The 115,343-nt window shown below is 57.3% G+C and carries 98 protein-coding genes and 1 tRNA gene (2 of these 99 running past the window's edge); 35 read left to right on the forward strand and 64 right to left on the reverse strand.

Going from position 1 to position 115,343, the window contains the following annotated elements:
- The 4 genes from KUV22_RS11440 to KUV22_RS11455 form a co-directional block, all read right to left on the reverse strand.
- Positions 1-1,528, reverse strand: the 5' portion of a protein-coding gene (locus tag KUV22_RS11440; protein ID WP_222231240.1) for a S1C family serine protease. Its footprint begins 8 nt before the window's first position; the window shows 1,528 of its 1,536 coding nt (coding positions 1-1,528); its start codon is at positions 1,526-1,528; the stop codon falls past the left edge of the window.
- A gap of 242 nt (positions 1,529-1,770) precedes the next feature.
- Positions 1,771-2,151, reverse strand: a complete 381-nt coding sequence (locus tag KUV22_RS11445) for an RNA-binding S4 domain-containing protein (RefSeq protein WP_222231242.1) — start codon at positions 2,149-2,151, stop codon at positions 1,771-1,773.
- 189 nt (positions 2,152-2,340) lie between these two features.
- Positions 2,341-2,997 carry a GMP/IMP nucleotidase gene (gene yrfG, locus KUV22_RS11450; RefSeq protein ID WP_222231244.1) on the reverse strand — a complete coding sequence of 219 codons (657 nt, stop codon included), beginning with the start codon at positions 2,995-2,997 and terminating at the stop codon, positions 2,341-2,343.
- Between the two features lie 62 nt (positions 2,998-3,059).
- Positions 3,060-3,746 carry a lysoplasmalogenase gene (locus KUV22_RS11455; protein WP_222231246.1) on the reverse strand — a complete coding sequence of 229 codons (687 nt, stop codon included), beginning with the start codon at positions 3,744-3,746 and terminating at the stop codon, positions 3,060-3,062.
- A 159-nt stretch (positions 3,747-3,905) separates the two neighbouring features.
- Here KUV22_RS11455 and cysK point away from each other — a divergent pair, with 159 nt between their 5' ends.
- The 5 genes from cysK to KUV22_RS11480 all read left to right on the forward strand — a co-directional run bounded on the left by cysK (position 3,906) and on the right by KUV22_RS11480 (position 7,303).
- Positions 3,906-4,823, forward strand: coding sequence for a cysteine synthase A (gene cysK / locus KUV22_RS11460; RefSeq protein ID WP_222231248.1), 918 nt, complete (start codon positions 3,906-3,908; stop codon positions 4,821-4,823).
- Between the two features lie 176 nt (positions 4,824-4,999).
- A complete protein-coding gene (gene cysQ / locus KUV22_RS11465) occupies positions 5,000-5,839 on the forward strand; it encodes a 3'(2'),5'-bisphosphate nucleotidase CysQ (RefSeq protein ID WP_222231250.1) in 840 nt (279 codons plus the stop codon).
- A 188-nt stretch (positions 5,840-6,027) separates the two neighbouring features.
- Positions 6,028-6,234 carry a hypothetical protein gene (locus tag KUV22_RS11470; protein ID WP_222231252.1) on the forward strand — a complete coding sequence of 69 codons (207 nt, stop codon included), beginning with the start codon at positions 6,028-6,030 and terminating at the stop codon, positions 6,232-6,234.
- Positions 6,235-6,352: 118 nt separating this feature from the next.
- Positions 6,353-6,628 carry a type II toxin-antitoxin system HicB family antitoxin gene (locus KUV22_RS11475; RefSeq protein ID WP_222231254.1) on the forward strand — a complete coding sequence of 92 codons (276 nt, stop codon included), beginning with the start codon at positions 6,353-6,355 and terminating at the stop codon, positions 6,626-6,628.
- 90 nt (positions 6,629-6,718) lie between these two features.
- On the forward strand, positions 6,719-7,303 hold the full coding sequence (locus KUV22_RS11480; protein WP_222231256.1) for an outer membrane protein: 585 nt from the start codon (positions 6,719-6,721) through the stop codon (positions 7,301-7,303).
- Positions 7,304-7,365: 62 nt separating this feature from the next.
- On the opposite strand, the gene KUV22_RS11485 is transcribed toward KUV22_RS11480, so the two are convergent.
- The 7 genes from KUV22_RS11485 to KUV22_RS11515 all read right to left on the reverse strand — a co-directional run bounded on the left by KUV22_RS11485 (position 7,366) and on the right by KUV22_RS11515 (position 15,405).
- On the reverse strand, positions 7,366-8,592 hold the full coding sequence (locus KUV22_RS11485) for a DUF58 domain-containing protein (protein WP_222231258.1): 1,227 nt from the start codon (positions 8,590-8,592) through the stop codon (positions 7,366-7,368).
- A gap of 98 nt (positions 8,593-8,690) precedes the next feature.
- Complete coding sequence (locus KUV22_RS11490) at positions 8,691-9,716, reverse strand: AAA family ATPase (protein WP_222231260.1); 1,026 nt, start codon at positions 9,714-9,716, stop codon at positions 8,691-8,693.
- Positions 9,713-11,155, reverse strand: coding sequence for a DUF4350 domain-containing protein (locus KUV22_RS11495; protein WP_222231262.1), 1,443 nt, complete (start codon positions 11,153-11,155; stop codon positions 9,713-9,715). Before KUV22_RS11495 ends, KUV22_RS11490 begins: the two co-directional genes overlap by 4 nt.
- Complete coding sequence (locus KUV22_RS11500) at positions 11,152-12,786, reverse strand: hypothetical protein (protein WP_222231264.1); 1,635 nt, start codon at positions 12,784-12,786, stop codon at positions 11,152-11,154. Before KUV22_RS11500 ends, KUV22_RS11495 begins: the two co-directional genes overlap by 4 nt.
- The gene (locus KUV22_RS11505) at positions 12,783-13,796 is read right to left on the reverse strand and encodes a stage II sporulation protein M (protein WP_222231266.1); all 1,014 of its coding nucleotides are present in this window, start codon (positions 13,794-13,796) and stop codon (positions 12,783-12,785) included. Before KUV22_RS11505 ends, KUV22_RS11500 begins: the two co-directional genes overlap by 4 nt.
- Positions 13,793-14,587 (reverse strand): RDD family protein, encoded by a 795-nt coding sequence (locus KUV22_RS11510; protein WP_222231268.1) that lies wholly within the window; start codon positions 14,585-14,587, stop codon positions 13,793-13,795. Before KUV22_RS11510 ends, KUV22_RS11505 begins: the two co-directional genes overlap by 4 nt.
- 68 nt (positions 14,588-14,655) lie before the next feature.
- Positions 14,656-15,405, reverse strand: a complete 750-nt coding sequence (locus tag KUV22_RS11515) for a DUF975 family protein (protein WP_222231269.1) — start codon at positions 15,403-15,405, stop codon at positions 14,656-14,658.
- Positions 15,406-15,624: 219 nt separating this feature from the next.
- Here KUV22_RS11515 and KUV22_RS11520 point away from each other — a divergent pair, with 219 nt between their 5' ends.
- On the forward strand, positions 15,625-16,236 hold the full coding sequence (locus tag KUV22_RS11520; protein WP_222231271.1) for a DUF2939 domain-containing protein: 612 nt from the start codon (positions 15,625-15,627) through the stop codon (positions 16,234-16,236).
- 2 nt (positions 16,237-16,238) lie between these two features.
- The gene (locus KUV22_RS11525) at positions 16,239-16,628 is read left to right on the forward strand and encodes a DUF2237 family protein (RefSeq protein ID WP_222231273.1); all 390 of its coding nucleotides are present in this window, start codon (positions 16,239-16,241) and stop codon (positions 16,626-16,628) included.
- 346 nt (positions 16,629-16,974) lie between these two features.
- Here the strand turns inward: KUV22_RS11525 and KUV22_RS11530 are convergent, their stop codons facing one another.
- The 15 genes from KUV22_RS11530 to KUV22_RS11600 form a co-directional block, all read right to left on the reverse strand.
- A complete protein-coding gene (locus KUV22_RS11530) occupies positions 16,975-17,796 on the reverse strand; it encodes a LuxR C-terminal-related transcriptional regulator (protein WP_222231274.1) in 822 nt (273 codons plus the stop codon).
- A complete protein-coding gene (locus KUV22_RS11535) occupies positions 17,796-18,593 on the reverse strand; it encodes a LuxR C-terminal-related transcriptional regulator (protein ID WP_222231276.1) in 798 nt (265 codons plus the stop codon). The genes KUV22_RS11530 and KUV22_RS11535 overlap by 1 nt, the downstream gene beginning before the upstream one ends.
- A gap of 396 nt (positions 18,594-18,989) precedes the next feature.
- Positions 18,990-20,009 carry an AgmX/PglI C-terminal domain-containing protein gene (locus tag KUV22_RS11540; protein ID WP_222231278.1) on the reverse strand — a complete coding sequence of 340 codons (1,020 nt, stop codon included), beginning with the start codon at positions 20,007-20,009 and terminating at the stop codon, positions 18,990-18,992.
- A 12-nt stretch (positions 20,010-20,021) separates the two neighbouring features.
- Complete coding sequence (locus tag KUV22_RS11545) at positions 20,022-20,543, reverse strand: ExbD/TolR family protein (protein WP_222231280.1); 522 nt, start codon at positions 20,541-20,543, stop codon at positions 20,022-20,024.
- The gene (locus tag KUV22_RS11550; RefSeq protein ID WP_222231282.1) at positions 20,540-21,079 is read right to left on the reverse strand and encodes an ExbD/TolR family protein; all 540 of its coding nucleotides are present in this window, start codon (positions 21,077-21,079) and stop codon (positions 20,540-20,542) included. Before KUV22_RS11550 ends, KUV22_RS11545 begins: the two co-directional genes overlap by 4 nt.
- A gap of 52 nt (positions 21,080-21,131) precedes the next feature.
- Positions 21,132-21,818 carry a MotA/TolQ/ExbB proton channel family protein gene (locus tag KUV22_RS11555; protein WP_222231284.1) on the reverse strand — a complete coding sequence of 229 codons (687 nt, stop codon included), beginning with the start codon at positions 21,816-21,818 and terminating at the stop codon, positions 21,132-21,134.
- Positions 21,819-21,918: 100 nt separating this feature from the next.
- Entirely contained in the window at positions 21,919-22,218 is a 300-nt protein-coding gene (locus tag KUV22_RS11560) for a hypothetical protein (RefSeq protein WP_222231286.1), read from the reverse strand.
- On the reverse strand, positions 22,219-22,875 hold the full coding sequence (locus KUV22_RS11565; RefSeq protein ID WP_222231288.1) for a tetratricopeptide repeat protein: 657 nt from the start codon (positions 22,873-22,875) through the stop codon (positions 22,219-22,221). It abuts the gene before it with no gap.
- Positions 22,862-25,765, reverse strand: coding sequence for a tetratricopeptide repeat protein (locus KUV22_RS11570; RefSeq protein ID WP_222231290.1), 2,904 nt, complete (start codon positions 25,763-25,765; stop codon positions 22,862-22,864). The genes KUV22_RS11565 and KUV22_RS11570 overlap by 14 nt, the downstream gene beginning before the upstream one ends.
- Positions 25,762-27,819 (reverse strand): tetratricopeptide repeat protein, encoded by a 2,058-nt coding sequence (locus KUV22_RS11575; protein WP_222231292.1) that lies wholly within the window; start codon positions 27,817-27,819, stop codon positions 25,762-25,764. The genes KUV22_RS11570 and KUV22_RS11575 overlap by 4 nt, the downstream gene beginning before the upstream one ends.
- A gap of 19 nt (positions 27,820-27,838) precedes the next feature.
- Positions 27,839-28,402 carry an AraC family transcriptional regulator gene (locus KUV22_RS11580; protein WP_222231294.1) on the reverse strand — a complete coding sequence of 188 codons (564 nt, stop codon included), beginning with the start codon at positions 28,400-28,402 and terminating at the stop codon, positions 27,839-27,841.
- A gap of 191 nt (positions 28,403-28,593) precedes the next feature.
- Entirely contained in the window at positions 28,594-29,622 is a 1,029-nt protein-coding gene (locus KUV22_RS11585; protein ID WP_261319464.1) for an FAD:protein FMN transferase, read from the reverse strand.
- A 27-nt stretch (positions 29,623-29,649) separates the two neighbouring features.
- Positions 29,650-31,221, reverse strand: a complete 1,572-nt coding sequence (locus tag KUV22_RS11590; protein ID WP_222231296.1) for a general secretion pathway protein GspF — start codon at positions 31,219-31,221, stop codon at positions 29,650-29,652.
- An 87-nt stretch (positions 31,222-31,308) separates the two neighbouring features.
- Positions 31,309-33,891 carry a LamG domain-containing protein gene (locus KUV22_RS11595; protein ID WP_222231298.1) on the reverse strand — a complete coding sequence of 861 codons (2,583 nt, stop codon included), beginning with the start codon at positions 33,889-33,891 and terminating at the stop codon, positions 31,309-31,311.
- 4 nt (positions 33,892-33,895) lie between these two features.
- Positions 33,896-35,116, reverse strand: coding sequence for a hypothetical protein (locus KUV22_RS11600; protein ID WP_390625283.1), 1,221 nt, complete (start codon positions 35,114-35,116; stop codon positions 33,896-33,898).
- A gap of 354 nt (positions 35,117-35,470) precedes the next feature.
- On the opposite strand from KUV22_RS11600, the gene KUV22_RS11605 reads away from it, so the two are divergent.
- The 9 genes from KUV22_RS11605 to KUV22_RS11645 all read left to right on the forward strand — a co-directional run bounded on the left by KUV22_RS11605 (position 35,471) and on the right by KUV22_RS11645 (position 46,408).
- Complete coding sequence (locus KUV22_RS11605) at positions 35,471-38,194, forward strand: HzsA-related protein (protein ID WP_222231300.1); 2,724 nt, start codon at positions 35,471-35,473, stop codon at positions 38,192-38,194.
- 45 nt (positions 38,195-38,239) lie between these two features.
- Positions 38,240-39,079, forward strand: coding sequence for an SH3 domain-containing protein (locus KUV22_RS11610; protein ID WP_222231302.1), 840 nt, complete (start codon positions 38,240-38,242; stop codon positions 39,077-39,079).
- Positions 39,049-39,705, forward strand: coding sequence for an outer membrane beta-barrel domain-containing protein (locus KUV22_RS11615; RefSeq protein ID WP_315857546.1), 657 nt, complete (start codon positions 39,049-39,051; stop codon positions 39,703-39,705). Before KUV22_RS11610 ends, KUV22_RS11615 begins: the two co-directional genes overlap by 31 nt.
- 39 nt (positions 39,706-39,744) lie before the next feature.
- Positions 39,745-40,230 carry a TlpA family protein disulfide reductase gene (locus KUV22_RS11620; protein ID WP_010131932.1) on the forward strand — a complete coding sequence of 162 codons (486 nt, stop codon included), beginning with the start codon at positions 39,745-39,747 and terminating at the stop codon, positions 40,228-40,230.
- Positions 40,231-40,233: 3 nt separating this feature from the next.
- Entirely contained in the window at positions 40,234-40,473 is a 240-nt protein-coding gene (locus tag KUV22_RS11625; protein WP_390625278.1) for a DUF4266 domain-containing protein, read from the forward strand.
- Positions 40,460-41,638, forward strand: coding sequence for a DUF3570 domain-containing protein (locus KUV22_RS11630; protein WP_222231304.1), 1,179 nt, complete (start codon positions 40,460-40,462; stop codon positions 41,636-41,638). The genes KUV22_RS11625 and KUV22_RS11630 overlap by 14 nt, the downstream gene beginning before the upstream one ends.
- 226 nt (positions 41,639-41,864) lie before the next feature.
- On the forward strand, positions 41,865-44,612 hold the full coding sequence (locus tag KUV22_RS11635) for a TonB-dependent receptor domain-containing protein (RefSeq protein ID WP_222231306.1): 2,748 nt from the start codon (positions 41,865-41,867) through the stop codon (positions 44,610-44,612).
- A 198-nt stretch (positions 44,613-44,810) separates the two neighbouring features.
- Complete coding sequence (locus tag KUV22_RS11640; RefSeq protein WP_222231308.1) at positions 44,811-45,356, forward strand: RNA polymerase sigma factor; 546 nt, start codon at positions 44,811-44,813, stop codon at positions 45,354-45,356.
- A gap of 2 nt (positions 45,357-45,358) precedes the next feature.
- Positions 45,359-46,408 (forward strand): FecR family protein, encoded by a 1,050-nt coding sequence (locus tag KUV22_RS11645; protein ID WP_222231310.1) that lies wholly within the window; start codon positions 45,359-45,361, stop codon positions 46,406-46,408.
- 50 nt (positions 46,409-46,458) lie between these two features.
- Here KUV22_RS11645 and KUV22_RS11650 read toward each other — a convergent pair whose 3' ends face one another.
- Complete coding sequence (locus KUV22_RS11650) at positions 46,459-47,103, reverse strand: TetR/AcrR family transcriptional regulator (RefSeq protein WP_261319466.1); 645 nt, start codon at positions 47,101-47,103, stop codon at positions 46,459-46,461.
- A 165-nt stretch (positions 47,104-47,268) separates the two neighbouring features.
- On the opposite strand from KUV22_RS11650, the gene KUV22_RS11655 reads away from it, so the two are divergent.
- Together KUV22_RS11655 and KUV22_RS11660 are read left to right on the forward strand one after the other, a co-directional pair.
- Positions 47,269-47,658 carry a nuclear transport factor 2 family protein gene (locus KUV22_RS11655; RefSeq protein ID WP_222231312.1) on the forward strand — a complete coding sequence of 130 codons (390 nt, stop codon included), beginning with the start codon at positions 47,269-47,271 and terminating at the stop codon, positions 47,656-47,658.
- Between the two features lie 36 nt (positions 47,659-47,694).
- Entirely contained in the window at positions 47,695-49,743 is a 2,049-nt protein-coding gene (locus tag KUV22_RS11660) for an NADPH-dependent 2,4-dienoyl-CoA reductase (protein ID WP_315857547.1), read from the forward strand.
- 96 nt (positions 49,744-49,839) lie between these two features.
- On the opposite strand, the gene KUV22_RS11665 is transcribed toward KUV22_RS11660, so the two are convergent.
- From KUV22_RS11665 to KUV22_RS11690, 6 genes are all read right to left on the reverse strand, one after another.
- Complete coding sequence (locus KUV22_RS11665) at positions 49,840-51,999, reverse strand: Ig-like domain-containing protein (RefSeq protein ID WP_222231313.1); 2,160 nt, start codon at positions 51,997-51,999, stop codon at positions 49,840-49,842.
- A gap of 115 nt (positions 52,000-52,114) precedes the next feature.
- Positions 52,115-53,218 carry a DUF2955 domain-containing protein gene (locus KUV22_RS11670; protein WP_261319467.1) on the reverse strand — a complete coding sequence of 368 codons (1,104 nt, stop codon included), beginning with the start codon at positions 53,216-53,218 and terminating at the stop codon, positions 52,115-52,117.
- Positions 53,218-54,381, reverse strand: coding sequence for an HlyD family secretion protein (locus KUV22_RS11675; protein ID WP_222231315.1), 1,164 nt, complete (start codon positions 54,379-54,381; stop codon positions 53,218-53,220). The genes KUV22_RS11670 and KUV22_RS11675 overlap by 1 nt, the downstream gene beginning before the upstream one ends.
- Complete coding sequence (locus tag KUV22_RS11680; RefSeq protein WP_222231317.1) at positions 54,378-55,922, reverse strand: efflux transporter outer membrane subunit; 1,545 nt, start codon at positions 55,920-55,922, stop codon at positions 54,378-54,380. The genes KUV22_RS11675 and KUV22_RS11680 overlap by 4 nt, the downstream gene beginning before the upstream one ends.
- Positions 55,919-57,034 (reverse strand): AI-2E family transporter, encoded by a 1,116-nt coding sequence (locus KUV22_RS11685; protein WP_222231319.1) that lies wholly within the window; start codon positions 57,032-57,034, stop codon positions 55,919-55,921. The genes KUV22_RS11680 and KUV22_RS11685 overlap by 4 nt, the downstream gene beginning before the upstream one ends.
- Before the next feature lie 137 nt (positions 57,035-57,171).
- Complete coding sequence (locus KUV22_RS11690) at positions 57,172-57,600, reverse strand: DUF1810 domain-containing protein (RefSeq protein WP_222231321.1); 429 nt, start codon at positions 57,598-57,600, stop codon at positions 57,172-57,174.
- A gap of 441 nt (positions 57,601-58,041) precedes the next feature.
- Between KUV22_RS11690 and KUV22_RS11695 the strand changes: the two genes are divergently transcribed.
- Together KUV22_RS11695 and KUV22_RS11700 are read left to right on the forward strand one after the other, a co-directional pair.
- Positions 58,042-58,440, forward strand: a complete 399-nt coding sequence (locus KUV22_RS11695; RefSeq protein ID WP_315857548.1) for an HIT family protein — start codon at positions 58,042-58,044, stop codon at positions 58,438-58,440.
- A complete protein-coding gene (locus KUV22_RS11700; RefSeq protein ID WP_222231323.1) occupies positions 58,437-59,741 on the forward strand; it encodes a DUF3883 domain-containing protein in 1,305 nt (434 codons plus the stop codon). The genes KUV22_RS11695 and KUV22_RS11700 overlap by 4 nt, the downstream gene beginning before the upstream one ends.
- Before the next feature lie 261 nt (positions 59,742-60,002).
- On the opposite strand, the gene KUV22_RS11705 is transcribed toward KUV22_RS11700, so the two are convergent.
- The 5 genes from KUV22_RS11705 to KUV22_RS11725 all read right to left on the reverse strand — a co-directional run bounded on the left by KUV22_RS11705 (position 60,003) and on the right by KUV22_RS11725 (position 63,519).
- A tRNA-Phe gene (locus KUV22_RS11705) sits at positions 60,003-60,078 on the reverse strand.
- 110 nt (positions 60,079-60,188) lie between these two features.
- Entirely contained in the window at positions 60,189-60,470 is a 282-nt protein-coding gene (locus KUV22_RS11710) for an oxidative damage protection protein (protein WP_010133137.1), read from the reverse strand.
- Between the two features lie 8 nt (positions 60,471-60,478).
- Positions 60,479-61,612, reverse strand: a complete 1,134-nt coding sequence (mutY, locus tag KUV22_RS11715; protein WP_222231325.1) for an A/G-specific adenine glycosylase — start codon at positions 61,610-61,612, stop codon at positions 60,479-60,481.
- A gap of 84 nt (positions 61,613-61,696) precedes the next feature.
- Positions 61,697-62,383 (reverse strand): hypothetical protein, encoded by a 687-nt coding sequence (locus KUV22_RS11720; protein WP_222231327.1) that lies wholly within the window; start codon positions 62,381-62,383, stop codon positions 61,697-61,699.
- A gap of 53 nt (positions 62,384-62,436) precedes the next feature.
- Complete coding sequence (locus KUV22_RS11725; protein WP_222231329.1) at positions 62,437-63,519, reverse strand: MBL fold metallo-hydrolase; 1,083 nt, start codon at positions 63,517-63,519, stop codon at positions 62,437-62,439.
- Positions 63,520-63,696: 177 nt separating this feature from the next.
- Here KUV22_RS11725 and KUV22_RS11730 point away from each other — a divergent pair, with 177 nt between their 5' ends.
- Positions 63,697-64,881 (forward strand): glutathione S-transferase N-terminal domain-containing protein, encoded by a 1,185-nt coding sequence (locus KUV22_RS11730; RefSeq protein WP_222231331.1) that lies wholly within the window; start codon positions 63,697-63,699, stop codon positions 64,879-64,881.
- 138 nt (positions 64,882-65,019) lie between these two features.
- Here KUV22_RS11730 and KUV22_RS11735 read toward each other — a convergent pair whose 3' ends face one another.
- The gene (locus KUV22_RS11735) at positions 65,020-66,816 is read right to left on the reverse strand and encodes an acyl-CoA dehydrogenase C-terminal domain-containing protein (RefSeq protein ID WP_222231333.1); all 1,797 of its coding nucleotides are present in this window, start codon (positions 66,814-66,816) and stop codon (positions 65,020-65,022) included.
- Between the two features lie 36 nt (positions 66,817-66,852).
- Complete coding sequence (locus KUV22_RS11740) at positions 66,853-68,523, reverse strand: AMP-binding protein (RefSeq protein ID WP_261319468.1); 1,671 nt, start codon at positions 68,521-68,523, stop codon at positions 66,853-66,855.
- Positions 68,524-68,727: 204 nt separating this feature from the next.
- On the opposite strand from KUV22_RS11740, the gene KUV22_RS11745 reads away from it, so the two are divergent.
- The 3 genes from KUV22_RS11745 to KUV22_RS11755 all read left to right on the forward strand — a co-directional run bounded on the left by KUV22_RS11745 (position 68,728) and on the right by KUV22_RS11755 (position 73,438).
- A complete protein-coding gene (locus KUV22_RS11745) occupies positions 68,728-70,143 on the forward strand; it encodes a DsbA family protein (RefSeq protein ID WP_222231334.1) in 1,416 nt (471 codons plus the stop codon).
- Positions 70,144-70,379: 236 nt separating this feature from the next.
- Positions 70,380-70,985 (forward strand): hypothetical protein, encoded by a 606-nt coding sequence (locus KUV22_RS11750; protein ID WP_222231336.1) that lies wholly within the window; start codon positions 70,380-70,382, stop codon positions 70,983-70,985.
- Positions 70,985-73,438: a hypothetical protein gene (locus KUV22_RS11755; RefSeq protein WP_222231337.1), complete on the forward strand. Its 2,454-nt coding sequence runs from the start codon at positions 70,985-70,987 to the stop codon at positions 73,436-73,438. Before KUV22_RS11750 ends, KUV22_RS11755 begins: the two co-directional genes overlap by 1 nt.
- Positions 73,439-73,679: 241 nt before the next feature.
- Here the strand turns inward: KUV22_RS11755 and KUV22_RS11760 are convergent, their stop codons facing one another.
- The 4 genes from KUV22_RS11760 to KUV22_RS11775 all read right to left on the reverse strand — a co-directional run bounded on the left by KUV22_RS11760 (position 73,680) and on the right by KUV22_RS11775 (position 77,954).
- Positions 73,680-74,783 (reverse strand): NADH:flavin oxidoreductase, encoded by a 1,104-nt coding sequence (locus KUV22_RS11760; RefSeq protein WP_222231339.1) that lies wholly within the window; start codon positions 74,781-74,783, stop codon positions 73,680-73,682.
- A gap of 51 nt (positions 74,784-74,834) precedes the next feature.
- Positions 74,835-75,578: an SDR family NAD(P)-dependent oxidoreductase gene (locus tag KUV22_RS11765; RefSeq protein WP_222231341.1), complete on the reverse strand. Its 744-nt coding sequence runs from the start codon at positions 75,576-75,578 to the stop codon at positions 74,835-74,837.
- Between the two features lie 30 nt (positions 75,579-75,608).
- Positions 75,609-77,282: a sulfatase-like hydrolase/transferase gene (locus KUV22_RS11770; RefSeq protein WP_222231343.1), complete on the reverse strand. Its 1,674-nt coding sequence runs from the start codon at positions 77,280-77,282 to the stop codon at positions 75,609-75,611.
- A 75-nt stretch (positions 77,283-77,357) separates the two neighbouring features.
- Positions 77,358-77,954 (reverse strand): hypothetical protein, encoded by a 597-nt coding sequence (locus tag KUV22_RS11775; RefSeq protein ID WP_222231345.1) that lies wholly within the window; start codon positions 77,952-77,954, stop codon positions 77,358-77,360.
- Between the two features lie 171 nt (positions 77,955-78,125).
- Here KUV22_RS11775 and KUV22_RS11780 point away from each other — a divergent pair, with 171 nt between their 5' ends.
- The 5 genes from KUV22_RS11780 (at position 78,126) to KUV22_RS11800 (ending at position 83,494) form a co-directional block, all read left to right on the forward strand.
- The gene (locus tag KUV22_RS11780) at positions 78,126-79,130 is read left to right on the forward strand and encodes an NADP-dependent oxidoreductase (protein WP_222231347.1); all 1,005 of its coding nucleotides are present in this window, start codon (positions 78,126-78,128) and stop codon (positions 79,128-79,130) included.
- Between the two features lie 24 nt (positions 79,131-79,154).
- Complete coding sequence (locus tag KUV22_RS11785; protein WP_222231349.1) at positions 79,155-80,096, forward strand: haloalkane dehalogenase; 942 nt, start codon at positions 79,155-79,157, stop codon at positions 80,094-80,096.
- Between the two features lie 64 nt (positions 80,097-80,160).
- Positions 80,161-80,970 (forward strand): SDR family oxidoreductase, encoded by an 810-nt coding sequence (locus KUV22_RS11790; RefSeq protein ID WP_222231351.1) that lies wholly within the window; start codon positions 80,161-80,163, stop codon positions 80,968-80,970.
- Positions 80,971-81,031: 61 nt separating this feature from the next.
- Positions 81,032-82,090, forward strand: coding sequence for a glutathione S-transferase family protein (locus KUV22_RS11795; protein ID WP_222231353.1), 1,059 nt, complete (start codon positions 81,032-81,034; stop codon positions 82,088-82,090).
- 48 nt (positions 82,091-82,138) lie between these two features.
- On the forward strand, positions 82,139-83,494 hold the full coding sequence (locus KUV22_RS11800) for a DUF1254 domain-containing protein (RefSeq protein ID WP_222231355.1): 1,356 nt from the start codon (positions 82,139-82,141) through the stop codon (positions 83,492-83,494).
- A gap of 150 nt (positions 83,495-83,644) precedes the next feature.
- Here KUV22_RS11800 and KUV22_RS11805 read toward each other — a convergent pair whose 3' ends face one another.
- The 3 genes from KUV22_RS11805 to KUV22_RS11815 form a co-directional block, all read right to left on the reverse strand.
- Positions 83,645-84,739 carry a glutathione S-transferase family protein gene (locus KUV22_RS11805; protein ID WP_222231357.1) on the reverse strand — a complete coding sequence of 365 codons (1,095 nt, stop codon included), beginning with the start codon at positions 84,737-84,739 and terminating at the stop codon, positions 83,645-83,647.
- Positions 84,740-84,747: 8 nt separating this feature from the next.
- Complete coding sequence (locus KUV22_RS11810) at positions 84,748-85,962, reverse strand: saccharopine dehydrogenase family protein (RefSeq protein ID WP_222231359.1); 1,215 nt, start codon at positions 85,960-85,962, stop codon at positions 84,748-84,750.
- A 76-nt stretch (positions 85,963-86,038) separates the two neighbouring features.
- A complete protein-coding gene (locus KUV22_RS11815) occupies positions 86,039-87,718 on the reverse strand; it encodes a sulfatase (RefSeq protein ID WP_222231361.1) in 1,680 nt (559 codons plus the stop codon).
- 197 nt (positions 87,719-87,915) lie between these two features.
- On the opposite strand from KUV22_RS11815, the gene KUV22_RS11820 reads away from it, so the two are divergent.
- Positions 87,916-89,247: a hypothetical protein gene (locus KUV22_RS11820; RefSeq protein WP_222231363.1), complete on the forward strand. Its 1,332-nt coding sequence runs from the start codon at positions 87,916-87,918 to the stop codon at positions 89,245-89,247.
- Between the two features lie 65 nt (positions 89,248-89,312).
- On the opposite strand, the gene KUV22_RS11825 is transcribed toward KUV22_RS11820, so the two are convergent.
- The 10 genes from KUV22_RS11825 to KUV22_RS11870 all read right to left on the reverse strand — a co-directional run bounded on the left by KUV22_RS11825 (position 89,313) and on the right by KUV22_RS11870 (position 99,443).
- Positions 89,313-89,975, reverse strand: a complete 663-nt coding sequence (locus tag KUV22_RS11825) for a nitroreductase (protein WP_222231365.1) — start codon at positions 89,973-89,975, stop codon at positions 89,313-89,315.
- Between the two features lie 35 nt (positions 89,976-90,010).
- Entirely contained in the window at positions 90,011-90,700 is a 690-nt protein-coding gene (locus KUV22_RS11830; RefSeq protein WP_222231367.1) for a hypothetical protein, read from the reverse strand.
- A 51-nt stretch (positions 90,701-90,751) separates the two neighbouring features.
- Positions 90,752-91,984 (reverse strand): iron-containing alcohol dehydrogenase, encoded by a 1,233-nt coding sequence (locus tag KUV22_RS11835; protein ID WP_222231369.1) that lies wholly within the window; start codon positions 91,982-91,984, stop codon positions 90,752-90,754.
- Between the two features lie 36 nt (positions 91,985-92,020).
- Positions 92,021-94,015: an alkyl/aryl-sulfatase gene (locus KUV22_RS11840; RefSeq protein WP_222231371.1), complete on the reverse strand. Its 1,995-nt coding sequence runs from the start codon at positions 94,013-94,015 to the stop codon at positions 92,021-92,023.
- A complete protein-coding gene (locus KUV22_RS11845; protein ID WP_222231373.1) occupies positions 94,012-94,449 on the reverse strand; it encodes an SRPBCC family protein in 438 nt (145 codons plus the stop codon). The genes KUV22_RS11840 and KUV22_RS11845 overlap by 4 nt, the downstream gene beginning before the upstream one ends.
- Before the next feature lie 52 nt (positions 94,450-94,501).
- The gene (locus KUV22_RS11850) at positions 94,502-95,737 is read right to left on the reverse strand and encodes a glutathione S-transferase family protein (protein WP_222231374.1); all 1,236 of its coding nucleotides are present in this window, start codon (positions 95,735-95,737) and stop codon (positions 94,502-94,504) included.
- A 104-nt stretch (positions 95,738-95,841) separates the two neighbouring features.
- Positions 95,842-96,483 (reverse strand): glutathione S-transferase family protein, encoded by a 642-nt coding sequence (locus KUV22_RS11855; RefSeq protein ID WP_222231376.1) that lies wholly within the window; start codon positions 96,481-96,483, stop codon positions 95,842-95,844.
- A 14-nt stretch (positions 96,484-96,497) separates the two neighbouring features.
- On the reverse strand, positions 96,498-97,181 hold the full coding sequence (locus KUV22_RS11860) for a glutathione S-transferase family protein (protein ID WP_222231377.1): 684 nt from the start codon (positions 97,179-97,181) through the stop codon (positions 96,498-96,500).
- 51 nt (positions 97,182-97,232) lie between these two features.
- Entirely contained in the window at positions 97,233-98,348 is a 1,116-nt protein-coding gene (locus KUV22_RS11865) for a hypothetical protein (RefSeq protein ID WP_222231379.1), read from the reverse strand.
- A gap of 6 nt (positions 98,349-98,354) precedes the next feature.
- On the reverse strand, positions 98,355-99,443 hold the full coding sequence (locus KUV22_RS11870) for a DUF2855 family protein (protein WP_222231380.1): 1,089 nt from the start codon (positions 99,441-99,443) through the stop codon (positions 98,355-98,357).
- 226 nt (positions 99,444-99,669) lie between these two features.
- On the opposite strand from KUV22_RS11870, the gene KUV22_RS11875 reads away from it, so the two are divergent.
- A complete protein-coding gene (locus tag KUV22_RS11875; RefSeq protein ID WP_222231382.1) occupies positions 99,670-100,239 on the forward strand; it encodes a TetR/AcrR family transcriptional regulator in 570 nt (189 codons plus the stop codon).
- Between the two features lie 378 nt (positions 100,240-100,617).
- On the forward strand, positions 100,618-102,822 hold the full coding sequence (locus tag KUV22_RS11880; RefSeq protein WP_222231384.1) for a TonB-dependent receptor: 2,205 nt from the start codon (positions 100,618-100,620) through the stop codon (positions 102,820-102,822).
- 115 nt (positions 102,823-102,937) lie between these two features.
- Here the strand turns inward: KUV22_RS11880 and KUV22_RS11885 are convergent, their stop codons facing one another.
- From KUV22_RS11885 to KUV22_RS11895, 3 genes are all read right to left on the reverse strand, one after another.
- Entirely contained in the window at positions 102,938-104,782 is a 1,845-nt protein-coding gene (locus KUV22_RS11885) for an arylsulfatase (protein WP_261319469.1), read from the reverse strand.
- Positions 104,783-104,843: 61 nt separating this feature from the next.
- Positions 104,844-105,692, reverse strand: coding sequence for a type 1 glutamine amidotransferase domain-containing protein (locus tag KUV22_RS11890; RefSeq protein WP_222231385.1), 849 nt, complete (start codon positions 105,690-105,692; stop codon positions 104,844-104,846).
- Between the two features lie 130 nt (positions 105,693-105,822).
- On the reverse strand, positions 105,823-106,713 hold the full coding sequence (locus tag KUV22_RS11895) for a LysR family transcriptional regulator (protein WP_222231386.1): 891 nt from the start codon (positions 106,711-106,713) through the stop codon (positions 105,823-105,825).
- A 151-nt stretch (positions 106,714-106,864) separates the two neighbouring features.
- On the opposite strand from KUV22_RS11895, the gene KUV22_RS11900 reads away from it, so the two are divergent.
- Genes KUV22_RS11900 through KUV22_RS11910 form a run of 3 tightly spaced genes read left to right on the forward strand, consistent with a single transcriptional unit; the run spans position 106,865 to position 109,841 of the window.
- Complete coding sequence (locus KUV22_RS11900; protein WP_222231387.1) at positions 106,865-107,560, forward strand: histidine phosphatase family protein; 696 nt, start codon at positions 106,865-106,867, stop codon at positions 107,558-107,560.
- Between the two features lie 16 nt (positions 107,561-107,576).
- Entirely contained in the window at positions 107,577-108,782 is a 1,206-nt protein-coding gene (locus KUV22_RS11905) for an acyl-CoA dehydrogenase family protein (RefSeq protein ID WP_222231388.1), read from the forward strand.
- Between the two features lie 24 nt (positions 108,783-108,806).
- Entirely contained in the window at positions 108,807-109,841 is a 1,035-nt protein-coding gene (locus KUV22_RS11910) for a phosphotransferase (RefSeq protein WP_222231682.1), read from the forward strand.
- A gap of 105 nt (positions 109,842-109,946) precedes the next feature.
- Here the strand turns inward: KUV22_RS11910 and KUV22_RS11915 are convergent, their stop codons facing one another.
- From KUV22_RS11915 to KUV22_RS11930, 4 genes are all read right to left on the reverse strand, one after another.
- Positions 109,947-112,082, reverse strand: coding sequence for an AsmA family protein (locus KUV22_RS11915; protein WP_222231389.1), 2,136 nt, complete (start codon positions 112,080-112,082; stop codon positions 109,947-109,949).
- A 154-nt stretch (positions 112,083-112,236) separates the two neighbouring features.
- Positions 112,237-113,397, reverse strand: a complete 1,161-nt coding sequence (locus tag KUV22_RS11920; protein WP_222231390.1) for a lipase family protein — start codon at positions 113,395-113,397, stop codon at positions 112,237-112,239.
- Positions 113,398-113,422: 25 nt separating this feature from the next.
- Positions 113,423-113,836, reverse strand: coding sequence for a DUF4198 domain-containing protein (locus tag KUV22_RS11925; protein WP_222231391.1), 414 nt, complete (start codon positions 113,834-113,836; stop codon positions 113,423-113,425).
- Between the two features lie 341 nt (positions 113,837-114,177).
- On the reverse strand, positions 114,178-115,343 hold the 3' portion of the coding sequence (locus KUV22_RS11930) for a TonB-dependent receptor (RefSeq protein ID WP_222231392.1). The gene runs 1,060 nt beyond the window's last position; 1,166 of the gene's 2,226 nt are visible here — the last part of the coding sequence; the start codon falls outside the window, past its right edge — the gene reads right to left on this strand; its stop codon occupies positions 114,178-114,180.

The raw sequence follows: 115,343 nt of genomic DNA on the forward strand, positions 1-115,343 counted from the left end.
CCTGCCCCAGTTCTGCCGCGTCAGCTGCCGGTTCATCCGCACCTTCTGCCAGTGCGCCGAACAGGCCGAGGGAGTGGCGCTCGGGAATCTGGTAGGTCTGCAAAATCAGCGGCTGCTGCTCACGGGCGGCGGCGGAGTCCAGCACCATGCGGTAACCGGCACTGTCTTTCAGCTCCACAAAGCCGTCTTTACTGTTTTCCATCAGCTGCGCGAACTGCTGGAAGTCGTGAATCTTCTCCCCGTTCACCGAGCCGATAATCCAGTTTTTCCAGTCGTGGTAGCCCAGGTTCACCGGCGCCGGCAGCACCTTCAGAGCCACCACCAGTTCCTGCTGGTCCGGGCTGGACCACTGGTTGCGCGCGTGCAGGTATTCGATGGGCGCCTTGGAGTGCCAGTTGTTACCCCAGCGCTTGATCAGGTTCATATTCAGCGGCACAAACACCACACCACCGTAGATGTAATAGCGCGGGCGCTGGTCAAACTTCTCACCCTGCACCAGGGAGCGCGATGGCGGGGTGGCGGCGAGGGTGATCGTCTCGTCGAGGATCTCGCCACCGCGGGCAAACCGCACCGGCAGCTCATCACCCACGTGATACTGGTCCACCGCGTAGTGATAATTGGTGCGCTGGTGCGCACGCCATTCAATAGTGCGGTCGGCGGCCACATCAAAGCCGTCCACCTGCAACAGCACATCGCCCGGCTTCAATACTTGTGCCGCTGGTGCATCTGCAAATACACGCACAACCAGCGCGCCTTCCTGGTCCGGCGCCAGCCCGGCTGCGGCTTTCATCGACGGGCTCTCGAGGCTCTGGGTCACCGCTCCCAATTCAGGGAAGCCCTGGTGCACACCGTCTTCGGCGTCCTCCAGCACGTGACTGATCACACTGGGTGGCACGAAGTAGCCGAGGTTCTCGGCACCGGCGCTGTGATTGGTCTGCATCGCTACACCGACAATACGACCGCCGGAAATTACCGGGCCGCCGCTGTTGCCGGGGTTGATGGCGGCGTCGATCTGGCCGGCCATCAGGTAGCTTTCGGCGTGGGCGTAGTACTGGTGCTCAACCCGTGACAGTACGCCGCGGGTGATGGAGAGGGATTTGCCGCCGATGGGGTAGCCGTAGACGGTCACTTCTTCCTGCAGGTCTGGCAGGTTGCCGAGTGCCAGTGGACGGGTGTCGTCGAAGAAGCTTTCATCGTCCACCGTGAGCAGCGCCAGGTCGGCGTCGTGGGATACGAACTTGACCCGCGCGCGGAATTTTTGCGCATCGCCGTGGCGCTGCACCTGGATAAAACTGCCGTTGGCGATGACGTGGGCGTTGGTAAGTATTTGCTGACCGTCGATCACGGCGCCGGAGCCGGACAGTTGCTGGGCGTTGAGCAGGGCCCAGGGGTTGAAGTAGTCGGGTGCGGCGGCAGTGGTGTAGATCTTGATAATCGAGCGCTTGAGCTGCTCGCGTTCGCGGTTGTCCGCGTGGGCGATCTGGGAAAAGCAGAGAATCAGCAGGCAAAGAGTCAGCAGGTGTTTCATTGCGGCGTCGCGTCTTGATTATTCGTTAGTTTGGGGCAGTTTAGCACTTTGGCGGGTTTGTGCTCTGGCTGTGTTCGGTACGCTCTGATGGGCTCATTGGACCTGTGTGGCGGCCAAGTCGCGGGTGGAGCTTTTCAGGACCGCTGTGAACCCATCCCTGGGCGCTGCGGCGCAAACTTCCTGTTTGCGACGCTCCTGAAAAGCTCCACCCGCGACTTGGCCTTCGCATTTCACATCTGTACTCAGTCCTGTGATTCTTGCAGGAATCTATGAATCTGCCGGCGCTGTTTTTTGTTTGGCCGTTCATGCGAAATGGTCGCGTTATTTACCTTGCGATCGGCGGCAAATTGCTCGCGCTTAGCAATACTTTCTTCCGTCTCGCGATACAGCGTTTGCGCGATGTCTGCGCCGCGACGTTGGTCCGAAAGCGCAATAACTTCCACCACGCGTTCATCCCAGCCCTGGCGAATGGTGAGCAAGGTGCCGGCGGTGATTTCTTTACTGGCTTTTACCCGCTGGCCGCCCGCATGCACCTTGCCGCCTTCGATAGCCTGCTTGGCGATACTACGGGTCTTAAAAAAACGAGCAGCCCAGAGCCACTTATCAATACGAACTTTATCCATCAATACTCAAAACAACAGTCGAAGCAAAAAGGTCAGATGCGAAGGCTGGGTGCCGGGTAAGGCTTTTCAGGAGCGTCGCAAACAGGGACGTTTGCGACGCAGCGTACATGGATGTACTCGCAGCGGTCCTGAAAAGCCTTACCCGGTACCCGGCCGCCACAATAGGTAACGCCGAGTTCATAAAAGAAGCTAAGGCGCCCGAAGAATCTCATCAAAATCATGAATCGCCGGAAATTCGGAAATCTCCCGCGCCGGACTTTTGCTGTCCGGCTGGCGGATACACAGCAAGTGCTCGATACCGTAATCTCGCGCCGCGCCCAACACATGCAGGTTGTCATCCACAAATAGGGTGCGTTCTGGGTTGAACGGTTGGCGCTCCTGTAATGAGTGCCAGAACAGCGTGCTTTCTTTCGCGTGTCCCAGATCGTGGGACGAGACAATCTCATCCAGCCACTGATCAATACCGGTAATGGCCAGCTTGTGACTTAAGCCGTCCGGGTGTGCGTTGGTGACCAGCAGAGCGCGTTTTTTCATGGTGCGCAGGCTGCGCAGGAAATTGTCGGTGTGCGGGCGCACTGCAATGCGATCCTCGATCTCCCGGTAGATCGCCAGCACATCCAGCTTCAGTACGTCCGACCAATATCGCAGGCAGTACCAGTCCAGGGTGCCGCGCAACTCGTCGGTCATTTCGATCACCAGCTGCTGCGCCTCGGAAACCGAGATGCCATTGGCCTCGGCATAGCGCAGCGGCAGGTGCTCCATCCAGAAATGATTGTCGTAATGCAGATCCAGCAGGGTGCCGTCCATATCCAGCAGCACCGTATCGATCCGGCTCCAGTCCAGCATAACCAACCTATTCCGCGGGCTGGTGCCCGCAATTGCACAAAAAATGGTCGGCTATTATGCCCTCAAGCCTGCCGCGCCGCCAAATCCGTGCGAATCAGTCCCATCACCAGCAGCGCCTGGGCGCCGTAGTAGGTCAGCATGATCCACATACCCGCCATCGGCACCGGGTCTACAAAGCGGTCCAGGGCAATCAGCGCATCCGACACCATAAAGGTCACCGCACCGGCAAACAGCAGGGATGAGCCGCTGCGGTGTGCCGCCGCGGACAGGGCCATAAACACAATCGCCACAATGTAAAACGCCACCGGCAGCGCCAGCTCGCCGGCACCGGGCAGTACCTGGCGGCCCAGCAGCAGTGCCGCCAGTACCAGGGCCGTACCGCGCAGCATAAAGCGTCGGCTACCTACCTGAGCGTCACGCAGGAAGTTACCGGCATAGGTGAGCTGGGCCAGCAGGAAGGCGCCCAGGCCAAATACAAAGTGATTGGCGAATGGCACCGCCAGCAGCACGTCGCCGGTGGCGGAGAACGCCAGCGCAACCAGGGTTAGGGTGCGGGTGAGGCCGGCCAGAGAGGTGGCTGCGATCCAGAACAGCGTGGCGATGGGCACAATCTTCAGTGCCGCCATCCACAGGGCTTCGATACCCGCAGCGCGGAGCGCGATATACACGAGGGCCGATACTGCGAATACCGCCAGAGGGGCGGACTTGGAGGTCGTGGTCGATGGGGAAGTCATCGCTATTTCTGACATTGAGTTGCTCCAGCTTTTTATATTTGGTGATTTGGGGAGTATTCTTGCCCGAGTATTGGCGAAATGACCGTGTCGTACAATCCGACAGATGGTGACATTTTCAACCACTAGTCCACTTTTACTAAGACCATCACCTTTTATTGACTCAGGGAGCGACAGATGAAGGCAAATAACATCCTCGAAACCATTGGTAACACCCCCCACGTACGCATCAATCATCTGTTCCGTGACGATATCGAAGTGTGGATGAAGGTGGAGCGCTTTAACCCGGGCAGCAGCATCAAGGACCGTATCGCCCTGGGCATGATTGAAGATGCGGAAAAGTCCGGGGCACTGAAACCCGGTGGGGTTATCGTCGAGCCCACTTCCGGCAATACCGGTATCGGCCTGGCCATGGTGGCGGCGGTGAAAGGCTATCGCTTGATCCTGACCATGCCGGAGTCCATGTCGGTGGAGCGTCGCAAGATTATGAAAGCGTTGGGCGCTGAGTTGGTGCTCACTCCCAAGGAAAACGGCATGCCCGGTGCTATCGCCAAGGCGGAAGAGATTCTCGCCGAACACGATAACAGCTGGATGCCCCAGCAGTTCACCAACCCCGCCAATGTGAGCGCACATCGCAACACCACGGCCCAGGAGATCCTTGCGGACTTCCCGGAGGGGCTGGACTACATGATTACCGGCGTTGGTACCGGTGGACATATCACTGGCTGTGCCGAGGTGATGAAGGCATCGATGCCGGAGCTGAAAGTCTTCGCGGTAGAGCCGGAGAAATCCCAGGTGATCGCGGGCAAAGAAAAGGGCATGCACCGCCTGCAGGGCATTGGTGCGGGCTTTGTTCCCGAAGTGCTGAATCGCGAGGCGCTGGACGGCACGGTGCCGGTGAGTGAAGAAGACAGTTTCGAGATGGCGCGCCAGTGCGCTTTGAAGGAAGGCATCTTTGTCGGTATCTCTTCCGGTGCCTCGCTCGCCGCGGTGAAGCAAAAAGAGGCCGAACTGGCGCCGGGTAGCCGGGTATTGATCTTCAGCTACGACACCGGTGAGCGCTACCTGTCCATCGAAGACCTGTTCACCGCCTGATCGCTACCTCGACCTGATCACTACCTAAAAATGGGCCTCTCTAGTCGCCGCGGCCGGATCAAGCCACAAATCCTGCCGCGGCACACGTATAATCCCCGCTTACCTATTTTGGACTGCCGACCACATTAGTGGCGGTGGCCGATGCAGTAACTGAATAATTTTGTATTGGGGGAATCATGGAAAACGTAGTGAGCAGGGAGCTGCTGGATAAGGTGATCGCGATCTCGGTCGAAGCCGGTGAAGCGATTCTGGAGGTATACAACGCCAGTGGTGAACTGGAGGTAGACACCAAATCCGATGATTCCCCGGTGACCGCTGCCGATCTGGCGGCGCACAAGATTCTCGAGCCGGCCCTGGCACAGCTTCTGGACGGCGTGCCGGTGTTGTCCGAGGAAGGCGACATGCCAGCCTATGCCGAGCGCAGCCAGTGGGACCGCTACTGGATTATCGACCCTCTGGATGGCACCAAGGAATTTATCCGTCGCAACGGCGAGTTCACCGTGAATGTGGCGCTGATTGAAAACGGCGAACCGGTCCTGGGGGTGGTGCACGTGCCGGTGCTGGATATCACTTACGCCGGTGCCAAAACCTTAGGCGCGATCAAGCGTGATGCCAACGGCGAAAATGCCATCGCTGTGCGCACCATGCAGCCGCGTTTGGATGACAAGCAGCCGATCGAAATCGTTGCCAGCCGCAGCCATGGCGCCGGCGCCGTAGATGCATTGCTGGAACGTATTGAGGGCTCCCTGGGTGAAACTGGCCTGAAGAACATGGGCAGCTCCCTCAAGCTGTGCCTGGTGGCCGAAGGTGCAGCGGACTTGTACCCGCGTCTGGCGTTGACCTGCGAGTGGGATACCGCAGCGGCGCAGGCCGTGGTGGAAGCTGCCGGCGGTATCGTGGTTGACGACAAGTTCGAGCTGCTGCGTTACAACCAGAAGGACGAACTGCTGAACCCGTTCTTCTATGTGATTGGCGATAAGTCCTTTGCCTGGAAATCCCTGTTGCTGGGTGAATAATTACATTGTGTCTGCACTGTTGGCGGGGTAAATAGCCCCGTCAACCCTCCCCTTACGGTGAGGCCCTTCATCTTGGTCTAGGCTTAAAGATGTATCTCGGCCACAGCTGTTGTTTTAAGCGTCTTTGACTTAATTCCTGACATAGTCGTGGCCGGTTCCATCCATTGGGTTGAACCGCAGGGTAAGCCATGACTAATTTCCGCAATACCCATGTAAGCGTCAACGAAACAGAAACCAGGCATTTGCGTCAGCGCCTGCAAGTTGAAATTACCTGGCTGTCGCGCCAATTGCAGGACATGCAAAGCGCGGATCATTTACCCGATCATTCTTTACAACAAACCTACCGGGAAATGATCTTTTCCCGTCGCGCCCTACTCGGGCGAATTCCTCGCTAGCTTTCTCAAAATTTTCACACACGTCGCACATTTATTTTCTTTGCAGAGAAATTTGCTCGATTCCGAATAATTGGGTCTACGCTTGATGGGATAAAAGCTAACTGAAACGAGAAAGCCCATGCGTTACCCGGTTGTGGTACACAATATCGAGTTTGCCGGCTACGGCGCCATCGCGCCGGATTTGCCCCACTGCCATTGCCACGGTGACACTCTGGAACTCACGCTACAGAAAATGGCGGAGACCATCGTTGCGCGGCTCGACGACTTGCATGCTGCCGGTGATGTACCGCCAACCCCCGGCGACCTGGAAGCTCTGCGTAAAAATCCCGCGTTCACCGGTGGTATCTGGGCAATCATCGATATCGAGCAGAATGCGTTCAGTTCCCGTAACTAGCAACTCCGAAAAGCCCGAATTTTCACGCCAGGATCTTTGAATCAAAAAAGGATGTTTTGATTCGACGTTTTCAAACAGGGAAGTCAAATAATGAAAACTTTGGTATTTCTCCTCGCGCTGTTCGCTTCCAGCACCGCGTTGGCGCAATGGAATAACCCTATCGACGGCTACTGCAATGGTGAGTACTTCATCGTCGGCAGTATTGGATTGGGTGCCGGCGAACTGCAGATTAATGACGAACAGGATTTCGCCGGATACGCGAGTATTGGTGTAACCCCCGCCGCGGGTATCTGGCAGGTTGAATTACGCTACACCGGATTCGACGATGGCAGTGTAAACATCGATCAGTGGGGAGTTGGCGCCAAGGTCGACTTCACTGTGACCTGCGATATCCAGTGCCTTTATTGGATGATCGGCTGGAACTATGGCGAGTTCGATGTGGATAACATCCAGCGCGATGGGTTTATTTACGAAATTAACAACGATTACGACGACGATTACTGGAATGCGGGCGTCGGCTATCGCTACAAGTGGACGCAGGATTTCGATACTTCCATCGAGTACATGTACAACGATGTAGATACACGCTTTTACTTCTTCGACGGGGTGGATGATGTGCGCTTTGACCTGGGGCACTTGCGTACCCTTACATTGAACTTCAGTTACCGCTTCTGACACTAAATGGGGTGCGTCACATCGTTGATTCACCCCGAATCCACTTCGCTACTCCATATTTTCTACATCTTGCCGCTACGTTTGAGTTGCCAGTAGCTTTCCACAAGTGAGGTGTGCATATCTCTCGGCAAGGCGTCGGCGAGAATGGTGTTGCGCGCCCGCAGTTGCTGCAGCAAGCGCTCGCGGCGCTGAATCAAGTCACGCCCTGCACAGTTCATCAAAGCATCGTCGAAATTCGCTATCGGTTTTTGCAAAAGTGCATCCAGGGAACCTTCGCGCAAGCTCGCTACCATCACCAGGTGGTGGCGCGAGAGCTGCTGCACTGCGGCACTCAGGTCCGCACTGTTTTCATCCCTCACGTTCGTTAGTAAAATGACCAGTGCACGTCGCTGCTGTCTGGCAAGTAATTGCTCTGCAGCTGCAGAGTAATCACTATGGGCGGTGCCGGAATGAATATCGTAAACGTGGTTGAGAAGTAAATTGATCGCGCCCTCGCCCTTCACCGGCGGCAAGCGACTTTGGTTGCCAGCGAAGCATTGGAGGCCAACCGCATCGCCCTGGCGAATGGCTACATAAGCCGACAGCAACATGGCATTGAGCGCGTGATCGAAATGGCTGAGGTCGCCATCATGGGTGCGCATACGACGCCCGCAGTCCAGTAAAAAAATGATTTCCTGGTCGCGCTCATCCTGATATTCCCGGCTGATCAATTTCTGCATGCGCGCACTTGCGCGCCAATCGACCTGCCGCTGACTATCGCCGCGGCGATACTCCCGCAATTGCCGGAAATCCAGACCCTCACCACGGCGTTGATGCTGAATGACACCAAGTTGCCGCAAGGTTTGCTCTGTGGACAGCGACTGCAGAGAAGATATGCCGAGAAAGTTCGGGTACACCCGCGCACTTTGGGGCTGGCCGAGGCGGACATATTTTTGCCATAGAGCCCATGGCGAACTGACTAGTGCTTCCAGCTGCCCGAACTCCGCCTGACCTCGACGAATGGGTTGTACGAGGTAGTGAGTTTCCAGTTGCTGATCTGGATGCAACTGAATATGTAGCGGCAGCTTGTGACCGCGTAATTGCGCAGGAAGCTGGTCGGATAAAATAAACGTCAGGCTGCGATCGCTTTGGTTGTGTAGCTGAAGGTGTATTGGCTGCTCAACACCCAGGGCCAGGTTGCCAGGTAAAGTACGTTTGCCGGTCAGGCCATGGACGCTGCTGCCGGTAATAAAGTCGAGCGCAGCGGCCAGTAACAAAACGGCGAGCAACAGCCACCAGGCCCTCGACAAAAGTGCCGCTAACTCCGGCTGTGCAATGTGTGCACCACTTACGAGGAGCGCACTGCCGCAGCCAATGAGCAAAAGCCGAATCAACCGTGGCGATGGTCTCACAGCCGAGGCGCCTCGACGGTTTCGATGATTTGTGCCAGTACCGTATCAGCGGTTTCACCATCAATTTCCATATCCGGTGACACGGCCACCCGGTGGCGCATCACCGGAATGGCCATCGACTTGATATCGTCCGGTAGAACAAACTCTCGCCCTGCCAGTAATGCATGGGCTCTTGCGGCCTGAATCAAGCCGATACTCGCGCGGGGCCCGGCGCTGCGACGCAGCTGGGAAGACACGCGGGTCGCGCGTACCAGGCGTACGGCATAGCTCAACACTTCCTGGTCCACCTGCACCTGTGGTACCAGCTGCTGTAGATTTTGTAGCTCGGCGGCATCAAGAACTGGCTGCAGATTGCTCGTGAGCTGGGCCTCGATATGCCCTGCGCTGGCCGCTGCGGCAAGTTGCTCTTCTGCTTGCCGAGACGGAAAATCAATGATTACCTTGAGCAGGAAGCGGTCAAGCTCTGCCTCGGGCAATGGGTAGGTACCTTCCTGTTCTACCGGGTTCTGTGTTGCCAGTACCATAAACGGACTGGGGGTCTTGTGGGTTTCCCCATCGATGGTGACCTGCTGCTCCTGCATGACTTCCAGCAGCGCCGCCTGCGTTTTCGCGGGGGCCCGGTTAATTTCATCCGCCAATAACAGGTTGGTGAACACCGGTCCGCGCCGTACTTCGAAGCGACTCTCCGCCATGTGATAGATCGCGTGCCCGGTGACATCCGCCGGCATCAAATCCGGTGTGAATTGTATGCGACGGAATTCCCCGCCAAATCCCTGTGACAGGCTGCGTACTAACAGCGTTTTGCCAAGCCCCGGTACGCCCTCCAGTAGGACATGCCCGTTGGCCAGGAGTGCCGTCAGTACCTGATCGACGACGGCCTGCTGGCCAATGACTACATTGTTCACTCGCGCGCGTAGTTCGTCAGCAAGCGAACTTGCCTGTTGCCATGGCGAGTCTGTGATTTCCGATGCGGTGGCAGTCTCGTCGGAAAGTGTTGTCTGGTCCAGGGTGGATTCGCTCATAAGGCGTCCTCAATGATCTGAAGGCTGTGCATGCACGCGGTAAACATTTCTTCACTGTGGGGAGCGGGCCCCCACAAGGCTGCGATAATTTCGGCGGTAGTTAACCCGGTTCGCTCGGCAAGTGACTGACCGACTTCGACTTGTCGATCCTCTGTGAGAGGGTTGGGCGCATGGGGTAGTATTTTTCCGAGAAGCTGCGATCGGACCTTTTCGAACTGTCTTCGGGCGGTGTGCTCACGCCAGTAGAAATAGCCACATGCGCGCACATGCTCCAGTAGCGAGCGACGCACTGGCGCACCCTCTGGATCCCGCGGACCAAAGCGACGGCTGCGGTTGGCAATCCATGCGAGTAGTGCAAGCCCCCCGGCAGTGAAAAATTCCAGCCAGTAGCGTCGAATTAATTCACCGAAGCCAAGAAAATGAGGGTGGGTGATCATCACCAGATTCTTGTGACCGACGAGATGTGCCAGGAAAAACCCGTGGTCGAATTCACCAATGCGTCGATTTTGCCACAGACCATTGTCGGCCATCAGTGTGATCCGGCCGCGGCCGTACTCGAAAAATACCAGCGGTGACTGATGGTGCAACAGGTCGCTGTCATAGTCGGCGATATCGTCAGGTTGCGCTGACGCCTGGCCAGCTTGCAGGGTTAGGTCTTGAAAAGTGACCCAGTGTAGCAACCCACCCTGCACGTCTGCTTCATCGCCCTGGGCCATCATCTCGTGGCTTAGCAGCAACTCTGGATCAAAATACAGGGAGTAACTGGTACCGCCATCACTGGTCAGATTAATCAGTCGTTCGGGATCGACTTCAGGGTTGCGCTTATCCTTGGCAACTGCGTCTTGCGTTGCTTCTACGCCGTCCTCGATGGGCGCAGTGTCTGACTTTTGCTTCTTCGATTTTTCAGCGAGCTTGCGGTTGTGGTCGTGCATTAATTCGCTGACCGTTTTCTCTTTTAGCGTCTTTGTTTCCTCTCCAAAAACTTCGCGCAAGCGCCAGTTGAAATAAAGGTCGGTATCCCCGTGCGTAACTTCCAGCCCGAGTAGATCAAGCAGTAAATTGCGTTCGCCGTCGGTGGTGAGCTGGTTGCTCACAACGATCGCCTGACCACCTCGTTCGACCCATTCAAGCAATTCCCAGAGCCGTTGCTCGTTGTAGATCAAGTTGCTATTTGCGAGAAACAGGACATCGTTGTCGTTGAGCGCCGGAAGCACGGCGATATTGTCTGCCTGCCGGTGCGGAATACCGATGCGATCAAGAAATTTCTCTGCAGCAAGGTACGGGTTGCGACGTGCCTCAGAGCCGAATCCGCGATCCACTTCCTCTGAGTAGTACTCAAAAAAATACAGGAACGCGGCTGCGCAAATGCCTAATATCAGCAGCGTCCACAGCAGGGCAGCACGGGCAAAACCACGGGAACCTTTCATACGGGTGCTCATGCTTGCTCCCCCTGTACATCACTGTCTGTCGGCGTGGCAGAAAAACTGATGTGCCAGTCACGGCAAAGTGATTCGAGCAGTGGGGTTGCTGGAGCGCGGTGGGCGTAGGCCTGATGTTGCCAAACCTGCGTTAGGCGGCCGAAAAGCTGTACCAGTTTGGGCGTGATTTGCTTGTTTAGCCCTGACTCTTCATATACCAGTCGCGCACATTCCGCCTCTGTATGATGATCCTGAAAGGGGCAGTCATACCGATTGATAAGATGCGCCAGGCTCGCGCGATAAAGCAGGCTGATGGCTTCTCGTTGCTGGCCCCGCTCCCACAACGTTAATACCTCTGCGGTGACATCTTCCGGCAAGCTGTCACCGCGGACATCCAGTCCGAACAGTGTTTCTGGCCGCTGCGCCGGCGCATTGTCTGTGTACGTGCGCAACCCCAGTGCCTGGCGAATGTAGTTACGGCAATGCCATATCAGCCAGGCAACCAATGCCAGGGCAAGGGACCAGAGAATAACTTCAACGATACCTGCGAGCAGCGGGATCCAGGAGGCCTCGGTCTCTTCGCTTTCTTCGTCCCAGCCGAGCCCCTCGACCCACTCAATGATTGCGATGAGCCATTCGGGAAAGCGGTATTTACGTTCCTCGAAATCCTTGAGCCGCCAGCCGCGCACGGTTTCTTTTTCGTGGAATGCGTCATCGGCCATGACCTCATCGATCTGCTCCTCTGCTTGCGCTGGTGTTACCACATCAGCCAGAGCTGGCTGTGGCATGGCAAGGGGTAAACAAAGGATGAGTGCCAACAGGCAGCCAAGGGTGGTGTTTGCTGACGAAGACTTGCGCTGTGTCTGCGCTGGATCATTGTTTTCGTGTCGTGGATGGTTGCGACTACCGCGCTTTGTCGTGAACCGCTCACGCAGCTTACGGAACTGGATTTCAACATCCCAAGCCTCGAGCTCCACCCTGCGACCGATATACAGCATAAAGCCACCGCAAACATAAAATGGTGCTACGGCAGCCATCACCAGAATGCTGGCGCCGTTGGCGAGCCACATGAAGAGCTGGTTGTCGCCTTGCATCAGAGGCAGCCAATCTACTTCAATCTGCTCCGGCAGCATCATATACACCAGCGCCCATAGGCCAACGCTCAAAATCAGCTCTACATGGGCACCGACAATATGTAGCCAGCTGGCAGTGCCGGCGGTTTGTCGATGCAGGAGCGATTGGCGCGCTGTGCGCGCAGGACCTTTGGCTTGTTCGAGAACGGTGAGTGGCAAATCGAAACTGCGGGTGAAATTCAGTCGGCGCCAGCTGATCCATGACAGGGCGTCATGGCGGTTTGCGCGGAAAAACAACTTCAGCGCCTCCGGGAAACTATCCAGTTGCGCAAACAAATGCCGACTGGCCAGGAGAAGAGGTAGCCGCTCAAACATGGGTTTTAGCCACCAGACGACCAGCAGGGCCAGGTTTGGCCTGTCGGGAAAGATCAGCAACAGCAGAGAGAATACGGCTGCGGCAGGTATGAGCCACAGTGTCGCCAACAGCAGCCAGTGACGACGTGCCAGCAATATGCCGAGATCGACCGATTCCCAGTTGCTGCGTTGCCTCGCATGTACCACCAGTTGGTTCAGGTTCACCGCACGACCTCGCGGGAATCTGTATGGGTGCCTCGTCCAGCCAGCACACAGTAACTGATCACCAGCAACCAGAACAGCGCACCGACTGCCAGTTTCACTTCCATGCTAACCGTGGTGCTGGAGGACCAGAATGCCTCCAGGAAAGCGGCGATAACGAGCATCAGAAACGTACCGTACATGATCTTCATCGCATTACGTCCCGCCTGCTGCAACGCTGCCCGTCGACTGATATTACCCGGGTTAACCAGCGAGTGGCCGAGCATCAGACCGGCGGCACCGGCAAACACGATAGCAGTTAGTTCAAATGCACCATGGCCGATAACGAAGGGATAAAAAGTTACCGCAAATCCGACCCGGGTAAGTTGACCAAATACAGCGCCCAGAAATACGCCGTTGAATACCAGGAAAAATATTGATCCGAGGCCAAAGACAATACCCGAGGCAAAAGTGCGAAAGGCAATTCCGATATTATTTTTGATGTAATAACCAAACATCAGCAAGTCGGAATCCGAGCCGCGTTCGCGACCCAGCACGCGGTTGGCGGGGTCGTACATGGCTTCGATTTGCAGCACCTGCTCCGGTGACATGACTGCATAAATCAGTGCATCGTTCCAGTAGCAGCCCAGCCCCATAACCAGTGCCGGAGCCAAGAATAGGCCGCAGGCGAGCCATACAAAACGCGCCTGCTCCCGCAAGGCGCAGGGAAAACCGCGAATAATAAAGTCCAGCCAGCGATTTTTATTGACCGACTGTTGCTGGTACACGCGTTGATGACAGGCCATCACCAGTTGATTCAGGCGTGTTACCAGGTAGCTGGTATATTGGCGTTCCTTGGCCATCGCAAGCTGTTGACAGAGGTCGCGATAGGCCGCGGGTAAATCGAATTGCTGAGGGGAATCGTCGGCGGAAGATTGTGTTTGCGGGATAGTATTTTTTTCATAGCCCGCAAGATAGTTTTCAATGCGTGCCCACAATGGGCTGTAGCGTTCCTCAAAGTCTTGCTGCTTCATTGCGCTACGCCTTTATCCCGGGTATCGGCCGCTGCACCGGTCGCTGACTTCTGGCGGGTACCGAGTAACCAACGGCCGACACCATGTAAATAGCGAATACTCGCTTCTCCGCGATGCCCCGTGATTGGCTCTAATATTTCGGCGAGCTCTTGCTGGCGTTCTTTACTGAGGGCGGTGCTACGCTCTGTAAGGCTAATAATCGCCTGTTGGTCTTGCAGTTTCAGACCTTTGGGTGGGGGCGCGGGTGGCACTTGTGGGAGGGCCACAGGTTTTGCTTCTTCCTGTCTATAGACAACCAGCGTGCCGGCAGCGTAGTCGCCAAGACGCTGGAAGTATCGGCTGGCACTCATACTGATCATTCCGGCGCAGTATCCAAATGGGAGAAAATCAGCAAAACGGAGCAGGTTGCGCATAATGGATGCGCCCCAGGAGATGGGTGTCAGGTTGTCATTGACGACGGCGAGCGAAAACGCGCGTTTCCCCGGGGTTTGCCCACCGCGGAACATTTCAAAAAAAACCGGATAAAACCATTCCAGAATAAACGACCCGAGCAGCCAGAAGCCGACACCGGCCTTACCGGCGAAGGTGAGTGCGATACCCAGAATGACGAGAATAAGTGTGCGATATAAAAGATCTACCGCATAGGCGAGTATGCGTGGAACCGGCCCTGCCACCTGTACACTCAAGTCGATACCTTCCGGAGTTTCGATTTGATACAGGGTGTCGAGCGGTGTTTCCGCAGCGGAACGGCTGGTAGAGGAGTCTGTAGAGCGGGCTGTAGAGGGGTGCATTGGTCGCTACAAAGTAAACGATTGAGACAGATCCGGCGGCACCTGGTGCACCGCCGGAACTTCGGAAATTAGATTTCCGGGTTGGTCTCGTGACCACCAAACATATTGCGATACAGGATGCCGTATGCGATACCCAGGGTTGGAATTGCCCAGATCAGGCCAATCAACAGTGCCAGGAAACCGGCGAAATACAGCAGGCAGAGGACGATCATAAAGCCAAAGATTGGGAACCAGTGCTTGGTCACCGCTTTACGGGAAACTTCCAGTGCCTGCCAAGGGCCGAGGTTTTTATCTACGATCAGCGGCATCATGAAGATGTAGCCTATCATCAGGTAGATACCAGGCAGGATGAGAAGGATAAAACCAAGTACAACAAGCAGGTACATAAGGATCATGCCCGCAGCCAGTGGCAGCGTCTTGTCGAAGTGAGCGAACACTTCGGTGCCCGAGACCTGCTCGTCGCGTGCGATCTTGATACCAATCATCATCAGGCCTGCGCCCAATGGCGCTGATGCAGCAACAATAATTACCTGTGAAAGAATGGCGCCGAGCCCCTGATTGGCATCCGGGTTGGTCATGGATTGGCCAGTGATCAGGCTGGCTACCACGGTAATGGCGATGTAGGCGACGAAATACAGCAGTACGCCGAGCCACACCGTGCCTTTACGGCCACTGGTTTTGGCCCAGGCTTCGCTCAGTGTCTCACCAATTGCCACCTGATAATCGCCGGCAAGTGCTTTGGGGATGGAGCCGTTGCCACCACTGGGTTCTTGGTCCCCCGACAGGTCCGCCTGTGGTGCGTTATAGATATCACTCATGGTCGATATTCCTTAATCCAACAATTTTTGTCATTTTTATTGGCCGGCGAACACAGTTGCGTGTTCTAACCCCTTGCCGGCAGAGCGGTGAGCAACAATAACACAGGATTGGCGCCGTAATCCTACTTTGCCCCGCATTTGTAAGCGCCTGTAATTCGGCTGCACACAGAGCTAATATGAGCGAAATGCTGACTGAAATCTTGCGAGAGTTCATACCCGATGGGGAAATGGTTACTGCGTAGCCTGTTGCTACTATCTGTCTTGATCATGTTTTATGTGGCCCTCCCCTGGTATTCCGCACACCAGCTTATTGAGGCCGCTCAGAACGAAGATGTCGCCAAGCTCGAACGCTATGTGGATTTTCCCCGGCTACGCGGCAACATCCGCACGCGGCTGCAGGACCAAATTCGTGAATCGATCAGTGATGACTTGCCACCAGCGCTAGGTGATTTGTTTAAGGCCGGCGCGGAGCTGTTTGTTGGGCCGCTGCTGGAGCGGTTGATCAGCCCACAAGGGATCGTGCAACTTGTCCAGGGGCAGAAGGACTGGCGCGAGTTCGAGCGAGAGCTGAGTGGCATGGGCGGGCGTGGCACGCCAGCGCCTTCCGCCAGTCAACGCCGTGCGCCGATAGAAGAAAGCGCAGCGACAGAGGCAGAGCGCGGTCATCACTGGCGCTTACACCACTGGTACTTTACCGGTATGAATACAGTAGAAGTGGTGTGTGGCAATCGCGACGACTTTGATCGCGTACTACTGCGCCTGCAGCGGAATGGACTGCGCTGGCAGCTGGTCGATATAGAACTGATAGACGAAGTACCCGGTGGAGAATAATCATGGCTATTACTTTGGAAATGCACGAATCGTTGAACGTATTCGGTGATCCTTTAGTGCCGTGCAGCACAGATCCGTTAACTGGATTTTTTCGCGATGGGTGTTGCAACACGAATGATCAGGATCTGGGTTCGCACACGGTATGTGTCGAAGTGACAAAAGACTTCCTGACGTTTTCCGCGGAACGTGGTAACGATCTCAGCACGCCGGTGGAGGAGTTTGGTTTTCCGGGGCTAAATCCAGGGGACCGCTGGTGTCTGTGTGCCGCCCGCTGGCTGGAAGCGCAGCAAGCCGAAATGGCCCCGCGTGTTTTTTTGCAGCGCACTCACGTAAAGGCGCTGGAAATCGTGCCAATGGAGGTGCTGCGTCGGTACGCGGTCGATTTGAATTAATCGCTGGAGCCAGCCTGGCGAGCCAGATAGTGCCCAAAATAACCTGGCAAGAGATGCGTGATATGGGCGGCTTGAGAAATGCACGTGAACAACGCCAGTGCAAGACGGTCATCCAAGAAAAAAGCGCTCTGAGGTAAGCCGTCCCGGCTTACCCAGAGCCAGCCTTGCGGCTGTAACCAACTCACAGGATGAAAATTTGTTGGTGAGCGCGAAGTCCCTATCTAGGCCGCCGTTAATGCCGGCGTGCGGTCTGCTCAGAATTTAGAATGCGCCCATTCGCGGTGCCGGGCAATAGCCCATTCGGATCTATTTGCTGCAGTTTGCCCTTCACTGAATCCCTCTCAGCCTATATCAGGCCTTCGTTAAGACACTTCGAAACTAACTGTCCCGTCGTCTTGCAGCCGGATTTTTTTAGGATATTTTTGCGGTGATTTTTTACCGTATGCGCAGAAATTCCCAGTAATTCGCTGATGACAGCGCTTGTCTTTCCCTCCGCAAGCAGTTCCACAATTTCCAGTTCCCGCCGGGTGAAAAGTGACGGGGTGGCGAGGAAATGGTCAGGATTGTTGAAAACGTCAATATTGCGGTAGTTTTCCCCGCCATGCAGATTCAGCAGCGAAAGCTTGCGGTTGCCCTGCTGGGCGAGGTGGCTGATGTCGGTGTGAATTCCCAGCGTACGGGCGACCCCAAACCGTTCATCGGTATCGAGAATAATGGCCTGATGATTGAACAGTCTGTAACTGCCATCGGCAACGCGCAGACGGCCGCTGTAGGATATTTTGAATTCCGTCACCCGCGCCATGCCGATCTGGTTTTTTAAAATGGAAAATGCGGTTTCTTCGGCCTTGGCAACAAACGGAATATCCTCCGGGTGTCCCCGGTCAATCAATGATTCGATCGTGGTATTTTCAGGATCCAGCCCCAGAATCGTTTTGATTTCCGGGCTAACCAGCATGGGCTTGTCGAGATTGAGGAAATCCAGCACATAGTAATAACAGGGGCCGCTGCTGAAACTCGCACTGATAAAACGATCCAGCTCCAGTCTTTGCTGTGCCACATCCCGCCGGGCGAAAGAATTTGGAACCTTGCGCAACGCTCGGTAGATAGATTCCTTTGATTCGTGCGGTTCCCTCGATTCCTTCGGCGGCAGCGTGATGGGGAGATCCATCAAATCACGCCTTCGCCCACGCAACTCGCCAGAAGCTGACTCATATTCTGGCAGCCCGCCTTTTTCAGAATACGCTTGCGATGGTTCTTGATGGTGTATTCCGATAGCGACAGGGCTTCGCCAATCTGGGCACTGGTGAGCCCTTTTGAAACCAGGCGGATTACCGACAATTCACGTTCGGTAAAGCTCGGCCGATTGGGCTGCTCGGCCTTGGAGTGGTTATCCACCTCCAGATTGAGAAAAGAGGGCTCCCCGTCCATACCAATCAGGGACAGGCGATAGTTGTTTTTCGTGGTCAGGTGGGAAATATCCGTATGTACGTTCAGTGCTTTACTGACCCGGCCATGGTCGTCCGTATCCAATACTAAAGACTGGTGGTTGAACAGCCGGTATTCACCGCCTTTTACTCGAAAACGGAAACAGTAAGAGACCTTGTAGCTGGTGACCTTATCCATGCCGATACGCTCTTGCAGGAGGCGTATAGCGGTGGCCTCGGCGCTGGCGACAAAATCCATATCTTCTGGATGAATTTGGTCCAGGATCGATTGGAAGGACATGTCGCCGATTTTGAGATCGTGGACCTGTTCCACCAGCGGGCTTACATACACAAGCTCCTGGTCAAACAGGTCAAACACGTAATGGTAATGGGGGCCATTGCTGAACACGCGCCCAACCAGCTCGTCCATTGGCACCTTGCTCAGGTCGGTTTTGCTCTTGGCGAACACGTTGTCGCTCTGCTCCCAGACATCGGTGAGCAGACCCGTATCGGGTACTTTTTCTTTTTCTTCTATGGCCATTGTGGCTGTCCCTTTTACCTTCCCGCTAAACATCCCGGCGGTATCAACAACTGGCCTGCGGCGTGCCCGAAAACAATGCGCATAGCGCCGGGCGGCCAATCCAATACATTAGTGTGAACGTTGTCACAGTTCTGGTGGGACACTTGTACCAGAACCTGCTCGTTTCTTGCAATGCTAATTGGTACTTAGGCAGAAAAAACGCTGTGGACTGTCAAAAAATACAGGAAAGTACGGACGTGGCCTGAGCAAAAAGCGGGCAGGCAGAATGCACTAATTCGATGACGGGTGGGTAGCGGACGAATAGCAGGTGGGAATCAGGGACGATAAAGAGGGTTGCGGTGAGTCCGGCTGATTAAATTCAGACCAGGACTCACCGGCATCGTCGACCGCTAGTGCTTAGGAAGGCAGGAAGTCGATGGAGTAGTTCAGCGTAGATTTTTCCACGTTGGCGGAACCGAAATTGATCAGGCGAATCCGCGCGAGCAACTTGCGCTCCAGGTCTGCGTTTTCCAGTTCACTGCTCACCAGTGTCACCGCGGAAATCACGCCGTTGGGCTCGATCACAAGCTTCACGGTAACCTTGCCCGCCAGTGTCGGATCGCGACGCAGGGCGCGGTTGTAGATCGCAAAGATCGCCCCCTTGTTGGCTTCCATAATCTGGCGAATGGATTCCTCACCACGCGAGCCGCGTTCACGACGCGCCTGCTTGCCGCTGGACTCGGCCGCTGCAGTCGCTTCCGTCACTTCCACCTGAGTGGTTTCGCGGCCAGACAGTGCAGAACCGCCGGTGTTGCGGCTGAGCTGCCCGGTATTGATGCCGCCGCTGGCAGTTTTCGATTTATCGCTGATCATTGAGCGATCAATCTTCTGCGCATTGGCTGCGCCACTCGCCAGGGAATTGGCATTGGCCACCTGAGATACGTCGAGGCTGTCGCGCATATCCATCAGGTCGTCCTGCAGTTGCATCAGGCCGCTGTTTGCCGCCTTCTCCCGCGCCTTGGCAACCTCTGCTGCCGGGGCCTTTTCGCTCAGTGGCTTGGGTTTGACGGTCTTGATCGGTTTCGGCTTGGGCTTTTCCGCCGGTTTGGGTTTTTCTTTTTTAACTTCCTTGGGTTTCTCAACCTTTTTCTCTACCGGTTTTGGCTTGGGTTTTTCCACCGGCTTGGGTAGCTCTTTTTTCTCCAGAATGACCCGCGCCAACTGTGGTGGCAGTTGTTCTTTTTGCTCACGGGTCAGTTCCGGTGCCGGAATAAACGTGAACAATGCACCGAGTACCACGAACGCGATAAAACCGGAGCGCAGGAACTTGCCAAACCGCTGGTCTTCCTCTTCGGCGGAGGCCCAGGGGAGTTTCGAATTGTAGTAGTGCCACGGCATTAACGCCGCGCGGCCGCTTGCTGGGGAGGCTGGTGACATGTACATACCTCCTTACTGGCCAGCGGCAGATGCCGCCGGGTCCTGCGGTGTCGTCTGGGTTACCGCCAGATCGATATCCCGGTAGTCCGCCGCCGCACAGGTGTTCATGATCTGCTTTAACAGCGCATAGGGAACCTCTTCATCACCCATGATGGTCACCGGGCGTCCCAGATCTTGTTTCTCTTCCGGCAGGGGCTCCGCGCGGCTGGCGAGGTACTTCAGCTCGTTCAGCAGCGGTTCGATTTGTTCCTGGTCTGCGGAGATGTCCGCAACCATGGCAATCATACGGTTGCCTACCATCAGCTGGTCGCCGTTCACGCGCACTACCGTGGTAGTTTCCGGCTTCTGGGTGGAAGTGGATTCCGGTAGTTTGATGGTCTTGTCCGTCTGCAGTACTTCCACATCGGAGGAATTCACCAGCAGGAAAAATACCAGAATGGTGAAGATATCCATCAGGGATACCAGATTCAGTTTGGTTTCCTTATGCCGGCGCTGTTTGCGCCCTTTCAGCTTGCCGCCGATCGTCGCTTTCATAATGCGTTGCCTGCCAGCTGCTTGTCCTGCGCTGCGTCACCCTGTTGGGGCGCGTCGCCGAGGGAAATCTGTGGAAACAGCTCCGCGTCTACAACGGAAGCTGCAACTACCGCACGGAAAGAACGCGCGGTGTCCATGGCGCTCACCAGTGTGCGGTAAGAAGTCCCCGGTTCAGAGAGAATTACCACATCTTTCTTGTCGATATCCTTATCCCGCAGGGCGCGTTTGATCTCCTGCAACACGTCAGACACCAGCTTCAAATCCGCCTTACCGTCCCGGTTGGGAATTCGCTTCACACGAATGCCCGCCGGATAGTTGATGTCGATGTATTCGGCGCGCAGCACCATTTCCAGCTGTTGATTTTCTTTCTGCTCCGCCGCACTGGCATCACTCAGTCCCGGAAGGTTGAGGTTCAGTACGGAGATATGGGAAAACACCATATTCAGAAGCAATACCGGTACCAGAACGGTCATCAGGCTCATAAAAGAGGTGATGTCCAGATCCGGATCGGTTTCCAGCCTGCGTCGGATAGCCATGGCTCTCTCTTGTTCTCGTTCTTAACGTTGTCGGGTCTAGCGCTCGGGGCGATTAAGCCGGTGCACCGGCTTTGGCCGCAGGGCGCGCCGCCGCTTCGGTTTTTTGACCGCGAGTCAGGGTAATCAGGTTAAGAAACTTCACGCCGGCCATTTCCAGGCTGTCGATGATCTCGTTGGTTTTGTTCTGCAGCATGGAGTAGGCCAGCAGCAGCGGAATTGCAGAGATCAGGCCGAAGGCGGTGGTGTTCATCGCTACCGAAATACTGGAAGACAGCATGGTGGCTTTTTCCGATGGGTCGGCATTGGCTACCGCGGTGAACGCCGCGATCAGGCCGATAATGGTACCCAGCAGACCGAGCAGCGTAGCGATGTTGGCCAGGGTAGCCAGGTAGTTGGTGCGCTTTTCCAGGCGCGGCACCGCTTCGAGAATACTCTCTTCGATGGCCATCGCAATGTTTTCATCTTTGCGCGCGTGCTGGGCGGTGCTAATACCGGCGGCAACGATCTTGCCTACCGGGGCTTTTTCGCCCTGGGCGAACTTGAGCGCGGCGGCGAAATTACGCTGCTGCATCATCGGCAGAACCTGGCCATAAGCGCGACGGTTGGCGAACTTGGCGCGGGACAGGAAAACCCAACGCTCCACAACCAGCACAATGCCGATGACCAGCACCAGTGCGATGGGATACATAAAGGCGCCGCCATTTTGGAAAAAGCGCAGCAGTGTGTTGAAAAACTCCATGGTAAATCTCCGGGACGTAAAGATTTTTGTTGTGATTAAGTTATATGTGTTTCTAAAAACGTAATTCGGGCACTAGTATCTGTGAACGTATAGTGCCCTTTTATTCTTCGGCGTCTGCCGCCTTGAGCAACTTAATTTCCCTGTGTAATTCCGAGTATTCCTGGTGTTGGAAACTGTGGGTAATTGCGCTGGGTAGTGTGCTCTCGATCTTTTCTAGGCTGGTGGCCTGTTTCCAGGGAATGATATACAACACTTTGGGCTGTTCCTGGCTACCAATAATGGTCGACTCCAGCGAAATAACATCACCGTCATCGTCCTGCGCCAGCGCAGCACCTGAAAAGACGGCAAGGGTGCAGGTAACGGCAGTAGTCAGTAAGCGGACACGTTTGATCGTTTTCATCTACAGTCTGCGCTCCAGATCCATAATCCAACCTTTCAGCATCCGATCTTCCTCTGCCTCCAGTGCCTGCGCTTCGCGGTAGTGATGCAAAGCCTGTTCCGGTTTGTGCAGGTAGAGGTCAAAGAGAATTCCCAGATTGCGATGGCCCATGGCGAAGTCTGGCCACTGGTTCAGCGCGCTCTGATACGCTTCGCGGGCTTCGTCAAAACGGCCCTGATCGCGCAGCAATACGCCAAGCGAGTTCCAGGCAAACACATTTTTTGCATTGGCGGTGACCGCCTGTTGTAGGCTTTGCTCCGCCTGCTCCGGTTGTTCCAGCTTCAGCTGTACTTTTGCCAGGTTGAGCCAGGCACCGGAAAGTTCCGGCCATTGGCTCACCACTTGCTGGAGCTCGGTTTCCGCCGCAGCAAACTGTTGCTGCTCGAAGTAGCCGCGGGCGTTCGCCAGTGCCTGTTGGGCACCAGAGGGGACACCGGGGGCTTCGCTCAGATAGGGATTGGGCGAGGCAACCCGTTTGCTCGATTCACCGTCGGCCATTGTCGGGGTTGCAGCACCTTCATCGGGTGCTTCCGGGTTACTGGCACAGCCACTGAGCAGTAGTGCGCCGAGTGCCAGCAAGGCTGCGCATGTACGCAGGTTGCGATTAATACGCTGCATCGCTCCACTCCACAGTTGACTCCGGTTTGCGGTAACGGGCGGGGAGCAGGTTTTCCAGTGAGGAGAAACTGTTCTTGATCCACTCGTCATAGACGCCATCGGCGGTGCGCTTGATGTTGGCCTCATGCAGTTCGATGGCTTTTTCCTCGAACGGATAGGCCTGTTCTTCCAGCAGGATTTCGTACTGCTCCAGTTCCAGCGGATTCAGGCCATTGGGGCGTTGCGAGTCCATCAGGTCGCGGCTCAACTGGCGATAAATTTCTGCCAGGCGATAGTTGGCGGCGGTGGTGAATTCGGCAATACCAAATTCCAGTACTTTTTTGTAATCCGTAACGGTCGTTTCCATCGCCTGCTTTTTATTGCGCAGGCTTTGTTTCAGCGGCAAGGTCAGTGCCAGGCGCTCGAAACGCGCAAAGCTCTGGTCCGCCAGTTCGTTTTGCGCAAAAGCGGCGAGATAGCGGCCGCGGGGTTCGGAAACCTCGTTGCTTGCCAGGCTCTGCAACCATTGATTACGCGCGGACTGATCGCCGGCTTTACCGTACAGGGTGACCAGTTGATGTTGCGCTTCCAGGTTTTGCAGCGCAGGTTGCCGCCAGTCACGGGCATACAGTCGATACGCGTCGATCGCGCGGGCGCGGTTGCCGGCAACTTCAAACTGCTCCGCTGCCAGGTACAGTGAGTTGCGGCGTACGCTCGGGTCACTGTCTGTTTTTGCCAGCATCAGCAATTCTTTGGCGGCGGCTTCCGGCAGGTCCATACCCTGATACACCACCACGGCCTTAGCGGTCAGTGTCGGCGTCAATTCGTGTTGTGGATAAAACTTGCGGAAGTCCAGCAGTTCGGTGTGCGCGCGCGGCCAACGCTCCAGACGCATCAGCTGGTTAATCGCGTCGTACTGCGCGGTTGCGGCGATCGCAGAGCGGCCGCTGTCGCGTACCCGCAACAGCAGCTCGATGGCTTCTTCCGTGGGCGCCACGAATTCCATGCTGTTGGTGGTCAGTAGCACCTGACTCAGAATCACTTCCGCCTGTTTATAGATCGATGACTGCAAGCGGTCGCGCGTGCTGATGTAATCCGGGTCGCCGCTGGCCATGCCGGCAAGCAACTGCGCATAGGCCTGTTCTGCCGCCGGGTAGTTCTCTGTTTCAAACTGGCTGTGGCCCAGCAACAGCAAGATGCTGCGGCGCTGTTTAGGCGTAGGTGGTGGCTGCCAGCCTGCCGCCTTGATGGCCGCATCGATGGTTTCCTGATGACGGTACTGGGCAAACAGGTTGTGCGCCGCATCCAGCTGCGCCGGCAGTGCCCGGGGATCCTGCGACCAGCTATCGGCAAAGCGCAGGCTGGTTTCGGTTTTCAGATCCAGCCAGAGGTTAGCCTGTTCTTCGTTGTTGTTGATCTGCTTTTCGGCATCATAAACACGCCCGGCCATGAGGATCGCCGCATAACCAGCTTCGGTGGCTTGTGGGGGCGGCGTGCCGGTTTCCTTGGAGATGCCCCAGGCCACGTGACGGTATGCAGCGAATGCCTGCGCATACTGCCCAGCCTCGTTCAGACTTTCCGCCATCAGGAAAGTGAGTTCTGGGATTTTCGGGTCGTCCGGGAAGGTATCGGTAAACTCCCGATACAGCGTGGCCGCAGCGATAAAAGCTTCGCGCGATTGTTGCTTGGCTCGAGCCGCGGCTTTGCCGCGATTCTTCGGGTTCTGTGCTTCTTTTGCCAGGGCTTGGGCGCGGGCGTGATCAAAGCGAGCTAGCTCTTCCAGCCAGGGTTTCAGATGAGTCCCGATCAAATGGCGCTTGGTATCGTCGGCAGTTTGCCAGTAACCGCTGCGGCTGCCGTACCGCGTAACAAAGTCCCGTTTGGCCGGTATCACTTCACTGGGGAAATTGCCCTGTTGCAATATCTCCACCGCACGCACATGCATCTGCGGTGCTTCGTCCGTTTGTGGATATCGTGAAGCGAAAGTCAGAAAGGTTTGTGCACCATCCCGGTAGCGCTCGGTTTCCGCATACCAATTCCCCAGGCCGCGGTACAGCAGGTGATGGTAAGAGCGCGGACCTGCGTCGGATACAAACGACTCAATTACCTCGGCACCGCCCAGATAGTTGAAGCCAAGTGCCAGTACCCGCAGGGTGTCGTTGGCCAGTCGGCGCTCACCCTTATCGAGCTGGCCGAGGAGTTTCTGCTCTTCGCTATTTTCTGCCAGCAGGTCATCCATCAGCGTCAGGAAGGTTTCACTGGCCGCCTTGTAGCGTGCGTCTTTGAACTGGCTCCAACCGAGCATGTAGCGGGCGTTGCGCGCAAAGGGTGTATCACCCTGGGAAAGCACTGCGGCAAAATCGCGCTCCGCGGCCCGGTACTGCTTGCGCCCAAAGGCGGCTTCGCCGCGGCGGAACAACGCCTCGGCAATAAAGGGCGACTCCGGGTTACGCTGGACAATCGTTTCCAGCGCATCGAGCGCGCCCGGTGCATTGCCATCGAGGGCGCGTGCGCGAGCCAAGCGGTAGGCCAGGTAGTCGTCGTCGGCAGATGTTTCCAGCAGCGCTTCGTAATGACGCACGGCCTCGGCATAGGCTACGGCCATTTCCGGGTTGTCTTCCTGCAGCTGTTCCAGACGCTCCATTTCAAGGTCAGCAAGACGCAGTTGGATCTGGCGGCGGGTCCTAGGGTCCTGCTGCGAAGACAGGGCTTTCTGGTAGCTGTTGATCAGCGCCGGAATTTCCAGCTTGGGCATGGCGACCAGTGGTTCCGGCGGCAGTGCAGCGGCTGGCAGGTCTGCCAGGGTTTTGCTGTTATCCACGTAGCCGGCGCAGCCACTCAGTGCCGCGGAGGCACACACCGCGAGGGCGAGCAATTGTTTGCGGGGCGGGCGTGAAAATAAAACACTCACAGTGCCGGCTCCAATTCTTGATTCACCGAGGCTGCTTCGTCAGTTGAGGGTACTTCATCAGCTGAGGGTTTCTCACTGGCTGAGGGCGCTATCGCTGTCGTCGGTTCAGCGGCAGGCAGGTCGTAGTGCCCCTGCATGGCGGCATCCTGAATGCGCGCGATGGCCAGGCGCGTATGCGCGATATATTGCTCAACACGGTCGCGGGCGCCGCCCAGTGCACTTTGCAGATCTGCGCGGATCTGGGTTTCGATCACCGCGCTGGCACGGTCAATGGCGTTGCGCTGCTGATTGATACGCAGGCCGGCATCGTCGACGCTGCCGCTCAGCAGGTTGAGCTGCGGCGCTTCGGCGGCGATACGCGCTACCTTGCGCTGATTGCGCGCGGCATCGACGAGTGTGCCTTCCAGCGCATCGATGGTTTTGCGCTTTTCCCACAGATTCTGGTGGTACTGCTCGGACGCGTGCCACTGCAGAATACCGCGCGCGCGTGCCAGGGTCTGCTGTTGGTAGTTGCTGGTTTTGCCTGCGGCACTCAAACGTGCATAACGTTGTTCGGCTTCGCGCAGCATTTGCAGAAATTCCGACGTCTCGCCGGTTTGAGTGGCCAATAAGGCGAGGCTGTCCTTTTCAGATTCGATGCGCCGTAACGACGCCTGTAATTCATCCAGCTGCTGCTCGGCAATTTGTACCTGCTGGTCGTACTGGGCACTATCGTGTGCCTGCACAATACTGAGTCGGCGCTGCTCGCGTTCTTCGATCAGGGTGTGAAACTCGGGGAGGCGTTGTTGCCAGCGGTCCAGCACCCGGCGCAGCTGTTGCAGGTCGCGCAGCTCTGACAATTGCAGCTGCAGGCGATCACTTTGCATCATCTGTAGCAGGTAGTGCTGGTTCATTCGAATCAGCGCGGGGGTTTCCGCATCTTCCAACCAGCCGTAGCGCTGCAGGTCGATTTTTTCGTCGCCATCAATTTCGGCAAACTGTAATTTTGCGGCGGCGCTATGCAGATTGTTCAGGTCGGTGAGGGCACGCTGGTATTGCTGCTCGGCGCTCTGATAGGTGCGCAGTGCAAGCTTCGGGCGGTCCAGAGCTTCGTAGGTATACGGCAGCGCGAGCAGTGCTTCCTGTACCTGCGGTAGTAACGGGTTTTGCCGGATCAGGTAGCCCAGCGCGTCCACCGCCTGGGTGTGCATCTGGCCATTCACCGACGCCCAGCCGAGGCCGAGCAGCGCGTCTGCTGACCAGGGTGTATCGAGTCTTACCCGGCGAAATTCCTCGGCCGCCGCGGCGTAATCCCCCTGCAGCGTCAGGGCATAGCCCGCGCCGATACGCGCTTTGTCCCGCAGGATGTACAGCTCTTCGCGCAGCTCCGCGTCGAGATCTTTGTCGAGCGTGACGGTGTCCACGAGATCGGCCGCGCGCTGGTATTCCGCGGCAGCCGCCGGGAAGTCCTCGTCGCGTGCGAACGCGGCAGCCAGGTTGTTGTGCCCGAGTACACGCTCCGCTACCGCCAGGTCGGCCATGCGCAACAGTTGCGCAGCCTGATCGAGATCGCCATTGCGAATCGCCAGGTTGAGGGTCAGGGTGGTTTCGTGGATGGCTCCGGATTTTTCCAGCTGCTGGGCCGCGGTGTCCCAGTTCTGGTGGCGGTAATTCAGCTCCGCAAGCTTCATCCAGGCGATCTGGCGGAAGCGCGCCAGGCGCTGATGATTTGCTTCATCAACGGCTTTTTGTAACTGCTGTTCGAACAGCGTGGCTGCCTGGCGCTCGAGGCCAAATGCCAGGCTGATACCGCCGCGGATCAGGTCCGCGTTATCCGCATGATGGGAAATACCGCCGCGCAGGTCGGATACCATCAGGGTGCTCAGAGCATCAAAGGTGTTGCCTTGAAAGTAGTGGTACAGGGCGGCGCCGTAGCGCATGTCCTGTGCTTGTTGGAATTTTTGCTTGCCCGACTCTGCGGCATTTTGGGGAGCAGGTTCACCTTGCGCAACACAGGTGCCGGCCCCGGCAATAATGCCGGTCAGCGCGAGCGCCAGAGAAGCTTTCTTAAGCACAACAGACCCCATGGGAAACTCAGGGTGCCGGCCATTGGACGACGCTGAACTCCGGCTGCTGTTTGCTGCCAGCATCAGAAATACGCAGCTCGATCACCGCCGGTTCGTCGGTCTTTTTCAGCTCCAGGCTGGCGGCGCGCTTGAATTCGCGCTGCTCGGGGCCGGTGCCATTGAAAAATGCCGTGATGGTGTGTTCACCAGACTTCAGGTTGCCCTTGAATAGCGGCTGGATGCCGCCGCGGAACAGGGCGTCTTTCTGGTGCTCGGTATACAGGTGGGTTTCCACCAGTTTGTTGTTGATATGCAGTTTTACAGAGTCCAGGTCAAAAAAGTGACCAACGTCCATGGACACGTACACAGCCACCTGGCTTTGCGCGGGGAACAGTAGATCTTCTTCCAGTACCAGCAGATCCCGATTCAGCTTCAGTACTTCCTTTTTCAGAGATTCCAGATCCTCTGCAGGAAAGTCGCCTTCCTGGGCAAAGCTCTGCCCTGCGGTCATCAGGGTGAATGCGGTAAGCAGAGCACCAAACTTGGTACGGATACCGGTGCGTGGGCGGGGAAGGTGACACAGGGAAAACATGGTAAAACCTGAAAAATATTGTGTTCGGTTGTCGTTAATTATTCGCGCAAGTGAGGGAGTGATTATGTCAGTGCATCACGTCTTACGAGTGAATTGATTCACATTTTTGCCGTGCTGACCCGTATAAATTCTTAGTGTCTTGTCTATAGATACAAGCTATTTCCGCCCTGGCACTACTCATCTGGATGCGCTTAGGGATTGCCGAGTCCGCTGGAGAAATACATCCGGCGGTTGGCATCGATTACGATGGCTTCAAACCCGTCCATGCGCTCGATCAGCGCGAGTCCTTTGCTTTTGCCCAAGACAAAAACACTGGTGGAGAGTGGGTCGGTATCGAATCCCTGTGGGCCAATTACGCTAACGCTAATTAACTTTTGTACATCCTCGTTGTGAGCGTCACTGCTCTGGCCGTCGTGCTGGATGGCACTGTCGGTGGGCTTTCCTGTGGCCGGGTTGAAGATGTGATGCACCCGGTGATCGTCGTCATTAATAAAAAACCGCTCGTAATCCCCGGATGTGGATAGGGCGGTATTCTCCAGCGGTATCACCGCGGCATTCTTGCTTTTATCTCTGGGGTGACGAATGCCAACCAGCCAGGGCTTGCCTCTTTTGTCACCAATCAGGCGGGCGTCACCGCCGGCACTCACATTGGCATTGGTAACACCATATTGTTTCAGAATATCGACAGCACGGTCCACCGCATAGCCCTTGGCGATGCCGCCAAGGTCAATCTTGGTGCGGTGGTCAGCAAAGCGCAGCGTACCTGCATCGCGGTCGAGCTCGATATGCTGGTATCCAACGGCCTCGAGCAGACTGTCGGTGGTTTTTTTGTCTGCCTGCTTTTTCTCGCGAAAGTTGTACAGGCTACCCACCGTTGCGTAGGTAATATCGAAGGCCCCGTCGGTTTGTCGGCTATAGAACAGGGACTTATCCACAATTCGTGCCAGCTCGTCGGATACCTTCACCGCACTTTTGCCCGCGGTGCGATTCACTTCGGATAGCTCGCTGTCTTCCTTGTACGGCGAGAGTGCGCCATCGATACGGCGAAACTCATCCATCACAGCGCGAGTAATCTGCGCCGCCTGCGCGGTGTCCTCGTGCCAGAACTGCAGATGCACCTCGGTACCCATAATGGCCTGCTTGTCGTAGTGCCACTCGGCATGCGTCGCGCCGGCGCCAAGCAGACTGCAGGCAAACATTAGAAGGCGAATCGGGTACATCTTGTTACTTCGCTAATGAGTTTCGTGTTAGACGATGGGCTGGAACGCCGTCAGGCTGTCCATCAGGCTGGCATTGCCGAGGCCGTGATTCGGGAACAGGCTACCAAAATTGCCCTGCTCACCGTGAAGCGCCATGTAGTTCAGCACTACGGTCTGCACCAGCTGGTTGACGTTGTTCGCCGCCGGGCTACCGGCAGTTTCCACATCACCGGATGCGCGCATGTAACCCAGTTGCTGGTGGCGTGCCTGCTCGTCGGCACTGCCGCCCAGCAGTTGTGGGCGACCCGCAGGATTGTAAACCAGGAAGAATGATGCAGCGGTTTGCTGGTTGTCGCCGGTCCACACGCCTTTACCGCGGCCTTCCGCGGAGTCGTCGATCATGCCGTTACTGAACACGGAGCCATCACTGAATACGTACACCATCAGCGGTTGGTTAACCCGGCGTGCGTACTCCAGGCAGGCGCCGATACAGCGGCCTGCGCGCAGGTCGCGGAGCTCGCCGGTGGCGCGATCACCGGTGTGGTAATCATAACCACCCATGGTGATGGTGCCGGCGCCGGCGTAGCCATTGATCACCAGTTTCATGGTGGAAGCCGCTTTCTGGAATTCGCGATCATTGAGGAATTCGTTCGAGCTGAAAATACCGGCGGGGCCGACAATATCCGGGTCCAGCGTCGGATCCAGTGCAGACGGGTCGCCGAAGCGTGCGGCGAGGTCGGCGCTCTTCATGTAGCCGCACTTCACCAGATCCTTGATCACCGCGTCATTGGTGACGCGGGTGTTGACCTTGCCCAGTTTGGAATTGGAGATGCGGTACATGGATTCCATTACCGCCACGGTGTCTTCCTGGCTCAGCAGGCCAACCAGATCGCCAACATCAACCAGACCGGTAACGTCCGATGGGCGGTCGATCTTGGTGGGGCGCACTTCGGGGTTAATCAGATCCATCGGTGCCATGGAGTTGCCGCCGGATTCACTGGTCTGGGAGCCGATCAATGCCAGTAGCGAACCGTTGGCGCCGGCGCGGTTGATGCCGTACATGGGGTTGTGCGGGTTGTTGCCGGTGTCGTTTTCCGAGCGTGCCGGAATGACCGCACCATTAATCGCGCCCGCTGTTCCGGGGGATATTTTTTCAAGGATCCCCGCCAGCATCTGGCTGTCGTTGTGAAACGCCAGACCCAGGTCGGTGTTGTACAACGGGTTGCCGGTGCCATCGGTCAGTGAAGGCACCATATCGCCGGGCAGACCCTGCTTGCTGTAACCCGCGGTGCTCAGGAAATCGAACTGGCCACCCTGCTTCCCAACAAGCACGTTGGAGCCCGCGATGTTGGCGCCACCGGCCAGGTCAAAGCAGATGAAGGGGATTTTGCCCGCACCGTTCTTGCTGACGCCGCACAGGGCGCGCATCGCTTCAAGGTCTGAAGACAGGCTGACCTCTGCCTGGGCCGGATTGGCGAACAGGCTGAATACCGAACCGCCCAACACGGTTGCCATGCCGGCGCGGAAACCCTGGCCGAGGAAGTCTCGTCGACTTACCGGGCGGTGGTGGTCCGGGTGGCGCAGTGGTTGGTCCAGTTCAAAATGTTTTTTCTTGCTCATGACGTTTCCGGGTTCCCGGGTCTTGCGTATTTTTTAATGCGTTGTCTTGTCGTCGCGCTTCGCTCAGCGAAGCGCACACACAAAAATTTAGTGGATCAAAATCATCGCACTGCCCATCGCTGCGGCGCAGGCAGCTTTGACGGTTGTGGCGGTGCGGTCTGCACTGCAGCCAGCGCCGCAGGCGGTCATCTTGTCGATCAGACCGTCCAGCTCGGCGCGTACCGCGCTTTCATCCGGTGCGGTACCCAGCTGCGCAGTGTGGCCGCCCACAGCCGCGCTCCAGGTAATCGGCCGTCCCAGCAGGTTTTCCAGCAGCGGATCCAGAATCTGTGCGCGCTTGGTGTCGTTATCAAACGCACTGCTCGCGGCAGCGGAGAAGTCGAAGCCGGAGAAGTAGCTGGCGCGCGCACTAGTGTCGTCTACCAGGGTGCTGCAGTACTTCACCGCCAGCTGGGTGATACCCATTTGCTGCGCGGCGAGGAAGCCCTGAATATCGGCTTCCACCGGCAACTGTTGTTTCACCTTCTCCCAGGTGTCCACCACGTCTGGATGCGCACTGGAAATACCGGTGGCTGCAGACAGTACTGCGTGAATTTGCTCAAAACGGCGAATACCAATGCGCGGTTGCGGGGTAAGGTCCGCGGCCGCAGCCGGCGCGGCCGGGGTGGCTTCCACGCGTACGAACTCTTCATTACCCAGGCGCTCGAAGGTCAGGAAGAACTCGTCCGAGGTGGGGCCTTTCTCCAGGCTGATGATGGTGCCGAGCGGAGAAAGTTTCTGCCCCGTTTCTGCATCGTAATCGGTTGCGCTCACCGTGGTATCGAGATTCGCCCATGCCTGTCCAACCACAGCTTCACGACCGTTGATACCGATACGCATACCCTGGATAACAACGCCGTCCGGGGTAACACCGTCTTGCAGGCTGATGAACTTGGGTTCGCTGAACAGGTAACCGTGGTTGTCGAACTGCTGTACCTCGAACATCACGTAGCCTTCCGGCACGTTGGTCTCGTCTTCCACCTTGAACAGCAGCAGGTATTTTTCACCGACGCCCGCATCGTAGTTGGTCAGGATGTCATCCTGGCTCAGCGCGCGGGAGTGAACCGCCAGCAGGCGCACGGAGCCGTGCCACTGGTTTTCATTGGAGACTTCGCTACCCAGTACCAGCGCGAAGGTATCGTCCCAGGTAGACAGCAGGCCCGCTTCCACTGGATCGGCATCGCCGGTGAATTCACCGTTCACATACAGGCGGCGGCCGTTGATCGGGTCAAAGGTGGCAACCACATGTTGCAGGGTTGCCTGCGCGCGCTCCGCCATATCGTCGGTGATCAGCGCGGGCATACCGTCGGCATTGGTGCTGGCATCGTTGCGGTTCTGGAAGGTGTAGTTGTACATCGCCTGGCCGAGGGTGAAATTGCGAATGTCGTTGCCACCGGAGTAGCTGACAATCCGCGCCGGGCCTTCCTGTACCACGTTGGCCGGGGCGACCCACGCTTCGATGGTGTATTCGCCGGTGCCACTCAGGGTGTCGAACAGACGCTTACTGGTGGCGGTAGTTGCCTGGGCTTTACCGCCGGTCAGCTGTACACCCCAGGAACCAAGCCATTCATAGTCGCCGGACAACTTCAGATCGATGGCCGGGTTGATGCCGGAGGTATCGTAGGCGATATCGTCGCTGCCGGTTTTGAATTCGTACAGCGCGATCGCGTTGTTATCGATGCGGCCGCCGCCACTGCTCACCACACCGTCGGTGAGGTACAGGGCTTTACTGATTACCCAGTTGGGATCCACGGCGGTTACCGAAATACCGTCGGCGAAATTGCGAATTGCTGCGGCCATGGCATCGGCGTTTTCCGAACAGTTAGTCCAGCAGTTGTGGAAATCGCTTCCCAGGCGCACCACGAGACGAGAATTCTCCGGGCTGTCGAGGTCAATCCGCGGTTTCGCGGCCTCGTAGGCCTGGTCGACATCGCTGCTGGCTATGTACGGCTGTTGCGCGGTACCGGCGTCTTCGCTGTGACAGCTGGAGCAGTATTGTTCCAGCAGCGGATAAATGGTGCTCGCAAAGTTGCCGCTGGATTCCGGGAAGCTTTTACTCTCGCCGACTTCGCGCTCGGTGGGAGGAGTGAGCGTGATGGTGCTGGCCACGGAGCCGGCCGCAGAAGCCCAGTCGGCAATGTAACCGGTAATAATGTCCGCGCAGGCGTCGGCACTGGCGAGCCAACAATTGTGGCCGCTGGCCACCTTAGTCACCAGGCGCGAATCTTCCGGTGCGCCCAGATTGACCAGGTCACGGCCTTCGCCGTGTGCGAGGTTGATATCGTCGCCGCGCACAAAGCGCGGGCTCTGGTTGCCCTCCACATGACAGCTGCCGCAGCGGTTTTCCGCCGCCAGGTTGTCCCAGATATAGCGCTTGTAGTTCTGTACGTCTTCACTTTCCGGAGCCGGGCCGGCATAGCTGGTATCACCGGAATCGGGATTGGTGTTGGGCAGCTCTTCGGTGGACTGCCCGCTGCCGCCGGAACAGGCGACCAGCACGGCACTACTGAGAATGGTGGATAACAGCGCGGCCCTGCGCAGGCGCGGGCGCACAACAAGCTGGCAAAAATCGGACATGATCTGCAGGGGATTTTTCTGGCTGATACTGGTCGCTGGGGTCTCGTAGTTCATTGTGTTATTCCCCCGCACAGTAAACAGCGGTATCGGCATATACCTGCTTCAGCTTGTAGCCGTTGCTGGTGAAGCTGTCGGTAATGCTGCTAATGCGATTGCGGTCGGTGCTGTCTTCCGGTGCGCGCAGGCACACCTGTTCAAACACCTTGGTGACCTGACACTGGGCAAAGGCCTGGCTGTTGGCCAGCTCCTGGCCCATGGACTTGGCGCCGTTGCCGGTGCCCGGCAGCGCTTCGCTCCATCCCAGATGCAGGTTCGGCCCTTCGCGCCAGTAGTTATCCCACTTGTCATCGGGGATCACGAAGCCATACGGAAAGGTGGCACTGTTGATATGGTTCTTGGCCTGCACACGGGTGCCGGTGGTGGGATCGGTATCACCGCTGCGGTTGTAATCCAGGCGGCCGTCTTCGCCGGTCGGATCATTTTCCACATCGTATTCGTAGTTGTAGTAAGCGAAGGCCTGGGCCATCGGGTCCATACCGCTGTGGCAGCCTATGCAGTTGTTCTGGAATACGCGGCTGTCGCCGCCTGGGCTACGGCTCACGTCCTGACGAATGCGATCTGGTGGTCGCGAGGTGTCGTGCACCTGTTCGAGGTCGCGACACAGGTGATTCATCAGGGTGAAGCGGAACATGGCGCGATTGGTGCCGGCATAGAAGAATGCCTTGGCGCCGCCACGGGTGGTCATCACACCGGCCGTTGCATCGCTGGGCAGGCCGGTAACCGAAGACTGGGCTTGACGCTCCAGGGTGGTCTGCAGCGGGTAGCCAGCCGCTTCCAGTGCCTCGTAGTGATCGTTATTCGCGTTGTTGTACGCGGGCAGGCCCAGGCCGGAGGCGCCGGTATAGATGATGTCGCCGGAGAGAATCTCGCGGAAGTCCACATCGTCGCGCACCATGCCGATCACGGTTGCGGTGTAATCGTTCAGGGGCGCAAAATTATCGCCGTCGCGATTGGTCCATGGCGTAACCAGGTTCTTCAAGGTTACGTTATAAAAAGAATCATTTTCCATTGCTAACTGGGCGGCGCTGGTGGCGTTGCCGTTGGCGATATGCTCGGCCATTTCGGTTAGCACGCCGACACTGGGTTTGACCCCGGTCAAACGGCTGTGCATTTGTGCGGCCTGTTCTTCTGGGCCTGCCAATGCCGGCATGGAAATTGAGGCGCTGAGGCAGGCAGTTGCTGCGAGCAGCGCCCGCGTAGCGGACGATGGGATTTTCATCATGAAACGTTTTGCGTCTGGTTATCGTCGTACGGTCGTACCGATTGACTTGTATGCATTGCGAGTGGAAGAAATAGTAAAGAAGACCGAGCGATTCGCCAGCGGAAAAAATATAAAGCGTGTTCTGGTTGGCAATTTCCCCGTGCATTACTTGAGATCGAAATTTTGCGGCGGGAGAATCGAAGTTAAATCGCGCTGCGTTGTCAGACGAGCATCTAGTCAAATGCAGTAAGGTTGTGATGTAAATGGTGAGCGGTTACTGCGTTTCCCCTTCGGGTTGTCATAAAAAATTCACAAAAATCATTGAGAAATTATCCGTGGCGGAATGGTGTAGCGGGTAAAGAGGACGAGTTCTTGAAAGCTTTTGGTGCACGGACGCTGGCCGCCCGTCGGAAATTGTCACTACTGTCTATTTTTTCTGCGATCGCGCTGGCCGGTTGTGGCGGTAGTTCTGACGATGGTTCCAGCCTGGGTGGTGATCAGGCGGAAGATCCGGTGGTGGTGGATTACCCGGTGGTGTATGTGCGCCGCGCGCTGGTTCGCGATGAGGAAGGCATGCTGGTCGCCGACAGTGTGTACAGTCCTTCCGCGTTTAGCCCTGGTGCTGAATTGCTACTGCGCGATCGCGCTACCGCCACCGCTCCGGAGCGCTCCCTGACGGACGGCCTGTTTGTCAGTGATGAAGAGGCGGGCATCGTGTTCGAGGGCGGCTATGACGTTAAGGACCTCGCGGTATCCGCCGATGGCAGCCAGCTGGCCTTTGCCATGCGTGCACCGAATATTGAGGGCCTGGATGATGATGAGCAGCCGAGCTGGAATATCTGGCTGTACGAATTCGAAACTGCACGGCTTACCCGGGTCATTTCTTCGGACCTGATCGCCGAAGAGGGTGATGACATTTCCCCGGCATTCCTGCCCGACGGACGCCTGGTATTTACCTCGACCCGCCAGCGCCGCTCGCGTGCGCTGTTGCTGGATGACAACAAACCTCAGTTTTCTGCACTGGCAGAAGATCTGCAAGAACCGGCATTCGTATTGCATGTTATGGAGGCTGATGGCAGTGATATCCAGCAGATCTCCTATAACCAGAGTCATGATTTGACCCCGACGATATTGTCTAACGGCCGTATCCTGTTTAACCGCTGGGACAATATGGGCGGGCGTGATCGCTTGAGCCTGTACACCGTCAAGCCCGACGGCACCGACCTGCAGCTGTATTACGGCTATCACAGCCAGGTCACCGGCACAGGCTCCGGTACCGATCCGGTTGCCGCCACCTTCAGCAAACCGCAGCAGATGCCGGACGGACGCATTCTCGTAACCCTGCGCGCAGCGGAAGGTATTGCCTACGGTGGCGACATGGTGGTCATTGATGGTGAAAATTTCTCTGAAGCCTACAGCGAACCAGGACAGCAGGGTGTGTTGCAGGGGCAGGAATCTCTGTCCGTGGAGCAGGTAATTATCGATGGCGGTCTTTCACCCCACGGCCTGTTTGCCAATGCCTGGGCGTTCCACGATGGCACCAGTCGCTTGCTGGTGAGCTGGAGTGAGTGCCGGGTGATCGAGCCGGGCACGGCAACGGAAACCGAAGCCGGTATTACCCAGCCCTGTACCGACGAGTGGCTGGCAACCCCGGACATTGAACCCGCCGATCCGCTCTACGGACTGTGGATCTACGATTATGGCGAGGGCACCCAGCGCCCGATCATCCAGCCGGAAGAAGGCATCATGATCAGCGAAGCGGTGACCGCGGATACCCGCCCGGTGGCCACATTTATCCCGCAACCGATTCCGGGTATCGATATCGATCGCGACCTCTACGATGAAGGCATGGCGGTACTGGATATTCGCAGCGTCTACGATATTGACGGTATGGAACTGCTGGATATCGACGTCCTGGCCGATCCGCTGCAAAGCACGGCCGCCGATCGCCCGGCGCGCTTCCTGCGCGTGGTCAAAGCGGTGGGGATTCCCGACGATGACGTTCTCGATTTCGACCGCTCCGCGTTTGGCCGCAATCGCAGTCAGCTGATGCGCGAAATCGTTGGTTATACGCCGATCCAGCCCGATGGCTCGGTGCGGGTAAAAGTACCGGCGGATACCCCACTGGCCATTTCAGTGGTGGATGAAAAAGGTCGCCGCCTGTTCGGCCGTCACAATAACTGGCTGCAATTCCGCGCCGGTGAATTGCGCAAATGCCAGGGTTGTCACCTTGCGGACAGCGAGGTGCCCCACGGGCGCACGGATATGGAGCCGGAATCCGCCTGGGCCGGCGCACTAACGAGTGCCGCCCCCTTCCCCAATACCGAGCCGGGCCTCACCGCAGACATGGGCGAAACCATGGCGCAGCTGCTGGCGCGTGTGGCCGGGCACCCGGAGCTGGAGGGTGACCTGAAGTTTGACGACAACTGGACCGACCCGGCGCTGCGTGCCAAGGACCCGTCGAGCGAGCTGTTGATGAGCGAGCTCCCTACCCCGGCGCCCACCAGCCTTCCCTGTTTGAGCAGCTGGAGCGCGGACTGCCGCACAGTGATTCACTATCCAGACCATATTCAGCCTATCTGGGATCTGCCGCGCGAAATTACCGATGATATGGGCACCGTGCTGGAAGACCGTACCTGCACCGCCTGCCACAGTAACCGCGATGCTGCGGGCATGGCACAGGTGCCCCCGGGGCAGCTGGATCTCCGCGGGGATCCGTCCGGTGTGAATAACAACTACAGCACCTCCTATGTGGAGTTAATTTTTGATAACCCGACCGAAGAACTCCGCGACGGTGCAGTGCAGAACGTTCTGGTGCAGGACACCGACGACGACGGCAACCCGCTATTTGAAGTCGACGAAAACGGTGAGCAGATCCTTGATGCCGATGGCAACCCGATTCCTGTTATGGTTACCGTCAATATTCAGCGGATCATGAGCACCAACGGTGCCAATGCCAGCCGTTTCTTCGATGTATTTGAAGCGGGAGGCGTGCATGAGGGAGAATTGTCCGCTGCGGAATTGCGTTTGATTTCCGAATGGTTGGATATCGGTGCGCAGTATTACAACAATCCATTTGAAGCGCCGGTTAACTAAACAATGAACAGGCAGCTCGAGTTTAGAGCAAGCAGGGCCGTAGCAATGACCGCGGCCCTATTTATCTTGGGGAGCTTGGGGAGTTTTTCCTCATCGGTCGTGGCGCAGCCGGAAACGGTCAGTGACTCGGCAGAAAACTCGGGTGATGTATTCGTCACCGACAGCTTTTCCGCACGCCAGTTCGAAGACCGCCAGCCGGAGACGTTGGAGTTCGATACCGAGCGGGTCATCGTCGGAGCGGAGTTCCTCAATTTGTACACCGGCCCCGGCCGCGGCTATGTGATCGATCATGTAGTGGAGTACGGCGAGCCCCTGTGGCTGCTGAAACGCCGCACCGACTGGGTCAAGGTCATGACCCGCACCGGCAAGACCGGCTGGGCCAAAATTGCCGATCTCGACGAAATCTATACCGCCGAGGGCGAACAGGTGGTGGTACCTACCCCGGGGATCGATGACTACCGGGACCAGAGCCTCCGCGTTGGCTTTGCCTACGGGGATTTTGCCGGCGCCAACTCCATGGGTTTGTCCGTTGGCTACCGCTTTACCGGCAACCTCTCCGCGGAACTGCGCGCAGCGCAGACCATCGGTGCCTATTCCGATAGTCGCACTTTCCAGGTGGCGGTAGTGCACCAGCCCTTTCCGCAGTGGCGGGTATCCCCGTATTTCCTGCTCGGCACCGGGATCAATATCACCTCGCCCAACGCCACCATCGTCGCAACCGAAGACCGCCAGGACACCACCATGCTGTCCGGTATCGGCGTCACCACCTATTTATCCCGTCGCTTTGCCCTGCGCGCGGAAGTTGCAAATCACTACCTGCTGACCTCGCGGGAAGAAAACCAGGAGATAGTCGAGTGGAAACTCGGATTCGACGTATTTATGTAAAGCTCGCGAGCCTTCTGCTGGCAGGTGCTATGTCTTCCACTGCGCTCGCGCAAAGTTCTGGGGATATCGACGATATTATTTCGCCGGACCTGGAGCGCCGTGAAATTCGCGAAGCCAAGATTGATAGCGAAGATTTTGAGTTCACCGTCTATCTCGGTGGCATCCTCAGTGTGGAAGACTTCGGCACCAACCGTATGATCGGCGGTAGCCTGGCCTACCACATCAACGAAGACTTCTTTATGGAAGCGGCTTACGGCCAGGCGACCCTGGGTGAGTCCAGCTACGAACGCCTGAGTGGCTCGGCACCGCTGCTCACCGACGATGAGCGCGACCTCAGCATGTACAACCTGTCCCTGGCCTGGAACTTCCTGCCTGGGGAGATTTTCATCCTGGATAAGTTCGCGCTCAACAGCAATTTGTATCTGATCGGCGGTGCGGGCAATACCAATTTTGCCGGTGAAGAGCACTTCACCTACAACGTGGGTGCCGGTGTGCGCATGCTCGCCCAGGACTGGCTGGCCCTGCGCCTGGATGTGCGCGACCACATTTTTGAGCACGAGATTTTTGGTGAGCCGTTAACCACCAACAATCTTTCCGCCCAGCTGGGCGTATCGATTTATTTCTGAATACACAAATAACTAGACAAACACTACTGGAGTCAATCCATGCGTAAATTGATTGCCGCCCTTTGCACCAGCGCTGCCTTGCTGGCCGCTGCCCCTGTTTTCGCCAAGATCCCCGCCAGCGATTTCACCCTGGCCTCGCTGAAAGATGGCAACCTGAAGCTGAGCGAGCAGCGCGGTGAAGTGATCATGCTGAACTTCTGGGCTTCCTGGTGTGGCCCCTGTCGTGAAGAAATGCCGCTGCTGAACGACCTGCACGCGCGCTACGAGCCGGTGGGCTTTCAGGTGTGGGGTGTGAACGTGGATGCCAACCCGGCAGACGCCCAGGCCATGCTGAATAAAATCCCGGTGGATTTCCCGGTGCTCTTCGACTCCAAAAGCGACGTGAGCAAACTGTTCGGCGTACAAGCTATGCCGAGCTCCGTGTTTATTGATCGCGATGGCAACGTGCGCTACGTGCACAAGGGTTACCGCACCGGTGACGAGGCCGAATACAAAAAAATCATCAAGGAACTGATCCGGGAATAAGCCATGACCAAGCGCGCGCTTCTGTTACTGCCGGCTCTGTTACTGCTGGGTGGCTGTGAATCCATGATGCCCAAAATGCCCGAACCCTGGGTAAAGCCCTACGAGCGTCATTATTTGGCCGACCCGATTATGAGTTTTGAGCGGGACCCGGTAGCGGCCGGCTTTATGAATCACGTATACGAAGCACGTGAGTCTGCCCGTGGCGCTGAAGGTGGGTCGGGAGGCGGCTGTGGCTGTAACTAAAAAATTCCGAGAGAGCTACTGCGCTCTCGCGAAATTTTTACTCTGCTCAGTATTCCTAGCATCGACTGCGCAAGCTGCAGTACTGCCGGAAGAGCGGTTCGATACCCTGTACCACTCTTACAGTGGTGGCGGTGTCACCATTGATGGGCCGTCGATACTGGTGCGCAAAAACGTTGGCAACAATGTTTCGCTGTCGGCCAATTACTATGTGGATATGATTTCCGGGGCCTCTATCGACGTGCGCACTACCGCCAGTCGCTACACCGAGGAGCGGGATGAGTTTTCCGTGGGGGCAGATTACTTGGTGGAGAAAACCACCATGAGCCTCAGCTACACAAATTCCAGCGAGAACGACTATCAGGCGGAGACTGTCGGCTTTGGTATCTCGCAGGACTTCTTCGGTGACCTAAGTACCCTCTCCATGCGGGCCACCTTCGGCAGCGACGATGTAATGCGCAATGGCGACGACGAATTCCTCGAGCACGCCGAGCACCGCCGTTACTCCCTGGGCTGGACCCAAATCCTTACCACCAAATTGATTGCCGAACTGAGTGTAGAAACGGTGGCGGATGAAGGTTTCCTGAATAACCCATACCGCAGCGTACGCTACCTGGACCCTTCCTCTGCTCTCGGTTTCAGCTACCAGGCAGAGCTTTACCCCACCACGCGCAACAGTGATGCGGTGGCGCTGCGGGCGAAGTATCGCTTGCCTTACCGGGCGGCGATTAAGACCGAGTACCGTCATTACGTGGATAGCTGGGGTATTACTGCAGACAACTTGGAGTTCCGCTATACCCATCCGCTAGAGAGCGAAAACCTGATCCTCGAAGGCAAGCTGCGCTTCTACAAGCAGAAAGGTGCTGACTTCTATAGCGATCTTTTCCCATACGTGGACGCCACCAACTTCCGCGCACGGGACAAGGAGTTGAGTGATTACAGCGATATTGCGATCGGTATAGGTGTGACCTATCTGGTGCCGGATCGCTGGGCGCTGTTTGATCGCAAGAACACGCTCAATCTCTATTGGGATTACATGATGTTCGACTATGAGAACTTCAATAATGTGGAAGTGCACAGTGGGGGTGGCGATTACCTTCCCGGTGAAGAGCCCGCCTATAACTTCAACGCGCATGTGGTGCGCGCCTACTGGTCAATGTGGTTCTAAGCAACCGCTCATTCCATCGGTTGCCAGTTAGGGGGTCGTTTCTTTAGCTGGCAACCGTCTTATCTCCTGTCTCTGATCTTGTCATGCCGTCGAAGGTTGTTGTATGTTTTCCAAACAAAACAATAATCAACCGGGCGCGTGAATACGGCTGCGACCCTCAAAACGCAAGTCGCAATCGCGCTTCCGGCCCCGCTGACAAGCGGGGGTCAGCGATGATGATCCGCCTATGCCCAAGACCTGCCGCAGGTCATTCAGTGCTTTGCTGCTAGCGACGACGCTCGGCGCGGCATCGGCGTATCCGGCCGCAGCATCGATGCCGCTGGACGGACCACCCCCGACTACCGCTAATTACTCCTTCCAAATACCCGCACAACCGCTCGAACAGTCCCTTCTGGCACTATCGCGTGAAAGCGGTCTGGCAGTGATGATCGGTGTGCAGGGGGGGGCACTGCCCATTGCGCCGGCCATACACGGTCGCTATACCGTCGAAGCTGCATTGGATTTGCTATTGGCCGGCTCGGGCTTGCGCTATCGGCGGGTCGATGGCCAGGGCGTGGTAATACTGCCACCACGCAAAGCCCCCCAACCACTCACTGCGCTTGAAGAGCGCCAGGTTGAAGCGCGACCGCTACTGGAAGAAATCGAGGTAATCGCGAGTAAGCGCCGCACCAACCTCCAGCATACGCCGATGGCAATTACCGCTCTGCACGGCGAACTGCTGCGGGAACGTAATATCGACAGCCTGGAACAGCTTGCGGCGGATGTACCCAGCCTGCAGGTTACCCGCAACGGCGATCACACCACATCCATGCTGTATCTGCGCGGTATTGGTTCGGACAATCACACCGAAGCGGGCGATTCCGGTATTGCCACCCATGTGGACGGGATTTTCAGTAGTCGGGTACAGGGTACCGCAGTGTTGCTGTATGACCTGGATCGGGTTGAAGTGCTGCGCGGCCCACAGGGCACACTGTTTGGGCGCAACTCCACTGGTGGGGTGATCAATTACCACAGCGCCCGTCCTGACCGCGATTGGTCGTCGGAGGCCTCCGTCACCCTGGATAGCAATCAGCAGAAGAAGCTGAGTGCGGTGGCCAACGCGCCGCTGACCGACAGCTGGGCTCTGCGCTGGGCCGCAGTCAAGCAAACTGCCGACAGCCCGCTTAGTTACACCAGCGACTCCATCCCCGCCAGGGCCGCCGACCGTTATAACAACACCGATTTGTTTAGCCATCGCCTGAGTTCAGACTGGCAGCTGGGTGACACTGTGAACTGGTGGTTGAGCTTTGAGAGCTTCGAGGACCGTGGTGCGGGCAGTTTGCCCCTTGTGGATTACGATACGCCGGTCACCATCGATACCCCGGGGCGCACCGTACTGGATCAGGACACTTGGCGCAGCAGGGTGGAGCTGACACTGCCCTCGGCACATACCATTTCGTATATCGCCGGCCACAGCCTGACCCGTCGCAGCCAGGATTGGGACGCCGACCGCGAAAGCCCTGTGGGTAGCGAAACAAACCCGGCCATTTACCATCAGAGTAACCGTACTGTTTGGTCCAAATACCGCGCTCAACAGCACGAACTGCAACTGAAAAATAGTGATAACGAAGCGCTGCGCTGGTTACTCGCCTATTTCCATTTCACCGAACAGAACGCCATCCGCTTTGATCTAGAGCACCAGCTTGAAGATGGCAGTGGCTGGGGCGGTGCCCCTTCTCATAGCTTCCAGCAGCCTCATCGCGGCACACGATTGAATGCCTTGTATGGCCAGTTGGATTACGACTTCAATGCAAGCTGGCAGGCCAGTGTCGGCGCGCGCAGTGGGCGCGACCAGCGCTACGATCGCGGTGGGCGGAACATCGCCTGTCCGGACCTGATTGGCGCCGATCGCGGTGGTGAGCTGGGGATAATTGCGGTAAACCAGGCTTCCGCGCGCCCGGACCAATGTTTCGTCGCTAACTACAACGATGTGGACCGTGCCTGGCGCAGTACCACCGCTATGGCGCGCCTCAACTATCAGCCAAGTGATGCTGCGCTGGTTTACTTACTGTTTGCTGAAGGATTCAAGCCGGGCATTGTGCAGGACGGTGCCTCGCTGAGTGGTACTTTCAGTGGCGTTGAGGATCCCGCTTTTGAGCAGAACCTCGCCCTATTGGTCCAGCGCAACAACAACGGCGCAGCCTATGTGGGCCCGGAAACCAGCACCAATATCGAGGTGGGGTTCAAGCTTGGCCTGCTGGACGGGGGCATGACCATGAATGGTGCCCTATTCAATACACGCTACCGGGATCTGCAGGTATCCGGCATAGCGATTGAAGAAGACGGTACCGAGCTGATTCGCAGCACCAACGCTCCCAGTGCCACCATTCGCGGCTTGGAGCTGGAGCTCAACTGGGCCAGCAGCCAGAACGGGCGCGTAAGTGGTTTCCTGTCCTGGCTCGATGCCCGCTATAACCGGTTCTATGCGGTAGATAACGAATTCCCCGAATATGGTGCCACTTGGAACCCCACTGTCGGAGACCCGCAGAGTTCGAACCTGGTGGACTTCAGTGGTAACCGCCTGAAACAGGTGCCGCGCCTGAGCCTGGGCCTCAATTACCGCCATGTAATCCCCCTGGGTGATCGCCTGCGGGCCACCGCGCGCCTCGGCCTGCATTACACCAGCAGTATGTATTTCGATGAAGCGAACCGCGGCGATCGCAGTGGCTTCCTGTGGCACAACAGCGCTGGGGAATGGGTTCCGGACCCAGCCGGCGCTGTGCGGAATATTGACCGCCGGCCTGCGCACAGTCGGTGGAATGCTGGTATTAAGCTCGCGCCGTTCGCCGATAACTGGTGGCTCGACCTGTATGGGGACAATTTGACCAATGAGCTGGTGGCGAGTGACGTACACGATGCGGATGTCGCAGTCCCAGCTTACTACTACAGCGCCCCACGCAGTATTGGCCTGCGCTTTGGCCTGCAGTTTGACTGATTGGCAAAAGAAACCACAAAAATTACTCAAGTGGGGGGACGATTCGGGCCTGCTCCCCGTTATATCGGCAAGAGAAAGTGATTGCCGCATAAGTACGGCATCCGCAAAAAGTGACAAACCGGTTGTAATCACAGCTGCAGTGAATCCTGAGAATTTCTGGTTTGTTGCGATAACAAAAGCAAATGGTGAATAGAGTCGATGGCGACAGCGTTGGCGAGCCAGATGGCAGGCGAAAACGAGCGAGACCTGGACCACTACTACCGCGAATATCACCAGGAACTGTGTCGATATGCGGTGAGTAAATTTGGTCTGTCGTACAGCGAGGCGGAAGACCTGGTGCAGGAAGCGTTTGCGCGTATGGCGCCGCAGCTGCACACCGGTGAAATCGAGCATGTGCGCGCGTTTCTGTACCGCTCGGTACACAACGCTACCATCGACGCCTTGCGCAAAGGCCAGGTGCGCGAAAGTTACGCACAGTCGGTACAGGGCGACCCGGACCGCGACCAGGATAGCCGCAGTCCCGAGCGGGTTGCCACAGGCCGCCAGTTTCTCGGCCTGATCAATCGCGCGCTGTGGAATATGCCACACAAGCGCCGGCGTCTGTTGTTAATGAATCGTGTCGATGGACTCTCCTACGCGGAAATTGCGCGTCGTGAGGGCCTCTCGGCAACAGTAGTGAAGAAGCACGTAGCGAAAGCCCTGGCCGGTTGCCAGGAAGCGCTGCGGGCACACGGTGGAGAATGAAGATGTCGACTGGGAACAGTCAACCGCAGACCGATATTCGGCCCGATATTTGGCAAATAGAAGCGGAAGCCCGGGAATGGTTTATGTTGCAGGGCGAGCGCACACTGGTCGACTCCGAGCAGGTGGCCTTTGCGCACTGGATGGAACAGCCGCAACACCGCAGCGCCTATCAGCAACTGCAACAGATCGATCAGACCCTCGCCGCACTCGCGGCGAGCGAAGAGGGTGCGCGCTTGCGTCAGCCAAGCGGCCTGTCTGCACTGATGGAAACACTGCGCAGTTATTTTGACGTGAGCCCGCTAAACCGCCTTGCGTTCGCCTGCACGCTAATGCTGGCACTGGGTATTGCCTACCTGGCACCCTGGCAAGGCGAGCCGGCCGCCCAGGCCTATGCCTCTGAGCTGGCACAGGTGCGCAATGTAGTCCTTGAAGACGGTACCCGGGTGACACTTGGAGGAGACTCGGCGCTGGAAGCGGAATTCAGCGAAGGCAGCCGTCGCATAAAACTGCTGCGCGGTCAGGCATTTTTCGATGTGCGCAAAGATCCCACACGGCCGTTCGTGATTAGTGCGCAGGGCGCAGAAGTGCGCGTAGTGGGTACTCGCTTCGATGTGCGCACGGGTAGTAAGCTCAATCCTGCGGTGAAGGTTACCGTGGAGGAAGGTATCGTCGATGTCGCCCGTAAAACTGCGGCCAAGCCGGACGAGGCTGAAAACAAGGTGCGCCTGACCGCTGGCCAACAGGTCAAGGTAGATGAAAAGCGGATTAGCACAGTCAGCAAGGTTGATACCACCTCCGTCGCCAGCTGGCGCCAGGGCAAGTTCAGCTACCGGGACGCGCCCCTGTCAGAAATCGTTGCCGATGCCAATCGCTATCGCAAAGACCGCATCATCATCGGCACCCGCGAACTGGAAAGCCTGCGGGTAACCACCGCCTTTACCGCCGACCAGGCGGATACACTGGTGGCCATGCTGGAGCAGTCACTGCCCGTGCGTGTGTTCAAAGAGCCCGATGGGCGCGTGGTGATCTGGCCCGGCACCGTGGAGCACTGAAGCCCGCCAAACCGCTTGTGGATAAAAGCCCGGCATATCCCGGGCTTTTTTTATGGCGCCAGCTCGCGCCAGAACATCTCTGCCGCATTTTCACAGATGGGCTCGATTGCCGCAGAGTCCGCGTAGATACCATCGATAATCAACCGGCTGATCCCGTGCAGCGTGCTCCAGCTCACCTGGGAAAACCGCAGCGCGTCCACCTTGTCTGAAATTAGCCCCTGCTCCTTCCAGCTACGCACATTACTTACATAGTTGCGAAAACTGTTGTGGGACTCTTTGCGCAGGGAGTCGGTGGAAGTGCCGGATTCCCAGATATGCCCGCCGAACATCAGGTCGTAGTACTCTGTCTGCTCGGTCGCAAACTGCACATACCCGCGTACAAAGTCGCGCATACTCTCGGCACTTGGAGGGCGCCGGCCGTTCTGGTGCACCTCTGACAGCATGGCGTTGTAGCGCCGGAATCCCTCCTCCGCGATGGCGCACAGTAGCGCCTGCTTGTCCGCAAAGTAGTGGTATGACGCGGTGCGTGACACGCCGATATTCAGTGCCAGCTTGCGCATCGACAGCGACTTCTCACCTTCCTCACGAATGATACGCACAGCCTCGCTCACCAGGGCCTGGCGGAGGTCCCCGTGGTGGTAACTGCCAGAGCGGCTTGAGCTACCAGATGTACTGCGAGTGGAAGATGTGGTCATGTCGCGCAATCTATCAGGCCATCTTGACACTGTCAAAACCTAGGCATATGGTAGCGATACGTATTTTGACAGTGTCAAGAATGGGTCGGCCACTCACCGCTGGCTGGCCAGTCACAATAAATACATAGAGAACCCACCCCTAATAACCGATAAGGGAGACAGGCGATGACCGATTCACGTTTAGAGCAATGGCACCAGGTGGTATTCCAGCGCGACCAGGAGCTGCTGCGGCAACTGCTGGCGGAAAACATCGAGTTCCACTCTCCCACCGTATGGAAGCCCAAGCACGGGCGCGATGTTGCCCAATTCATTCTGATGAATGTGATCGATATCTTTCAGGGCTTCGAATACCACCGCCAGTGGGTAGACGGCAACGAAATGGCGTTAGAGTTCTCCGCCACTGTGGAAGACAAAAGCATCAAAGGCATCGACCTGATCCGCTGGGATGACAACGGTAAGATTATTCACTTTGAAGTGATGGTGCGGCCGCTGAACGGCCTGCAGAAACTATTTGATGAAATGAACGCGCGTGTCGTAGCCGCTGGCTTCGCCTGATACGCATCCGCACAAACAGATTTTAGGTAAAACGTGATGAGCAATTCTGCTACCAGTACCGCCGCGAACAATCCCTACCCGAAAATGCTCGAGCCCCTCGACCTGGGCTTTACCACCCTGCGCAACCGCGTACTCATGGGTTCCATGCACACCGGCCTGGAAGAGGCCCCCAACGGTCACGAGCGCATGGCTGCCTTTTTTGCCGAGCGCGCCCGCGGTGGTGTTGGCCTGATCGTCACCGGTGGCTTTGGCCCTAACAAGCGCGCCGCCACTCACGAGCACACCAAAATGCTGTGGAGCGAAGAGGACTGCGCAGACCACCGCATCATTACCGACGCGGTGCATAAGGAAGGCGGCAAGATCTGTATGCAGATCCTGCACACCGGCCGCTACGCATTTAACGAAAACCCGATTGCCCCGTCTGCCATCCAGGCGCCGATCAATCCGTTCAAGCCGCAGGCCGCAACCGAAGACGAAATCGAACAGCAGATCGAGGACTTCGTGCGCACCTCCGTACTCGCCAAAGAAAGCGGCTACGACGGTGTGGAAATCATGGGCTCCGAGGGTTACTTCCTCAACCAGTTCCTCGCCGCACGTACCAACCAGCGCGACGACGACTGGGGTGGCAGCTACGAAAACCGCATGCGCCTGCCGGTAGAAGTGGTGCGCCGCGTGCGCGAAGCGGTAGGTGAAGACTTTATTATTATCTACCGCCTGTCCATGCTCGACTTGGTCGAGGGCGGCAGCGACTACCAGGAAATTGTCACCTTGGGTAAAGCCATCGAAAAAGCCGGTGCCACCATTATCAATACCGGTATCGGCTGGCACGAAGCGCGCATCCCCACCATCGCCACCAAGGTGCCGCGCGCCGCGTTTACCTGGGTTACCGCCAAGTTCCGCGAGGAACTGTCCGTACCAGTAATCACCTCCAACCGCATCAACACCCCGGAAGTGGCCGAAGAAGTACTGCAACGCGGCGATGCCGACATGGTTTCCATGGCGCGCCCATTCCTCGCTGATGCGGACTTCGTCAACAAAGCGGCGGAAAACCGCGCAGACGAAATTAACACCTGCATCGGCTGTAACCAGGCCTGTCTGGATCACGTATTCAGCATGAAGATGACCAGCTGCCTGGTTAACCCGCGCGCCTGTCACGAGACCGAACTAAACCTGCTGCCCACCAGCAACGTGAAAAAACTCGCGGTAATCGGTGCCGGTCCCGCGGGCCTGGCTTTCGCCACTTCTGCAGCAGAATGCGGCCATGACGTTACCCTGTTTGACGCCGCCAGCGAGATCGGTGGCCAGTTCAATATCGCCAAGCAGATCCCGGGCAAGGGAGAGTTCTACGAGACCCTGCGTTACTTCCAGCGTCGTATCGAAATTACCGGCGTTACCCTCAAGCTGAATTCTCCGGTAACCGCCGAGCAGCTGAACAACAGTGACTTTGATGAAGTGATCGTGGCCACCGGTATTACCCCGCGCGTACCGCCGATCCCCGGTGTCGAGCACGAAAAAGTACTCGGTTACCTGGACGTGCTGAAACACAAAAAGCCGGTCGGCAAAAAAGTCGCGGTCATCGGTGCCGGCGGTATCGGCTTCGACGTTTCCGAATACCTGACCCACGCCGGCGAAGCCACCAGCCAGAATATCCCCGCGTTTATGCGCGAGTGGGGTGTGGACATGAGCCTGCAAGCGCGTGGCGGTATCGAAGGCGTGCAGGCAGAAGTGCCCGCGTCACCGCGCGAAGTGTTCCTGCTGCAGCGCAAGGCCAGCAAAGTGGGCGGCGGCCTGGGTAAAACCACCGGCTGGATTCACCGCACCGGCCTCGCCAACAAAGGGGTGAACATGATCCCCGGCTGTGAGTATGTGAAGATCGACGATGAAGGTCTGCACATCAAGGTTGGCGAAGAAACCAAGGTGCTGGATGTGGATAACGTGATCCTGTGTGCCGGCCAAGAGCCTGCGCGTGCACTGGTGGAAGGCCTGAACAAGCCGTATCACCTGATCGGTGGTGCGGATGAAGCAGCCGAGCTGGATGCCAAACGTGCGATTGATCAGGGTATGCGTCTGGCTGCCGCTATGTAAAAAGTGGTGCAGGCCGCGAACCCTGTTTCGCGTTTGACCAAAGGCCGTAATAAAAAAGCCCCCGCAGTGTGCGGGGGCTTTTTTGTTTGAAGGGAATTAAGGAATATTGCGGTCGATGGTCAGCTTCTGCAGGTAAGCGTCGCCAACGGAAACACCGTAGTAGTCATAAAACCCAGAAAACAACTGCAGCTCGTCTTTCAATACCATCACCGGAGGGATGTAAGACTGCGGTTGATACTGGCCTTTGCTGCGCTGCACCCACTGCGAACCGGTGGCGTAGTCGTAATGCAGGATAACATGATCACCGTTGTAGTCCGGATCGTTGTAGCGGTCGATCAACTTGATAAAGGTATTGCCGTATTTGTCGACGATAATATCTTCGACCCATGGGTAGGATATGCCGTGGCTGTAGGAACTTTGGGCCTGTAATTCACCGTCTATGCTCAGGCGAGTCATAGTCGAAGAATCATTATTGCTGTCGTGGCTCCACCACAGGATATCTTCCGATTCCGTCAGGCCGATGCGCGAGAGACTGGAAGAGTTGACGCTCTGTACCCACTCGGTGGTGCCGTCAGTTGCCAGCAGGGTAAGCTGGTTGCGGTGCGCCATCAGAACTCGACCATCGCTGGTGATCTGCAGATGGTAGCCAGCCATGCTGCTGGTTTTCGGCTGGTACAGCTCGGTGATCTCTCCGGTTGTCAGGTTGAGTTTCAGCGAGAAACTTCCTGAACTCGTCATAGATCCACAAGAGTCTTGACCACACGACATCAGCATGCCGACGAAATGTGCGTTATTGCCTTCCACGCGTACGTCATGGGTATGCCAGGCGCCGATTTCGAAACCGAAGTCATGAGTGACCGGCTGGCTCCAGCGCGCATTGCCCTGCTGATCGTAGTAGCGGATAACACCGTCATTACTGAACAGGATAAAGCCGTTGCCTGATACATATTGGGCGGTAACCTGAATATGGTTTGTGCCTTCAAACGACGGCAGCGCCGAATTGGTGGTAAATGCTCCGGCAGCGGAAAGCGCACCGAAGAACAGTTGGTTGTTGTCATCCATGGCAATGCTAAAGGCGGTACTGTCATTTACACCCAGAGCAAGCGGAATGGGAATGCCCTTGCCCGCCAGAATGTAGCCAGCAGCCGCTGGTGCACCGGCCGTATCGGTAAACGCAATAAACTGCTGATGTACGCCGGATCCGGTAGCGCCAAGCGCTCCGTGGGACAGGCCGGTCATGGCGAGCAAACCTTCCGGGCCATCGGCTAGAAGCTCGATCGTCGTGTCGCCCGCAGAGCTGAAGGTCGTTACGGCTTCCTCGGTGGTGGTCTGGGCAACGGCAACGTCGATATTCATTAGGCTGGTATTGGAGTCCAGCTCACCGTCATTGGTAATGAAAGACAGTTGGTCAGCACCCCAGGTGCCGTAACTAGTGGACAGGTTCATGCTGCCCAGGTCGTTGTCGATACTCGCCACTTCAACTACTTGTGGCTGTTCAACAACCGTAGTGGTGAGATCGGTGCTGTCGACATCGACAATCTGTAAATCGATAGCCTGTGTCGCACCTGCTGTCAGGCTCGCGGAAATTTGCTCGGGTACTTCTGGAGCGTCATTTACCGCTGCAATGGTGAGGGCGATGGTGACTTCGTCGGTTTCAAATTCACCGTCACTGGCGGTCAGGCGAAACTCATCGGTGCCGAAGAAGTCTTTCGCTGGCTGGTAGGTAAATTCACCGCTGGCAGAAATCTGCAGCTCACCGTTTGCCGGCTCTGCGGTTACCGAGTAGTTCAGCTGGTCCCCATCCACGTCCTCAACCGGCAGCATCGCGGTTAAGGCAATATCTTCGTCCGTGGAGAAGTTACCATTGGTGGCAACCGGGGAATCGTTAATCGGATTGACGGTGATGGTGACGGTCGCCGGTGATGAGCGGCGGCCATCTTCGGTGGCGGTAAAGCTGAAGCTGTCCTGCCCTGCGAAATCGGGATTGGGGGTATAAGTAAATGCGGTTCCGCTCAGGCTAACCTGCCCATTTTCCGGCCCCTGCTGCAGCTCAAAAGACAGGGTGCCACCGGCTTGCGCGGTGCCGGCAACCTGGCCTTCGATATTGGTGTCTTCGTCCAGGCTAATACTCTGCGCGGTTGCGCTCGGTGGAGGCGGAGTATCATCCCCACCGCCGCCTCCACCACAGCCGGATAGGAATAGTGGGAGAGCAATACTTGCCAGCAGCGCTGCGCGGATCTTTTGCTGTTTAAACATTATATTTTTCTTTATGACTATTTTGTTTTTAATGGTCGCGCGATTATATGTGCTTTTTGCTGCCAGTGAAGCTAGACCAACGGCTAGATTGGCGGGCGATATAAAAGTTGTGGATTCAGTCGGAGGGGAGTGCCTGCTTCTTCGCACGTGTGGACTTTCGCCAGCGCTCCAGCAGCGTCATGGCGAACAGGGCATATACGGTAACGCCGAGAAACAACACCATACGCACGAACAGAGCCTGGTAGACATCTTTGCCACTGGCACTGTCCTGCACCGCTGCCCCCAGCAATATCAGCATGGTGGTCAGTGAGTTGATCCAGAATGACGGGCTCATGGTGTTACGCACTATCCCGTAGGCGCCACTGGCGAGTAGTAAGCTCACCAGCAACACCCAGCCGGTAAAGAACCACAACTCCACCGCCAGACTCAGGCACCACCAGACGCCGATCGCGCAGGCGCCGCCGAGTGCGGTTGCGCCGATCAGTTCGCGGTTGGCACCGCGCAGGCTGGTGTCGCTGGCCTCGCGCGCGAGCAGAATGCTCTTCACCAGAAACGGCAGGTAGTTAGCGGGGTTCGTCAGCGTGAGTAGAAATGCCGGCATTACGATCAGCGTGGCGCGCAGGGCTAGCCACGTGTCCGGTGTAGCATCCGTTGCTGCGGTTGCCTGTTTCGGCTCTGAGTCATCCGAAAGAGAGGGGTCTTCCGGCAAAGCAGGGTCTTCCGGAAAAAACGGATACACCAACCACAGGCTGACAATCGCCACCGCAATGCCAAACACCATCGCTTCCACAATGGCGCCCGCCAGTGCGGAGCTGAGAATGCCGGCCGCAGGGATCACCGTCAGCCCAATGGCCAGCAGTGTGGCGGTAATGCCTTTGCGGTGGAGGATGGCCAGCCGATTGCAGTAAAAAATGCCAAGTGCAATCGCCAGCAAAGCCGACAGGGGTGCCATCTGCAACAGCGGGATCAGTAACACGCCTAGGCCCAGCGCCACCGCCACAAAACCCAGCAGTATTAATGCAACTTTCAGCCCGGGCGGGTTCGGTGCACCGGCGGCCAGCAGTACGACAAAAATCGGTGACAGGTAGGGAATGCCCAGGTCAAAGCCGTAACACAGTGCCAGTGCCAGCGCGGTACTCACTGCCAGCCGATAACAGCGCCGCGCCGCCAGCGGCATACGCTTTGGCCGCTGCGCAGTGAATGGCGTGCCGCTGTCCATCAGTAGGCGAACGACAGGTAACTGAGAATACGGATATACAGCTTGCCCAGCAGCCGCAAAAATCCATGGCCTTCGGTATAGGCGATCACCGAGGCCTGGCCGCCCACGCGCAATTGGCGCTGTACTTCGGGCGGCAGCGGGCTGCTGAATTCGATCCGCACGGGGAAGCGCTGGGCCTGGCGCAGCCAGTCGCGGTTGTTTTCAATGGTGGGCAGCACTCCCGGCGCAGGCGCATTGTCGCCACCAACCCCCAGGCCAATATCCTGCACCTTACCCTTGAGCACCTGCCCGGGCAGTGCATCCAGCAGTATTTCTACCGGCGTGCCCACCTGCAGATGGCCCAGATTATTTTCCGTGAAATCTGCATTGATCCACATGGTCTCGGACGAGATCAGGGTCAGCACCGGTGTGCCGGCATTGGCATACAGGCCGACCTCGGTGCGCAGGTCGGTGATCACGCCGGCTGCTTCCGCCAGCACGATGGTATTGTCCAGATCCAGTTGCGCCTGCTCGACGCTGACGCGCGCGGCCTGCAACAGGGTGTTGCTGGCCTCGTTGTCGCCACCCTTTTGTTCGATGGCCTGCTGGATGGCGGCATCGGCAGCGGCTACCTGCGCACTCGCCCGTTCCAGGCTGGCCCGGGAGATTTCCAGGCGGCGCACCGAGATCGTACCCGGGTCGTCTTTCCACAGCCGAGTGAGGCGCGAGTAGTCCTGTTGCGCTTCGAGCTGCTTTGCCACCGCCGCGCGCTGGCTGGCCCGCGCCTGCTCCACCACCGAATCGCCCGCAGCCACCTGCTGCCAGGTGTTATCAAAATTCGCATTGGCACTTTGCAGTGCCAGTTCGTAGCGCGAGCGATCAATGGCAAACAGCTTTGCGCCCGCAGTCACCTGCTGATTGTTGCTTACCCAGAGGTCGGTAATGACGCCGGCCACCTTCGGTGCCACGCCCACCACATAACCCTGCAGGCGCGCCTGCGAGGTATAGGGGGTAAACCGGGCGGCCATCAAATACCAGCACAGTGACAGCAGCAACAGCGCAACAACCACCTTCACCCCGCGGCCCACGGCCGCCGCCGGCGTGGGCTCCGGTGGTTCTGGCGCAGGCGGTACAGGTGCGGGTGTCGGCTGAGCGTCACCGATGTTTTCCGGGGTTTCGTTCATGGCACCACTCCGTGTCCCGGCGGCACCGCCACGGATTCGTCGAGCAGGTCGCCCCAGTTGGTGCGCTCGCGCATCTCTTCGCGCAGCCAGGGCGGCGCCACGTCATCAAGCGTGGCGGGCCGCCAACCGCCGCCCAGTGCCCGGTACAGGTCGATCACCGCCGCCAGGTGTTCGCCCCGGTTTAGCGCCGTCAGGTCCGATTGTGCAAAGGCGGCCGCCTGCGCGTCGAGCACCCGCTGGAAGCTGGAATAACCCTCGCGATAGCGGCGGTTGGCAATCACCAGTGAGCGCTCCGCGGCCACCAGCGATTCGTCGAGAATTTTCTGGCTGGCTTCGGTTTCGGCCATGCGCTTGGCGGCATCGTCTACCTCCCGGGCAGCGTTCAGTACCTTGGACTGGAAGTTTTCCAGCGCCTGCTGCAGGCGCGCATCCTGCGCGCGCACGTTGTTGCGCAGGCGCCCGTAATTAAAAATATCCCAGCTCAGCGCCGGCCCCGCGGCGAAGGTGGTGACATCACCGACGGCGTCGAGACTGTTGCCCTGCCAGCTCACCGTGCCGAACAGGGAGATGGCCGGGTACAGGTCCGCCTGCGCCACGCCCACCTGCGCCGACTGCGCCGCCGCCTGCCAGGCCGCGGTGCGCACATCCGGGCGCAACAGCAACAGGTTTACCGGGAGTTCGCCGACCAGTGCCACGTGGCCCGGCTCCGGAAGTTGCCCGTCGGCCGGGTCCAGTTCCGGTAAGTCCCCCGGTGCGCGTCGCAATAATGCGCACAGCGCATTGCGTTGCCGGGTGAGCCCCAGGCGCAAGCTGGGAATGGTTGCCAGCGTTGCCAGATACTGGGTGCGCGCCTGTTGCAGGTCGAGTTCCGATTCCTGTCCGCTCTGGAACAACTGCCGGGTAATTTCCAGGCTGCGTTCCTGCAGCGCGACATTTTCATGGGCGATTTCAATGCGTCGCAGGGTGGTCTTGTAACCGTAGTAAAGCGACGCCACCTGCGCGGCCAGCAATACCTGCACATCGCGCTGGTTGGTTACCGATGCCAGGTAGGCCGCATCCGCCGACTCCACCCCGCGTCGAAAGCGCCCCCAGAAATCCATTTCCCAGGCCACGTCAAAGGCCACTTCCGCGGTGCGAAATTCCCGGTCGCCATCATTGATGCCGCCGCTGGTGCGCTCGGAGACGTAGGCCCCCTCGGCATTGATCTGTTGCAACTGTGGGTACTGCTGGCCGATGGCAATACCGAGTACCGCGCGGCTTTCGAGAATGCTCAGGCCGGCAATGCGCAGCTCCGGGTTCTCGAGCCGCGCCTGTTCTACCAGAGTATTCAGCACCGGGTCATGAAAGCGCCGCCACCATTTACTGATGTCATCCCCGTGCGGATCCTGCACAACCTGCCTATAGAGGGTCGGCTGCCACTGACTAAGCCAGCCCACATCCGGCTCGACAAAATCCGGCCCCAGCGGTGCGCAGGCCACGGCGCCCAACAGCAACAGTGCGCCGGGCAGGCGGAAAATCGCGTTGGGCAGCAAGCGGATCATTCGTGCTCTGGTGTGGAGGGCGGCTCTGGTTCGCCACCGCGTACCCATACCTTCAGCACCTCGTAACCCAGGGCGAGAATCACCGCACCCACAAACAGCCCGGTTAGCCCGGCACTGATCATCCCGCCCAGTGCGCCGAGCAAAATAACCGGCATGGGCACGGCCACCCCGCGCCCCAGCAGCATGGGTTTGAGCACGTTATCCGCCAGGCCCGCCAGCACCAGGTACACGCTGAACACCACGCTGCCCAGGGTGGAAGCATCGGATTGAGACCACAGCCACACCAGCACCGGGATGACCACCAGAATTGCCGGGATCTGCGCGATCCCCAGAATCAGGGCAACCACCGCCAGCAGGCCGGCGCCGGGCACGCCGCACAGCAGGAAGCCAATCCCCAGTAGCAGCGCCTGAATAAAAGCCACCCCAATCACCCCGGAAGACACCGAACGCACCGTGGCCACCGACAACTCCAGCATTTGTGGCCCGTGTTCGGGGCCGCACACGCGGGAGAAAATGCGCCGTGCGGTACTGTGGCTGGGGGTGGTGTAGGCCAGCAGAATGCCGGCCACGATAAAGGCTGCAGTAAACGCGAGTAGCGCCGTCAGCGTGCTGCCCAGCTTGGCCACCGCATCGCGCGACAGCGCCAATAATTGATCGTGGTAGTGCTCTGCAAAGCGTGTGAAATTGGTCGAGGCACTCTGCCAGGCGGCGTATATCTGCTGGCCTATTAACGGCCAGTCCTCAACCGCTTTCGGTGGTGGCGGGATCACCTGCCGGCCCTCGGACAGGCTGTCGTGAAAGCCAATCACATGGTCGATAAAGGCCATGCCAAGCAACACCGTCGGCACGCCCAGCAGTATCAGCATCAACAGCACCAGCACGGTGGCGGCGCGACCGTTTGAGCCACCGAGCCGCGCTGCCAGTTTCTGATTCAACGGGTGCAGGGAAACCGCCAGCACCACCGCCCACACCATCATCACCAGAAAGGGCGCAAACGCATGCGCTGCCAGCCACATCAACAAAGCGGCCAGCGCCAGCCGTATCACAAGATCGACCAGTGACAGGGGTTCGGGTTGGCGGTTGCCAGGTAGATTGTTGTCGGGCGTTTCCATGAGCCAGAGTCCCTCTGTTCCGTGAGGCGGCAGGCCCGGTTCCGGTTACCCGACTGCCCTTCGCGGGTATCTCTTTATGGGCTCGTATCGGCAAGGAATTATAGCAGTCGCGTGTTGGCGGGATTCCCGTTGCCCGGCTAATCTCCGGCCAGTATTTCCAGCGTTGTGCTGTCCAATTCCCCGCCGTAATAGCGCTTCAGCACCTGCATGAATTCACTCTTCTGTCCCGCCACCAAGGTAAACAGCGTCATGCTGGATTTCAGCTTCATATCGTCCGGGCTGCCAAAAATCTGGTGGGCGCTGCGGCCTTTTACTGCCAGCAGTGCAGAGCAACATTCGCGCAGGCGGGTACCGAGAATCGGGTGGGCCAAATAGGCCTCTGCTTCAGCATGGCTTTTGATGGCGTAGTGCCGCGCAGTGGAGCTGCGGCCGAGGCCGTCGATTTGCGGGAAAATGAACCACATCCAGTGGGTGCGTTTGTTGCCGGCGTGGATTTCAGAGAGGGCTTCGGGGTAGCAGGTTGATTGGGCGTCGAGGAAGCGTTGTAGGTTGTGTGGGTCGTTCATGATTATCTTCGGGCCACTAAGGGCTTGGATTGTAGGTACGGCACTTTAAATATACTGATTGCGTGCCTGCTTTGGGAGCAGGATGTCGGGGGCTCGAGTCCCTCTGCCCCCAAACAAGTTTTATGCAGGTAGCAGAACTTCTGATCGTCATTTTAGAAAATTAAAAAGATATAGTAAGTCGATCATCGATAAGGCATTTATCTGTCTAGTAGTAGAAAGTATTAGGTATATCAAAATAGCCCCAATGGGCTAATTTCATCAAATGTAAATTTATCTCTTGATCAGCCTCGGAGTATTAAGCGAGTACGATGTTAATATCCCCATAAAAATATGCTCAAGCTATTGAATGTACCTAGGAATTCGTCGAAAGTATTGTGAGTACTAAGCTCGCAAGCCGTATATGCCTAATAAGGGTCTCACGAAGAAATAAAGGAGTTTGTCGTGAGTAAAAGTTGCCCATTCTGTGCAATTTTAAAAGGAGATGTTCCCAGGGAGGTCTTCGCTAGTAATGATCTAGCTTTCTGTATTGCGGACGGTTATCCGGTGACGGATGGCCACACTCTAATTATTCCTAGGCGTCATATTGGCTCGTTTTTCGAGGTCACATGTGACGAGCGTGCAGCGTTGTTTTCTTTACTAGATAAAGCTAAATCTCTGATTGATGTCGAGTTTGGGCCTTCTTCTTACAATGTCGGTATCAACGACGGACCGGCCGCGGGGCAGACTGTCCCGCACTTACATATTCATCTGATTCCCCGGTATGAAACTGATGATAGTGATCCGCGCGGTGGTGTGCGGTGGGTTGTTCCAGAGAAGGCTGACTACTGGAGTGAATCATGAGCCTGCTGGACTATGAGAAAATATTTTCCTCTTTGAAAATGAATGCGCGCGGAGGAGGTGAAAAGAGCCCACATAAGGTGGCGATGCTGCGAGCAGTTTTAGAGCTTATTGAAAACGGCAAAATTACTCAGAATAAAATCCTATTTGATCAAGAGCTTAAAGATTGTTTCTCAAAACACTTTGCTCGTATGGCAAGTGAGGGTGACCGAGATAACCCCCACTTGCCATTCTTCCATTTGCGCAGCAGTGGCTTTTGGCATCATGTTTTACTGCCTGGTAAGCAGGATGCATATTCAAAATTATCGACAGCATCTAGCTCAAAAGTTATCACTGGCAATATTCAGTGTGTGTTTTTGGATGATGAGCTTTTTGAGCTAATAGGTAATGGCTTTGCAAGGGCGTTGCTCTCTTCGGCATTAGAGAGGAATCTCAGTAGTCAAGATCATGCCGAAATCTTACACGTTGGAAACGGTTGGGATTGGTTAGAGTGTGAAGCGGTGGTGCAAGACTACTTCGTTATGCTAAATAAAGAAATTGCTGGAGAGAAATACAATAAGGCTGAGCATCGTAGAGCCCTGATGCCTAAGTTGAATAATCGTAGCGAAGGGTCGATCGAGTTTAAACATCAAAATATCAGCGCTACGTTAGTGGAAATGGGGCAGCCCTACGTTAAAGGATATAAGCCCGCCTTCAATTATCAAAAACAACTAAAAGAAGTTGTGTTGGCATATTTGGCTGGACATCAAGGTGAGTTAGATAGGATTGTTTCTTCTGCCGACTTAGTCCCAACTGGAAACCAACAGATCATAGATTGGGATTCGGTATTAGATCGAGAGCTTCCGGAGCGTGTACCGACCATTTCTGAGCCTGAGCGAAAGTATATTGCAAAGAAAATAAATTTTTCTGAGCGGGAAAAGGCCAATCGTAGATTGGGTGAAAAGGGTGAGGCATTTGTAATTGAGTTTGAACGGTATCGCCTAACAAGCGCTGGAAGAGTCGATCTAGCGAACGAGATTGAGTGGAAAAGTAAAGTAGAGGGTGATGGTCTCGGCTACGATATTCGCTCCTTCGATCCGGTCAGAGATGAAGAACTGTTGATTGAGGTTAAGACAACCAATAGTGGGAAGTATCAGCCTTTCTTCCTTAGCCACAATGAATTGGAGTTTTCAAAGAGAAATGCTGCGAGGTACTGTCTTTACCGAGTCTACGATTTCAGAAATTTAGTGCGAATATATCAGTTGTCTGGGGCTGTGGATCAGCATGTGAATCTTCAGCCACAAAGTTATAAGGCAAGCTTCTAACGGGGGTTTTGGTGCGTAAATTGAAGCACCATAAATTTGAATGGCCTTTGGGCTATTACGACCCTGCGGGGAGTGCACCCACTTTGCCGGTGCGCCATTTGGCAAGCTTCACTTTGCTAATTGGTGCTTCGCCGGTTAGTCGCGCTGGGGCGCTCGTTGCAAATCGCTTTTGCGATTAGTCGAACCAAACTGGTGGTTCTCAACTGCCCCTCGAAACCATACAAAAAAGGCCGCACCCTTCCGGGAGCGGCCTTTTTTGTATGGTGCCCAGAGGCGGAATCGAACCACCGACACGGGGATTTTCAATCCCCTGCTCTACCGACTGAGCTATCTGGGCAATGCTGTTTCGGGGTTGTCCCCGGCAGCGAGGCGCGTATTAAACCTGCTCTTCCGGGGGGAGTCAACCCCTTGATTGATAAATAGTTTTTTCGGTTTGTAAGTGGTTGCTTACTTGTCGCCGTCTTGCTCGGGAACGAAGCCTTCGGCGTCGTCGTAGTCTTCACCGGCGAAGAATTTGCCCATCTGTTCGGCTAAGTAGGCGCGGGAGGACGGTTCCATCATGTTGAGGCGCTTTTCGTTGATCAGCATGGTCTGGTGGGCCATCCACTCGCCCCAGGCTTTCTTGGAGACGTTGTCGTAGATGTCCTGCCCCTTGGGGCCCGGGAAGGGCGGGTTGGGGAGGCCTTCGAGTTCTTCCTGGTATTTGCGGCAGAAGACGGTGCGAGACATGGTTTCTCCTAACAGGGTGCCAATAGTGGGGCGCGCATGGCCGTTAATTGTTTGACCAGCTTGGCGATGGGCGCCGGCAGGCCGAGATCCTGTCCGGATCGGGGCCGGTCGAGCTGGCGCAGTTTATACCAGCCGCTGGCTCCTTCCGCTACCTGATCGGGCTTGCGCGGCAGACTTATCCACACCGGGTGGATATCCAGGTGGAAGTGGCTGAAGGTGTGGCGCATGGGTGGCAGGGCCTGCAGCTCGCTGGCGTCCAGGTCCTGTGCCGCCAGCCATTCCTGCGCGCTGGCTTCACCGCCGTCGTCCCCTTCCAGCTGTGGCGGTATCCACAGGCCACCCCAGATGCCGCTGGCGGGGCGCTGTTCCAGGTACAGCTCGCCATCGTGTTCGATCAGCAACAGGGTAGTCTGGCGCACCGGCTTTTCCTTCTTGGGCTTCTTGCCCGGGTAATAGGTGGGGTTGCCCTGGGCGTGGGCCACGCAGTGCTTGGCAAACGGGCAGCGCTCGCAGGCGGGCTTGGAACGGGTGCACAGGGTGGCGCCCAGGTCCATCATCGCCTGGGTGTAGTCGCCGGTGCGCTTGGCGGGGGTGTACTGCTCGGCGATCTCCCACAGGCCCTTGGCTACGGCGGTCTGCCCGGGCCAGCCTTCCACCGCGTGCATACGCGCCAGTACCCGTTTGACGTTGCCGTCGAGAATCGCCGCTTCCAGCCCCATGCTGATACTGGCGATGGCGCCGGCGGTGGAGCGGCCGATGCCGGGCAGTTCGGCGAGGGCTTCGAGGCTGCGGGGGAATTCGCCATTGTGTTCGTTGACCACGGTCTGCGCGCATTTGTGCAGGTTGCGCGCGCGGGCGTAGTAGCCGAGGCCGCTCCAGTGGGCCAGCACCTGGTCCTGGCTGGCGGCAGCGAGGGCTTCCACGGTGGGGAAGGACTCCATAAACCGCTGGTAGTAGGGAATGACCGCCGCTACCTGGGTCTGCTGCAGCATGATCTCCGATACCCACACCCGGTAGGGGTTGATGTCCTGCTGCCACGGCAGGTCGTGACGGCCATGCTGGTCGAACCACTTGAGCAGGGTGCGCTGGAACTGGCTGGGGGAGATGGTTGCGGGCTTCGCGGAGATGGGCTTGCTGGACATGCTCTCGGGGCCGTGGAATCGGCAAGTAGGAACCTCGGGTGCAGCGAGTGTACCAGAGGTCCTACAGAAGGTTAGAGCAGGACGTCAGAAGAGTTCGATCCGTTTGCCCCGTGGTTTGGGTTGTTTGTGTTCATCCGGCAGGGTGCACAGGCGGTCCATGCGGGTGGTGCTGCCGTCGGCGTATTCCCACACCAGCTGTTCGCCGTCCATGTAGCGTTTGACCACGATCGGGCCCCAGCCAAACACGCGGAACTCCAGTACGCCGTTATTCCAGGTGGTGCCGGCGGAGCTGCGGGCGCAGTATTCGCGCTCGCCGGCGGTGAATAGCACCGAGCCCTCGGTATCGTTGGAGGTGAGGCCGGCGGTGCTGTTGGGGCCCAGGTCGTGAATGATACCGGCAGAAGTAATTACCAGCCGTTCGCCGCACTGCTCGATGCGCTCTACATGGCCCTTGTAGCCGCCTTCCACCCCGATCCACAGGCCGCGCAGGTCGGCTGCACCTTCAGACAGCGGCTCGGTGCACTCGGTCAGGATCGGCAGCGGGAAGTGTTCGTAGGCGCAGCCAGGGGTGTTGCCCTTGGGGATGTCGGCGGCCATTTTGCCGCTGCCATCCAGTTCCGGCAGTGCGCAGTAATTGAGGGTACTGCCGTCGCCGGCGAGAGTCGCGGGGTCGATGGTCAGTGGTGGGCGGGCAGAGAAAAAAGCCAGCCAAAAAGCCCAGGCGAAAAACGCCACCAGGGCCAGTGCGGTGCGGGTGAGCCATTTTTTCATGAGGGTTTCCTGTACGGCGGTTTATTGTTTGCAGCGGGCATCGGCCCGCGGGCTCAAAGGCCTTCGGAGACCAGGCGGATTTCGTCACTGCCGGTGGGCAGGGAGAACAGGGTGCCGTCGCGGGTGACGGTCACCGGGCCGGAATAGATCTCGTCGAGGCCGTCCACAAATATCGCTTCCATGGCAGGCACCCGCAGTGGCGGCACCAGGTGGTACAGGGCCAGGTGGCCAACGCCGGCGCGCCGGGCGCTCTCGGCGGCCTCGCGCGGGTCGGTATGATAGTCCTGGATGTCATACATCACCTTGGCGGCGATGGCGTTACCGGTTTGCTTGCCCACCTTTTCGATGATGCCTACCAGTTTGCGCGACAGCGCCTCGTGTAACAGCAGGTCTGCGCCCTTGGCGAAGTGCTCGAGGTTGGGGGATTGCACCGTGTCGCCGCTGATCACCACGCTGCGGCCAGCGTAGTCGAAGCGGTAGCCCACGGCCGGTTCCACCGGCGCGTGCTCGACGCGGAAGGCGGTGACGCGCAGGCCGTCGCGGTCCCACACAATTTCACCCACGCCATCTGCCGGTACCGCAAACGGTTGCGCCACCATGCCCTTGCCGGACAGGGGGGCCACGGTATCGCCGTGGTGGTCGTGGCGGTACTGCACGTCGTGTGAATACGCCAGGTTAAAACCCTGTACCACCGGCTCGACGCCTTCCGGGGCAATCACCGGCAGGGGGCTGGTGTTGGCGCTGCTGGCCCAGCGCAGGGTGGCCACTTCACCGAGGCCGTCGATATGGTCGGAATGGAAGTGGGTCAGCAGTACCGCATCGATTTCGCCAATGGGCAGGCGCATCATGCCGATGGTTTTGGCACCGCCGCTGCCCGCGTCCACCATCAGTAAATTGTCGCCGGCCATCACCAGCAGGCAGGGGCCGGAGCGCTGCGGGTCGGCCATGGGGCTGCCGGCGCCGCACACGGCTACATGCAGGCCGTCGCCAAGTTCGGCCAGGGCATCGGCGGCCATTATGCGCGGCAGCGCGCGTTCCAGTAGCACGGGGGCAATGTGTGCACGCTGGCTGAATAAAACCACGGCGACGATGGCAATTGCCCCGAGCGTGAAGGTTATTTTTTTATTCAAATTCACAGCGCGACTCCTGTGTCTCTCTTGTGCGTCTCGGGCACTGCTGCAGTGCCGCGGCGCGACCGCTTTACCTTGTGTCATACTTTATGCCATTATTTGTCGCGAAGTAAAGATAACGAATAAAAACCTGCGTGGGGTCCGCATCCGGGCACACGTATTATTGCCAGACCGGAGTTGCCGATGACCGCCTCCCTTAACGCTCCCTACACGATGTATGGGATTCCTGCCTCTCTGTATACCGCCAAGGTGCGCTGCTATATGCGCAAGCAGGGGATTGGTTTTACCGAATGCGGAGTGAACCACCCGCAATACCAGCAGGCGATCGTGCCGCAGCTCGGCCGCATCATCATGCCGGTGGTGGAGAGTGCCGCGGGGGAAGTGATCCAGGACGGTACCGATATTATTGATTACTTCGAGCAGCAGGGTTTGTACCGCCAGTCGGCTTACCCCGATACACCGCTGCAACAGACGCTGGCGCACCTGTTTGAGCTGTTCGGTGGCGAGGGCATGTTGCGCCCGGCGATGCACTACCGCTGGCATTTCGACGAAGAAAATCTGGCGTTTTTGAAAAACGAATTCTGTGCGGGCCTGGTACCACCGGGCACGGATGAGAAGGGGCGCACCCAGCTGTTCGACTGGGCCAGCGGGCGCATGCGCAAGGCCGCGGTCGGCTTCGGCGCACCGGTGGAAGCGCGCGCACTGATCGAGCAGTCATATGCGGAATTCCTGGCGCTGTTCTCCGAGCACCTGAGCACGGTGCCCTATTTGCTCGGTGGCCGCCCAACCCTAGGTGATTACGGCCTCACCGGCCCACTTTATGGGCATATGGCGCGCGACCCCAAACCGGCCGCGCTGATGCGCGAGACGGCGCCGCAGGTGGCGCGCTGGGTGGAGCGTATGCATGCGCCGGAACAGGTGGCTGTGGAGTACGCGGAAGAATATGTGGGAGAGAACGCTCAGCTATTCGCCGACGACGCCATTCCAGAAACTCTGAAGGCGCTGATGCGCTTTGTGGCCGAGGAATATCTGCCCGAGTTGGCAGCGCATGTGGCATTTGCCAATCAGTGGCTGCGCGAACGCCCGGACTTGGAAGACGGTACCAATGGCTTCGAAGATCCCGCCGAGCGCATTATCGGCAAGGCAGAGTTCCAGTGGCGCGGCATATCGTTGAGCACCTGGGTGATGCCGTACCGTTTTTACCTGCTGCAACGCATTCAGGATAGCTATGACGCGGCAGCACCCAGCGAGCAGGAAAAAATCGCGGCGCTGTTTGCCGAGACCGGGCTGGAAGCGATGCTGACCCTGCGCACCGACCGCCGTGTGGAACGCAAGGGGCACCTTGAAGTTTGGGGGCCACTGCGCTGATCGGTACGGGTTGAACGAATCTCGCAAAAATAATCAGGCCGCATCCAGCGGCCTTTTTTATGCGCCAAAAAAAAGGCCCCACAATGTGGGGCCAAGCATCGGCGCCAGGCGGTCTCGGGGGCCGCCATGCACGAGGATTTAAAACGCGAAGTGCTCCGCCGCCATCGCCATCATGCTGTCTCCACCATTCTGGACACAGGCACTGTGACTCTTGGCACGGGGCAGTACCCGGTCAAAATAAAACGCACCGGTTTGTAGTTTGGCGGTGTAGAAATTGGCATCGCCACTGCCGTCGGCGAGTTTCTGCTGTGCGGTGGCCATCATGCGCAGCCAGTAGTAAGCGAGCACCACGTAGCCGGCGAACATCAGGTAGTCCACCGAGGCCGCTCCAATCTCTTCTGGGTTGCTCATGGCGCGTTTGCCGATTGTTGCGGTCAGCGATTGCAGTTCTTCCAAGTACTGGCCGATCACGGCTGCGTGTGCAGCCAGTTGTTCGTCCGCGCTGCACTCCCCGAGGAAGCTGCCCATTTCCTGCATAAAGCCTTTCAGCAGTTCGCCCTGGCTGCCCAGCACCTTGCGGCCCAGCAGGTCGAGTGCCTGAATGCCGGTGGTGCCTTCGTACAGGCAGGAAATCTTGGTGTCACGCATCAGCTGTTCCATGCCCCACTCGGAAATAAATCCGTGGCCGCCGTACACCTGTACACCGTGGCTGGTGGACTCCATGCCGGTCTCGGTGAGGAAGGCCTTGGCGATGGGGGTGAGCAGGGCCAGCTTGGCATCGGCGCGCGCGCGTTCGTCGGCGTCGGTGCCTTTGTGGGTGGTGTCGATCAACATTGACAGGTCGGCGCTCATGGCACGGCCGCCCTCGGCAAATGCCTTCTGGGTCAGCAGCATGCGGCGCACGTCCGGGTGCACGATGATCGGGTCGGCGGCGCCGTCCGGGTTTTTGGCGCCAGATAGCGCGCGCATCTGCAGGCGCTCGCGGGCGTAGGCCAGTGAGCCCTGGAAGGCGGCATCCGAGGCGGCCACGCCTTCGAGCGCCACGCCCAGACGCGCCGCGTTCATAAAGGTGAACATGCAGTGGAGGCCGCGATTGACCTCGCCAATCAGGTAGCCGCGGGCATCGTCAAAATTGAGTACGCAGGTGGCGCTGCCCTTGATGCCCATCTTGTGTTCGATGGAGGCGCAGTGCACACCGTTGCGTTCACCCAGGGAGGAGTCTTCATTGACGTTGACCTTGGGCACGATAAACAGCGAGATACCTTTGGTGCCCGCCGGGGAGTCGGGAAGGCGCGCCAGTACGATGTGCACAATGTTTTCGGCCAGGTCGTGGTCGCCGGCACTGATAAAAATCTTGCTGCCGTTGAGGCGGTAGCTGCCGTCGGCGTTGGCTTCGGCTTTGGTGCGCAGCAGGCCGAGGTCGGTGCCGCAGTGGGGTTCGGTCAGGCACATGGTGCCGGTCCAGCGCCCTTCGACCAGTGCCGGCAGGAACCGGGCTTTCTGTTCGTCGGTGCCGTGCTCTTCCAGTGTCGCCATGGCACCGTGGCTGAGGCCCGGATACATTCCCCAACTGTGGTTGGCGGCAGAAATCATTTCACTGATCGGTTGCTGCAGCGAGTGCGGCAGGCCCTGGCCGCCGAACTTCTCGTTCTGCGCCAGCGTCGGCCAGCCCGCTTCCACATACTGCTGGTAGGCTTCCTTGAAGCCGTCGGGCGTGGTCACTTCACCGTCGTTCCACTGGCAGCCCTGCTCATCACCGATGCGGTTCAGCGGAGCGACCACGTCCTCGACAAACTTGGCCGCTTCCTCATGGATGGCGTTGATGGTGTCTGCATCGACATCTTCGAAACCGAGTTTGCGGTAGTGGGCCTCGCAGTCGAACACTTCCTGAAAGACAAATTGGATGTCGCGCAGCGGCGCCTTATATTCGGGCATAACAATAACTCTCTAATATTTTGTTCGATCGGAAAATCAGGCTTCGGCAAGCAGTTTGCGCAGGTCTTTGCGCAGCACCTTGCCGACTGGGGTTTTCGGCAGTTCGTCCATCACCTCGAACTCCCGCGGCACCTTGTAGGCGGTGAGGTGTTGGCGGCAGTGGGCAATCAGTGCCTCGGTATCCAGTTTGCCCTCGTAAACCTCCACATACACACGCACTTTTTCTCCGGTCTGTTCGCAGGGCACGCCAATGGCACCGGCGGTGGCGATGGACTCGTGCATCGCCACCACTTCCTCGATTTCATTCGGGAATACGTTAAAGCCAGAGACCAGAATCATGTCTTTCTTGCGGTCGACAATGCGCAGCAGGCCATCCTCTCCCAGGGTGGCAATGTCACCGGTGGCCACCCAGCCGTCGCGGATGACTTCTGCCGTGGCCTCCGGCCGCTGGTAATAGCCCTGCATGACCTGCGGCCCTTTCACCAACAGCTCACCGGGTTCGCCCGCGGCCACATCCTCGCCGTTTTCATCGACCAAACGCACGTCGGTGGAAGGCAGCGGCACACCGATTGCGCCGCTGAAGTAATCCTGGGTGTAGGGGCTTACCGCTACGCAGGGGGAGCACTCGGTAAGGCCAAATCCCTCGAGCACGGCGCAGCCGGTTTTTTCTTGCCACTTCTCGGCCACTGCGCGCTGGGTGGCCATGCCGCCGGCCATAGTTACCTTGAGCGCGCTGAAATCCAGCTTGTCGAAGCCGGGGGTATTCATCAGGCCGTTGAACAGGGTGTTAACACCGGTGAAGAAAGTGAAGCGGTATTTGGACAGGGTTTTTACAAACCCGTCCATGTCGCGGGGGTTGGCGATCAGCAGGTTGCTGCCACCACTGAACATAAAGGCGAGGCAGTTACAGGTGAGTGCGTAGATATGGTAGAGCGGCAGCGCCGTGACCATTATTTCGTTGCCCTCTTCCACAATCGGCTCGATCATGGCGCGGGTCTGCAGCATGTTGGCGATGATATTGCGCTGGCTCAGTACTGCGCCCTTGGCCACACCGGTGGTGCCCCCGGTGTACTGCAGGAACGCGATATCATCGCCGCAAACGGTCACCGGCGAAAGGCTCAGGCGCGCACCGCGGGCCAGAGCCTCGTTAAAGCCGATAGCGCCGGGCAGTTGGAACGCCGGCACCGCTTTTTTGACTTTGCGCACCACAAAATTGAGTAATTTACCCTTAAGGCCGAGGCAATCACCCACCCCGGTGGTAATCACATTCACCACTGGCGTATCGTCGATAACTGCTTCGAGGGTGTGCGCGAAGATTTCGAAAATCACGATCGCCTTGCTACCGGAATCCTGCAGCTGGTGGCGCAGTTCGCGCTCAGTGTAAAGCGGATTGACGTTGACCACGGTAATGCCCGCCAACTGTGCGCCAAACAATGCGATGGGGTACTGCAGCAGGTTGGGTACCATGATGGCCAGTCGGTCGCCTTTAACCAGCCCCAGGTCCTGTTGCAGGAAAGCCGCAAATGCCTCGGCTTTTTCTCCCAGCTGGGCGTAGGTTAATTCGTAGCCCATGCTGATGAAGGATGGCTTGTGCGCGAATTTTTTTACCGATTCCTGAAAAACTTCATTGATGGAGGCGTGTGCATCCGGGTCAATTTCTGTGGGAACACCCGGTGGGTACAGGGTTTCTTGCCAGGGTCTATTCATTATTTTTCTTCTCGCTGCTGTTGTGATCGCTGCTTGACGCCGAACGGGCTGCTCGCGTTACTGTGGTACATCGCGCGCGGGTGCGCTTAGATGTAACGCTACGATACTAATTCTTGTGAGTAATTCTTGTAAGTAATCCTAGATAGCAACCTTAAATATAATGTCATAAGATAGGACAATACAAGGGGCGGGAGAAAGATTGGGATGGCACAAGCATTCAAAGAGCAGGGCGGTGCAGCCACTATGGACCCTAGTAGGCTGCTGCGCTGGCTGACGTCGAAGGTGATGACGCGGGTTTGTGCGCCACAGCGCCTGCAGGCGCGCCGCGATAAAGCGGAAGCCGCGCGCCAGCGCGACGGCGCCGCACATGTGGTGGAGTATTTCCATCAGGTGGACGATGGCTACAGCCATCTGGCCGCGCAAATGCTGGGGGCTCTGGCTGGGCGCTATGGTATTGAGCTGGTCGTTCATCTGGTCAGCGCGCCGAGTGGTGACAATGTACCCGAGCCCGAATTGCTCGCGCGTCTGTCGCGGGTGGATGCTGCTCTGATTGCGCCTCACTTTAATTTGCGCTTTCCCGCGGGCGACACGGCCCCCGCGCCGGAGCTGGTTGAGCAGGCCTCTGCCATCCTCTGTGCCCAGAGTACCAGCGGTTTTTTGGCATGCGCCGCGGAAGTCGGTCAGGCTCTGTGGGCCGGTGATCGGGCGCGAATGCAGGCGCTCGCCACGCGATGGGGCAGTGCCGGTGACGACCTGGTGGCGGAACGTATCGCCGCCGGCAATACGCGGCGCCGCCAGCTCAAGCATTACTCCGGGGCCATGTTCTTTTACGGTGATGAATGGTACTGGGGCGTCGACCGTCTCTACCATCTGGAGCGTCGTTTGGCAGAGCTGGGTGCGGACCAGCTCCCTACCAATCCCGCGCTGGCACCGCGCCTACCCGTCGAGCCGGTTCAGAGTGCGTCCGCGAGCAGTCTGACCCTAGAGTTCTTCGCCTCCCTGCGCAGCCCTTATACCGCGGTTTGCTTCGACCGCGTGGTAGCGTTTGCCCGTGCGGCCGGTATCAAGCTGGTACTGCGGCCGGTGCTGCCGATGGTGATGCGCGGCGTGCCGGCAACGCGCGAAAAAGGCATGTACATTTTTACTGACGCCGCGCGGGAGGCGCGCGCGGCGGGAGTAGCCTTCGGCAATTTTTACGATCCGATTGGCGACCCGGTGCGCCGCGCTTATGCGCTGTACCCCTGGGCGTGCAAACAGGGGCGCGAAGTCGAGCTAATGTCCTGCTTCCTGCGGGCGGCGTTTGCCGAAGGCATCAATACCAATAAGGATCGGGGCCTGCGTTACGTGGTGGAGCAGGCCGGCCTCGATTGGCAGCAGGCACAGGATATCCTCACCGCAGACGCACGTACGCCTCAAGGCGAGCGCGACTGGGAAAACATGCTGGAGGGTAATCGCGAGGTGCTGTACCAGGCGGGGCTGTGGGGCGTGCCGAGTTTCCGCTTGCTCGACCAGAATGGCCGCGAGCAGCTCGCGGTGTGGGGTCAGGACCGTCTGTGGTTGGTAGCCCGCACGATCCAGCAACTGCTGGCGGAGCAGCATGTATCGGGCACCACAGAGTGATGTGGGCCACGCTTTCCTAGCTCTAGCCCTAGCCCTGGTATTTCTGTGAATAAAATCACAACAAAAATGTAAACTCGATTACCCGTAAGGTAACACACTGTCACATTCGCCCCGTTTTCCGGGGCGCGCCCACTCTTCCCTCCTCGCTTGTGGTTAATTAACCGGGTAACCGTACTACCGGACAAATTTTTTGTTCGGTTATTCCGATAAAAATAACCACCTTTCGGGGAACACTTATGCAAATAGGGAAACTCTTCTCGCGCATTTCCTGGTTGGCGGCGTTTGTCGCAGCGCTTGCGCTGTCGACCACCGCGCATGCCATGAAACTCAAAAACCAGAACCTCAAGGAGCTCGTCGTTGCATCCGACAGCATCCTTATGGGTAACGTCACCAAAGTAACCGACGGCTTCCAGGACGGTCTCCCGTTCACCGAAGTCACCATTCGCGTTGGTAGCGATGCAAAAAAGAAAGTTGCAGAAGACAGCGAATACACCTTTCGTCAGTTTGGTTTGCTGAAGCCGCGCTCCATGGGTAATGGCAAGGTCTACCTCGGTGTTACCCCGGAAGGTTTTGCCAAGTGGAATGAAGGTGAGCAGGTTGTTGCCTTCATGTACAAAAAAGCGGGCGTGACCGGTTTCCAGACCACCGCAGGTATGGCGCAGGGTAAATTCGTAATTACCGAAGACAAAGCGGCGAACGCGTTCAACAACTTTGGCCTGTTCAATGATATGGACACCGCCGGCATGACCGCTGAAGAGCAGAACATGCTCACCAATCCGGGCGCTGTCAGCTCCGCTGTATTTATGGGTTACGTTGGCAAACTGGTAGAGGAGACGAAGTAATGAAATTGAAAAAACTGAATCTCGCTATCGGTCTCGCGGTTGTTGCGGCTGGCGCTCAGGCCGGCGGCCCGCTCTACATTCACGAACCGACCATGCAGCCGTACAAATGGGATACCAGCAAAGGTGATATCCCCGTATACACCGACGGCGGCCCGATGACGCCGACCAAAGATGGCGGTGAAGCCCAGGCCTTTACCGTGGACTATGACGGTACCGTGTTCCTGAGTATCGACCAGGCCAATGCGATTACCGCCAAAGCCGTTGCCGAATGGTCCAACGTAGAAACGTCCACCCTGCGCATGAGTGTCCAGGGCACCATCGAAGAGCAGACCGGTATTGCCGACGTTAATGAAACCAATGTTGGCCAGATTTACGCTACAGAAAACGGCTACGGTTTCTGGGTGAATTACGACACCGACGGACAAATTCTCGAGCAGTATTTCGGTGTGCCGAAAAGTGCCGTACTGGGTATCGCATTCCCGGAATGGGCCGACGAAGAGACCGGTGAAATTACCGAAGCCACCGCGCTGATGAACGGCTGGTTTGTAGACGTTAACGATACCAATGGCGAAATGGTCGCGGGCGTGTTCACCCACGAATTTGGCCACGCGATTAACATGTCGCACTCCCAGGCCAACGGACACTTCAGCTACATGGCCGCCGGTTACCGTCCTTACTACGATGGTGTTCCTGGCTGTAGCAACGTCAACCAGTACACCGGTTGGCCGAAGCCGGCCGCTGACACCATCGAAACCATGTTCCCGTTCATTAACGTACGCGGCGAACAGGGTCGCCAGCAGGCGATGATCAGTGTGCGCGACGACATCGTAAACATCTCCGACCTGTATCCCACCGATGCCTATAAAACGCAGTACGGTTCCATCACCGGTACCCTGTACCTGAAGGACGGTTCCACCGAGTACTCCGGTATCAACATGGTTGCGCGTAACCTCGACGACCCGATGTATGACGTGATCACCCAGCAGTCTGGTAACCAGACCCAGGGCCTGGTTGGTCCGGATGGCAAGTTCACCATCAACGGTCTGCAGCCGGGTGCGCGCTACGTACTGTATACCGACACCATCAAGGCGGGCGGCTACCCCACGCGTCAGACTGCGATCGTTTCCGAAGCGGAATACTGGAACGAAGGTGAGAGCAGCAACCCTGCACACGATGCTGCCTGTGATGTGACGCCGATCGTACTGCAGGCCGGTGAGTCCAAGCAGGTTGAGATGTACTTCAATGGTTACGAAGACGGCATCCAGTACACACCACTAGTCGAAGCGTTCGTCACCGATATGGCCAAAAACGGCCAGCGCTCGCTGGGTACCGTGGGTGGCGGTATTCCGTTTATCTACGACGCGGTACAGGAAAGCTTCGAGCTGCATCCCGAAGTGAGCCTGCGCTCCAGCGGCGGCCAGATGAACAAGAATGCCACCAAGGCGGCAGTAACTGCGGACCTTGACGGTAACGGCATCAAGAACCCGGCAATCTGGGATCTTTCCAGCCACAAACTCACGCCCATGCAGGACCTGACCGGCGACAGCTGTGGCGGCGGTAGCAGCGCTGGTGTGCAGAGCGCCACGGTGTGGGATATGGACGACACCGGCGACACCATTGTTGGCCTGGCCTACAAAGATGTCGATGCGGACGGCTCCTGTCAGCGCAGTGGTGTGGGCGAGATTGTTCCGGTGAAGTGGAACAAGCACGGTGAAATCGAAGAGCTGTCTTACGATCTGCCGGGCTACGTGCAATGGGTACGTGCCGACCGTATTTCCGGTTCCGGCGACGTCATCACCGGCTCGAGCACCTACAAGCAGGTTGCCTGGATCGATGGCGAGTTCCGCGATCTGTACAGCGAGTTTGGCGCTCGCAACTCAACCGCCATGAACCACGACGGTAGCGTTGTTGCACTGGATACCGACACCGGCGTCAAGCTGTGGAACACCAAGACCGACGCGCTGGAAGATATTGGTGGTCTGACCTGGTGTGAGGATATGGACTACAACCATTTCTTCCTCGGCAACCTGTGTACCAACCCACGGTTTGGGCCTGAGTTTGTCCAGAGCGTCTTTGGTCCGATCCGCGTGATGCCCACCGATATGAACGAAGACGGTACCGTGCTGGTTGGCCGTGCTGGTTCCTTCTTCACCGGCTTTATTGGCGCGGTGTACCTGAAGGACGTTGGCTGGATCAATACTCGTGACTTCTTCAACAAGCAGGGTGTGGTGGAAGCTTCCCAGTGGCCGGCGGATAACCCGCTCGCGCTGAGCGGCAAGGGTGACCAGATGATGGCTAACCTGGCTGGTGCGACCATTACCTTCGCCGTGGATATGGAAACTGCCTTTGTGTGTGACGGTGATGAAGACCGCGAAGTGAAGTTCCCCAATCAGCTCATTGCTGAAATAAAGGATGGCGCAGAGTTTGGTCGCTGCGCGCACCTAAACGACTAAGTTTTAGCTAACTTCCAAATAAAAAAGCCCGCCGAATGGCGGGCTGAATTTGATTGGTATGGAATCAAGCTGAAACAAGTGTACGGATGTACAATTTTTATATGCTGCAGCAGGCTCAAGATTCTGTGGCTGGGTGGGCGATAGCAATGTAGTTTTTTGTCGATTGCGTCGAGCTCGCCGGTAAAGGGCCCTGCTGTTGTCAGGGCCTTTTTTCATTCGGGTATTCTTTTACCCTGTAGCCTCAGGTAAGGCGGGCGAGTGATTCGCCGTTAAAAGACTGCAGCTCGTCGAGACGGCCATCGCGGACTTTGTTCGCCCACTGCGGGTCCTGCAACAGGGCGCGGCCTACGGCCACCAGATCGAATTCGCCGCGCTCGAGTCGCGTCAGCAAATCATCGATGGCGCGGGTCTCGGAAGACTGTCCGGCAAAGGCACCAAAGAAATCCCCATCCAGGCTCACCGAGCCCACGGTCACGGTGGGCTTGCCGGTGAGTTCTTTGGTCCAGCCAGCCAGGTTGAGGTCCGATCCTTCAAACTCCGGTTCCCAATAGCGGCGCTGGGAACAGTGGAACAGGTCCACCCCCGCATCCGCCAGTGGTGCGAGAAAATCGTGCAGCTCCTGCGGCGTTTGTGCCAGGCGCGCGGTGTAGTCCTGCTGCTTCCATTGAGAGTAACGCAGCATGATGGGGAAGTCCGGGCCTGTAGCGGCGCGCACCGCCTTGATGATCTCCACCGCAAATTGTCCGCGCTTGGCCATGCTGCCACCCCAGGCATCGCTGCGCTGGTTGGTGCCCTCCCAGAAGAACTGGTCGATCAGATAGCCGTGTGCACCGTGGAGTTCGATTCCGTCAAACCCGAGCTTCAGCGCGTCGGCAGCCGCCTCGGCAAAGGCCTCGATCACGCGCTCGATATGCGCAGTGGTCATGGGCTCGGCAATTTGCTTGCCCGGCTTTAGCAGCCCTGACGGGCCGGCGCTCGGCAGCTCCGGGTTGGCCGACTTGCGCGCGTCCCGCGCGGTGCCCACATGCCACAACTGTGGGAAAATTTTGCCGCCGGCAGCGTGCACATCCGCCACCACTTTTTTCCAGCCGGCGAGCGCAGACTCGCCGTGAAACTCCGGCACGCGCTGGCTGAGGCTGGCCACCGGGTCGTTGACCGTGGTGCCCTCGGTAATGATCAGGCCGGTGCCGCCTTCGGCGCGGCGGCGGTAGTAGCCGGCCACATCGTCACCGGGTATACCGCCCGGGGAAAATTCACGGGTCATCGGCGCCATTGCCACGCGGTTTTGCAGGGTCAGGCTCTTCACGCTGAAGGGGGTAAACAGGGGGTTGCTCTGTTCGCTCATGGCTATTACTTCTCTGGGGATCTACTAATTTGGGGTAAGCGCAGTGCCGAATTAGAGGCACTGGCCGTCGTCGAGTGCCAGTACCTGGCCGGTTAAAAATTCCTGGTCCGGTTCGCACAGGTACAGGATGGCTTTGTCCAGATCGGAGGGCTTGCCCACACGGCGGCGCGGCATAAACGCGGTTACCGCCTGGCCGGCGGGGCTGTCAAAGTATTCGGCATTGAGTTCGGTGCGGATATAGCCCGGTGCCAGTGCGTTCACGCAAATGCCCTTGTTGATCCACTCGCGGGCAAATTGCTGGGTCAGGCGGGCGATGGCGGCCTTGGTAGTGCCGTACACGGTGTGTCCGGGCATTGCCTTGCGGTCGGAGACGGAGCCCACATTCACAATGCGGCCCTGGATGCCGTTGGCGATCCAGCGGCGGGCGAATTCCGTGCAGAGGAAATACGGGGCCTTGAGGTTCAGGTCCACTACGAAATCGAAATCTTCCGGGGTCATGTCCACGGCTTTCTTGCTTACCGAGCTGCCGGCGTTGTTGACCAGGCAAGTGATGGGGCCGACGACGGCCTCCGCCTTGTCGATGGCACCGGCGAGGGCGCCCAGGTCGGTAACATCCAGTTCCAGCGGATAGGCCTTGCCGCCGGCCGCTTCAATTTCTGCACACAGGGTTTGCAGTTGCTCCAGGCGCCGCGCGGCGGCAACCACGGTGTAGCCGTTGGCGGCCAGCGTGCGGCAGAACTGTGCGCCGAGGCCGGAGGAGCCGCCGGTCACCAGTACGGTTTTGTTGTTACTCATGGTCAAGCTTCCAAGTATTCCAGTGTGTGTTTAGTTGGGCCAGTACAGGTAGGTGTCACCGGCCTCGGTAACTTCGTTGGTGGTCTTGTCGATCAGGATTGGCGCCTGCATTGCACTGGGCCATGCAGGCGGTACCTGTTCGGCGTTGTGTGCCGCAAGTAGCGCTTCCAGTTCGGCGACTTTCTCCGGCTGTTCCGCGCTCAGGTCACGCTGCTCGGTGGGGTCGGCCGCGAGGTGGAACAGGAACTTCTGCGGGCCGGCACCGGGCTTGTCCGGTTGCGCGGCGCGGATTAGTTTCCAGCCCTCGGAAAGCACGCTCTGCTGGTGGCCCTGGCGCCAGAACAGTGGGCGCTGCAGGTTTGCGTCGACCTCGCCGCGCATGGTCGGCAGCAGGTCGATGCCGTCGAGCTTGCGGTCGTCGGGTACCGGAGCGCCTGCGGCGGCGGCGATGGTTTGGAACAGGTCAATGTGATGTGCCGGTTCGGTGACGGTGCCGCCCGCGGGAATTTGTGCTGGCCAGCGCATCAGGAAGGGTACATGGGTCCCGCCCTCGAAGTGCGACAGCTTCCAACCGCGATAGGGCTTGTTCAGGTCCGGCAGGCCAAGGTAGCCGGCGCCGCCGTTGTCGCTGGAAAAAATCACCAGGGTGTTGTCACTGAGGCCGTGCTCTTCCAGTGCGGCGTTGATCTTGGCTACGCTGCGATCGAGGGCGCGGATCATCCCCGCGTAGACTCGCAGGCGGTGATCCTTGATGTGAGACAGCGCTTCGTAATCCGCGCGCGACGCCTGCAGCGGGTTGTGCACGCCCCAGTGGGCCAGGTACAGGAAGAAGGGCTGGTTGCGGTTGGCTTCGATCACCTTGACCGCCTCGCGGGTGTAGTAATCGGTGAGGTAGCCTTCCGGGGCAAAGGGCTCGCTGCCGTTGAACTGTGCTGCGTAGGTGCCGGTCGCCCAGATCATATTGTCGATAGCGTCGCCGTGCACCCGCGCATTCACCACCTCTGGGTGGTCGGCGGGCTGGTACAAGGTGCCTTTCATATACAGGCTATCGTCAAAGCCCTGTTCTTCCGGGCGCATGCCGTTACCGGTGCCCAGGTGCCACTTGCCGATATGGGCGGTGTAGTAGCCCTGTTGCTTGAGCGCCTCGGCGATGGTGACTTCCTCTGCCGGCATCCCCAGCTCTTCCATGGGTGGCAGCGAGGCGGTTACGTCCAGATCCACCAGCACCGGTGGATCGCTTGGCTCAAGATCTTCCATCCATTGGAAAATCCGCGGTCCCAGCTTGAAGATCGGGGTGTACTCGAAACCGAAGCGGCTGGAGTAGCGCCCGGTCATCAGGCTGGCGCGGGAGGGTGCGCAGATGGCGTTGGCGGCATAGCCGTTGGTGAACTGGGTGCCCGCGGCCGCGAGGCTGTCGATGGAGGGCGTTTGCAGGCTGCCATCGGCGGCGCCGCCATTGGTGAGGGAGATGTCGTTGAAGCCCAGGTCGTCGGCGAGAATCAGGATGATGTTGGGCGGTCGCTCTGCCGGTGACTGTGTGGCCACCTCTGGCCCCTGCTGCCAGTTCACCGGCTGGTTGGGGGCAACGGGGGTGCGCAGCTCGGTGAGTTTGGGGGCCGCCCACAGCAGCAGGTCGAGTCGATTCTGCCAGCCGACATAGCCGGCGGCCACGAGCAGGGCAAGGGTAATGGCGAGTTTCTTCATGGGCGGTCCGTGGTCGTTTTTTTGTTCTGTATTTCGGTTTTGTGCTTTCTCGGGCGGGCGCCTTCAGGCCCAGAATTAAAGTGCGTTGATGTAGAGCGCGATCGTGGCCAACAGGGCAATCAGCAGTGGTACCAGAACGCGCGGGCCACCGGCCAGTGACCAGGGCGCCGCGGGAAAGGCGATGGTGCGGGCCAGCGCGTCGAGCTTGAGCCCGTGATGCTCGCTACCGAGGGTCTCGAGCATCACCTCTGCAAAGTCCGTGCGGCTGCGGTAGCGCACCAGAAAGGCCACACCCCAATCCCGCTCCGGGGCCACATTGACGCTTTCGATCTTGCCGGAGGCGGCGGTCGCCATTGCTACCGGGTGGCCGGCGCGCCGGAGCAGGCTCCCCAGGAATATCTTCGAGTATGCGGTCAGCTTTTTGCGGGATTCTGCCCGCGGCTGCTTGAGCTCCAGCAGGTTGACCATCACAAAATCTTTGCCGTCGTCCCGATCCAGAAACTGCAAAATATTGGACCGCTGGAACTCAGGTATGTCCGTTTTTTCCATGGCCAATTTAAGGCGCTCGCGCAATTCCGGCGCTACGCGCTTGCCAAAACCTACATACCAGCAATGGAACAGGGCATAGGTGAGCAGTGCACCGCCAATGATCCAGACTGCATGTGAACCCATACTCAACCCCTGTGCAATATGCCGGCGGGAATGCCTGCTAATCTGTTCGATTCGGTCAATCTATTGAATTGACACTAATTGTGACAATAGGGGAAACTGACCTCACAAGTCAATGCAAAGTCGGTGCGGGCCCACACCCGCCAGCCGCAACCCGGACAAGAGGCATTTCCAATGAATGAGCACGTAACACAGGTGCGATTCGCCAAGCCCGCCACCGGCCTGCCAACGGCGGAAACCTGGGCGTTCAGTCACGACCCGCTGCCCGAGCCAAAGGAAGGCGAGGTCTCGATCCGGCTCCACTATCTATCCATCGACCCGGCCATGAAAGGCTGGATTACCAACAAGCGCAGCTATATCGAATCGGTACCACTGGGTGAAGTGATGCGCGGCTTCGGGGTCGGTGAGGTAATCGCTTCGCGCACGGATTATTTCCAGGTTGGGGATTTCTGTACCGGCTTTACCGGTATCCAGACCCACGCCACCCTGGACGGCAGGACACTGCGCAAAGTCGACCCGCAACTGGCGCCGCTGAGTCGCTATATGGGCGGACTGGGGATGACCGGCTTTACCGGCTATTTTGGCCTGCTGGATATTGGCAAGCCGCAAGCGGGCGAGACGGTGGTCGTATCGTCTGCAGCCGGCGCGGTTGGCCATGTGGTGTGCCAGATTGCACGTCTCAAGGGTTGCCGTGTGGTGGGTATTGCCGGCGGGCCGGACAAGTGCCGCTATCTACGCGAGGAGCTGGAGCTGGACGCGGTGATCGATTATCGCGCGGGCAGTCTCGGCGAGGCCCTGAGCGCGGCCGCGCCCGACGGTATCGACGTCTACTTTGACGGTGTGGGTGGCGAAACCCTGGATGCGGTGCTCGCGCGTATTAACCGGCATGCACGCATTGTGTTGTGCGGTGCGGTATCCCAGTACGGGCAGCTGGAAAATATGGTGGGGCCGGGCAATTACATGCAGCTGATCGCACAGAGCGGATTGATGCAGGGTTTCACCATGCGCGATTACATTAAACGCATGCCCGAGGCTTTTGTGGAACTGCTGACCTGGGAGAAGCAGGGAAAGCTCAAGTTCCGCGAGCATATTGTCGAGGGTATCGAGCAGTTCCCACAGGCGGTGGACATGCTCTACCGCGGTGAAAACCACGGCAAGCTGATGCTGAAGCTGGTGTGACAAAAAATACGCGAGATTGAAATAATGATGGACATACTGCGCACGCCCGACGAGTGCTTCGAGAATCTGCCGGGCTATGACTTTGCACCGCACTACACCACCATCCTCGACGACGATGGAACGGAAATTCGTATTCACCACGTGGATGAAGGGCCGCGGGATGCCGAACCGATCCTGCTGATGCACGGCAACCCTTCCTGGGCCTACCTGTACCGCAAAATGATACCGGGGCTGCTGCAGAGCGGGCGCCGGGTTATTGCCGTGGACCTGGTAGGTTGTGGGCGCAGCGACAAGCCCGCACGCAAGCAGTATTACACCCTCGCACGGCACATGGACTGGATGAAAAAATGGCTGCTCGCCAACGACCTGCGCAACATTACCCTGTTCTGTCAGGACTGGGGTGGCACCATCGGTCTACACCTGGTGGCCAAGTTCCCGGAGCGTTTTGATCGCGTCATTGCCAGTAATACCGGCGTGCCCACCGGCAAGGGCGGCAACCGTTACCTGGATATCTGGCTGGCCGTGATGCGCTGGATGCCGAGTTTCCCCTGGAAAATCGCCTTTAAGAACACAATCCAGTGCGAACAGTTCAATCAGGCGAAGTTCGATGCCTACCGCAAGGCACCTTTCCCGGCGCGCCGTTACCAAGCCGGTATATTGCAGTTTCCGCAGCTTATTGCCATCCATCCGGATAACCCTGGGGTGCCGCTGAACGAGGAAACCTGGGCTGGGCTGAAACAGTTCTACAAGCCCTTCCTGACCCTGTTTGGCAGTCGGGATCCGGTCTCACGCGGCTTCGAAAAAATATTCCAGAAATATGTGCCGGGTGCTCAAGGGCAGGCGCACAAAATCATTCGCGGCGGCGGCCACTTTATCCAGGAAGATAAACCGGAGGAGCTGGTGGCGGAGATACTGCCGTTCCTCGAAGTACACCAGTCCACCGAGGCCGCAAGCGATCCCGCGTAGTGCGAGGCGCAGATGGGTTGCCCAAAAAATAGAAAAGTAAAAAATAGAATAATCGAGTAAAAGTATGCCCAGCACGAATAAAAATACATTCGCCGAGCGCCGCATTGCGATTACCGGCGCGTCCGGCGGCCTCGGCCGCGAACTGGCACTGTGCTTTGCCCGCAATGGCTGGTGCGTCGCCGTGGCGGATGTGCGTGAGGCGGAAGGCGAAGCGGTGGTAGGGGAGCTCAAAACCCTCGGCGCAGAGGCCTTCTATCAGCACTGCGACGTGCGCCAGGAAAGCGATTTTGAAACCCTGTTGGCGGCCTGCCAGCAGCACTGGGGCGGCGTGGATGTGCTGGTGAATAATGCCGGCGTTGCCAGTGCCGGGCGCATCGAGAAAGAATCCATCGACAATTGGCTGCGTTTGCTGGACATCAACACCCTGGGGGTGGTGCGCGGCTGCAAGGTATTTGCACCGGCACTGAAGGCCCAGGGCGGTGGCCAGTTTGTGAATATTGCGTCGATCGCTGGCATCGCCTCGGTGCCAAAAATGAGTAGCTACAACGCCAGCAAGGCGGCGGTGGTCAGTTTGTCGGAAACCCTGCGTGCGGAACTATCCCCTGACGGTATTGGTGTGACTGTGGTTTGCCCACATCTGTTCCGCACCGGGCTGCTGGACTCCATGGTAAACAACAATGACCGCACCAAGGCCGGCATTGGCAAAACCATGGATGCCTCACCGCTGTCTGCCGCCGATATTGCGCAGATGATCTATCGCGCGGTACACAAAAATACGTTTATATTGTTGCCACACCGCGCGACCCACTGGATGTGGTGGCTGAAGCGCCTGTCGCCTTCGCTGGATCGCTGGCTGTCGGCGCGCTTGGCCTGATTCTGCGGAAGTGGTTTGGTCTGTGGGACGTTACTGACATAGGAAATCTTGGAGAAAGCCAGTGAGTAGCATCGACCCGATCCAGATATTCGGCCACATTGGCTCGCCCTACAGTCGCAAGATGGTGGCGCTGATGCGTTACCGACAGATTCCCTACCGGGTGACCTGGGGGGACCCTCGCGAGGCGTTGCAATCTTTGGGGGTGGCGGTGCCCAAGCCCGCCCTGTTACCGGTACTGTTGATGCCGGGTGACGATGAGCAGCCCCACCCTCAGCCAGAGGCCCTGTGCGACTCTACTCCTCTCATTCGCCGTCTTGAGCACCTGTATTCAGACCGGTCCGTGTTACCACAGGACCCGGCGCTGGCGTTTATCGACTACCTGCTCGAGGACTATGCCGATGAGTGGGTAACCAAGTTTATGTTTCACTACCGTTGGCACTTTGCCGCCGATGCCGGTCACGCGGGTAACCTGCTTCCGCTCGGTTATTCGGTGAGCCTGCCGGATGCCATGTTGCAGCAGATGAGAACAATGCTCTCCGAGCGCCAGATCGGCCGCCTTGGTGTGGTGGGCTCCAGCGAACAGACTGCACCGGTAATCGAGGCCAGCTACCGCCGCTTCCTACAGGTAATGGACGCGCATTTAGCCAGCCAGCCGTATATGCTCGGATCAAGGCCGGGTAGCGGAGACTTCGCCTTGTACGGCCAGCTCACGCAGCTGGTGAGTGTAGACCCAACGCCGCGACACATCGCCCTTGATTTGGCCCCCCGTGTCGTTGCCTGGACCAGCCTGATGGAAGACCAGAGTGGCCTAGACCTTGCCGGTGCACAGTGGAACGACCCAGCGGACCTTCCATCGACCTTGCGCCCATTACTGAACGAAATTGGCCGCACCTATGTGCCGGCACAGCTGGCCAATGAAGCTGCCCTGCAGGCTGGCCAAAGTACCTGGGAATGCGAGATCGACGGTCGGCGCTGGGCCCAGTCTGCGTTCCCATACCAGGCCAAGTGCCTGGGTTGGCTGCGCGAGGAGTTTGCACGGTTGGCGAAAGCCGACCAGCAGCGGGTGCTGGGAGTCCTGATTGGCACCGGTTGTGAGGCGTTACTCGATGGGGTTGTTTAACAGAATGTGCACGAGCCCCGGAGCTATTTCCCTTTCGGAGGCGTTGTCATGAAAAAAACGCTGGTCGTGTTGTCTGCCCTGATCGTACTGCTGGGCGGGCCAGTGTTATACAGCCTGAGTCTGGTCAAAAAGACCGCTCAGGCCTATGTGTACAGTTACCCATTGGCACTGATGGCGCTCACCCGCGACACTATGCTCGGCAGTGGTTTTACCCTCAACCAGTTCAGCCATATCCAGTCTTTTCCCGACCACACTTTCCGCAACGTAGTGCGTCCAAATAACGACACACTGTACAGTATTGCCTGGTTGGATTTATCCACAGGGCCGCTGGTGCTGGACGTGCCGGACACCGCCGGCCGCCAGTACGTCATGCCACTGATGGATATGTGGACCAATGTGTTTGCCACCGTTGGCAAAGGGAGCACCGGCACCGGCGCCGGCAGTTACCTGATTGCCGGGCCGGACTGGCAGGGCACGGTGCCTGTTGGTGTACAGGAAATTACCGCACCTACCAACGGTGTGTGGGTGATTGGCCGCATCCAAACCAACGGTCGCTCCGACATCCCCAGTGTGCGCAAGTTACAGCGGGAAGTTTTCCTCACGCCACTGGCGAGCTGGCTGACCGGTGAGCGCCATAATGGGCAGGTAATGGAAGCTAATGCAAAAACGGGCAAACGAGATCCCGCCGCGGAACTGATGGCGATGTCCGCGACAGAATACTTTGCGCTGGTACATAAATTACTGCAGAAGCAATGGACCCTGGCGCAGGATGATGTGGCTGTGACGAGTCTGCGCACCCTAGGAATTGTGCCTGGCAGTAACGAAGCAAAAGAGCACTGGAATCCGTTGCAGACCCTGCTGATGGACAGGGCGATCAAGATTGCACAAAGCCGGGTACTGTCTGCGGTAAATGGTCCGCGCGAGCTGGAAAATGGATGGGCCGTTTGGCGTTCCAAACTCGGGCGCTACGGGGATGACTATGGTTTGCGCATGGCGGTGGCGGTTATTGGCCTCGGTGCCTTGCCTCCGGAAGAGGCGGCCTACCCCAATGCCGAAGTTGATGTTGAGGGTAACCCGTTACTCGGCGCAAACCGTTACCGCCTGCATTTCCCTGCCGGGCAGACACCGCCGGTGGATGCGTTCTGGTCGCTGACCATGTACGACGAGGACGGCTTCCTGGTCGACAACCCGATTAACCGCTATACGATCGGCGACCGGGACTCCCTGAAATACAACGAGGATGGCTCACTGGACATCTTTATCCAGTTTGGCCCGCCAGAAAATCAGGCCAACTGGCTGCCGGCACCGGACGGCACTTTTGCGGTAACGATGCGCCTGTATTTACCCGGCGACGAATTCCTGAGTGGTGAGTGGCAGGTGCCCGGATTGCAGCGCGTTCGCTAGAACTTTTCACGGCGAACGCCATCGGCTTAACTGATAAACGTGACGGCCTCAGAAAGTGTTGCCCGCTCGGTACGCGCGGCGTTCGCCGCGGCAGTTTCGTCCGGGTAGCCGAATGACATACTAAAAAGAATGCCGTGATGCTCGCTAGATTCATGCTAACTTAACAGTCAAACCATGACGGATTAGCGCCGGACCACAACTAAGTTTTTCGAAATTTTTCACACCCATTGCCTCAAACCAGTGTGAAAGTGAACTGCTTTCAGACTTAGTTAACTCACTGCACGCCTGCTGTATTCTCTGCAGCATCCAGAGGCTATAGCTAAAGGTCATCTTATTATAAGTTTCATCGAGCATAGGTAGATCAATATTGCCTGGGAAACGTGGCAGAATATCACCAGACTGCTTGTGTTTTTTCTCTATGAGGTTCTCCACGATATCAACTGTTTGCTCGTTGATTGCATATAGCTGTGTAAACATCATTGAAATCACAGACATTAAGGTATCGGGGAGTTCATCATCAGAAAACCACTCTCCCGTTGCCTGTTTTCCACTATGGACACGCTCTGTATAGGCTTTCAGGTGCGGCCTTGGTTCTATGAGCTCGCGACGGGGCCAGGGATCCATATATAAATGCCCATGGCAGCAGCCAACCAAAGCAAAATCGGCAACTGTTGGTTTGCCACCAAATAGGTAGTCATGATCTTGAAAATGAACCTCCAGACTATCTAGCAAGCGGACAATCCAGCGATCAAGCAAAGGGATTTGATCCGGAACAAATCCCATCCTGGGCTTATGTTTACGCATGGCTGAGACCGCGGTTTTTCCCACCATCCAGTCCTGAAGAAATTTAGGCAGAAAAGGGAACATCGCTTTTCCCATGGTGTCTCGAAAAAGTGGGAAGTTTTCGTCATAAGACCAGCGGGTATGACCAGCGATAAGGTGATTTACTTCGTCTACCCAGGCTTCAAATAGCATCGCTGCAATTTTTAATCGACCTGATTTAGGGGTAATCGAAGGTTCCGGATGCTGCCTTTCGAGCGCCTCAATAATAAGACTTGTATCACCCAGCAAATCGCCCTCTTGAGTTTCGACAACAGGCATTACGCGCGCATTCACTGCCTTTTCAAACCGTCTGAAATCCAGAATATTCGGTGCCTTCTCTTCATAGTTCAGACCCTTGTAGTTCATATAAGCGCGAACCTTACTGGAAAACAAAGAAATTTCGACACCATAGAGTCGGTACATGTGCTTCATCACTTCACCACTTCAAAGGTTAAGCCGGCATTTTTCTGAAGGCGATCAATGAGCCTTTCTCCATACAAACTGCTAGGTGTCCAGAATCCGCCCTCTACTGAAGTTGGGGTCTGCAATAAGCAGATAGCAGACTCTGCAACAATTTGTGACGTACTTCCATAGCCGGGATCTTTGTCACCAGTTACTTTTATTCTAATTCTCTGTTTGCTTGGTGTATGACCAATAAAGCGTAATTCGAAAAACCCGTTTTCTTGTTGCTCTATAGTCGGACCCTCGCCAGCCTTTGGCATAAATTTCTCCAGCAGCCACCGAGTTGGCTTAATCGCGCCGAGTGTCCAAAACATTTTCAGTGAGAGGCTAAGCATGAGTGACGTTCTTCTGCCCTTGCTGCCCCTTCCTGCCAAAGATGCCTCGTGATACAAAAAATTAGTCCCGTATCTACTATCCAATAGGGCATTTGAACGATGGACTATTTTGGTATTTGTTGGAGCGATTAAGAACGGTGCTGTCCAGGCATCAAAGTCACCATCAAAAAGCGCAGTGTTCAGATCACTTTGTCTGGCCGTATACCCATGATTTGGAGGGCACGCGCTATAGGGGTCATCGAGATCTGTTCTAACTTGCGAGTTATTTTTCGATTCATTAATCACATTAATAAAGCTGGCAAAAGAACCACCACTCATATGCCCCTTAAATTTAGCGACCCTATTTTTTACTTCATTGCAATATTCACCAAAGGCCTCTTTAGCTGCCTCTTGTAAGAAGTACAAACCCATATCCGAAGGAATAGAATCAAAGCCGCTACAATGAACAATTCTGGCGCCAGATTTTTTTGCTGCAGCGTCATATTTTCTTATCATCGCTGACACCCAATGCACTTCCCCCGTGATATCGCAATAATCTGTACCTGACTCTACGCAGGCTTTTATTAGAGGTTCGCCATAAATAGCATACGGACCGACAGTTGAAAGTATTACTCGTGCTTGCTCGGTCAAGTATCTCAACTGTCCTTCACTAGAAACATCAGCGATTAGGTGCGTGACATTCTGCGCTCCTATATTTCGCTTTACCTGTAAGAGTTTGGCTTCACTACGTCCAGCGATAGCCCATTTGATTTCTCCATCAACGCCGTATCGATTGACCATATACCGCGTAATAATTTCACCAACAACGCTAGTTGCTCCGTAAATGACAATATCGAATGGTTTATTCATAAGACAAAAACTCTTAGTGCTTAACGATGGTTACAATGCCGGCCGTAGATTTCCTGGTACTGTTATAAATGCGGGATTAGTTAGGCATGTAAATATATTCATCACCTTGAGTGAACTGCGCTGCTTTGGTTTTGTCTATTAGAATCGGTGTGTTTATGACCGGTGACCACAGAGAGCCTCGGGCCTCACTTTGATGGGCTTCCAACAAGGCGCTGAGTTCCTGAACTTTATCAAGCCTGCTCTTTGCCAGATTGTTTTGCTCAGTAGGGTCTTCTGCCAAGTTAAATAGCCACTTTTTAAGCCCATCAGTCGGTCTGTCATTCACTAGCAACTTCCAATCACCATGACGGACAACCTGATAGTGGCCGCTTTGCCAAAATAAAGTTTCTCGCTGCCAGTTGTTGACTCCCTCCTCTGTCACCAATGGGAGGACATTTAAACCGTCAATGGCAATCTTCTCAGGAGGTGTTGCTCCCGCTGCTGCTGCAATTGTCGGCATCATATCGATATGTGCTACTGGAGTATCCACCCGTGATCCCGCCGGAATTTTGCCCGGCCATTTGATAAACAATGGAACACGAATCCCCCCTTCAAACAGTGTAATTTTCCAGCCACGAAATGGGAGATTGATATCGGAGAGGCCAAGATAGCCTGGCCCTCCATTATCACTGGTAAATATAACCATCGTATTTTCGGCAATCCCTTCTGCTTCCAATGCCTCCATTATCTTGCCCACGCTTCTATCTACAGCACGCACCATAGCTGCGTAGACACGCTTACGGTGCGGCTTTATGTCACCTACCGCTTCGTAATCTTCTCTAGTCGCCTGTAACGGTGTATGAGCCCCCCAGTGAGCTAAATACAGGAAAAAAGGTCTGTTCTTGTTTGCTTTGATGACCTTTATGGATTCTTCTGTCCAATAATCGGTTAAGTAACCTCCAGGTTTGAACAGATCTGTATCTCCAGAATTAAAAGAAGCTGAATAACCCATCCCTGCCCAAAGAAACTTATCGATGGCATCAAAGGGTAACTTGGCATTAATTACATTAGGATCGTTTTCAGGAAGGTATAGACCACTTTGCATTAACAGGCTGTCGTCAAAACCCTGATCATGGGCTGCACTGCCATTCGCTCGGCCGAGATGCCATTTGCCAATGTGTGCGGTGTAATACCCACTTTCTTTAAGCACCTCTGCAACCGTTACTTCTGAGGTTGGCAGACCTTTTTCTTCATAGGACGGTTGCTGAGCATCCATGTCAGCATCATAAAAAGCGGGCGGCATAGCATCGTCACTTTTCAGCGCCTTACCAACTTTATATACGGTTTTCAGCATGCCGGCTGGCGTTGGGGTAAATTCAAACCCAGTACGAGTCGGATAACGGCCTGTCATCATCATCGCACGAGAAGGTGCACAGGTACTGGCACCGGAGTAGGATTGGGTATAGGCAACCCCTTCTGCAGAAATGCGATCAATACTTGGCGTTTTGAGCCCAGCCACACCGCCACCAAAAGCTGATATATCGTTATACCCAAAATCATCCGCAACAATCAGAATAATATTGGGAGGACGTTCTCCGTCAAAAATCTGTGGTGAAGCGGGACCCTGTTGCCAGGGGATCTCCCGGGCCGGAGGTAGGTCGGCATAAATCTGACTGGTTCTGAATTTGGCAGCAGCCAGAATAATATCGGCGCGTTTGTACCATGCGGCGCTGGCAGCAACCGCTATCACTATTGCAGACACGATTATTTTTTTCATTCTTCCACCAGCCTCTTCAGATCCCGAGAATCAATTAAGCCCGTATCGCCCAGAATTACTGTGGCATAAATGCTGACAAAATATTCAGTCGCAAGCAGCATGCACTATTGACATGATCTATGTCAATATGTGAGGCTAATCACGATTCTCGATAAGGCCAATGCCGGCCAGCGCTATAACAACAATGGGGAAAGAGTATGACGGTACAAGATTTTCAGCTGGGAACCCCTGGTTACTATCCGAATTCAAATTACCCAGTAGAATATGGCGGCGTCAGGCGTCAGAAGCACGCTCGAAGTCCTGGGCTAAACATTCAGCCCAATGAGAATTTGGCCATCACATCACGCCAGTTTCCGCGTGGTCGTTGGGTTATCGCCACTTTAGATGTTGATGGAAGACTTTTCGTGTATGGTTGCTCGGTCCCTGGACAGCCTGATATTTCTTTTGGCTGGATTGAGGAGGTTGACCCGATAACGTTAGAAACGATTAATACCTCTCCAGAATTGTCTACAGGAGGGCACAACTGGTGTGGTGGCGCGAGTGTGCTCGCAGATGGCACTATCATTACTGGTTTTGGCCGGTACATTCACAAGCTTAACCTTGATCTAGAACTCATCGCAGAGTTGGAGCTTCCTGTCGACCAAGCGCATAACGGCGTGCTGCGTTTGTCGGATGGCATGATGGTTACGCGCAGCATGGAACACGACCCATGCAGGAATTCCGTATTCACCCTTTTCGACCCCAGCAACCTCGAGTGTTTGCAGGCTTTTGAGTTTGTCGGGTCCTCAATAGGACGCTTTTGCATTGACCCAGGCAAGGACTACGACAGCTTATATGCCACGACATCCAGCCATATTCATCGCCTGATCTACAAGGACCAAAAGTTAAGTATTGATCCCGACTGGAGTGCCTCCTACGATCTGCCCGGCGAAGATCAGGGCTTTGCCTGGTGTAATACGGTTGGTGATGACAGTGTATGGTTTATGGATATGGGCAATCTTCCTCCGGTTGAGTCCATAATGCGCGCATACCCTGTGGGCACAAAGCCCATCGAGTTTTCTCCTCAGAATCAGGCTCCAGTGCGTGTTCATAGAGTATCAACGCATGACAGTAGTTCAACTGATGTGCTTGCCCCCTTCGGGCTAGCTGCGGGTGGTCAGGGGGCTTCACCGCTTTATGTTCAGGATAAAAGCATCCTGATGGCCTTCGATACGCTCAATCGAAAAACTGGCGCGTGGCGATTCAACGGTGCTGGCGACTTTACCGAGCTATGGGTTCGTGACATAGGCAACTCCAACCAGCCACTATATTACCCGGACACAGGAGAAGTCATCCTTGACGATGTGTTAGCTGACCACTCTGTTGACGCTGTGGTAGTTGATATCGAGACGGGTGAGGAAAAGGGGCGAGTGGCCACGGGTACGTTTTTCGGCGCTGCTATGATGGCATGTCCAGGGTTCAAGCGTGATTACTATGTCGCCAGTGGGGTGCATGGAGCCCTTTGTAGAGTGTATGTATCTGAATCATAAAATGGCCGCTCCGGCACCCACAATGCGGGCAACATAAAGTACGAGTATTTCCTCACGCCATCGGCTTAGCTGATAAAGGATACGGCCTCAGAAAGTGCTGCACGCTCGGTACGCGTGGTGTTCGCGGCTGCAGTTTCGTCCGGGTAGCCGAATGACATACCAAAAAGAATACCCTGATCTTCACTTAGCCCGAACATTTCCCGGGCGGGCGCGGGGAACTGCCCCAGGGCACCCTGGAAGCAGCTGCCGAGTCCATGCTCTTCCAATAGCAGTGCCAAGGTTTGCGCATAGATGCCGATATCAACCGCGCCCATGATGCCGAGATACTTGTCCATCACGAAGAATGCCGCGTGCGGTGCGCCAAAGAATTCCCAATTTCGCACCATCGCCATCTGCCGAGCGTTCTTGTCCTCCCGCGCAATACCCATCGCGGAATACAGGGCATTGGCCGAGCCAAACTGACGCTCGCGGTGGACGCCGGCGTACTTCACCGACCAGTCAAAATCCGGCTTGGGTCCCTCGCCTTTCATCAGCTCTTCGATAAAGCGCTGCTTCAGTGCGTCTTTCTTGGTGCCCGAGACGACGAAGGTTTGCCATGGCTGCACGTTGCAGTTGGACGGTGACTGTTGCGCGCGGGTGAATATGTCATTCAGCAGCGCCTGGGGCACCGGTGTGTCTTTGAAGGCGCGGGTGGAAACCCGGCTGTCGATGGGGGAAAGTTCGGTCATACAATCTTCTTCTTTTTATCCGCTAAAAGAGGTATTCAAATCGTCGCTGTTGCTCCGGCTTGATTCTCCCGCGCCGCATTTTTCATATTGTTGCCGCGTCGGGCAAAGGCAGATAGTAGCAGATCAATCAGAGCCGTCAGCGAAAACAGGATGAGCCCGAGCAGCAGGCGCGGGTCACCCAGGTACAGGCTGGGTTCGATTGGGTAGGCGATGGTCTTTTCCAGTGCTGCGGTCTTGAAATCGTGGCGGTCGAGAAACACCGGGTTGCTAATGATCTCCATAAAATCGCGCCGGCTGCGGTAGCGGAAGATGGCGGCACTGGTCCACTCCTCGGCGCCCTCGAGTCCGATCAGGTCGATCACCGGGAACACGGCTTTACCCCAAAGTACTGGGTGGCTGGCGCGCTTCGCGAGTGCCGGCAGTACATGCTCCATGTACAGGCCCATCAGGGTGTTGGCGTCTGCGTTGGCCGGCGCGCCTTCCACTGCTGGTGGCTCGGCATTATTGTGGATCGCATTGACCATCAGGAACTGGCGGCCGCTGTCTTCACGCATAAAGCGCGCCAGCTCATCCACCTGTTCTGCGGATACGCCGTTGTCAGTCAGTGCCCGGGTGATCTTTGCTACTTCTGCATCACTGAGTGGGCCGGAAAAATCGGTGTACCAGAAAACAAAAAGGGCATACAGCAGGGCTGGGAAAAGCCAGAGTTTTACGCGCGTTGACATTGGTGATCCTTTAGTGGTGTTGTTTTGTTTTTCTCGAATGCGCCGGCTAATTTATCCGGCAAGATTCTCAACGGATGGCAATAACTTACGCAAAAGCGCCTCACACTGCTGTTGGTTCATCAGCGTGGGTACCGGGTAGTCCGGGTTGCCTTCCTTGAGGGCGCGCTGCGCAAGTTGCCGGATGTCTTTTTCCTGCAATTGCGCCACGTGCGTGGGAATATCCATATTGCGATTCATATCGCGGACCTTTTCGATAAAGCGCATGGCAAGGTCTGCGGTGGGTTCGCCGGTATCCCCCAGCCCGCCAACAACCGCCAGGCGCGCCAGTTTGTGCTCACAGTCCGCGCGCGAGAAGTCCAGGATGTGCGGCAGTACGATGGCATTGGCGAGGCCGTGGGGTACCCCGTACATGCCACCAAGGTTGTGTGCGATGGCATGTACATAGCCAATGAGTGCCCGGGTAAATGCGAGCCCTGCAAAGTAAGAGGCCTGGGCCAGATTGTTGCGCCGTTCCAGATCACTACCGTCCAGATACACCGCTTCGAGATCCTGGAAAATAATCTTTACCGCTTTCTCGGCATTCTCGTCGGTAAACGGTGTACCAAACCTGCCGATATAGGCTTCGATGGCATGGGTAAGTGCATCCATGCCGGTACTGGAGGTGATGTGTGGCGGCAGGCCGAGCATTAGCTCGGGATCCAGCACCGCGTAGCGGGGGACGATCTTCAGGCTGGTGACTGCGAATTTTTCCTGCGCCTGCGGATTGGAAACCACCGCGGCAATGGTGCACTCGGAGCCGGTGCCGGCGGTGGTGGGGATTGCAAATAGCGGTGGCAGTGCGCGGGCAATCTTGAACGCTCCACGCATTTTCATCACTGGTTTGCGCGGGTTGCTGGCGCGGGCGCCAATCATCTTGGCGCAGTCCATGGGCGAGCCACCGCCAAAGGCAATAATGCCATCACAACGATTGTGCTGATATGCCGCCACCCCTGCCTCGATATTCTCGATCGTGGGGTTGGGCTGCACACCGTCAAACACGCTACAGCCAATACCAATTTCTTCCAGTGCCTTGACCAGCCCATCCGCCAGGCCAAGCCGGGTGATGCCCTGGTCGGTGACCAGTAATACGCGACTTACACCGTGCTTCTGGATAAGCAGCGGTAGCTGGGTAACGCTCCCGGCACCGGTGATCAATTCTGGTACCGGTACCTTGATCAGATTCACTAGTGGCTTGGTAACCACATGTGCAGTGCGGTACAGCGCTTTTTGTAATGGCCACTTCATGGTGTCCTCCAAGCTATCTCTTCTAGGCTGATGTCGTCACGGAGTGACGATATCAAACTTCCCATCGGCCATATTGAACAGTGAAAAGAACCGGATCAGGTCCAGCTTGCTGCCGGTAACTTCCAGCTCATCGGAAAACAGCACTTCCTTGGGGCTCGACTGCCGGGTCAACAGTCTCAGAAACAAATCGTGGGTCAGGGTCAGCGTGGCATTGGCATCGGGGTCGGGTTGCCGCTGCCAGTAGTGCAGTACGGCGTTTTCGACCTGCAGTACATAGCTCTGGTTGAGGTCGGGGAAAACGAAGTTAACGGTCAGGTTTTCACCCTCGGCCTTGTGACCGTCCAGCCCCACCGCGATGGTGTCGAGAAAGCGCGGCAGGGGCATGTACTGCAATTGCTCGGCGGCCAGCGCCAGATCCATACCGCGCTCGGGGCCACCGTGACGCAGCTCGTAGGCGCCGCTCAGGTACACGTCCCGCCACGGTCCGGATTCCGCGATATACCCCAGCTGGTCGTAGGTTTTCGCCAGCAGGGCTTTGGCGTCGTCGTTATCGGGTTCCGCGAAGACCAGGTGGTTGAGCACCTCTGCCACCCAGCGGTATTCACCATCGTCAAAAGAGCGCTGCGCCTTGCTCAGTACCGCATCGGCACCGCCCATAAATTCGATGGTCTTTTTCGCCGAGTCTACCGGTGGCAGCGGATTTAAATTGGCCGGGTTGCCGTCGTACCAGCCGAAATAAAACTGATACACCGCTTTCACATTGTGACTGACGGTGCCGTAGTAACCGCGGGTGGAAAAGTTGTTGCGCAGCGACGCAGGGAGTTGGATCTGTTCGGCGATTTCCCGTGGCGTCAGGCCGGCATTGGCCATGCGGATTGTCTGGTCGTGAATGTATTTATATACATCGCGCTGCTTTTTGAGAAAGTCCACCACCTGCGCGTTGCCCCAGATCGGCCAGTGGTGGCTGCCGAAATAAATCTCCGCATTCCCGAAGCGCTGGATCACATCATCGATGGTGTTGCTCCAGTTCAGGCTGTCGCGCACCTTGGCGCCGCGCAGGGTGTAGACGTTGTGCATCTGTTGTGAAACCAGTTCGGCACCACACCATGCATTGTGCTCGGGCAGGTAGAAGGTCAGTTCCGCGGGGGCTTCCGAGTGAGGTGCGTTCTGGAAGACAAAAGGCACGCCGTCAATCTCGTGCTGTTGCGGCGTTTCGGTGACCAGATAATTTGGTGGCAACACGCTGCTGGAACCCAGCGCGGGCTCTTTGCCCAGGCCGGTGTCCACATGCGCGCGCTCGGAACGTGGCAGTCGCTTGCCATACATGTACAGGGCGCGGCGATACATTGCCATGCCGGCCATGGAGTTCTCGCTGGTGGCTTCTTCCATAAAGCCTTCGGGGGCGATGAGGTCCACCTTGCCACTGGCGATCTCCTCGGCGGAGACCAGTGCAGTGGCGCCACCAAAGTGGTCCACGTGGCTGTGCGTAAAGATAACCGCAGAAATTGGCTTGCGCTGCAGGTGCTGCATGGCAAATTCGAACGCGTAATGGGCGGTTTCTTTGGAGGTGAGCGGATCGACAACGATCCAGCCCTTTTCCCCATCGATCAGCGTCATGTTGGCGAGGTCGAAGCCGCGCAGCTGATAAATCCCTTCGGCGACTTCAAACAGGCCGTGGATATTGTTCAGCTTGGCCTGGCGCCAGAGGCTGGGGTTGACGCTGGCGGGTGCGTCGCCCTGAATGAAGTCGTACGCGGTAAGGTCCCACACGGGGCCGGATCCGGGCCCATCAATCCGAAGCTTGTCAGCGCTGGCAATCAGGCCGCGACGGGCATCGGCAAAGTCCTGCTGATTGGCAAACGGCAGTTGGTTGAGCACATCGGCATTCGCGCGGATGGTCGCCGCGGTGGGTGCGCTGAAACCGTATTTATCCACACTGTCGCTAATGCTGTTGTTGGCGTTGTTATCAGAATTACTGCCGCAACCAGTCAGGGCGGCGGCACAGAGCAATACGGGAATATACGGCTTCATAGTGCTGAGATTTGCTTGAGTAGTGAGCCAAAGCCCTGGCGCCCCTTGCGCTCGAACAGGGGGCCGAGAAAGAGTTTGCCGAGAACAGGGATGTTGATGGAGCCTCTGGAAATCCAGGTGACCTTGGTCCCCCCTTCGACCTCGTTCAGCGTTACGCTGCCGATATCATGGTTGAATGGCAGGGGCGAGGATTTTTCGATCTTGTAATCGAGCCGGTAGGGGCGCTCGAAACAGGTGATACGTTCTGCAAATTTTATCGCGCCAAGATCAATGTGGCGCAGCGCTCCCTCGCCATTTTTCTCTGTATGCCCAGGCTCCAGAAGCTTTGCACCGTTTACTCCGCGAAAGCGTGCATACGCCGCGTGGTCGGCGAGTATTTCGAATACGGTGTTAATGTCTTTGTCGATAATGCGTTCTACATGAATATCAAACATGGAGTTTTTCTTCGCTATTCGCTATGGGTAATGGCATGGCGGTGGATGCGCATCACGTGGCATTGGCCTGCGCGGCCTTCTCCTTGATGCGCTTAATGCGCGCGTCCGGAATACCATCTTTGATAAAGGGCGGGGTGAATCCGTCGAACAGGCTGTTGTGGAGGATTCCATCGCCCATCAATCCGGGCATTATCTGCGCGTCGCGCAGTGCGGTGCTCAGGTCCGCTTTTTCGCCATCGGTAAGTGCTTCGTAACGCAACTGCAGCTGTTCGAAGCTCCAGGCGCGGTATTGATGCGCACTGAAGGACGCGGTTGCGCCGTAAATGGTTTCCTCGAAGTGCCTTTCACGGGCAATGCAGGCCTTCGCGGTGGCTTTTGCCAGCGGCAGGTAGGTCTTGCCGATAAAGCCCAATAGTGCCAGCAGGGTGTCTGGCAACCCTTCATCCAGGTTAATCCAGTCACCGAATTCGGTTTGGCCGGCACAGCCGCGGGTATCCCCCAGGTCGGTGATGGTGTGTATCCAGTTGCAGGTGCGCGGGGCCTTCACTTCCATGATTTCGTTGGAACGGGGGTCTTCATACAGGTGCACCTTGAGTGGCCCGTACAGGGAGAAGTCCGCGATCGATGGCTTGAATCCCAGCAAAAACTGATGGTGCTTGAAGTGCTGTTCGAGTATCGCAAGCAGATCTTCAATTTGCTGGTCCATGCTGGCACGCACCTCTTCACCCACAAGGCCCAGGTGCTGGTCAAAGCCGGACTGCCGCTGTACCAGGAACGGTGCCAGGTCTTTGGCTTCCATGTCGGCACTGCCAAAGGTGAAACTCCTGGCGATGCGATGGCTCACGGCGGCCCGGTTCTGGTCGTTGCCCCAGCGGGTGTGCATATGAATACGCGGCATATATTCATCTGCAAACTCTTCGATCAGCCACATAAGAAATGCGAGACGCGCATCGTGCGGTACGGTTTTCACTGCCGGAAATTTTTCTTCCAGATACATCACAATCGGAGTGGAATCCTGCATCACCTGATCATCTGGTGTCAGCATAATGGGGACAATGGATTGTCCGGCCACTTTCTTTGCCCACTCGAGTTCCATATGGTTGGCGCCCACTTTTTTATAGGGGATGCCCTTGTAATTCATAAAGGTCATGACTTTATAAGAGTAGGGCGAAGCCTGTGCCTGCCAGATGCGGTAGTGATCTTCTTCGCCGTCCCGGAGCTGTTTACTTTCTGCGTGCAGCTTCTGTTGGTGTGCGATGTTGGCCGGGATTTCTTTATTCTCTTGCATATTTTCTCCGTCGGGTAGAGCCGTATACTCGTATTCAGCGCTGACAAATTGTATTTTTAGCTTCACGTTTCATCGGGTGCGTTAGTAACGCCTGGTATAGCTGTTTAACTCTGCCCCAGAACCCGTGCTTCTTTTTCCAGAATTTTTTGAACGGCCGGCAGTGCCTTCACTCGCTCAATCAAACCCGCCAGTGCCGGCCAGCGCGCTGGATCCACATCGTAGCCGGCGTAGCTGGCATTAAAGAACGGGCTAGCAATACACAGGTCCGCCATGGAGAAGTCGCCGAATACAAAACCCTCTGCGGGAATCTGGCTCTCCAGGTAATCCAGTAGCGGCGGCAGGTCGCGGTCGATAATCTTTGTGACTTTTTCTTCATCGGGTTCCTGCTTGAACGCAAGTGGCCGCATAAAGCGCTGGAAGAAAATACCCGCGGCGAGTTCGGAAACGCGCCCGCCACACAGGTCTTCGTACCAGTGCGCCCTGGCCTTTTCAGCCAAGGTTTGCGGATACAGTGGTGTTTCCGGGTAGGCCGCTTCCAGGTACTGGCAGATCACCTTGGAGTCCCCCAGGGTCAGGTCGCCATCTACCAGTGTGGGGACCTTGCCGAGGGGGTTGATTTTTAGGTACTCCGCGTCGCCGCTGAATGGCATTTGCGGAATCAGCTTGAATGGGATGCCCTTGAGGTCCAGAGCGATCAAAACTTTGCGGACAAAGGGTGAGCCGTGCACACCGTAGACCTGGATCATGTTGTGTTCCCCAATTAGGTTTGCAGCGCTTTGCGCGCACCGGTTTTGAATTTCTCCTGCTCTTTTTCATCGTCGAGCAGGTTGCCGAGGCTGAACGGCACTGCAATGCCTTTTTGCATACCCGGTTGTTCGTACATGGCGCTGAGCCAGCGATTGAGATGCTCGAGGCCTTCTACCGATACACCGGACCATTTGTGGGTGCGCACCCAGCACCAGTTGGCAATGTCGGCAATGGAGTAGTCGTCGGCGAGCCATTCGCGCTCCGCCAGCCGCGTGTCCAACACTTCGAACAGGCGTCGGCATTCATTGTGGTAGCGGTCGATTGCCGGCTGCAGTTTCTCCGGGAAATAACGGTAGAACACATTGGCCTGGCCCATCATCGGGCCGACGCCGCCCATCTGGAACATCAGCCATTGCATGACCGTGGTGCGGCCTTTGCTGTCGGTGGGCAGCAGCTTGCCGGCCTTTTCCGCCAGATAGACCATGATGGCGCCGGACTCGAATACCGCGAAGTTGTCCTGCGCGCGGTCAACGATGACCGGGATGCGACCATTCGGGTTCATGGCCAGAAATTCCGGTTTTTTCTGCTCGCCTTCAACGATATTTACAAAGTGTGATTCGTAGGGAATCTCCAGCGCTTCCAGCGTGCAGGATGCCTTGTGTCCGTTGGGTGTTGGGGCTGTGTAGAGATCGATCATGCGCGTTAACTTTCCTGTTAATTATTATTGCCGCGTCAAAATGCGGCTGGTTCAGGCCGCAGTGACCCGGTCGAGTTTGTGTGGCAGGTCGTCCCGGCCAACTTCAATCAGGTGATCCGCCAGCGCGCCGCAGTTGCCACTTTGCCAAAGTTCGAAGAAATCGTCGGCGAGGCGACGGTTCATATCGGCCACGGTATTCCAGTACTTGCGCAGTTCGTTCTCGGTCAGGCGGCGGAAGTCGTCGCGGTCGGGAATTTTTCCGTAGGGCAGGCTGGCGACGAAGGCTGGTGATGGCGCCACAAGCAAGGTGTTTTCCATCGCACCGCCGCGCACCCAGCGCCAGCTGAGGGACTTATCAAACCAGCCCGGCACCATATACGGGAAAAAATGCGGGTACAGGGCCAGGCCCTGTGGGTGCCGGAAGGCGAGGTCGAAGTGGTAGTCGGTAATACCGCCGTCGCGGTAGTTGCCCGCCGGTGCGCCGTGGGGATTCTGCACTCCCGCCATGACCAGCGGAATCGCACCGCTTGCCAGTACCGCATCGGATACATTGTGCTCGGACAGCCGGGTGTTGACGGTGCGCAGGTTGTCGAACTGCACCGACGGGGATTCGCCGGCGTGGAAGACCACCCGGTCCCAGAAGGCGCGCAATGTGCGCCGCGACACTGCATTGGCCATGGCCGATGCCATCAACACTGGCGCCAGTACCGCGCGGTTTTCGCTGGCCAGCGGGCCGCGTCCGCGCACGGTCACGAAATGGCTCTGCCAGATGGGGTTATTGGCTACCTGCTGGGCGCCGGTCGGGCCCAGGGCCGCGAGCACCATCTGTTCGCCGACCGCGGTAATTTCCGCAGGAGTAGGCTTGTCCGATTCATACTGCTGGTTGATGTAGGCATCTTCGAGCCGGCCAATAGCCGCGGGGGCATCCTCCAGCGCGTAACACATATTGCGGAAGCTGCCGATGGAGGAGCCCACACTGGTGATTGGCGTGTTGCGGCCGGCAAAAAACTCGCCTGCCAGCAGCCGGTCGAGGTGGCTGATCGCCAGCCACTTGGGGCCACCGGAGGCGCCGATCAGGGTGGAGAACTGCTGCTGGTGCAGCCCCTCCTCGCGGATGCGCCGGGCAGCGCCGGCGCCGGCCAGCAGTACGCAGGAATAGCGTTTCATAAGCAATCAGTCGAGTAGGGAAACCATCAGCCCGCGGCTGGCGCCGACCTGGTTGTCCAGCAGTTGCTGCCACGCGTTGTCCAGGGCCTCGGGCCCGTGCAGCCACTCGACCTTGAGGTTGCCGCTGGTGGCCATGGCGATCTCGGCGCTGGCCATCATGGCTTTTTGCCATATCGCACCGGGCCCCCACTCCTTATCGCGTTTGGCGATCTGGCCGGGGGCAAAGAAGAAGGTGGGTTTGGCCCCGGGCAGATCGCCGGCGGCACCGCCACCTTCCCAGTGGCTGGCGCCAACCATGGCACTCTCGACGATGTTGTCGCCGATATGCTGGTGCAGGGCGCGGGTGAGGGTGACGTTACCGGACATGTCGATATAGGCGGTACGCAGGCTCGCGTCGATCTCGCTTTCCTCGCCGTAGTTCACTACCTGATCGCAGCAACCCAGGTCGCGCACAAACGCGGTGTTGCCGGCGGACGTCACGCCCACGACCTTGGCGCTGATTTCGCTATCGCGATGCAGCAGGTGCGCCAGGCCGAAGCCGGTCTTGGACGAGACGGAACCGATGACCACCTGCTCGGCGCCGAACAGGGCGTTGTCGATGAGGTAGTCGTACAGAACGAAGGAGGTGGCAAACAGCGGGAACAGCAGGCAGCGCTCATTCTCCAGCTTGGTGAGGATGTCTGGCTCCGCCTTGGTGCGGCGGTAGGCGTTGTACATGGCGGGCAAGTTCTGGCGATGCTCCGCCATATCCACAAGCTGGTCCTCGCGCACCTTGCCCGGGGTCAGTACCGTGTGGCTCGCCATGGGGAAGAAGCCCCACAGGCGTTCGCCGACAGGAACTTCGGGACTGTGGGATTCGACCACTGTGCCGCAGGCCCACACCGGCACCTTGCCCCATTGCCCTTCCGCAGGGAAATAGCCCCAGTAGCCGATCATCTCCCCGGACAGGGCGTAGCTGACGTTATTGGCGGTGAGGCCAAACTTGTCGATGGCAACCAGTACCTGGCCGTCCCCGGCGGTGAGGTCCCGCTCACCGACCGTGCGTGTCTTGCGGAAGTCCTTGCGGTCGACCCAGAGTTCAGTGCAGCTCGCCATTTTCAGGTCCTTTATGTTTTATGAATATAATGGCACTATATATGCCAATACTTGATTCGCCAAGTGCAATTCGTCACGCAAGAAGCAAGTACCGGTAGCTCGAATTCGGGAGAATGACTGGGTGCTGGAGAAATTGTGCGGTGAATAGGTCGTCAGGGTATGCTGTGGCACAATATCGCGCCAAATTACTGGGTGGTAGTAAGTTCAAAGAGGAAGCGGGGACGTTATGGAAGTCAAGGTAGATGGTCGTGCCCTGCGCAGTGTGCGCAGCCGCCAGCAGATTATTGACGCGATGCTCGCGCTGATGGAGCGTGAAATTTATATCCCCACGGCGCAGCAGGTGGCGGATGAGGCAGGTATTTCCATCCGCACGGTATTTCGGCACTTCACCGAAATGGAGCTGCTGTATGCGGAACTCAATTCGCAGGTGCGTCCGGTCTATTTGGCTCTGTTCGATAAAATGCCCAAGGACGGCACACTCGAGGAGCGGATTACCGGTTCGGTGCGCTGTCGCATGGAAGCCTTTGCCCAGCTGATCCAGCTGCAGCGGGCGACGTGGAGTCTGCTGTGGCGCTCGCAGGTCATCTCCGACGTTTATGCATCCAATGTGCGCAAGATGCGCAAGAATCTGGAAAAGTGCCTGCCGGAAATTTTGCAGTTGCCTGCGGACAAGCGCGAGGCGGTGGATGCAATTATGTCGTTTGAATTTTACGAGCGTCTTTCACGGCACCAGAAGCTCTCTGACAAGGCCTGTGGCAAGGTCGTTGAGGGGCTGTTGAAGGATTTGCTCACCTGAGCCTGTTACCTTCCTTTTGCCCGCTTTCTTCAGCTTCCCTGATGCCCCCTGTTTCTGCCTGACTCTTTCTCTCTCTCAAGTAACTGCTAACTGACTGCTAAGTGATTGGTGCATGCGATCGATGCACCAATGCAGTCCGCCTGCGCCTTTTTCCGCAATAGCTCGGTAACAGTTTCTCCGCATTTGGGTAGAAGTGACACAAGTTGTGCCGATTTATTCGGCTGTCCGCGATTTGCCTTGCATTTAATTGCTCGACTTGGCTAGCATTAAATTGATGTCGCAAGTTATGACAATAGTTGGCGATTAGGATCACCGGTGGTCTGGGTGAGCTCATTCGCCAATTCACAATAATAATTCCAGCGATCTGGGAGAGAGACCATGCCGATCAATAAACTGTTTACCAAGACCGCGCTCGCGGTCGGCCTCGCCAGCGCCGCCACCACTGCATGGGCGGAACTCGAAGAAGTCACCGTTACCGCCACCAAGCGCGAGCAGAGCGTGCAGGACATTGCCGTTTCGGTGAGCGCCTTGTCCGCCGAAGAGATGCGGCAGGCGGGTATCGAAGACGCGAAGGATGTGGCTGTGCAGGTGCCGAGCCTGACGATTAACCGCAATTCGAGCCCGTTTGCGGCTGGTATTCGCATCCGCGGCTTGGGCACCAACCAGAACGACCCCTCGCTGGAGGCCTCGGTAGCGGTTGTGGTCGATGGGGTTTACCTGGGCCGCTCCGGTCTCGGCCTTTCAGATCTGGTGGACATTGAGCGGGTCGAAGTGGTACAGGGGCCGCAGGGCACCCTGTATGGCAAGAACGCCAATGCGGGTGTGCTCAACATTGTTACCCGTGGCGTGAATATGGAGGAGACCGAAGCGCGTCTCGAGGCGTCCGCCGGCGACTACGGTCTGCAAAAATACACCGCATCGGTGAGCGCGCCGATTGGTGACACGGCGGGTTACCGCCTGAGCGGGTCGGTACACCAGCGCGATGGCTGGCTGGAAAGTGGCAGCGGCCCGGACCAGAACGATCGCTCGGACTGGAATCTGCGTGGTAAGTTTGCCTGGGAGCCCTCCGATGCGCTCAGCGTGAACCTGATTGCCAGTCACGTGGAGCGGGATTCCAGTTGCTGTGGCGCCGACACTACCATCAGCCCGGCTATGGCCAGCGTGTTGCAGATGAAGGGCCTGGAAGTGCCGGAAAACGATCCGCTGGATTACTACAGCAATAACGATTATCCGCTGGCGTTTACCCTCTCGGCCGATGCGCTCAGTGTGGTGGTGGACTACGACCTGCCTTTCGCTACCCTCACCTCAATTACCGCCTGGAACGATTATGAGTGGGCGAGCAGTTTTGACGGTGACCGTACCGAACTCGACCTCTTAGTCGTAGACGATAATTACCGTGGCGACAGCCTGGTGCAGGAATTGCGCCTGAGTAGTGACCTGGACGGGCCGCTACAGTACCTGGCGGGCCTCTATTTCAGCCAGGAGACGCTGGGCCGGGGCGATGGCCAGGTGGTCACCACCTTTGGTTCAGACGTCATTACCGTGGGTTCTCAGGTGCATCCGCTGGGGCCCGCATTTGCCATGCTGGTGCGGCCCGGTGACAGTTCCACGATCGACAATTCTTGGGAGACCGACACCTTCGCGGCCTTCGGCCAGACCACCTACACCTTCTCCGACAGCTGGGAGGCCACCGTTGGCCTGCGCTATACCGCAGAAGAGAAGTTCGCGGACATGTATGTGCGGGCTGATTCCATGGCAACCGGTATCCCCGCCGGCGCCTTTGGGCCGGGGGTGCCGGCTATGAATATCCCGACCCTGATCGCTGCACTGTACGGACCTGTGGACGACAGCTTCAGTCTCGAGGATGAAAGCGTTACCGGGATGGCGAGCCTGACCCATTTCGTCAATGAAGACGTGATGGTGTTTGCGTCTATTGCCACTGGCCACAAGTCCGGCGGTTTCAATGGCGTGGCGGGCGAGGGTGTTGACCGCACCTACGACAACGAGCAGACCACCAACTATGAACTGGGTATTAAATCCCGTTTGTTCGACAACCGCCTGGAACTGAATGCCACCGCCTTCCACATGCTGGTGGATGACCTGCAGTACCTGAGACAGCAGGACAGTGGCCTGGGTACCTATGTCGCCAATGAGGCGGAAGAAGGCACAATCAAGGGTGTGGACCTGAATTTTACCGCGGCACCCTGGGAGTTCCTGAAACTGAGCGGCGGTGTCCAGTATCTGGATAACGATGTCTTCCCTGCCTCGCGCTGGACCTCCAACCTGGCCGCTACCTTGATGGCGCCGGTAGCCGATGGTGCCGCCTACCTGCGTACCGACTACAACTACGCTTCGGACCACGCCGTGAACCCGGATGTTCTGGATTTTGTGCAGGACCGTGAGACAGTCAATGTGCGTGCTGGCTGGCGCAATGAAAGCTGGGATGCGGCCTTGTGGGCGAAAAATGCCACCGACGATGTTTACTCCTACCTGCGCACCGTGCCCGCGTCGATGACCGGCGCCCAGCAGGACTGGCTTGCCGAGCCGCGCACCATTGGTGCTACGGTCAGCTACCAGTTCTGAGGCGTGGTGCTGATCAAGTAAAACGCTGGGTCTAGCAATGGGCCCATGCAAACACAAAAAAGCCGGCAGGAAACTGCCGGCTTTTTTGTGCTTTTTGGTTTGTACTATCGACCGGCTAGCGCCGGCGGCGACGGCGCCACAGCAGCAGCGCCGCGACGCCGGCCAGTAATAGTCCGGCAGCAAAGGCGATCTGCGGCAAACGCTGCCTTACGGCATTGCGGGTTACCTGGCGTCGCTGGTTGTAGTCCGGCGGTACCGGCAGTACGCCGTTGTCGCGCACATAGGTTTCGTAATCCGACAGCAGCTCGGCAAAGCGTGCCGGCTCCTGCTGTTCCAGCGGTGTGGTTTCACCGGGGTCGCGCTCGATGTGGTACAGGTGCCATTGGCCATCGTTATTCGGGCCGCGGTTGAAGGTGATCTTGTAGTCGCCCTTGATCAGTGCCGCGTTGCCACCGATTTCGTAAGCGATAGTGTCCTCGGGACCGTAGACCGCTGTACTGGGCTGTTCCAGCAGTGGCAGCAGACTGCGACCGGTCATAGGCTCCACGGTGCGGCCGCGGTATTGGCCGCGGTGGTCGGCAACCCCGGCCAGTTCCAGCAGGGTCGGCGCCAGGTCTTTGACATAAGCGGTGGCGTGGCTGATCTGTCCGCGCAGGACATCGGCAACGGCTGGGCCACTGACCACTAGCGGTACCCGCATGCCGCCCTCCCCCGAGTGAAATTTGTAGTGCCCGAGGGGCGCGGCAGCGGCGCTGGCAAAGCTCGGGCCGATGGTGGCGAAGCTGCCCTTTTCGCCGAGGGTCTCGTAGTCGTCGGTGTAGTCCAGCAGCTTGAGCATCAGCAGGCGCTGTGGGCCGGTAATTTCATTGGGCTCGGGACCGTTGTCGGAGGTGAAGACGATCACGGTATTGTCGTATTCACCGATGTCTTTCAGGTACTGCAGCAGTCGGCCGATGTGGACATCCATGGCATCGACCATGCCCGCGTACACCGCCATGCGCTTGGCGTTGTAGCGCTGTTCCTCTTCCGACAGTGTCGCCCACTCGGCGGTGGTGTTCATGTGCTTCATCGCCGCATCGGCGGGCACCAGTCCCATCGCTTTCGCCGCTTGCTGGCGCTGGCTGCGGATCGGATCCCAGCCATGGCGATAGGTTTCGAGGTACTTCTGTGTGTATTCCCGCGGGGCTTGCATGGGCAAATGCACGGCCATAAATGGCAAGTAGGTGAAGAATGGCTTGCCGTCGGCGCGGTTGCTGTCGATCTGCGCGATGGCCTTGTCCACCAGGAACTCCGAGGAATAGAAATCCTCCGGCAGTTCAAACGGTTCGCCGTTCTCAAACCACAGGGTTTTTTCATACAGCGGCAGGTAACTTTTGTCGGACCAGTTGTCGCCGCCGGAATACGGCATCATGACGGTCTGTTCAAAGCCGCGGTTGATCGGGCGCAATGCCGGATCCTTGTAACCAAGGTGCCACTTGCCCGCCATGTAGGTGTGATAACCCGCATCCTTGAGCTGGGTGGCGATGGTCACCACGTCCTTGCGCAGGTGGCCCTGGTAAAAGGGCGAGTGCGACTGTGTCGGTGTCAGTGCTTCTGCGATATTGGCAACGCCGGCGCGATGACTGTCCACGCCCGACATCAGCATGGCGCGGGTCGGTGCGCAACTGGGCGCGGTCCGGTATTTGCTGAAGCGCAGGCCCTGTTGGGCGAGGTCATCCAGGTTGGGGGTTTCGATCTCGCTGCCGTATGCGCCGAGATCGGTGTAGCCGAGGTCGTCGGCGAGGATCACCAGGATGTTGGGGCGCTTCACGGCGGCGGTGGATGTTGCTGTCTCACTCGTACTTTCGCTCATTTGCGCCTGCGCCACAGCGCTGATGGCAGTGGCCAGTGAGGTGCAGAGCAGTGTGCGGGTGAAACGTTTGCCGGTGCGGCGAGCGCTTGAAGCGGGCTTGCGGTACATAGGGGCTGCGCCTGTATGGGGCTGGTCGCCAGCGACAGAGCTGGCGACGTGATCGTGGGGCTTAGGGCTTGGCGACAATGGCCATCATCTGATGCGCGGTTTCGTAGCCGGAGTTCTGGTTCTGACCGGTGACAAAGCGGCGTTCATCATCCACGACAACGTGGGTGGCAAAGATGTCGCGGAAGGCGGTCTGCTTTTCGTACTCGGCGCCGGCCTTGCGCAGCTCGGTTTCCGGGTGCTGTGGGGTGACCTCGATACCCAGCTCCTTGATCTGCTTGTCGCTGACTCCGGTCATACGGCGCCCGGCAATGAGCAGCTTGCCGTCCTTGTCCTCGGCCTTGATCAGGCCCAGCACACCGTGGCACACCCCACCGATTACCGCGCTGCTATCGTAGTAGGCCTCGCTGACCTTGCGCCCCAGGACATCGGAATAACCCAGGTCGTAGGCTGCACCCCAGCCGCCGGCCATAAAGATGATGTCGTACTGGGTAAAGTCGACCTCGTCGATACGCAGGGAATTCTTTACTTTGGCCTGTACTACCGCATCCTGCAGGTAGCGCTCGTCCTCCGCGGTGCGCACCGCGTAGAAGAAGGATTCCGGGTCCACCGGGATCTCGCCACCCTGAACACTGGCGATATCAACCTGCATACCGCCATCCAGGAAGGTGTAGTAAGGCACGGTCATTTCCGAGGCGAACACACCGGTCGCTTTGCCGGCGGTCTCGCCGGGCGCGTTCAGGGTGCCGTGGCTGGTAGTGATCACCAGTGCGCGTTTGCCCGGCAGTTCCACACTCTCGCCCTGATAACTCGGGTGCAACCCGGCCTTGTGCAGGATTGTGGGCAGCAGTGCGGCCAGTAATCCAAAAAAGAGCGCTACGCCTGCCGCGCCAATCAGTAGTTTCTTCGCCATGGTCTGTATCCTGATCTTTATATATAGGCATAATATATGACAATATTTATTCAAGGAAAAGGATTGCTGGGCTCGCTCGCGCATCTGGGGTGAGTAATCGCCTTTGCAGGGCGATACCCGGTGTGGCATGTCAGGCGTTCAGGGTGTCGACAATCAACTCCCGCAGCCACTGGTGCGCCGGGTCCTGCTCGGCGTTCTTGTGCCAGAGCAAACAGGATTCGATTTTCGGCACCGGGAATGGCAGGTCAAAGCAGTCCACGTTGTAGCGGCTGGCAAAGCTGCTGGGGGCGCTAAGGGCCAGGTTGGAAGTTTCCACGATCATCGGCGCGATGCGGTAGTGCTGGGCGCGCAGGGTAATCTTGCGGCGACGGCCGAGTTTGTTCAGTTGCAGGTCCACCAGCCCCGGGCCGGAGCGGCGGCTGGAAATGTGGATATGTTGCAGGGCCAGGTAGTCGTCCAGCGTCAGGTTGTTGCTTACCTGGGGATGGTTGCGACGCAGCATACACACGAAGTGGTCCTTGCCCAGCGGGTGCTGCTGCAACTGGGTGTTACCCATGATGGGCACGTCGATGGCGAAGTCCAGGCTGTGGCTGGCGAGCTCCCGCTCCAGCTGCTCCCGCGGCACGTTGTAGGACTCCACCTGCATATTGGGGGCTGCTTGCTGCAATCGTTCTACTAAGGCCGGTAAAAGCATGGTCTCGGTGAGATCGTTCATGCTGAGGCGGATCGTCTTCTCTGCGCTGGTCGGGTCGAAGGTCACATTGGAGGTGGCACTCTGGTGCAGCTGCTGCAGCCCGCTCTTCACCTGCGCGATGATCGTCTCGGTAAATACCGTGGGCTGCATGCCCTGCGGCGTGCGCACGAACAGTTCGTCACCGAGTGCGTCGCGCGCGCGGCTCAGCGCATTACTCACCGCCGGCTGGGTGAGGTGCAGCTGTTCCGCGGCGCGGGTCAGGTTGCGCTCGCGGTAGATGGTGTCGATCACTACGAACAGATTGAGGTCGATGCGGTGGGGGTGCATGTCTTTTTATATGTGCGCTGGTTTTTAATATTCTTCCTATAAGCCTAGTGAATGTTGGCTTATCAGAACAATTGATTTTAATGATTAAAAGCCCTGCGCTACATTGCGTCAATGGCATTGATTAGTTGATTGAGGGCGACTGGAGGTTCCGGTGGCAGAATTTTTTACCGTTCGACATGGGCAGGCGTCGCTGGGTAGCGACAACTATGACCAGTTATCTCCGCTGGGAGAGCAACAATCCCGCTGGCTTGGCGAGCATTTTCACCGCCAGGGCACCCGTTTCGACCGCATTCTGTGTGGCGATCTATTGCGCCACCGGCAGACCGCCGAGGGTATCTGCGCCGGCATGCAGGGCGGGCCGGGTGAGGGTCAGCAGGCACCGGCGCTGGAATGCTTTCCGGAGCTGAACGAGTTTGAATTCAAGCAGGTGATGGGAGCATATCTGCGTGAACATCCACAGCGGCGCCCGCAGGACGGTGCCGACGCCCGTGTCTTTTTCCGGGTGTTGAGAGACGCGATGCACGCTTGGATCGATGGTGAGATCCAGGTTGAGGAGAGCTGGGCCGGGTTTGAGCAGCGCGTACAACGGGGCCTGGATATTATCGCCGAGGGCAATGGCCGCACGCTGGTGGTCAGCTCCGGCGGCACTATTTCTATGCTCACCCGGCTGGTGTTAAGTGCACCCTCGCAAACCGTGGTGCAGCTCAATATGCAGACCCGCAACACTTCCCTCAGCCGCTTTTTCTTTCAGGCACAACGCGGCCGCGATTCGGTCAGCCTGCACTCTTTTAACCACACACCGCACCTGGAGCACCCCGAGCGCCAGGACGCCATAACTTACGCATAAAACGAGGCGATGCACCATGGATTTTGATTACACAGACAAGGTAAAAGGACTGCAGGCACGTGTGCAGCAGTTTATGGAGGAACACATTTACCCGGCGGAAGCGCTATATGAAGAGCAGCTCCAGCAAAACCGCTGGGACACGCCTCCGGTAATGGAAGAGCTGAAGAAGAAAGCCAAGGCCGCGGAGTTGTGGAATCTTTTTTTACCGGAGTCTGAACACGGTGCGGGCCTGACCAATCTGGAATATGCGCCACTCGCAGAAATAATGGGGCGCTCGCTGATCGCCTCTGAAGTGTTTAACTGCAGTGCACCGGATACCGGCAACATGGAAGTGCTGGCGCGCTACGGTAGCGAAGAGCATAAAGCCCAGTGGCTGACGCCACTGCTAAACGGCGAAATTCGTTCGGCATTTGCTATGACCGAACCCAAAGTGGCCTCCAGTGATGCCACGAATATCGAAACTTCCATTCTGCGCGATGGCGACGACTACGTTATTAATGGCCACAAATTTTATATCAGCGGTGCCTCCAATAAGCACTGCAAAATCCTGATCGTGATGGGCAAAACCGACGCGGACAATCCGGATCGTCACCGTCAGCAATCCATGATTCTGGTACCCATGGATACCCCCGGGGTGGAAGTGGTACGCCCCATGCAGGTGCTCGGTTTTGACGATGCGCCAGAAGGCCACGCGGAAATTAAATTCAACAATGTGCGGGTGCCGGCGTCCAACATACTGTTGGGTGAAGGTCGCGGTTTTGAAATTGCCCAGGGGCGCCTGGGGCCGGGTCGAATTCACCACTGTATGCGCCTGATCGGTCTGGCGCAGCGCGCGCTGGAGGCGATGGCCAAGCGGGCGAGCGAGCGCGAGGTGTTCGGTCGCGCCATGGCGCGCCACGGTGGTGTGCGCGAGGTGTTGGCAAAGAGCCATTGTGAAATTGAGCAGGCGCGCCTGCTGACCCTGAAAGCTGCCGAGCGTATGGACAAGGTGGGTAACAAGGGGGCAAAGGACTTGATCGCGATGATCAAAATCGTTGCCCCGCAAATGGCCTGCAATGTGCTCGACCGCGCGATTCAGATCCACGGTGCCGCCGGCCTCGGGCAAGACTTCTTCCTTGCGCGGGGTTATTCCTACGCACGGGTTATCCGTCTCGCGGATGGTCCGGACGAGGTGCATATGATGCAGTTGGGGCGTGGCATTGCCGCCGCCTATAGCCAGTAATTGGGAGGGGATGTTGTGAGTGAAATGAAACAAGCCGTTGATCAACTGGACGAAGCGCTGCTGGCAGAGTATCTCGCCGAACATATTGATGGCTTCAGCGGGCCGGTAACCGCGAGCAAATTTTCCGGTGGCCAGTCGAACCCGACGTTCAAACTGGAAACACCGGAACGGACCTACGTACTGCGCCGCCAGCCCCCGGGCAAACTGCTGAAAAGCGCCCACGCGGTAGACCGTGAATATCGGGTAATTAAGGCGCTGGCAAACACCGCCGTACCGGTGCCAGAAGTTTTCCACCTGTGCGAAGACCGCGATGTGATCGGCTCCATGTTCTATGTGATGTCGCACATGGAGGGGCGCATTTTCTGGGATGCCCAGTTACAGGAAGTGGATAATACTGCGCGCACCGCAATGTACCGGGAAATGAACCGGGTGCTGGCAGAACTGCACAGTGTGGATGTTGCAGCTGCGGGTCTCGCCGATTATGGCAAACCCGGTAATTACTTCGCGCGCCAGTACGACCGCTGGTGCAGCCAGTATCGTGCATCTGAGATCAATAAAATCGAAGCCATGGAAAAGCTCATCGGCTGGCTCGGCGAGGCGCAGCCGGCGGATGATGGCCGCGTGTCCCTGGTGCACGGGGATTTCCGTCTCGACAATATGGTATTCGCCCCACAGGAGCCGAAAGTCATTGCGGTGCTGGACTGGGAGCTATCCACACTCGGCCACCCGTTTGCCGACCTTGCCTACCAGTGCATGCAGCTGCGCATGCCCGGTGGTACCGGAACCATCTCCGGCCTGATGGGGGTGGATCGCGCGGCGCTGGGTATCCCAGAAGAGCAGGAGTATGTGGCGATGTACTGCGAGCGCATGGGTATCGAGCGCATCGAGCACTGGACCTATTATCTGGCGTTCAGCTTTTTCCGTTTGGCGGCGATTGCGCAGGGCGTGGCGAAGCGCGCGCAGAGTGGCAATGCTTCCAGCAAGGAGGCGGCAAAGGTGGGTGCCTTTGTGGAGCCGTTGGCAATGCTGGCGCTGGATATTATTCAGAAGGAAGGCTAGGCAAGGAAGTTAGTAAAGGCAATTAGTTAAGGAAGCCTGCAAAAACGGTTAATAAAAAACGGGGCTCTAGGCCCCGTTTTTTATGTTTACCGTCTACTTGGTATTTTAGTCGCCGCGATTAAACAGACCCTTGAAACGGTCTTTCAGTTTGTCGCGCAGCTTTTCGGATTTCTCCTCCAGCTGGTCGCCGTACTTCTTCTGCGCCTTGTATTTCAATTCTTCACGAATCAGGTCATCCAGGCGGCGGCTGTCCGGTTTGCAGGTGGTGGCGCCGGCCTCGGAAAACTTCGCCTTGCAGCGCAGTGGTAGTGGGCGGTTGCGCCAGCGCGAATTCTGCACGGAACAGCCATTGCCGGAAGTTCGCTCGCCAACCAGTGCCAGGCCCAGGGCAAAATCAAAATTCTGCTGTTGCAGATTAATGGTGCCATCACCGCTTAGTGCGATGTTCTCAATCCCTGCATTGATACCATCTACCTTGGCTACATCACCATTTAAATTCACGCTGGCACGCAGGTCCTGCATGCGGGTCTGTGCGGGCCATTCGCGCTCCGGCATCGGCGTTTTCTCTGCGTAGCTCACCAGCTGGCACATGCCCTTCTCCAGATTGAACGGGGCCAGTGCCAGTTCCTGCGAGTTGAGCTGAACCGCAGCGCGCAGGTTCTTTTGCAGGGCCTGAGTGTCTGCGCCGGAGGTCTGGCCTACCCAGGTGAGGTCGGTTTTGCCGGACAGGGTGACTTTGTTCTGGTCGGCGGCCTGGGGCTCATCGCTGGCGAACAGGGCTTCCTGCACCTTGGAAATCTCCACCCCGCTCAGACCGCCGCTCAGTTCGCCGCGCGCGGAATTGCCGCGGGCATTGAATACGCCGGTGCTGTTCAGGGTGCCGCCGTATACACCGGCCGCCAGTTTGTTCAGTTGGTAGAGGCCGTTTTGCACATTGATGGCGAGCTCGGGTTTATCGATATCGAAATCTAGTGCGTGAAGTTTGTCGAGTGTCAGATCCAGCTTAGCATTGAAGCCGCGCATGGCCTCCAGTGGCATTGGTACCGGCTTGGCTGCGGCAATATCCGCGCTGAGTTCGTCCTGTTCTGGCGTGGCAACTGGTGGTGGCAGGTAGTCATCTACATTCAGCTCGCCGCCTTTGAGGCTCAGTGACACACTGGGTACGCCCTTGGCTCCGTTTGCCCCTTTGCTGTTATCAAGAGCGGCCTGGTAGCTGGCGCTGCCGGTAAAGGTATGTTCGTCGAGCACCAGTTCCAGCGGCTGCATATTCATTTGGCGGTCGCTACCGGTTACGTCGGTATCGATTTTCAGTTTTTGCAGCGCGCTGGTGCTTTGTGGCTTGTAGCTACTGCCCACGGCAGCAAGCCAGCCGGAGACAGGCTCTACATCCACTTTCAGGTTCAACTGGATCTGCCAGGGTGCGTCGGCTTTGGCTCGGCGCACGTTACCGCGCAGGTACACTTCCGCACTGGCATCGCCGCCGCTGGTGAGCTTGATGGTAGCCGGCTGCAGGCGCAGGCCGTTCAGCCCTTCGTCGATGGCGAGGCTGCTGTGAATATTCAGATCCACCGGCTGCGGAAAATCGCTGCCGGCAAGTTTTGCGCGCACTTGCACATCGCCGGGCTTGCCGCCGGGCACCAGGTTGTCGGCGCTAACATTCAATTCACTGATCGAGTATTCGCTGCCATTTTGTTTATCGGTGTAGCGCAGTACCCCATCTTCCAGGCGCAGCTCTTGCAGGGCGAGCTCCAGTCCGGCGCTGGGTACGGCTTCCTGCTGGGGAATATCCAGGGTGGGCGGCGTTTCGTGCTGCTGCTTGGCATCCTGCTGCGCTTTCGCCTCCATGGCCTCGGTGATCAGTTCCCAGTTGCCCTTGCCGTTCTGGTCCACGGTGAGAGCGACTTGCGGAGCCAGTAATACAATTTCCTGAGCTTCGATACGCTTGTTGAGTAGCGGCATCAGTCCTACGCCAACGGCGACCTTGTCCGCCTGCAGCAGGGATTCACTGGGCAGTGCCAGTGGCGCGACTTTCACCCCTTCCAGCTTGAGTGCAATATTCGGCCACAATTGCCAGCCGATATCGCCGTCCAGCGTCAGCGAAACCCCCTGATCGGCTGCCAGCTGCACAATCTTGGGTTTGTACTGGTTGGCATCGAGGCCAGAGAGGAACCAGGCGACAGCACCGGCAAACAGTGCAAAGAGAACAACGAGGGTGATAAGTCCGCGTTTGATCCAGGCCATACAGGGCGCATCCTTAATACTGAGAAAGGCGGGAAAGCGGCGCCTGCCAGGCAAAATTAGCAGGCGCCATGGATGCGACTATTGAAGCAGTTGCCGGTCAGAAATGAAACCGGCGGGGAGAAAAAGCGTGAGCGCCTCCCGTGGTGCTCATTCGTTAATGCTCTACGTTACGCCCGGCACGCATCACCAGCTCGGAGACCGCGGAGTGCATGCGGATAAAAATTCCGCGAATCAGCGCGGCGGTGATGTTGACGCTCTCACTCACCGTGATGCCAATCAGTTTGCCGAGGCGTACCAGCAGGCGAGTAACCCAGTAAGAGACTTTCTTGCCAAAGTCGTAGGCCTTTTTCAGGAAGATCGCCATCTGGTCGAGCAGGGTAAAGGTGGTGCCACCGCCCACTACCAGTGCGATACCGGTAAGCTCTACCACTTTCTTCAATACCCACATAACCGCTTCAGCGGCTACCCATGCCGTATTCAGGGTGAGCGACAGCGGCCCATCGGATTTCAGCCAGCTTTCAATACTACGGGTAATGGGCGCGGGTGGGCGTTTCTTGCGTACCAGTTCCCAACTGTGCTTTACCTCCGAGCCGGATAGGGAGCCAATGTAGTTTTCCATCTTGTGATATTCAATGGGATTGAGTGCCACGCTGGAATTCAGCAATAGATCGCCAAGTCCACCATTGGGTACATGGATAAATGGCCAGGTTGGCACCATGGGTACCGGATCGGTGCGGTGGTATACCCGAAAAATATTTTTCTCTCCCAGGCGACGCAGTGCGCCCTCTGAAAAAAGGCTCAGGCCTACACGTGGACTGCCAAAAGTGTACAGGTTTACCGCGCAGCCACTTTTTGCTTTCAGGTAGTCGGCAGCCAGGGTCGCAAGTGCGCCGCCAAGGCTGTGGCCGACACAGTGGACTGTGTGGATATCCGGGGGCAGGTTTGCGAGAAACTGATCGAGCTCCGGCAAGAATGATTGAAAGGCGTAATAGAAGCCCTGATGGACGAATCCTCCGGTATTGAATTGTTTCAGGCCTGCGTTCAGGTCGGTAAGCCCGTCGTATCCGTTGGAGGTCCCCTTTAACGCAATCAGCGCCTCACCCTTGCGCTGCTTGATCCCGGTGGCCGCCAGCCCCAGCGACTGTTCTTTTTTTAGAAGGATGAATGCGCCAGTCTTGCCCTGCAGATTGGCGTCATCTTTGAATGCGAACTGATCTGCATACAGATCGAAAAATAATTTCCGTGTATTCTGGTTTGTAATCAGATAGATATCATTCGCAATGTTTGCGCTGAGTTCCGGGGTTAGCTGAGCCATGTGAAATCCTTTTCGACATAAATTGTTAGCTTTCTTGTGGCAAGGTGCAGCGTGTGCCAAGAATGGACCCGAAGGCTCTCGTCGTTATGGACTCGCTGGTAAGTTCGCAGGAAAGTTTTAGGGGCTCACCACCCATTTCGCTATTGAGTTCGGTTTTGCGCTTGGCGTAATTCCAGATTTCGTATTCCTTCCCTTCATATTGCACGGTCAGAAACTGTGCCGAGACAAACTCCATCGGGAAAAACTTGAGGTAGTAATTTTCAAATTCTGCCGGAAGTGTGACCTGTCCATTACCGTCGGCGGTGAATTCATCCACATGCTCTTTACGCCATTCGATTGTGCGAGTGATTTTCGCCCCGGTTGCAGGCTTTCCATCGAAAAACAGCGAGATTTGCATCTCGGAGAAGGTGCAGGCTTTGAGTGGGTTCAGATTCGACATGGCAGCTCCGGGCCAGGGTAGGGCAAGAATGATCAGTACCACCGTGAAAATGATAATAACTTTTTGCACTGATTGTTCGTCCGTGATGTTTTGTTAGAGCGAACAATTTAAAGCGGAAAAATTTGCTTGTCGAGAGCGGGATTGAAAACGGTTTTAACTGGTACTTACGTGCGGCAAAAAACGAATTTTCCTGGCTGTGTTGCGCGGCTTGAACGTTGCAAGTGGTACGCGTTTGGTATTCGAATCTCCATAGAAAATGCCCGGCAGGTTTCCCTGCCGGGCATTTTTCATCGTGCTACGGTTGCGGCGTATGCCGCGGTCCTGAGCTGAGAACTTACAACTTAGAACTGGAAGCGTACGCCCGCTTCAACACTGCGTCCGGCTTCCGGGGCGAAGTCGCGCAGCAGAGAAGTGGACTGGCGAATCTCTTCGTCCAGCAGGTTGCGCGCGCTGGCGAACAGAACAGCGTTGTTGCCGCCGATGTTCAGGTTGTAGCGCGCGGTCAGGTCCATGCGGGTGTAGCCCTCGGTTCCCTCTTCGAAGGCACCGGCGCGTTCCTGTGCAGACGCTTTGGTGGTGCGCAGCTGCCAGTTCCACTGGTCGTAGTTGCCACCGAAGGCCAGGCCAACGCGCAGCGGCGGCATACGCGGAACTGCACGGCTGTTGTCGACGATTTCTTCGTGCTCGTGGCCTTCTTCTTCCTCTTCCTCGTGGTGCAGTTCGAGGTCGCTGGTGAAGCTGGCGCGCACGCTGTCACCGAACAGCTCTACGTAGTGACCACCGGCGAAGGGGTAGCGCACGGACGCTTCAGCACCGTAGAAGACCGCATCGCGGTTGGTGTAGCCGTAGATCGCCAGGCCTTCTTCTTCGTGTTCCTCTTCGAGGTGCACTTCGCCTTCTTCATGCCCTTCTTCGAAGAGCTCGCCGGTGTTGGCGGCGTAGATGTAATTGTTTACGCGGTTGTAGAACAGGTTGGCTTCAACCTGTAGCGCGTGCCAGCCGGAACCGCCTTCGTTGTGGTGGTGGTAACCCAGTTCCAGGTTGAAGGAGTTCTCTTTATCGAGATCTTCTTCGCCTTCCAGGTAGCGTGCTTCCGCCAGGTGCTCACCATCGGCGAACAGCTCTTCGGCCACCGGCGCGCGCTCGGCGTGGGTCAGGCCGAAGCTCAGGTGCTGGTGCTCGGCCAGGAAGTACTGCAGGGTGCCGCTCAGGCCCAGCAGGTTGAAGTCCTGAGACGCGCCTTCCTGCGGGTCGATGGTGACCTGCTCCAAGCGGCCGCCCAGATCCAGGTGCCAGTCACCCCAGGTGCGTTCCTTCATGGTGAACACGCCGATGCTCTGGGTGTTGCTCGGCTGGATAAACGCTTCGTCACCCACCGCGGCAAAGTCTTTGTCGCTCAGTTGCAGGCCGTAAGCGCCACGCCACAGGCCGCCGTTGTCGTGGGTGATTTCCACGCGGGTTTCCCAGGCTTTATTGGTGAAGCGGGTGCCTTCGACGTCTTCTTCCA

Origin of the sequence: Microbulbifer agarilyticus (assembly GCF_019800665.1) — a bacterium.
Taxonomy (GTDB): Bacteria; Pseudomonadota; Gammaproteobacteria; order Pseudomonadales; family Cellvibrionaceae; genus Microbulbifer; species Microbulbifer agarilyticus_C.

Bases quoted from the DNA above. Each gene is read 5' to 3' on its own strand.
- KUV22_RS11915 (WP_222231389.1), bottom strand. From the start codon at position 112,082: ATGGCCTGGATCAAACGCGGACTTATCACCCTCGTTGTTCTCTTTGCA.
- KUV22_RS11475 (WP_222231254.1), top strand. From the start codon at position 6,353: ATGCGTTACCCGGTTGTGGTACACAATATCGAGTTTGCCGGCTACGGC.
- KUV22_RS11765 (WP_222231341.1), bottom strand. From the start codon at position 75,578: ATGAGTAACAACAAAACCGTACTGGTGACCGGCGGCTCCTCCGGCCTC.
- KUV22_RS11910 (WP_222231682.1), top strand. From the start codon at position 108,807: ATGAAACAAGCCGTTGATCAACTGGACGAAGCGCTGCTGGCAGAGTAT.
- KUV22_RS11635 (WP_222231306.1), top strand. From the start codon at position 41,865: ATGCCCAAGACCTGCCGCAGGTCATTCAGTGCTTTGCTGCTAGCGACG.
- KUV22_RS11855 (WP_222231376.1), bottom strand. From the start codon at position 96,483: ATGATCCAGGTCTACGGTGTGCACGGCTCACCCTTTGTCCGCAAAGTT.
- KUV22_RS11780 (WP_222231347.1), top strand. From the start codon at position 78,126: ATGAATGAGCACGTAACACAGGTGCGATTCGCCAAGCCCGCCACCGGC.
- KUV22_RS11770 (WP_222231343.1), bottom strand. From the start codon at position 77,282: ATGAAGAAACTCGCCATTACCCTTGCCCTGCTCGTGGCCGCCGGCTAT.
- KUV22_RS11865 (WP_222231379.1), bottom strand. From the start codon at position 98,348: ATGAAACGCTATTCCTGCGTACTGCTGGCCGGCGCCGGCGCTGCCCGG.
- KUV22_RS11490 (WP_222231260.1), bottom strand. From the start codon at position 9,716: ATGAGCGAATCCACCCTGGACCAGACAACACTTTCCGACGAGACTGCC.
- KUV22_RS11600 (WP_390625283.1), bottom strand. From the start codon at position 35,116: ATGAAAATCCCATCGTCCGCTACGCGGGCGCTGCTCGCAGCAACTGCC.
- KUV22_RS11690 (WP_222231321.1), bottom strand. From the start codon at position 57,600: ATGAACGACCCACACAACCTACAACGCTTCCTCGACGCCCAATCAACC.
- KUV22_RS11545 (WP_222231280.1), bottom strand. From the start codon at position 20,543: ATGAAAGCGACGATCGGCGGCAAGCTGAAAGGGCGCAAACAGCGCCGG.
- KUV22_RS11895 (WP_222231386.1), bottom strand. From the start codon at position 106,713: ATGCACCCCCACCGCATCGACCTCAATCTGTTCGTAGTGATCGACACC.
- KUV22_RS11585 (WP_261319464.1), bottom strand. From the start codon at position 29,622: ATGTACCCGATTCGCCTTCTAATGTTTGCCTGCAGTCTGCTTGGCGCC.
- KUV22_RS11845 (WP_222231373.1), bottom strand. From the start codon at position 94,449: ATGTTTGATATTCATGTAGAACGCATTATCGACAAAGACATTAACACC.
- KUV22_RS11480 (WP_222231256.1), top strand. From the start codon at position 6,719: ATGAAAACTTTGGTATTTCTCCTCGCGCTGTTCGCTTCCAGCACCGCG.
- cysK (WP_222231248.1), top strand. From the start codon at position 3,906: ATGAAGGCAAATAACATCCTCGAAACCATTGGTAACACCCCCCACGTA.
- KUV22_RS11825 (WP_222231365.1), bottom strand. From the start codon at position 89,975: ATGACCGAACTTTCCCCCATCGACAGCCGGGTTTCCACCCGCGCCTTC.
- KUV22_RS11515 (WP_222231269.1), bottom strand. From the start codon at position 15,405: ATGAGTGATATCTATAACGCACCACAGGCGGACCTGTCGGGGGACCAA.
- KUV22_RS11720 (WP_222231327.1), bottom strand. From the start codon at position 62,383: ATGAAAAAATGGCTCACCCGCACCGCACTGGCCCTGGTGGCGTTTTTC.
- KUV22_RS11805 (WP_222231357.1), bottom strand. From the start codon at position 84,739: ATGTACCGACTCTATGGTGTCGAAATTTCTTTGTTTTCCAGTAAGGTT.
- KUV22_RS11675 (WP_222231315.1), bottom strand. From the start codon at position 54,381: ATGAACGAAACCCCGGAAAACATCGGTGACGCTCAGCCGACACCCGCA.
- KUV22_RS11620 (WP_010131932.1), top strand. From the start codon at position 39,745: ATGCGTAAATTGATTGCCGCCCTTTGCACCAGCGCTGCCTTGCTGGCC.
- KUV22_RS11740 (WP_261319468.1), bottom strand. From the start codon at position 68,523: ATGAATAGACCCTGGCAAGAAACCCTGTACCCACCGGGTGTTCCCACA.
- KUV22_RS11920 (WP_222231390.1), bottom strand. From the start codon at position 113,397: ATGGCTCAGCTAACCCCGGAACTCAGCGCAAACATTGCGAATGATATC.
- KUV22_RS11505 (WP_222231266.1), bottom strand. From the start codon at position 13,796: ATGAAGCAGCAAGACTTTGAGGAACGCTACAGCCCATTGTGGGCACGC.
- KUV22_RS11775 (WP_222231345.1), bottom strand. From the start codon at position 77,954: ATGGGTTCACATGCAGTCTGGATCATTGGCGGTGCACTGCTCACCTAT.
- KUV22_RS11595 (WP_222231298.1), bottom strand. From the start codon at position 33,891: ATGAACTACGAGACCCCAGCGACCAGTATCAGCCAGAAAAATCCCCTG.
- KUV22_RS11925 (WP_222231391.1), bottom strand. From the start codon at position 113,836: ATGTCGAATCTGAACCCACTCAAAGCCTGCACCTTCTCCGAGATGCAA.
- KUV22_RS11905 (WP_222231388.1), top strand. From the start codon at position 107,577: ATGGATTTTGATTACACAGACAAGGTAAAAGGACTGCAGGCACGTGTG.
- KUV22_RS11590 (WP_222231296.1), bottom strand. From the start codon at position 31,221: ATGAGCAAGAAAAAACATTTTGAACTGGACCAACCACTGCGCCACCCG.
- KUV22_RS11520 (WP_222231271.1), top strand. From the start codon at position 15,625: ATGGGGAAATGGTTACTGCGTAGCCTGTTGCTACTATCTGTCTTGATC.
- KUV22_RS11710 (WP_010133137.1), bottom strand. From the start codon at position 60,470: ATGTCTCGCACCGTCTTCTGCCGCAAATACCAGGAAGAACTCGAAGGC.
- KUV22_RS11495 (WP_222231262.1), bottom strand. From the start codon at position 11,155: ATGAGCACCCGTATGAAAGGTTCCCGTGGTTTTGCCCGTGCTGCCCTG.
- KUV22_RS11760 (WP_222231339.1), bottom strand. From the start codon at position 74,783: ATGAGCGAACAGAGCAACCCCCTGTTTACCCCCTTCAGCGTGAAGAGC.
- KUV22_RS11885 (WP_261319469.1), bottom strand. From the start codon at position 104,782: ATGTACCGCAAGCCCGCTTCAAGCGCTCGCCGCACCGGCAAACGTTTC.
- KUV22_RS11565 (WP_222231288.1), bottom strand. From the start codon at position 22,875: ATGCAGCGTATTAATCGCAACCTGCGTACATGCGCAGCCTTGCTGGCA.
- KUV22_RS11650 (WP_261319466.1), bottom strand. From the start codon at position 47,103: ATGACCACATCTTCCACTCGCAGTACATCTGGTAGCTCAAGCCGCTCT.
- KUV22_RS11730 (WP_222231331.1), top strand. From the start codon at position 63,697: ATGACCGCCTCCCTTAACGCTCCCTACACGATGTATGGGATTCCTGCC.
- KUV22_RS11860 (WP_222231377.1), bottom strand. From the start codon at position 97,181: ATGATCGATCTCTACACAGCCCCAACACCCAACGGACACAAGGCATCC.
- KUV22_RS11560 (WP_222231286.1), bottom strand. From the start codon at position 22,218: ATGAAAACGATCAAACGTGTCCGCTTACTGACTACTGCCGTTACCTGC.
- cysQ (WP_222231250.1), top strand. From the start codon at position 5,000: ATGGAAAACGTAGTGAGCAGGGAGCTGCTGGATAAGGTGATCGCGATC.
- KUV22_RS11610 (WP_222231302.1), top strand. From the start codon at position 38,240: ATGACCGCGGCCCTATTTATCTTGGGGAGCTTGGGGAGTTTTTCCTCA.
- KUV22_RS11510 (WP_222231268.1), bottom strand. From the start codon at position 14,587: ATGCACCCCTCTACAGCCCGCTCTACAGACTCCTCTACCAGCCGTTCC.
- KUV22_RS11830 (WP_222231367.1), bottom strand. From the start codon at position 90,700: ATGTCAACGCGCGTAAAACTCTGGCTTTTCCCAGCCCTGCTGTATGCC.
- KUV22_RS11535 (WP_222231276.1), bottom strand. From the start codon at position 18,593: ATGGCCATAGAAGAAAAAGAAAAAGTACCCGATACGGGTCTGCTCACC.
- KUV22_RS11670 (WP_261319467.1), bottom strand. From the start codon at position 53,218: ATGGACAGCGGCACGCCATTCACTGCGCAGCGGCCAAAGCGTATGCCG.
- KUV22_RS11735 (WP_222231333.1), bottom strand. From the start codon at position 66,816: ATGCCCGAATATAAGGCGCCGCTGCGCGACATCCAATTTGTCTTTCAG.
- KUV22_RS11645 (WP_222231310.1), top strand. From the start codon at position 45,359: ATGTCGACTGGGAACAGTCAACCGCAGACCGATATTCGGCCCGATATT.
- KUV22_RS11525 (WP_222231273.1), top strand. From the start codon at position 16,239: ATGGCTATTACTTTGGAAATGCACGAATCGTTGAACGTATTCGGTGAT.
- KUV22_RS11755 (WP_222231337.1), top strand. From the start codon at position 70,985: ATGAAATTGAAAAAACTGAATCTCGCTATCGGTCTCGCGGTTGTTGCG.
- KUV22_RS11785 (WP_222231349.1), top strand. From the start codon at position 79,155: ATGATGGACATACTGCGCACGCCCGACGAGTGCTTCGAGAATCTGCCG.
- KUV22_RS11555 (WP_222231284.1), bottom strand. From the start codon at position 21,818: ATGGAGTTTTTCAACACACTGCTGCGCTTTTTCCAAAATGGCGGCGCC.
- KUV22_RS11820 (WP_222231363.1), top strand. From the start codon at position 87,916: ATGACGGTACAAGATTTTCAGCTGGGAACCCCTGGTTACTATCCGAAT.
- KUV22_RS11840 (WP_222231371.1), bottom strand. From the start codon at position 94,015: ATGAAGCCGTATATTCCCGTATTGCTCTGTGCCGCCGCCCTGACTGGT.
- KUV22_RS11750 (WP_222231336.1), top strand. From the start codon at position 70,380: ATGCAAATAGGGAAACTCTTCTCGCGCATTTCCTGGTTGGCGGCGTTT.
- KUV22_RS11685 (WP_222231319.1), bottom strand. From the start codon at position 57,034: ATGGAAACGCCCGACAACAATCTACCTGGCAACCGCCAACCCGAACCC.
- KUV22_RS11680 (WP_222231317.1), bottom strand. From the start codon at position 55,922: ATGATCCGCTTGCTGCCCAACGCGATTTTCCGCCTGCCCGGCGCACTG.
- KUV22_RS11835 (WP_222231369.1), bottom strand. From the start codon at position 91,984: ATGAAGTGGCCATTACAAAAAGCGCTGTACCGCACTGCACATGTGGTT.
- KUV22_RS11640 (WP_222231308.1), top strand. From the start codon at position 44,811: ATGGCGACAGCGTTGGCGAGCCAGATGGCAGGCGAAAACGAGCGAGAC.
- KUV22_RS11890 (WP_222231385.1), bottom strand. From the start codon at position 105,692: ATGGCGAAGAAACTACTGATTGGCGCGGCAGGCGTAGCGCTCTTTTTT.
- yrfG (WP_222231244.1), bottom strand. From the start codon at position 2,997: ATGCTGGACTGGAGCCGGATCGATACGGTGCTGCTGGATATGGACGGC.
- KUV22_RS11470 (WP_222231252.1), top strand. From the start codon at position 6,028: ATGACTAATTTCCGCAATACCCATGTAAGCGTCAACGAAACAGAAACC.
- KUV22_RS11815 (WP_222231361.1), bottom strand. From the start codon at position 87,718: ATGAAAAAAATAATCGTGTCTGCAATAGTGATAGCGGTTGCTGCCAGC.
- KUV22_RS11800 (WP_222231355.1), top strand. From the start codon at position 82,139: ATGAAAAAAACGCTGGTCGTGTTGTCTGCCCTGATCGTACTGCTGGGC.
- KUV22_RS11745 (WP_222231334.1), top strand. From the start codon at position 68,728: ATGGCACAAGCATTCAAAGAGCAGGGCGGTGCAGCCACTATGGACCCT.
- KUV22_RS11660 (WP_315857547.1), top strand. From the start codon at position 47,695: ATGAGCAATTCTGCTACCAGTACCGCCGCGAACAATCCCTACCCGAAA.
- KUV22_RS11530 (WP_222231274.1), bottom strand. From the start codon at position 17,796: ATGGATCTCCCCATCACGCTGCCGCCGAAGGAATCGAGGGAACCGCAC.
- mutY (WP_222231325.1), bottom strand. From the start codon at position 61,612: ATGTCCAGCAAGCCCATCTCCGCGAAGCCCGCAACCATCTCCCCCAGC.
- KUV22_RS11850 (WP_222231374.1), bottom strand. From the start codon at position 95,737: ATGCAAGAGAATAAAGAAATCCCGGCCAACATCGCACACCAACAGAAG.
- KUV22_RS11875 (WP_222231382.1), top strand. From the start codon at position 99,670: ATGGAAGTCAAGGTAGATGGTCGTGCCCTGCGCAGTGTGCGCAGCCGC.
- KUV22_RS11455 (WP_222231246.1), bottom strand. From the start codon at position 3,746: ATGTCAGAAATAGCGATGACTTCCCCATCGACCACGACCTCCAAGTCC.
- KUV22_RS11625 (WP_390625278.1), top strand. From the start codon at position 40,234: ATGACCAAGCGCGCGCTTCTGTTACTGCCGGCTCTGTTACTGCTGGGT.
- KUV22_RS11810 (WP_222231359.1), bottom strand. From the start codon at position 85,962: ATGAATAAACCATTCGATATTGTCATTTACGGAGCAACTAGCGTTGTT.
- KUV22_RS11700 (WP_222231323.1), top strand. From the start codon at position 58,437: ATGAGCCTGCTGGACTATGAGAAAATATTTTCCTCTTTGAAAATGAAT.
- KUV22_RS11870 (WP_222231380.1), bottom strand. From the start codon at position 99,443: ATGGCGAGCTGCACTGAACTCTGGGTCGACCGCAAGGACTTCCGCAAG.
- KUV22_RS11665 (WP_222231313.1), bottom strand. From the start codon at position 51,999: ATGTTTAAACAGCAAAAGATCCGCGCAGCGCTGCTGGCAAGTATTGCT.
- KUV22_RS11580 (WP_222231294.1), bottom strand. From the start codon at position 28,402: ATGTTTTCCCTGTGTCACCTTCCCCGCCCACGCACCGGTATCCGTACC.
- KUV22_RS11790 (WP_222231351.1), top strand. From the start codon at position 80,161: ATGCCCAGCACGAATAAAAATACATTCGCCGAGCGCCGCATTGCGATT.
- KUV22_RS11880 (WP_222231384.1), top strand. From the start codon at position 100,618: ATGCCGATCAATAAACTGTTTACCAAGACCGCGCTCGCGGTCGGCCTC.
- KUV22_RS11540 (WP_222231278.1), bottom strand. From the start codon at position 20,009: ATGTCACCAGCCTCCCCAGCAAGCGGCCGCGCGGCGTTAATGCCGTGG.
- KUV22_RS11550 (WP_222231282.1), bottom strand. From the start codon at position 21,079: ATGGCTATCCGACGCAGGCTGGAAACCGATCCGGATCTGGACATCACC.
- KUV22_RS11655 (WP_222231312.1), top strand. From the start codon at position 47,269: ATGACCGATTCACGTTTAGAGCAATGGCACCAGGTGGTATTCCAGCGC.
- KUV22_RS11445 (WP_222231242.1), bottom strand. From the start codon at position 2,151: ATGGATAAAGTTCGTATTGATAAGTGGCTCTGGGCTGCTCGTTTTTTT.